The following is an 83,743-nucleotide window of genomic DNA, read 5'->3' as shown; positions in this document are numbered from 1 at the left end:
CAAGCGGAGCAGATGGTGCGGGAGGCAATCTTGATCTACAACCAGGAGCGTCCGCACCTATCCCTGAAATACAAAACACCCGATGCGGTGCATCGGGCGTTAGGGTGAAACAGGTGTAAACCTATTTCAGGACTAGACACTTGGATTAAGTCAAATCAGACCGCATCCAGCTCCGGCTCGTCCGCCTGCACATTGTTGGTTGCCTTCACCTCATCGTGGCGACGAATGTACTTCCAGTCTGCCTCGTCGATGTAAATGCCGTTCGGGCCGCTGCCGCCTTCCAGGTCGATGGCGACACTGGCGCAAACTTGCGGCTTCACACTCGCCAGAATCGGCACGAAGCCCAGTTGCAGGCTGGTTTCCAGCAGTGCTGCCTGGTTCTTCTCGTCGATGTCCGCCGCTTCGTCGAGGTAGTACGGCAGGCGCACGCGACCGGCCTGATCGCGGTCCATCAAGTGCAGCAACAAGTACATGTTGGTCAGCGCCTTGATGGTCATGGTGGTGCCGTTGGACGCCGCACCGTCGATGTCGGTGTGGATCACCGGCTGGCCGTTGACCTTGGTAATCTCGAACGCCAGCTCGAACAGATCCTTGAGACCGAGTTGGTTGTGGTTCGCCGCCACCAGGCGCGCCAGGTATTCCTTGGCTTCTTCGTTCTTGTTGTCCTGATCGGCGCTTTGGCTCAGGTCGAAAACGGAAAGGGTTTCGCCTTCTTCGTACTGACCGGCGCTGTGGATGATCTGGTCAATGTGCTTGAGCGCTTCCTTGTTCGGCGCGAGCACGATGCGGAAGCTTTGCAGGTTGGAAACCTGACGCTTGTTGATCTCGCGGTTGAACAGCGCCAGTTGATGTTCGAGGCTGTCATAGTCGCTGCGGATGTTACGCAGGGTCCGGGCGATGTCGGTAACCGCGGCACGGCGGGCCTTGCCCAGGGTAAGGGCTTCATCGGTGCGGTGTGCGTACGCATTGATCAACAGTTGCAGGCGACGCTCCATATCGTCTTCGCTGTCGAACTTGGCCACACCTTTCAGGCGAACCTGAGCGTAGAGCGCGTCGATCTGCCCGTCGCTGCGCAACAGGCCTTGCCAGCTGTCCTGATAGTCATTGAGCAACGGCAGCAGGTTGTCCATGGAATCGTCGACCGGGTCCATGAATGGCGTGCCGAATGGCAGGTCCGCTGGCAACAGCTGACGGCGGCGCAGGGCGTCGTCGAGGGTGCGTTGCTTGGCTTCCATGTCGCCGATCTGCCGGCCGACCAATTGCAACTTGGCCGACAGTTGCTGGACGCGCTCGGTGAAGGCATCGCTGGAACGCTTCAGTTCGTCCTGAGCGGCTTCCATCTGCGCCAGTTGCTCAAGCTTGTCGCCTTCCTCGGCGCTCAGGGTTTGCGCGCGGCGGAAATCTTCCAGGGCTTTCTGCGCATCCAGCACTTGCTGGTACAGCGCTTCGGTCTGGGTCTTGCTGGCCGCGCGGTCGGCTGCCACGGCTTGTTGGGTTTTCAGTTGCTTGAGTTCTTTGTCCAGGCGCTCTTTCTGATCGCGCAACGCCGCGCGGTCAGCCAGGGCTTGCAGCGCTGGCGGCTCGATGTGCGAGATGTCGATGGACAGGCCCGGCACTTCGAAGCGCTCGCCTTTGAAGCCATCAAGGATCAGTTCCATGGATTTGACCCACTGACCATCCTCGTCCAACGTGATGCCGTGTTCACCCAGTGGCAGGCTGAACAGTGCGCTGTTGAACAGGCGCATCAGGCGCTCGACGTCCTGCTGCGAAAACTCTTCGCGCAAACGGGCGTAGCTATTGTTGTCGGCGTGATCGAGTTGTTGCTTGACCGACTTCAGGCGTTTTTCCAGATCCCGCAGACGCTCTTCCAGATCCTCGGCGCTGAACTGCCGCGACTGGGCCAGCGCACCGGCCAGTTCGTCATGCGCGTCCTTGGCGGCGAGCAGTTGCTGCTCGAGGACTTTGACGTCATCGACCAGGGCGAAGCGATGCTTGAGCACCGACAACTCGCCGAGCCAGCGCTGGATGCCGGTGATTTCCCGCTCCAGACGCATCAGCTCCTGAGTGCCGCCGCGCTGATCGTTTTGCAGCGCGTCCTGCTCGTTGCGATAGTGCTCGGCCTGAATCGTCAGTTCTTCCTTGCGCGCACTGGCGTAGTCCGACCAGGTGCCGAGCAAGGAATCAAGCAGTGGCGACAGGCGATGCAGTTTGCCGCGCAAGATGTCCCGCTGTTTCACGCCGTTGGCCAAGGCTTCCACCAACGGTCCGGCAGCGACCAGCGAGTTGTAGTCCTGCTCCATGCGACGTACATCGCGGAAGGCTTCTTCGCACGCGGCGATGTAATCGACGCTGCCGGAACGCAGGCTGTGTTCGAAAGCATCGAGGAACAACTGCTTGAGTTTGGCCGCGGTGATTTCGCGCATGTGCAGCAAGTTGATGAACAGGGCGCGGAAGGTCTTCAGGCTCTGCTCGCTGGTGGAGCGCAACGGAATCAGCGTCAGGTCCAGCGGAATCGACGTGTGACCGCCCACCAGCAAACGACGCAGTTCATCCGGCTTGAGTTCGTAGGCTTTCAGGCCTTCGCGTTCAAGGTTGGTGAACAGCTCTTTCTGCCGCAGACAGGTGTCGTTTTTCTGATAATGCGCCAGGTCGAGTTTGCCGGCATAGGCAAAGAACTGGTGACCGAAACCGCCGCCCGGGCCGCGTCCGACCACGCCGATTACGTGCGGGCCGTGGGGCAGGGAGACTTCCACGAGGATGTAACTGGTGTCCGAGGCGAAGTAGAAACGCCGGGATTGCTCCAGGCTGTACTTGCCGAAACTCATGTCCGACATGCGCGCCAGAATCGGGAACTGCAAGGCGTTGATCGAAGCGGATTTACCGAGGTTGTTCGCGCCGTAAACCGACAGCGGTTCTTCCAGCGGGAACAGGCCGAGGCTGTAGCCGGCGGTGTTCAAAAGGGCAAAGCGGCGAATGCCGTAGCGTTCCTTGCTCATGCGTCGGTCTCCTGTTCTTCGGCAATAGCGCGGGCCATGGCGTCTTCTTCGCTTTCTTCCTCGAAGTCACTGAGGTCCAGCGGATCATCGGTTTGCAGCAGCTTCTCGTCACTATCGTCGTCGACCAACACCGGAACGGGCAATGGCAACACGCTGTGCAGGCTGGCCGCCAGATCGCGGTCCTGCTGAACCGACAGGCACACATCGAGGAAACGGTGCATCGGCGGGAGGAAACGGTAGATGCCGTTTTCTTCGCCAGCAAAACCGAGCTGAGTCATGCGGCGCATGATTTTTTCTTCGAGTTCTTCGACGGTCTGCACTTCGGCCTGGATGAACAGATCACGGTACTTTTCCAGCAATGATGGCAATTCATCGCGACCGAGACTGCCGCCGTCCAACACGGCGACCGGGTCGCGGCCCTGGTCGGCCAGATGCTCGACGAGGATGAAGGTGAACAGCGCCAGACGCTGGGCAGTCTTGTTCACTGCCGCGGCGGCCAGGTCCGGCACGAAGTAGTAGAAACCACGGGTGTCGCAGACCAACTCATAACCCAGCGCCCTGAAAAGCGTGCGGTACTGGTCCTGGAAGTTCGACAACTGCGCGTACAGCTCCGGGTCGCGGCGGCTGACGTGGTAGCCCTTGAACAGTTCGCGGAAGATCGGCGCGAGTTGGGACAGTTCGGATAGATCAAGATGCATGGGGGATGCTCGCAGAATCCTCGGCGGCGCTATCGCGGGCCGAGAGCAGGGCGAAGGAGCGCAGGCTGACCTGGTGCTCGTGAGTGTGGTAATCGCGGCGTTCCAGACGCTCGCGCTTGAAACGTTTTTCCCGCGACAGACGCGAGAACCAGTAAAGCAATTCGTCGGTGGCGCCGTCGGGCTCCTGCTCGAGCAACCAGATCATCAGGTCCGGCATCGGCAGGGCGTCTTCGCAGCGCTCGAGCATCTCCCGAACCGTGCGTGGCGCGCGGGGGGCTTCGCCTTTCTGAGTCTTGTGGGCCTTGGGGAAACGCGCAGGTTTCGGCTCGAAACGGGCCAGGGCGTACACGTAGGCTTCCACCTGACTGGCGCTGCCGAGGAAGGTGCTTTGCGGGCGAGTGAACATCGGCATCGCGGCTTGCGGTACCGCATCGATACCTTTACGACGAATGGCCGACAAGGCCAGCGCCGCGCCACGGGTCACGGCGTTGTGCCGGCGCGCTTCTTCACGCAGCGGCAACAGCAGTTCACGGGCATGACGCAGAGTCAGCTGGGCACTGGTCTGCATTTCGAGGATGCGTGCGTGGGTGCGCAGCAGCATGTCGTCATCGACCAGATGGCCGAGGCGCTGCTGTTCAGTGAGCATCTTCAGCAGGACGTTTTCGACCTTGCGCACGCCTTGCTCGAAGGCGCCGTCGGCGTTCACCAACTGGATCATCGGCTCGACGTATTCATCCCAGGTCGCCAGTACTTCAGCGTAGCGTTGGCGCAGCGGGATCTGCCGGTCGCTGGTCTTGGCCCGCTCGGCGACGGCCACGAGGGCCTGTTCGTCGTTGGCGAGTTTTTTCAGAACGTCCCGCACGCGCATGTCGAGCAGACGCAACTGGCGCGCCAGATCGTTGCCGTCGCGAATGTCGAAGGCGTCCTGAATGTAACCGGCCAGGCGCTCGAGATGGCGCAAATAGGCTTCGATTTCCAGACACAGGCCCAGACGGTGTTCACGGCGCAGGTAAGCGAGAAAGTCGTGGATCTGCGCGTTGAGCTCGAAACGGTTCGGGCTTTTCGCCACGGGAACCAGAATGTCGAGGCGGATCCACACGTCCAGCAGGCTGGTGATGTCCTGCGGTGTACTGTCGAGTTGCTGGGCGGCCAGTTGCGTGCGCAGTTCGTTGAGGCTCAGGGTGCCTTGGTCGAAGTGCTCGCACAGTGGCTCCAGAAGTGCCCAGTGTTCAGCGAGGGCGCGCAAGACGCGCTTGGGTTCGATCATCGGAATGGCCGGCTGGTTGGCGATTAAAAGCCGCGATTGTACTGCATCGCAGCCGTGTCGATTCACTCTCGGGATGGGCTGTCGCCATTTTTCATGGGTGGAAAGACTATCGGTGAAGCCTATCGATCAACAGCGCGGGCGATCTTGAGCGAAGGGCGGTAGAATCACCGCACTTTAGTTATCCACAAGTGGCCGACCTTTGCTTATCGAGTCCCGTCGCCGCGCTTATTTGACCGCCATGCAGGTGGTCAACTGGCTGCCGCGCACCGAATTGCCCTTTGCTGCGCCCTCGCGCCCCGAACTGCTGGAGATGCCCGAGCCATTGGTCGTCGCCCCGGTTGTGCCGATTCCCGTGGCCGAGGCACCGATGGAACCCGTGGTCAAACCGGCCGAACGGGTAAAAATCGAGGTGCCGCGGCCATCGTTGGCCAGCACCCGCACAAACGCCAAGGTCGAAGAAGAGGAGGCCCCGGTCGCGGTCAAGGCGCCGGTCGTTCCGCCACCGCGTTTCGCCCTTCAATTGCTGCGCGCAGGTCGTTGTCTGTTGCTGGTGGAGTTACCCACAGGCGAAAGCTTCCAGACCCGCGATCCGGCGTATCTGTTGCTCAAGGACATGCTGCGCGCCGCCGGCCTGCCAGACAGCCCACAGATCGTCGGCGAGCCGGTGCGCTGGCCGCTGCTGGCTCGCGGCACCATGGATCAAGGACCGGAAGCGGCTCGGGATTTCGTACAAGGCTTTCTGTCGGCCCGTCTGGAAGACGCTCCATGCGTCTGCCTGTGGCTGATTGGCTTGCCGGCGGTGCGTTTTGCCGGTGAGGCCAACGCCGAATCCTTCAACCGTGAACTTCAGGTCGAAGGCCTGGGTTCGGTCTGGGCTCTGCCGGGGCTGGAATTATTAATGGAAGAGCCACAGCGTAAGGCTGATGTCTGGCAAGCCATGCGTCGGCTGATGGCGCGCTGGAAAGAATCGAATGAGTGACGCTGTATCGTTCCGCCCGATGACCGAGGCGGACCTCGACACTGTATTGAAAATCGAATACGCGGCTTACAGCCACCCCTGGACCCGCGGGATTTTTCTCGATGGCTTGGGCAAGTACCAGATCTGGCTGATGTTCGAAGGGCAACAGCAGGTCGGTCACGGCGTGGTGCAGATCATTCTCGACGAGGCGCATTTGCTGAACATCACCGTCAAACCGGAAAATCAGGGCCGGGGCCTGGGTTTGACGCTGCTGGAGCATTTGATGTCGATTGCCTACAAGGCAGAGGCGAGGGAATGTTTTCTGGAAGTGCGCGACAGCAACCGGGCGGCGTTTCGGTTGTATGAGCGGTATGGGTTCAACGAAATCGGCCGTCGACGGGATTACTACCCGGCCGTTGGCGGGCGCGAAGATGCCGTGGTCATGGCCTGCACGTTAGTGGATTGAGCCTTAAAAGCTTCGCGGGCAAGCCTCGCTCCTACAGGTTTTTGCATCCATTCCGTAGGAGCGAGGCTTGCCCGCGAAGGCGCCCTCACTGACGACAACGATCAACGCTTGCCATCCATTGGATCGCGCCGCGCCAACTCTGCTTCGTCCAGCCCGTTGCCCCCGCCGATGTCGTCTTCATCGACAATGCTCAAATCCCAATCCGCCTGGTCGCCTTCACCCTCTTCGCGGGCATCCCGGGCGCCGTCTTCACGGATCAAGGTTTCCGGGCTCATGTCATCGTCGGTGGATTCATGGTCATCGGTCGAGCCGCCGGTCATGCCAGCTTCACGGACGCGTTCGTCGGGGATCTTCTGCGCACGCTCGCGCTCGGGGATCAAGTCGCCGATTCTGGCGCCAGGTTCTTCCTCATCGAAATCCAGCTCATGTACTGAGCCCATGCGGTCTTCGTTGTCGTCGATGGGCTCGGGTTGCGCCTCATCGAACGGACGTCGTGAATCAGTCATGGCATTCCCTCATACTGTAGGCCTTACTACAGTTGACCTACCGGGCTTACGAGAATTCCACCGGCAGGGAACGCCGGATAGCCATTTATGCATCAGAGGGTATCTGCATCTCGCGCGTGACCCCAACACAGGGTTGTCTGTCAAAGCAGCAAATCATTCTTGAGGCTTCATTGCATGAACGAATTACAAGATCTGATTGATAACAATGAGCGCTGGGCCGACGCGATCACCAAGGAAGATCCTGATTTCTTCGCCAAGCTGGCTCGTCAACAAACCCCGGAGTACCTGTGGATAGGTTGCTCCGATGCGCGGGTGCCGGCCAATGAAATCGTCGGCATGCTGCCGGGCGATCTGTTTGTGCACCGCAACGTGGCCAACGTTGTACTGCACACCGACCTTAACTGCCTGTCGGTGATTCAGTACGCGGTTGATGTACTCAAGGTCAAACACATCCTGGTCACTGGCCACTATGGCTGCGGCGGTGTACGCGCCTCGATGCAGGACCGCCAGTTGGGCCTGATCGACGGTTGGTTGCGTTCGATTCGCGATCTCTATTATGAAAAGCGCGACGAACTGGCCAAGTTGTCCACCGAAGAAGAGCGGGTCGACCGCCTTTGCGAGCTCAACGTGATCCAGCAGGTGGCCAACGTCGGTCATACCAGCATTGTGCAAAACGCCTGGCACCGCGGGCAGAGCCTGTCGATCCATGGCTGCATTTATGGCATCAAGGACGGTCGCTGGAAAAGCCTGAACGCCACCATCAGTGGTTTCGAACAGTTGCCGCCGCAGTACCGTTTGCGTCCGGTCGAAACATTGTAAAAACCTTTCAACTTTGACTTCGCCGACGCCAGTGTTGAAAGAACTGTTCTCCACTGGCATTCGGCGACTCGTCATAGCCGATGATCCAGCCACGGCAGCACGGACAACCGCAGCGGCAGGCGAACTGCCGCAGCAATTTGTCTTCTGTCGCGGCGAAGTCCATCGTCAGCCGGTCACCCTTTTTGATGTCTTTGAGCGCCCATAACCACAGCTCGCTCATATCGAGAAAGACGTTGGGATCGCAGGAGTGGCTCAGCAGACCACAGAAGCGCGGATCGTAGACGTGAATTCCAGGCGCCAGCTGCCGGGTGTATCGGCAGCGATAGGGCAGCAGATGTCCAGAAACCCGGCAGATTCGGCTGATGCGGGGGTACTCGCGCAGTGCCGTGACAGCTATTGCCGATCCCTGCGTGTTGTAGATGGTTTCAAAGTCACTTTTGGAGGGGAATCCAAGGCGAAGGGGTAACTCTACAAATGGATAGATGCCATTGGATGGTGATGCGGGTGTTCCTTGTTCGGCATAGGCTCTCATAGCAATCCTTGTCAGCTGAGTGCTACGACCTCCATCAGCTGAGCTCCTGTCAGCTCTGCAGCACTTGGGTACGCTCCAAGCCTCTCGTAAATAAAACAGCCGGTCTACTGTCAGATATGACAGGCGAAGAAAGCTCTTTCCCGCGTGAGCCATGGCTCACGCGGGAAAGACTTTCATCGTTTACAAGTGTGGCGCAGGAGCAGAAGTTGCAAGAGACGGGCTCTTCAGCTGTTTCAGCTGAGATTTCACTGTCGTTGTTGCGCATTTGGCCACGGCCTGTTCGGGCGTCAGGTTGCGGATCGAGGTGTAGAACAGCTCGCAGGTTTTTTCTTTCTGGGCCACTTGCCAGGTCTGAGTACAGCTTTTCAGCTGAACGGTAGGGTCGGTACCTGGTTTGCTGCCCATCCCCGCTTGCCAGCACGCGGCGCTCAAATCCTGTCCCATGACTTTCAGCCCCGCTGCGTCAGCCTTGGCCTGGGCATCGCTGCCGCTGTAGGCCTCGGGATCGGCGGCGTACCAGATGTAGCTCGGATGGTTGGAACCCAGTACCGGCACCTTCAAGCCCTCGCTCGGGCTGATAGTTGCCAGGCCCAGCACGTCTACGGTCGGCCCGTATTGTTGCTTGATCCAGTTACGCACCGGTGCGCCGAAGGCAACCATTGGCAACGCAGCGCCGCTGGCGTTCTGGCTGACTTCCTTGACCATGGTGGTCTGGTAATCCTTGAAGTAGTCATAGACGCCCTCAAGGTCCTTGCCGGCGCTGGACGGCGCGGCAATCGGCGCGATGTCGATGATGGTCTGATAGCCCGGTGTCTGGTCGACAGGGATGCCGTTGGCAGTCAGCAGCGTGGCCCAACGGTCGGTGGTCTTGGACTCCAGGTAGTCCTGGGCCTGGGTCAGCGAATAATCCGGCGGGAAGTGCAGCAGTTCGACGCTTTTGCGATTTTCCAACGCCATGCCCAGCGGCAGGAACAGATACCAGCTATAGGTCCATTTACCATCGGCACTCAGCTTGCTGGCGCCGTTGTAAGCCAAATCCCCAGCGTTGAGTAAAGCGGTCAATGGCTTGTCATAGCCTTTGGGCACACCGCTGATAGTGGCGTAGAGCTGCTTATTGTCGGTTTTTACCAGCACTTTTGCGGTTTTGTAGCCATCGCGTTGTACGCTTTGAGTCAGGTAGTGCTCGACTGTCTGTTCCAGCGTCCAGTTGCGATAGCAGATGACACTGCAGTTGTTGGGGTAGGCGAACAGCCGGGTGACACGTTCGGTACTGCCCAGGTTCAGATCGACATCGGCGTGAGCGGCGGCACTCAGGGTGATTGCGGCCAAGGTGAGTCCTGCGAGTTTGAACATGCTCAGATCCTTTTCAGCGTGAGCCCTCGGAGGCGGGGCGGGTACATACTGAAACTACTTGTGTCGAGCGGTCTAGTGCTCATGTGAAAAGATCGCCGGTTTCACAGACGGTTTAAAATGCGTTAGTACCCGATGTGGGGCAGGAAGTTGTGTTCTGCGTGGTGAAGGAAACGGTGTTCGTGTAGCGACTATTTTTGTAGGACAACCCAGAAACACTCTTCAGAAAATAACCCCAAGGCCGATGGTTAGGCTGTAAGCCGCTTTTTACCTCTGTCCATCGGTGCTTTCCCATGTTCAACAAACGCTTGAAGCAGGAGCTGTCGGCTCTTCGCGAAGAACTCTCCAGCCTTCAGCAAGTCAAGGAGAGCCTGGACAGCGAGATGCTGGTCCTGACCGTTGAGTCCGATGGCAGGATTCAATCGGCCAATCAGAACTTCATGGGTGAAATGCTCTACAAGGGCCCTGATCTGGTCGGCCGACACATCGAAGACATCGTTCCCATCCATGTGAAATCGGACGAATTCCACCGCCGCTTCAAGACTGCGTTGACCCGTGGCGAGCACTTTGCCGGCACGGTTCGTTTGCTGCGGGGCAACGGTGCCGAAGCCTGGTTGCGGTCAATCATGCAACCGGTGCGATCCGCGGATGGCCGGATCAAACACTTCTCGATTTACTCCAGCGACCTGACCCGCACCATCGAGGCATCCCGTGAGCACGAGAACCTGATCGGCGCACTGGTGCGCTCGACCGCGATCATCGAGTTCGACCTCAATGGCAACGTACTGATGGCGAACGAGCGGTTTCTCAACGGTATGGGCTACAGTCTGGCGCAGGTCCAGGGCAAACATCACCGCACTTTCTGCGAACCTGAGGAATATAACAGCGCCGAGTATCAGAACTTCTGGCGTCGGCTGAACGCCGGCGAATTTGTGGCCGATCGTTTCAAGCGTATCGATAGCCACGGTCGCGTGGTCTGGCTGGAGGCTTCCTACAATCCGGTGGTCGATGCCAACAACAAACTCTACAAAGTGGTGAAATTCGCTACGGTGATTACCGATCAGGTCAATCGGGAGCAGGCTGTCGCCGAAGCCGCCAACATCGCCTACAGCACCTCACAGCAAACCGACAGTAGCGCCCAGCGCGGTACCACCGTGGTGACTCAAGCGGTGGACGTCATGCGTGACCTGGCCAAACACATGCAAACCGCTGGCGAAGGCATCGAGGCGCTGAACGCGCAATCGCTGGTGATCGGCACCATCGTCAAAACCATCAGTGGGATCGCCGAGCAGACCAACCTGCTGGCGCTCAACGCGGCCATCGAAGCGGCTCGCGCCGGTGAACAGGGTCGAGGTTTTGCCGTGGTGGCTGACGAAGTCCGGCAACTGGCCTCGCGTACCAGCCAGGCGACCGATGAAATCGTCGGCGTCGTACGCCAGAACCAAGACATGGCGCGCAACGCCGTGGCCCTGATGACCGATGGCAAACTCCAGGCCGAACAGGGATTGGCGCTGGCGGCGGAGGCGGGCACGGTGATCGTCGAGATCCAGGACGGAGCACAGAAAGTGGTGAACGCGGTTGGGCAGTTTGCCAATCAGTTATCGACTTGATGCTATCTGTTCGGCATGAATAGCGCTAAAAACGTCAGGCCTGCTTTTGCGGTTTGATCAGACTCTCAGCAGGTATCCCGAATAGATCATGAAGCTTCCAGATCATCGGAAGCGTCAACGCACGCTTACCGTTGAGTACTTCATAAACCCGGTTTGTGCGGCCAATGGCAGGTGCCAGATCAGCTGCGGACAGGCCGGACTGCTCCATGCGAAATTTGATCGCGTCGATCGGAGTGGGTAGATCGATCGGAAATTGCTTCGCTTCATAGGCCTCGATGAGAGTAATCATGATGTCGAAGTAATCGCCTTCGGGGGTTCCCGGCTCAGGCTCATTGTTGAATAGGGCAGATACGTTCTTGAGGGCTGCACGGTAGTCCTCGTCGGTGTGAATCGGGTGAATGTTCATGGGTTACTCCATCTCGACGGTATCAGCGTCGATCCCATCGTACTGCTTGTGGGTGCCGACAAATTTTATGTACACAGCGCCGAAGCGATAGGCCACCGCGACTACTAACCGAAAGTCATTGCCCTTGATGTTGAACACGACTCTGCGGCTTTTGAGAATGCTGGCGGTGGCAAAGTGTGCCTTGATGTCAGCAGGCGTCTTCCAGTCCGCTTTCCTTGATTCGTCAATCCAGGCCAGAAAAGATTGTTCTGAGTCCGGGTATCTCTCCCAAAAACTTTTCAGCTGACTGATGGCGATGATTCTCATGACATGATCCTAGTCCCGTGGCGGGACTTGTGCAAGTTTGTGGCAGAGTAGTCGACATGTGGAGAGTAAAATCGACTGCTGCAATCAGGCACTGCCGAAAGCTGATTTGATGAGATGGGTTAACAGGGCATTCGAGCAAAAAACGGTTTTCATACTCTATCTAAGAGGTAGCAATTTGAGGGTAGGAAAAGGCTACGCGAGACACCTGATCAGGATTCTTCGCCAATAAAAAAAGGCCTACCACCCGGTAAGCCTTTTCTCATTCCTGCGTATGACTCAATCCCCCAACGCTTCCCCCTCGCGTCGCGGATCGGCCCCACCGGCCAATGCCGCTCTCCCTTGCGCATCCTTGACCCGAACAATCGCTTGAGTCCCGCTGGTCATGTCGATCTCGTTGACGTTGTGCCCTTTGTCCTTCAGTGCCTGAATCAGCTCTGTGCTGAACTGCCCCTGTTCCAGTTCGGTCGGGCCGTTGCGGCTGCCGAAATTGGGCAGGCTGATGGCCGCTTGCGGGTCGAGGTTCCAGTCGAGCAGGCCGATGGTGGATTTGGCCACGTATTCGATGATTTGCGAGCCGCCGGGGGAGCCGACGGTGGCCAGGAACTCGCCGTTCTGACGGTCGAAGATCAGCGTGGGCGCCATGGACGAGCGCGGGCGTTTACCCGGTTCGACGCGGTTGGCGACTTTTTGTCCGTTCTCTTCAGGGATGAACGAGAAGTCGGTCATCTGGTTGTTGAGCACAAACCCCTGGACCATCAGGTGCGAGCCAAATGCTGCTTCCACGGTGGTGGTCATGGACACCGCGCCGCCTTCGTCATCGACTGCCACCACTTGCGAGGTAGAGATGCGCAGGGGCGAGCGGTCCGGCGCATAGGCAACTTGAATACCCGGTGGGGTGCCGGGTTTGGCCGCACCCATGCTGCGGTCGCCAATCAAGGTGGCGCGGCTGGTCAGGTAAGCCGGGTCGATCAGACTTTTTACCGGCACGGGTACGAAGTCGGTGTCGGCGACGTACTGCGCTCGGTCGGCGTAAGCCAGGCGCTCTGCTTCGGCGATCAGGTGCACAGCTTCCGGGGCTGGTTCGATGCCTGCCGGTTTGCTGGTCTTGACCGGTTTGAGTGATGCCAAGGCAAAACGCGGGTCGCGAGATTCCAATGCCTGCAAGGTGCCGAGAATCTGCGCCACGGCGATCCCACCCGACGATGGTGGCGGCATGCCGCAAACCTGCCAGCGCTTATAGTCGGTACACAGCGGCGCGCGTTCCTTGGCCTTGTAGCCTTGGAGATCGCTCAGCGACAGACTGCCGGGGTTGGCGTGCCCCTGAACCTTGGCAACGATCTCTTTCGCAATCGGGCCTTTGTACAGCGCGTCGGGGCCTTCATTGGCTATGCGTTTGAACACTGCGGCGAGTGTCGGGTTTTTCAGCTGTGTGCCGATGGCTTTCGGGCTGCCATCGGCATTCAGAAAGTAAGCGGCCATGTCCGGTGAGCGCTGTATGAACGCGTCTGCGGCGATCAACTGATGCAGTCGTGGCGAAATGGCGAAGCCTTGTTCCGCCAGTTTGATGGCGGGCTCGAACAACTTCGCCCACGGCAGGCGACCGTGCTTTTGATGGGCCAGTTCAAGTGCCCGCAATACTCCCGGCGTTCCCACCGAGCGTCCGCCGATCTGTGCCTGGGTGAACGGCATCGGTTTGCCGTCGGCTTGCAGGAACAGTTTTTCGGTGGCGCCGGCCGGAGCAGTTTCGCGCCCGTCATAGGTGCGTACAGCCTTGCCATCCCACAGGACAATCAGTGCACCACCGCCGATACCCGACGATTGCGGTTCGACCAGCGTCAATACCGCTTGCATGGCAATGGCCGCATCAATCGCCGAGCCGCCCTCACGCAGCATCTCCCGCCCGGCTTCGGCTGCCAGCGGGTTGGCGGCCGCGGCCATGTGTTTCGAGGCATGCCGGGTCTGCAGGTCGGTGCGATAACCGGAGGCGATTTCCGGCGCGACTGGCAGAGTAGTGACTGGCGACGAAGAGGTGCACGCGGCGAGGGTTAAAGTGGTGGCGATCAGCGACAAGGCTGACAGGCGAAAGCGACTCAAGTGGAAGGCTGAGAACACGCGGGGCACTCCGTCCATGGGATAAATGTCCGGGGACTTTATCGGTCTGGGGGGAGCGACGCAAATCAGGTCCGCCGTACTGAAACGAATGCCACTTTTCTCGAGGCATAAAAAAACGGCCTACCTTTCGGTAAGCCGTTTTTAGTACTTGGTGGCTACACAGGGACTTGAACCCCGGACCCCAGCATTATGAATGCTATGCTCTAACCAACTGAGCTATGTAGCCAAGTGGCGCGCATTATTCACCTGGAACGAAGAAGCGTCAAGCGTAAATTTAAAATATTTCTCCACACTTTCAACCGCTTATCCCGCTGACCCGAAAAATCGGGCCACGGGAGGGCGTCAATTGAGCTGAAATCTCCCGGTATTCGCACTCAAGGCCTTGCTGCCCTGGCTCAAGGTGTCTGCCGCGAGGTTCACCGCCCGTGCACCTTCAAGCAAGCGTACCGCGGCCTGATCGACTTGCTGGATGTTGCCGCTGACTTCATCTGCGGTGCTCGCTTGCTCTTCGACAGCGGTAGCGATCTGCGCCAGGGTGTCGGTGACACTCTGCACCGCGCTGGCGATTTCCCCCAGGCGCTCGCCCAGACCGGTGACGGCTTGCGCATCCGATTGCGCCTGGCCGCAGGCGGCCTCCATCAGGCTTACCGCTTCGTTGACGGTGCTGCGCAAGCTGTCGACGGTGCCGGCGATTTGCGCAGTGGAGGATTGGGTGCGCTGGGACAGGCTGCGCACTTCATCGGCCACCACGGCAAAGCCACGACCTTGCTCGCCGGCTCGTGCGGCCTCGATGGCGGCGTTGAGGGCCAGCAGATTGGTTTGCTCGGCGACGCCGCGAATGGTATCGACCACCAATTGAATCTGCTGCCCTTGCTCGCTGACCCGGCCCAGTGCCGCCGCAGTGTCGTTCAAGCGCTGATTGAGCTGCTGAATACTCGCTGTCGTGCGTTGGCTGTCACGGCTGCTGTCGGCGGCGATACGCTGGGTGTGCTGAGCGCTGCCTGAGGCTTGTTCGCAACTCTGGGCTACTCCTTGAGAAGTGGCCGCCAGTTGCGTGGCCGCAGCGGCGATCTGGCTGATCTGCAATTGCTGAGCCTCGACTTCGCCGAGAGCGCCGCTGGAGTGATCGTTGAGGGCGCGCACCGCGTTGCTCAGTTGCAGGGTTTCGTGATCGACCCCCAGCAGGCTGTTGCGCAGTTGCACCACCGCAACATTGAGGGCGGTGCTGATTGCCGCGAGTTCGTCGCGGCCCTGCACCGGTACTTGCAGGCTCAGGTTGCCGTCACGCAACGCTTCGGCCAGTAGCGTGATGCCGCTGGCGCTGCGACGGATCGAGGCCTGCAAACAGATGAACAAGTACAGCGCGGCCAGCAGCAGGCAGCCAAAAACTGTCGCCACCAGGATGAACTGGCGGATCGCCGAGCCGTGGTAATAATCCAGCCGCTGATCCAGTGAAACCAACGATTGCTGACGCAGCGAGGCGAGGTCGCCGAGGAGGGCGTCGAGGTTGCGTTCAAAATCTTCCGGCTTGAGATTAATGCTACCGCCAAAGACACCCTCGTCCAGCACTTTCAAACCGCCGTCCAGGCGCTTGAGGCTGTCGTGGTATTGCCCGGCCCAGGTTTGCAAAGCACTGGGCAGACGCGCTTCCAGCAGACCAGCCGTTTTAACGAGCTGCTCCCGGGCATCGCCGATGCGGCTACGCAAGTCCCGCAGTTGCAGACGGCTTTGCAGGGTGAACTGCCCGGACACTACAGAGGCCTGACCAACGGCGGCGAGGCGACCGACCCGTTCGATCAGGTCCGGTGCGTGTTGAGTGGAAATCTGCGTCAGCAGCCAGGTTTCCAGCCACGGCGCGAGGGTCAGGCGACTGTCCATGGCGATTTGTTCGCGCAAGGCTTGCAGGGCACTCAAGGCATTGGTGAAGCGATCGTAACCGTCCGGCCACCAACCGACGCTGCTCAGGCTTTTCGAGTCCAGGCTATTGAGGGCGGTTTGCAGGGCCTGGTAGCGGATGAGGGTTTGACCCTCGGCGCCTTCGGTTTTCAGAGCATTCCCAAGATCCGTGGTGGCTTGGGCGACAGCCGGCTGACCCGCGTCGAACGCTGCCATCGCCGCAATGGTTGCGGGTGTCGGCTGGCGATTGGTTTCGGTGGCGCGCCAACGAGCGGCGCGGTTACGTTGGGCGGCGAGCAGATTGTCGAGCGTATCGAGGGCGAGCAATTGACGAACCCCGGCACGCTCGCCGGAAATCAGGCTCAACTTGTCACGATAATCCTGACCGATCATCCATAGGCTGCCCCCGAGTGGCAGGATAAACAACAGAAACAGCAGCTGAAATTTGCGCGCGAAGCCGAAACGCCCCAGCAACCCGATCCCCGGTGATAAAAAAGCCTGCATGCCCCATGACTCCTCTGGACACCACGCACCATTTGCGTGCGCCGAGGTCATTGCGACCGCGACTCGTGCCCTTCTAAAAGGCCTCGAAAGTTCACCTTGGTCCGCTCTGTAGGCCGACTCTGTAGCGAAACTTCCCATTCTCGGTTCCCTTTGTAAGGGGCCGCGTTGAAGCGGATAAACAAGGCAAGATTCAGACCATGGCTTTGCGCTATCACCTTCTTTTTTTGAAGTCGTTAGCAGGCTAAGGGGATGGCGCAACCGCACCGAAAAATGGCACATTGACCGACCTGCCAGCGCGCACCCATCCGCAGTACGGAAACTCTCATGGCCATCAGCAACGTTCAGTCCGCCGCGACGTCGGCGCCCGCGACCTCACAAAGCAGTCCGCTGGTCATGCGCATCATCGGCGCGGTGGCGCTGGCGCATTTGATCAATGATCTGATTCAGGCGGTATTGCCGTCGATCTATCCGATGCTCAAGGCCAGCTATGGCCTGACCTTCACTCAGATCGGCCTGATCACTCTGACCTTTCAACTGACGGCCTCGCTATTGCAGCCATGGGTCGGTTACCACACTGATCGTCATCCCAAACCCTGGCTGTTGCCGGCCGGTACCGTGTGCACCTTGATCGGCATTCTGATGATGTCCGTGGTCGGTAGTTTCCCGATGATTTTGCTGGCGGCGGGGTTGATCGGTGTCGGCTCATCGACCTTTCACCCGGAAGCTTCTCGGGTGGCGCGATTGGCCTCGGGCGGGCGCTTCGGCTTGGCGCAGTCGACGTTTCAGGTGGGCGGGAATGCGGGCTCGGCTTTCGGGCCGTTGCTGGCGGCGGCGATCATCATTCCCTACGGTCAGGGTCATGTGGCCTGGTTCGGATTGTTCGCGCTGTTTGCGCTGTTCGTGCTGTATCGGATCAGTCGCTGGTACGCCAACCATCTGAACCTGTTCAAGCTCAAACAAGGTCAGGCAGCGACTCACGGCTTGTCGAAAGGCCGGGTGATCAGTGCGCTGGTGGTACTCGGGTTGCTGGTGTTCTCCAAGTACTTCTATATGGCCAGCCTCACCAGTTACTTCACGTTCTACCTGATTGAAAAATTTGACCTGTCGGTGGCCAGTTCGCAGCTGCACCTGTTCCTGTTTCTCGGTGCGGTAGCGGCGGGGACCTTTTTTGGCGGGCCGATCGGCGACAAGATTGGGCGCAAGGCGGTGATCTGGTTCTCGATCCTCGGCGTTGCGCCGTTCACCCTGATGCTGCCCCACGTCGACCTGTTCTGGACCAGCGTCCTGAGCGTGGTGATCGGTTTCATCCTCGCCTCGGCGTTCTCGGCCATTGTGGTGTATGCGCAAGAACTGGTGCCGGGGAATGTCGGGATGATTGCCGGGGTGTTCTTCGGCCTGATGTTCGGCTTCGGCGGGATTGGCGCGGCGCTACTCGGGCATCTGGCGGATGTCCACGGCATCGAGTACGTGTACTTCCTGTGTTCGTTCCTGCCGTTGCTTGGGGTGCTGGCGATTTTCCTGCCCGGAACCAGAAAAGCCTGAACCAACACCATTTGAATGTGGGAGCGACGAGGCGGCGATCCCACATGGGTTCGCCAGTGTGGCCGATGATTCTATTCGGTATGAAAAGCCCATCTCAAAAAAGCCACACTGGCACATTCGCCACCAGGCGGACCTCGTCGTAGCTACCGTCAATTTGCCCGCCTGTGGCCCGATGGTTGTAGACGATGGTGCGAAACACCGCGTTCTTCAGCGAGCCGGATTGCACCACGTAAGCCACCATTAAACCGTTTTCATCGTGTTTGGCGTTGTCCAGGCCCCGTACGTTGTAACCGGTATTGCGCCCGTTACGATCGCCGCTGTACCGGGTGCCATCGATGTCCCAGCCCTTGGCGTGCCACAGGCTGGTCGTCAGGCCTGGCACACCAAAAGACGCCAGGTCCAGGTCGTAGCGCACTTGCCAGGACTTCTCGTTCGGCCCGTTGTAATCCGAGTACAACGAGTTGGCCATGTAATTGCCCGTGGACTCCCAGACGTAGTCGAAGTACTCGTCGCCGAACACCTGCTGCCAGGCCAGGGTCAGGCTGTGGGCCAGATGTGACGCAGTGAATGCCAGGCTGAAGGCGTCGTTGTCGATATAGCCCAGGTGCTGCTCGCCCTGGTCCTCGGTATGGTAGTAATTCAGCGCGGTCTTGAGCGCTATCTGACGCCGATCCCCGATCAATTGGGTCAATCCCAGATAGGTCTGCTGCCACATGTCCTCGAAGCGTGAAGCGTAGAGGCTGACGTCCAGGCCATAAGGAGTCTTGGCCATCCCGCCGAGGTAGGAAATACGCGACCCCGAATACGCGCGGTTGCCAAAGGTGGTGGTGAGTTTCTCGCTGCCGGTACCGGTGCGTGGAATCGCCCGTTCGAAGCTGCCAGCCTGCAATGCCAACCAATCGAGTTCGTTGCTGGACAGGCTCATGCCCTGAAAACTCGAGGGCAGGGCGCGATTGTCCTTGTAGCGCAGAATCGGGTTGTCGGTAAGCAGGCGACCAGCCTTGATTTCAGTGCTGGAAAAACGCAGCCGCAGATCACCGACACCCAATCGGCTCCAGGTCGGCACTGCATCGCCGTCGCTGTCTACCAGTACCCGATCGCCACCATTGGCGACACGCCCATGCCCGCGCTCCAGGTTGACAGCGCTGAACAATGAGGCGTCCAGCCCGAAGCCGATCGGCCCTTGGGTATATCCGGAGCTGTAGTTGAGCATCGCGGTCTGCACCCAGGTTTCGCGGATGCGGGTCGGCTCCAGGCCATCGGCTTTCTTGATCCCCAGATAGGTAGAACGCCGGGTGTGCTGGTTGGCATAGTAATGGCGCAGATTCAGCCCTAAATGGCTGCCATCAATAAAACCCGGGGCTTGGGCTTGCGTGGCCATCGCTTCGTCCGCAGTGGCAATCAAAGGGCTGCCGATGGCTATCCCAGCCATCAGAAGTACACGAAAATCCATTTCGATAAGTCTCTAGAGGAAAAAAAGCAGGCGCATGCTGCTAATGCTTGTCAGTTAAGAAATTTGAGCGACGAAAATCCTGTAAGAGCGTGGCTTGCCCGCGAAGAATTCACCGCGGTTTCTCAGGGATTACGCGTCATCGTTTTTCGCGGCAAGCCACGCTCCCACAGAGCGACAAAACGTTTCAGTGAGACGGCGGTTTGGGCCAGTGTCGAATCGTGCCGCGCCAGTTTTCATAAGCCTTGCCGAGCTGAAGCAACCATTGGTCCGCGAAGCGCGGGGCGATCATCTGCAGGCCGATTGGCATGCCTTGGTCGGTAAAGCCGCAGTTGATCGACAGCGCCGGTTGCTCACCCATGTTCCAGGGTACGGTAAAGACGATGTGCTCGAACGGCAGCCGCGGGTCATTGGTGGGCGAAGCCCATTCAGCCGCAAAGGCACTGACCTGGTTGGTCGGTGACAACACCAAGTCGACATCTTGAAAGACTTCGGCTGCCCGGCGCCGGATTTCAAACGTCTGGTTGAACCCCTCAACCGCCTGCACGGCGGTCAGGCTCTCGGCCGCGGCCGCCCAGTCGCGTATGTAGGGCAAGACCTGATCGAGCCGCTCGGGGTTCAGGGCCTGCAACTGACTCCATTGTCGCGCCTGCCAGAAATGATCCAGGCCCTGAAGCACGGCGCGATCCATCAGTGGCTTGATATGACGAACCTGGGCGCCTTGGCTTTCGAATAGGCGAGCCGCTTCCCGAACCGCCGAGCACACCTGTTCGTCCGGTTGAATGCCACAGCCGGGGTCGAGCATCAGACCGATTTTCAGCCCTTGGACAGACAACCGTCCCAGTCCCCATTCGCCTTGTTCCGGTGGCAGGCTGGTGGCATCCCGCGCATCGGGGCGGGACAGGTAGCGCATCATCAGTGCGCAGTCGTCCATGGTGCGGGTCATGGGCCCGGCACAGCGGCCGGTGTAATACGGGTCGATGGGGATGCGCCCAAGTGTCGGCTTGAACCCCACCAAGGCGCACCAGGCGGCGGGCAAACGGACCGAACCGCCGATGTCGGTACCGACATGCAATGGACCATAGCCGGCCGCTGCCGCCGCGGCAGCGCCGGCACTGGAGCCACCGGGATTGTTCGCCAGGTTCCAGGGGTTGCGGGTCACACCGTGGAAACTCGACAGCCCCGATGACAACATGCCGTAGTCCGGCACTGTTGTCTTGCCCAGGACAATCGCTCCGGCCTCACGCATCCGCGCCGCCGGTGGCGCGTCGACTATGGCCGGGGTTAACTCGGTAGCGGCGCAGCCCAAGGGAATGCAGTCGCCTTGCGTCGCTATCAACTCCTTGAGCGTCACGGGCAAGCCATCGAGCAGTCCTCGGGGCTGGCCACGGCTCCAGCGCTCGCTGGCGGCGGTCGCCTGTTCCCGGACCCGTTGCGGGTCAAAGGCGTACAACGCATTAATGTGAGGTTCCCAGCGCTCGATGTGGGCCAGCAAATGGTCGTAGTACTCCAGCGGCGACAGCTCCTTGCTGGCGAACAACGCCAACAGTTGCACCGCTGATAGATCATGCAAATCGTTGACGCAGCTCATGCCGATAGCCGTCCTTTGATATTCAGGGGCAAGCGCCGCGACCGGCGACGCGAAAGGGCCAGGCTCAGGCGCCCGTAACCACCGAAACGTCAGCCGAGGACGATGAGCGAAAACCGTAGAACCATGCCATGAGGGCTCCGACGGTACCCATGATTATGCAATAGCCTACGCAGACCCAAGGGCTCCACGGCATCAGCCCGATCAGCAGCAGTGGTGTGGTACTGGCCCAGAGTGCGTAGGCAATATTGTAGGTAAAGGAGATGCCGGACACCCGGATCCGAGCCGGAAACAATCCCACCATTACCGAAGGCACCGCGCCCACCACGCCGCAGGTCAGGCCGGCCACAGCATAGGCCACGCTGATCCAGTAACCGCCACTGATCAGGCTGGCGTAGAGCGTCGCCGTCCCTACCGGCAGCAACAGGCTATAAACCAGCACCGCACGCCAGGCGCCGATGCGGTCAACCAGTAATCCCGCCAGCACACAGCCGATATTCAGGAACACAATGCCCAGGCTGCTCAGTGCGAATGTATGACTGGCGCTCATGCCGAAGCTTTTCTGCATGACGGTCGGGGTGATCACCACCAGCACCACCACCGCCGACGTCAGCACACAGGTCAAAAGCATCGCCGGCAGGATGGACTTGCGGTGATCGCGCAACACCGTCCGCAACGGCAACTCCGCATCCATCTCGCGTCGCGCCTGCAAGGCCATGAACACTGGGGTTTCGCTCAGCCAGCGCCGCAGCCAGACCCCGATCACTCCGAATACACCGCCGAGCAGGAAGGGGAAACGCCAAGCGAAGTCGAGGATCTCGGCGGGGCTGTAGATCCGCGCCAAAAGGGTCGCAGTCAATGCCCCCAGCAAATAGCCGAACGTCAACCCGGCCTGCAACACACCCAAGGCATAGCCCCGATGCCCGACCGGGGCATGCTCGGCCACGAACACCCAGGCGCTCGGCACTTCGCCACCTACCGCGGCCCCTTGCAGCACCCGCAACAACAGCAGGATCAAGGGGGCCCAGTAACCGATCTGTTCGTAGGTTGGCATGATCCCGATCAACAGGCAGGGCAAAGCCATCATCAGGATGCTCAGGCTGAACACCCGCTTGCGCCCCACCCGATCAGCGAAGTGCGCCATCAGGATGCCGCCCAGCGGACGTGCCAGATAGCCGGTGACGAAAATCCCGAAACTTTGCAGCAAGCGCAGCCACTCAGGCATCTCTGGCGGAAAGAACAACTGGCTGAGGGTCAGGGCGAAGAACACAAAGATGATGAAGTCGTAGATTTCCAGTGCACCACCCAGCGCCGCCAGACCCAGGGTCTTGTAGTCAGACCGGGAAAAGCGACCGGATTGTGGATAAATATGGGCCGTCATAAAGGGACTCTAAACAGGTACTCAGGAAAATTCGCGACTGAAACAGCATTCGAAACCAAGCCCTTGAACAGGCCATGTCGTCCGAATAATGCCATCAGGTATCTGGCCGGCAATGGTCCATCCAATTACCGCGCGGGACAACCAGACAATGCATCTGGGTTGCTTTTTAGCGCAAATCTGTACATTGAGTTTTCTTGCGTTTAACCAATAATCGGGCACTTCCTCACCCTGGACATTGAGCGCAACATGGAAGAAATTCAGCGTAATTTCGATGATTTTAATCACCCGGACGTTGAAGCGATTGCGATTATCCGCGGTCGCGTGCTGCAGGCATTGCAACAGTATTTGTTGGAGCGCGACTTCAAACAGTTGATGCCCATTCTCATGTCACCTATCACCGACCCCTTGAACCATGCGGTCTACCCGGCCGAACTCCAATACGAAGCGCGGCGTCTGAAACTGACCGCCAGCATGATCTTCCATAAACAACTGGCGTTGACCGCCAAAGGTCATGACAAGATCTTTATTGTGGCGCCGAACATTCGCCTGGAAAAAGCCGAGATCAAGGATTCGGAAAACCACTTGCTGGAATTCTCCCAATTCGACTTCGAAATACGCGACGGCAACATGCAACAGGTCATGGCGCTGATCGAAGGCTTGATCAAGCACACCTTCGCCGAGGTCAAGCAACACTGCTCGGCCCAGTTGGCCCACCTCAACCGCCAACTGCCGCACTACGACACGCACTTTCCGATCTACAGTTCGGATGAGTTGCGCGCCGAGTATGGCGACGACTTCGAGAAAATCATGTCGGCCAAGGCCCACACGCCGTTCTTCGTCACCAACTACCGCCGGGAATTCTATGACCGTGAAACACCCGGCAAACGCGGCCAGTACAACAATTACGATCTGATCTATCCCGACAGCTACGGCGAAGCGCTGTCTGGTGCCGAACGTGAGTTCGAGTACGAGCAGATCATCTACCGCATGGAAGAGTTGTCGATGGACCTTGCGCCCTTCGCCAATTACCTCGAAGTCGCCAAGCGCGGCCTGCTTCACCCGAGCGCCGGCGGCGGACTGGGGATCGAGCGCCTGCTGAAATTCATCTGCGGCAAGCGCCGTATCCGCGACGTCGCGCTGTTCGACCGCACTGTCGGCACCAGCTTCCTGTTCTGACCCACCGTCACTTTTTGCGCTGCCCCGCCCTTCAGGCGGTGGCAGGCGCTGCTCTGGAGAAAAACCATGCCCGCGCTGCGTATCCACTGGTGCTCACCGCTCGATAGCGGTCAACAAAAGGCTTCCGAAAAATACAACACCGGCGCCTTGGACTTTGCCGGTATCGTCGACTTCGCCCAGGAAGCCGATGAGTTGGGGATTGACTCGTTGCTGATGGGCATCAGCTACCACATGCCCGACCCACTGCCCATGATCGGCGCCCTGGTGCGCGAGACCAGCCGGGTCAAATTCATTCTGGCGTATCGCCCCGGCCTGCTGCCGCCAACGCTGTTCACGCAGATCGTCAATACCGTGTCGTGGATGTCCGACAAGCGCATCGCATTGAACCTGGTCGCCGGCATTTCCCCTGATGAGCAAGCCTTTTATGGCGACTTCGTGGCCCATGACGGACGTTATGAACGCACCAGCGAGTTCCTCGAGATCCTGCATCGTTTCTGGAAAGGCGAAACGCCCCTGACCCATCACGGTGCTCATTACCGTATCGAGCAGGCGCAATTGGGATTGCCTTACAAGGACAACGAACGCCCGCGCATCTATTTGAGCGGCGCTTCGGAGATCGCCCAGCAGATCGCCGTGAAACACAGCGATTGCTGGTTACGCTACGGCGACACGCCGCAGGGTATTGCCGAGGCCAGTCGGGCAGTGCTCGAGGCCGGTTGTTCGGTGGGGATTCGCATGCACGTACTGGCTCGCGAAACCCGCGAGGAAGCTCTGTCGGCCGTTGAAAGCATGATGGAAAATCCCGATGAGCAGCATCGCGAATGGGTTCGTCAGTTCGTCGGGCGTTGCGACTCCGAAGCCGTAAAGACCTCGTTCCGCCTGGCCGACAAGGCCGAGCACGATTGGCTGTCGCCAATGCTTTGGTCTGGTGCCGTGGCCTACCGTGGCGGCCCGGCGCTGTGCGTGGTCGGCAGCTATCAGGAAGTTGCCGAGTATTTGCTGGAATACAAAAAAGCAGGGGTCAGCGAGTTCATATTTTCCGGTTGGCCTACCCGTGACGAAATGCGCGGTTTCTGCCGCCATGTATTGCCACGCCTGCGCAAGCTCGAGGCAGAACTGGAAAGCCAGCATGCATGAAACGGTCCGGCTGCGCCGTTTCGGTGCCGGCCTGCTGTTGGCCTTGCTGGCGGAGCAAACGGTGCTGTTCGCAGTGCCATTATTGATCTTCCAGCTCACCGGCAATGTCCGTTACTCCGGTGTGGCATTTGCTCTGGAATGGCTACCGGCACTGCTGGCTTATCCGTTCGCCGGACTGCTGGCGGACCGCTTCGGCGGGCGCCTGCTGTTCCGCCACGCCAATACAGCGCGGGCGCTGAGCCTGGGGTTGACCGTCGGGGTCTGCTGGTATGCGCCAACGCTCACTGTCTGGGCCCTCATCGGCAACGGCATCGTGCTCTCGCTACTGATGGCTCCGGTGCGCATGGCGGTGGAAAAGAGCGTACCGCTGATCGCCGGCCCCGAACGCCTGGCCCACTGCCAGTCCCTGGTGCAAAACATGGAGCTGCTGGCCATGGCGCTGGGGCCGGCGCTGGCGGCACTGCTGGCAATGTACGCTGATAAGCGCCTGCTTCTGGGGCTGGCGGCGCTGGCATTCGCCGTCGCCGGTGTGTGCTGGAAAGGCCTGCCCAATACCCAGTCAGCCAGCCCGCCGAAAAGCGTCCGCAAGGACTTGGCTCTGGGCTGGAATCTGCTATGGAACAATCCGCCAGTCTTATCCCTGGCGCTGCTCAACTTCACCATCAACCTGGCTTTCGCCTGCGTCCTGAGCGCCAACGCTTTTGTCATCAGTGGTGTGTTTGGCGCCTCCGACGGGCTCTTCGGTCTGATGAACGCTGGCGCCGGTGCACTGGGCCTGCTCAATTTCATTCTGGTGCCAAGGCTGTTGGCGCGGATGTCGATCTACCGCCTCGGCACATTGGGTTTTGCCTTGCTTTGCCTGGGCTTGATCTGCATGGGCATGGCCAGTGGCGTGGTGCTCTATGCCATCAGTTTTCTTTTGGCGATGGCCGGCTGTGCCTTGTTCAACGTGTTTAACCGAACCCAGCGCATCAAGGCGATTGCCGCCGACCATTTGGGCAAGGTGATGGGCCCGTTCTACCTGGTCAACCTGCTGTCCTACCCATTGGGTGGCCTGCTCACCGCCAGCATCGGCCATGAATATGGGGTTCAAACGCTGATTCTGGCCATCGCGCTGCTGCTCACCATCCCCGGTGCCTTGCTGTTCAACCTGACCACCCGGCGGTTTCGCGCCGCCCTGGACTTTCCCCCCTCAGCCATGGAGGCAACGCAATGAAAGGATCACAACACTGCCTGATTGCAACCGTCGAATCGGATTCACACATGTGGAACCTGGTTTATCTGCAGCTGTGGCTGGCGGAGCACGGTTTCAACGTCAAGAACCTCGGCAGTTGCACCCCTGTGGAGGTGGTCCTCGCCACCCTGGAGCTCCGGCGCACGCAATTGCTAGTGGTCAGTAGCGTCAACGGCCATGGGCATTTCCAGGGGTTGGAGCTGATTCGCCAAGTGCGCCAGCAACATCCGGATCTGCCTTGTGTCATCGGCGGCAAGTTGACCACCTCGGAAGACCAGACGCGGGCGGTTCGCCAAGAGCTGCTGGCCGCCGGTTTCAACGAAGTGTTCATCGGCCCCGACGCCATTGAGGACTTCGAAAACTACCTCAATACCCTCGAGCGCACGAAACCTGCGCTCGTCCTGGGTACCGGCACGGCGCCGTGCTGGACCTGAGTCCAGCCCTCTTTTTATTTTTCACAGGATCGAATTGATGCATATCGTTATCGTCAATCGCTGGCCGCGCTTCCAGGACCCAAGTCGCTGGGACAATGAGCTGACCCGCTACGAAGAGTTCTTCGATCATCAGCGGCACCGGATCAGCTATGTGGTCGACGGCCCTGGTGCCGAGGGTGTGCTGGCTCCCCGCGAGCATATCGCCCACTTGGTACAGGTCGATGACGTCAATCAGTACCCCCAATTGCTGGCGGGCGTTCAGGAAGTCATTGAACGCGTCGGCCCCGTGGATCAATTGATTGCGCTGTCGGAGTTCACGCTGGAGATCGTGGCGCGGGTACGCCAGGCCCTGCACATTCCCGGCCATGGCCCGGAGCAGGTAGCGGTCTACCGCGACAAGGCGCGAATGAAAGAAGTACTCCAGGAGCACGGCCTGGCGGTGCCGCCCTTCATCCGCTGTAATGACGTGGAACAGGTGCTCGCCTTCGCGGATGCCGTCGGCTATCCGGTGATCGTCAAGCCGGTGGATGGCGCGGCCAGCATCGGCGTCGTCAAGGTCGAGGGCGCCCAGGCCCTGCGCGCGATACTTAGCGAAGTGGACTTGGATCGCTATGAAGTCGAGGCCTTCATCCAGGGCCAGACCTATCACATCGACGGTTTCACCGATGACAGCGGCGCAGTGCCTTTCCAGGTGGTGTCACGCTATATCAACAGCTGCCTGGACTTCGCCAGCGCCAAACCGCTGGGCTCAGTGATTCTCCAGTCTTCGCAGCTGCGTACCCGAATCCAGGTCTTCAGCGAGTCCTGCCTACGCGCATTGAACCTGCGCAGCAGTGCCTTTCACCTGGAGATATTCGTCGAGGCGGATGGCTCGCTGGTATTCCTCGAAGTGGGAGCCCGGGTGGGCGGCAGCGAAGTGCCACACCTGATCAATAAAGTCTTCGGCGTGAACCTCTATGAGCATTGGCTCAAAGGCCTGGCGGGTGAACACACGCCCTTGCCGACGATCGAGGCTGACCCCAGCGGCGGCTGGCTGGTCGTCCCCAAACCGGCACAACTGCCGTGCCGAGTGATCGAGGCGCAATCGCTGCGCCCGCACCTGAACTCGCTCTGGCGAGAGCTGCTGCCCCGACCCGGGCAGATCCTCGAGGCCGGCGGCAGCTACGACGCCCTGCACAGCGGTCGCTTCATTTTCACCGACGCGAGCGAAGCGGATATCGAGTACGACATCCACCATGCGATCAAGAACTTTCACTTCCAGGCCGAACCGGTATGAACATTACCATTACCCCAGAAATGGCCGACGCCCCCTTGCTCGGCGAACTGAATAGCTACCTCAGTGCGGTGGACCGGCGTGCCGTCGCCACTCTGGGAGAGCGGTTGATCGATGCCGCCGGCGGTCTTGACGGGCTCGCGAGCTATAAGCTGATGGTGGCTTACGGCGGCGGCAAGGACAGTTCCTACACCGTATCGCTGATTCGCGCCGTGCAACTGCACCTGAACGTACTGCACGGTCGCACCTTTTTCCTGCGCATTGCCAACATGCGCCACGCCGGGGTCCCGGATGCGGTCATGGCGAACATTGACCGGGTCTACCGCGCCCTGCGCCTGTATGACGATCCTCGGGTCGAGATGCTGGTGGTCGATCACCAGCAAATCCGCCCGTTCGAGCGACACTTGCCATTTCCCGAGCAAGTGCGTGCGATGAACCGCTTCGATGTGCTGATGAACGGCCATCGTACTGCCGGCGACGGTCGTCCCACCTTCTGCAATAGTTGCAACCTGGCGGTCGCCGATTTCTACGGGCGCGCGGCTTGGTGGCAAGGTGGCGTCGATGCCGTGGTTACCGGCGATTCGCGCAAGGAACAGAAGCACTACTTCACCTGGATCATGCGCCTGGCCCAACGTTTGGGGCTGAACGTCGATGAGTGTCGGCGCCAGGGATTTCGCGGCCTGCTCCAGGCCCTCGATGGCGTGGCCCAGGTGTATTTCGTCGAATTATTCGGCGAGGGCTTCGACGAGCAGCGGGCTGAGCGTCGGGTGGCCAGCGGCAGCGAAAGCGCCGACCCGGACTTCATCAGCATCTACGACCTGGTGAGCTACCGAGTGGAAGACCACTGGGAGCTGATTACCGAGTTTCTCGATTTCCGTTTCGAAGAGCTGGCGTTCAGCTTCACTGAATCGGACTGCGCCAACCCGATGTTGATGGCGCACTTTCGCGGGCTCAAGGCGCAGTATGTGCAGGGTCGTCACTACCACGACGGTATCAGCGAATACCTGGAACTGGCCCATGGCCTGATGCGCAAAAAGGAAATGCCCCAGCGCCTGATCGACCTGGCGCTGTCGGCCTACGCCGGAGCCGCGGGCAAGGATGCCCGCCGGGCACTGGCGAATCGCTTCGCCAGCGAGGCGTTCGGGCTCGACGAGACACAGATGATCTGCCTGCAGTTCGCGCCCTTCGTTGGGCGTGGACGCGAGCTGTCGAGCTTTATCACGACCTGTCACCCTCAGCGCCTGGCAGATCTGGAGGACCTTCATCTGGTTCTGGCCGGTAGTCGCCAGGACAGCGCCCTGAGCCTCTGGCTGAGTCAGGTCAGCGGCTTGCCGTTGCCGGCGCTGCGCAGTCTGTACGCCCATCAGCAGATCGATTTCGACAGCGACAGCAGCCTGATCGCCCGGGTTCGCGCCGGTGATCCGCATAAGGGCCGGATCACTCGTTTCGACCCGGTTACGGGCGAAAACGTGATCGAGCTGGTATCGGGACGCTGAGCGATGAACATGACAGGAGGTCATTTCCAGCGCTTCATCGAGCAGGCCCGGGAACGGCGCGAACTGGTGGTGCAACCGCGCATGGGCTTTGGTGGGTTAGCGCCGATGCGCGCCGGGCTGGCCGCGGTGGCCGGGTTGCCCTGTGCCACCATTGGGACCATCACTCTGGACAGCTACACCCGGGTCGGTGATTACCAGAGCGCGCTGCAGTGCCTGAACAGCGACAGCCCGCTGAACGGTTTCCCGATCATCAGCCATCCGCTGGAAGCGGTGCGTGGCATGCTCGACGGGCTCTATGGCCCGTCGTTCCCGATCCAGATCCGCCACGGCACTGCCCAACCGCAGAATGTTTTCAAGCGGCTGGCAGCCCTCGGGCTGGATGCCACCGAAGGCGGTCCTGTGTCCTATTGCATGCCCTACAGCCGTTTGCCACTGGCACGAGCGGTGGAGGCTTGGGCAGAAAGTTGCCAGTTGCTGGCCGATGCCACCGCCCATGGCCATATCGAGAGCTTTGGTGGTTGTTTGCTGGGCCAGTTGTGCCCGCCATCGATGTTGGTCGCCATGACGTTGCTCGAAGCCCTGTTTTTTCGCCAACACGGCATCCGCAGCGTCTCGCTGAGCTACGCCCAGGGCACGTCCATGGCTCAGGATTTCGGGGCTTTGCAGGCCTTGCGCGAACTGGCTGCCGACTATCTGGATGGCGCCCACTGGCATGTCGTGGTGTATTCCTACATGGGCGTCTTTCCCACCACCGGTCATGGTGCTCGCCGCCTGATCTATGACAGTGCACGCCTGACACAGGCTGCCGGGTGCGAGCGACTGATCGTCAAGACCGTTGCCGAATCCCGGCAGATTCCATCGGTTGCGGACAACCTCGAAGCCCTGACGATGGCGGCCGAGGTCGCCGCTGGCAATGCACTGGTAGTCGACCCGGCCAGTGACGGTTATCGCCAGGAAGTGTTGTTCGAGGCGCGGCAACTGGTGGAAAGCGTGCTGGATCTGCATCCCGATATCGGCGTCGCGCTGCTTCAGGCTTTCGCCCGCGGGCGGCTCGACATTCCTTACTGCCTGCACCCCGACAACCCCGGCCGCGCCACCACCCGAATTGACGACCACGGCGCCTTGCGCTGGGGCAATGTCGGTGGCCTGCCGCTGCCGCAGAGCTGCGGCCTTTCTTCGATCGGACCGGGTATCAGCTCGTCCGAGTTGTTCCAGATGTTGCATTACACGGTGACCCGTTATGACCAACCCTTGCACTGACTCCACCCTGGCGCCGCTGATCCTGGTAGACGCCTATTCCACCGGCGCTCTGCTGGCCCAGGCTTTGGCAGAGCATCGCCCACTGCTGCATGTGCGTTCCCGTAACGATATGCCCCCGGCCTTTGCCGCGAGTTGCCCGCAAACACTGTTCCGCGAGCACTACGGCGTGCACGAGGAAGGACTTGAACCGCTGCTGGAAAAGCTCGCGGCACAGGGGCCGGCGGCGGTGTTGACCGGCAGCGAATTCGGTGTCGAATTGGCGGATTTGCTGGCTGCCCGTCTCGGCCTGCCCGGCAACGATCCTGAATACTCCAGCGCCCGTCGTGACAAATCGCTGATGGCCGAACAGGTCGCCGCTGCCGGTTTACCGGTGGCGGCGCAACTGCGCACCGCGTCCAGCGCAGAGGCTCTCGCTTGGTTCAAGGCGCGGGGCGAGTCGACGGTAGTGGCCAAGCCACTGGACAGCGCGGGCTCCGATAACGTGTTCATCTGCCACGATACCGTGCAACTGCATGCGGCCATCGACTGCATTCTCGGCGCAACTAACCTGATGATGCGGAGCAACCAGGCGTTGCTGCTGCAGGAATACCTGGAAGGCGACGAGTACGTCATCAACAGTGTCAGTCATCAGGGCGAGCACTGGATCACCGATGTCTGGAAATGCACCAAGACGCTGAGCGCCGACGGTCGCAAGATCTATGACCGTGAAGACCTGCTGCCCGCCGATGCACCAGAGCTTGATGCGCTGCTCGGCTACGTCGAAGGCGTGCTCGATGCCTTGGCCATCACCCACGGCCCGGCCCATACCGAAGTTATCCTCACGGCTTGCGGCCCACGCCTGCTGGAAACCGGTGCCCGTCTTTCCGGGCTGGCCAATCCGCCAGCGCTGCAAGCGGCCACCGGCAACGACCAGGTTGCGTTGACTTGCACCAGTTATCTGGAGCCGACACGACTGGCGTCATTTCCCAAGCGCTATCGCCTGCAGCAGCACGCCCGTGGAATGAACTTGATCGCCCGCCACAGCGGGGCCTTCGCCCAGTTCGATGTACGCAAGCATCTGGAAGCGCTGCCGAGCTTTCACAGCGCGCGCTTTCGTTTCACCGAAGGTCGGCAAAAGACACCGACCATCGACCTCAACAGCTCGCCGGGTGCCGTATTCCTGGTGCACCCGAGCGCCGACAGAATCCGCCAGGACCATGAGGCCTGGCGTGAATGGGAGAAAGACTGGTTGTAATGACAGACGCCCCATCCCATGGGGTTCTCAATCATCACAGGAAGACACTTATGAGCACTCATACCCGCACTAAACGATTGACGGTTCCGCAACTGGTCGCGATGAAGGGCCAACAGAAAATCGTATCCCTGACGGCGTACTCCAGCTCTATTGCCAGGCTGATCGACCCTGTCGTCGACTTCATTCTGGTCGGTGACTCTACTGCAATGGTGGGCTATGGTCGGGCCTCGACGCTGAGCATGCAGCTCGAAGAAATCATCGGCCACACCCGGGCCGTGGTCGACAGCACACGTCTGTCTTGTGTCATCGCCGACATGCCTTTTGGCAGCTATCAGGAATCTAACGAGCAGGCCTTTCGCAATTGCGCCCAGGTCCTGGCGCGTACCGGTTGCGATGCCGTCAAGCTGGAAGCCAACAAGGCTCTGGCCGGTACCATCGAGTTTCTGGTGGCGCGCGGTATTCCGGTCATGGCCCACGTCGGGCTGATGCCGCAGTTCGTCAATGTCATGGGGGGATTCAAGGCCCAGGGCCTGACCGCCGAAACCGGCGCGGTAATTGCCGAAGATGCTCGGGCCAATCTCGAAGCCGGAGCTTTCAGTCTGTTGCTCGAGGGTGTGGCCGAAGGCGTAGCCCGGCAAATTACTCTGGATTCGAAAATGCCCACCATTGGCATCGGCGCCTCGCCGGCCTGCGACGGCCAGGTGCTGGTGACCGAAGACGTGCTGGGTTTGGGCGGCGAGCAGGTACCGCGATTCGTCAAACAGTACGCCGATGTCGGCGCGGTGATTCGCGACGCTTGTGAGCGGTTTGCCGAAGAGGTGCGCGATGGCCGATTCCCTGAGTCACGGCATTGCTATGGGCTCTAGGCATGGCTAGGACTCATCATTGATAGCCTGGGCCAGTTTCTTCAGGGCCAAGGAAATATCCTTGCTCCAGTCGAGGGTGTAGCTCAGGCGCACGTGATGCCGCCAGGCCCCCTGCTGGCTGAAGATTTCCCCGGGGGCGATAACAATGCGCTGGGCCAGCAAGCGCTCGAACACCCGTCGCATGTCCACAGGATGCATGGCCTCGAGCCAGAAGGTCGCGCCGCCTTGCGGGGCGACAATCCGTAACTGGCCATTACCCTGTTCCTCCAGCAGGACCTTCATCCGTTTCATACGGTCCAGCAACATGGCCCGCAGCACCATCAGATGCTGGTCGATGCGCTTGGAACTGAAGAGTTTGGCGATCGCTTTCTGACGGATCGGCGACAGGCGGAATGCCCGTTCCAGGAACAGCCGATGCAACTGAGGTCCGTGTCGGCGACACAGCACATAACCGTAGGGGGCTTCCGAGCCAATGATCTTGTCGAAGGTCGAGAACACCAGCAGCTTTTCCGGATCGGCGAAGTCGCGATAGCGGGCGGGCAGGGGGGAAAAACAGAACTCGCCGTAGCTGTCATTTTCGAACAGCCAGATGTCCCGCTCCGCCAACCATCGACAGATCTGCTGCTTATCCTGCGCCGGCATCAAATTGCCTTGGGGAATGTTCACGGTCGACGACAGCACTGCCAGCCGAATGGGCTCACGCCTGAGCAGCTCATTGAGTGCGGGCAGGTTGAAACGTCCATCCTCGCCGAGGGGCACTTCGATCACGCGAATCTTTGCCGCTTGCAATTGGCGCAGGATTGCCCACGAACACGGCGATTCCACCAGCGCCACAGTGCCATCCAAATTCAGGGCACTGAGGGACAATTCCAGCACACTGCGCAGGTCCGAGCCGATATACACATGTTCGGCCTGCCAGTAGCAGTGCGTCGAACTGGTGTAGCGGTCGGCCAGAGCGCTGCGCAACTCGGGTTCGCCGAATGGCTGATAGAGTGGTGCATGGGAGCGCGGATACTGCCGAGCCAGTTCGCGCTCCATCATCAACAGTGGGTTTTCCAGCGACAACAGCATAGCCGGCGCGTCGCTACTAAGGGCCAGCATCCCCGGCTGGCGTGCGTTGGAGAATACGTTGTCCAACAGATTGGGCGAGCCCTCCCTTAGTAAAGGAGCCGGCATCGCCTTGATGAAATAACCGAATTTGGGTTTGGCATAAATCCGCCCCTCGTCCTCGAGAAGGGAATAGGCGTACTTGGTCGTCGACACCGACACATTCAGGCGCCGAGCCAGTTGCCGCAAGGACGGTAATTTTTGCTCACGTTCCGAATTGGCGGTCTCGATCAACTCGACCAGATAGCGGTACACCGCCTGATAGGCGAAGGAAGCGTCTTTGGTTGTATCCAGGCTCACGTGCTGAAAATCCTGTGTGCCCACTTCACGACAACGCTGGCGACCTGGTGTGCCATGCCTGGTCTTTCCAGGTGTTCAAGCCCAGCGATGATCGTGGACCTCATGGCAATGACATCAAGCAAAACCAGACGACGTTTGAGAGGAAATGGCATGCTCTTCAATCCCTGTAATGATTGCCAATACAATCATTCTTGCATAGCTCGGCAGCATTCCCCCAGATTACCGAACAGGCTGCTGAGGAGTCCCGCCCTATCGATATTCCGGATCACAATGGAGGAGGGTGGCGATCCCCATAAGCAAAATCCCCGTATCATCAAGTGATTACGGGGATTTTGAGTTTAGCGAGGTCCGTGTAAATCCACGGTCATCGTTAGACGTTGAAACGGAAGTGCATCACGTCGCCGTCTTTAACGATGTAGTCCTTGCCTTCCAGGCGCCATTTACCGGCTTCTTTGGCGCCAGCTTCGCCCTTGTACTGAATGAAGTCGTCGTAAGCGATGACTTCGGCTCGGATGAAGCCTTTTTCGAAGTCGGTGTGGATCACGCCGGCGGCTTGTGGCGCGGTAGCACCGACGCGGACGGTCCAGGCGCGGACTTCTTCGACACCGGCGGTGAAGTAGGTCTGCAGGTGCAGCATTTCGTAGCCAGCGCGGATTACGCGGTTCAGGCCAGGCTCTTCGAGGCCCAGGGCTTCGAGGAACATGTCTTTCTCTTCGCCGTCATCCAGCTCGGCGATTTCGGCTTCGATCTTGTTGCAGACCGGAACCACCATGGCGCCTTCTTCTTCGGCGATGGCTTTGACGATGTCCAGCAGCGGGTTGTTCTCGAAACCGTCTTCAGCGACGTTGGCGATGTACATGACCGGCTTGGTGGTCAGCAGATGGAAGCCACGAATCACCGCTTTGTCGTCGGCGCCCATGTTCTTCATCAGCGTGCGCGCTGGCTTGCCGAGGGTGAAGTGAGCGATCAGTTGTTCCAGCAGGCCTTTCTGGACCACGGCGTCCTTGTCACCACCCTTGGCGTTGCGGGCGACTTTCTGCAGTTGCTTCTCGCAGCTGTCGAGGTCGGCGAAGATCAGTTCGAGGTCGATGATCTCGATGTCGCGTTTCGGGTCGACGCTGTTGGAGACGTGAATCACGTTCTCGTCTTCGAAGCAGCGGACCACGTGAGCGATAGCATCGGTCTCGCGGATGTTGGCGAGGAATTTGTTGCCCAGGCCTTCACCTTTGGAGGCACCGGCAACCAGCCCGGCGATGTCGACGAATTCCATGGTGGTCGGCAGGATGCGCTTTGGATTGACGATGGCCGCCAGGGCTTCCAGACGCGGATCCGGCATCGGCACGATACCGGTGTTCGGCTCGATGGTGCAGAAGGGGAAGTTCTCGGCCGCGATCCCGGATTTGGTCAGGGCGTTGAACAGGGTGGACTTGCCGACGTTAGGCAGGCCGACGATGCCGCAATTGAATCCCATGGTGTTTCCCCTCGGGTAAAAGTCAGGCCTTCTGGCTGTGCAGGTTTTTCATCGCTCGGTTCCATTCACCGGCGAGGATATCCGGCAGCACGCCGAGGGCAAAGTCGATGCTGGCATCGAGTTTTTCCTGTTCGGCGCGTGGCGCACGACCCAGGACGAAATTTGAAACCATACTGGCAACGCCCGGGTGGCCGATGCCAAGCCGCAAGCGGTGAAAGGTATTCTGATTACCCAGTTGCGCGATGATGTCGCGCAACCCGTTGTGACCGCCATGGCCGCCGCCCTGTTTGAGCTTGGCAACGCCCGGAGGCAGGTCGAGTTCGTCATGGGCCACCAGGATTTCTTCAGGCTTGATGCGGAAGAAGCCGGCAAGTGCCGCGACGGCCTGGCCGCTGCGGTTCATGTAGGTGGTGGGAATCAGCAGGCGAACATCCTGACCCTGATGCGAATAGCGCCCGGTCAGGCCGAAATATTTGCGATCGGCCACAAGGTTGACACCCTGCGCGTGCGCGATGCGCTCAACAAAAAGGGCCCCTGCGTTATGCCGGGTCTGTTCGTATTCAGCGCCTGGATTTCCCAGACCAACGATCAGTTTGATGGCAGTCACGATAGGGGCCCTTCCTTTGGAGTGGTGGATAACATCGCCGCAATCAGGGAGTGCGGCGAAAGTGGACGACAAGTGCTCATTTACCATTATGTAAACTCCGCGTTCTTGCCCGCTTTCTCGCTACGCTCTAGTCCGCGATGTTTCCGGCCACTCCGGCGAACAGAGTGAAATTACTCTGCTGCGCCTTCAGTAGCTTCTGGAGCAACACGTGGAGCGTGAACGTTGGCAACAGCCAAGTCGTTACCGTGAGCCAGAGCAACAAACTCAACGCCTTTAGGGGCGGTGATGTCGGACAAGTGAATGATCGAGCCGACTTCGGCGTTAGCCAGGTCAACTTCGATGAATTCAGGCAGGTCTTTTGGCAGGCAGGACACTTCGATTTCAGCAACAACGTGCGAAATCTCGCCGCCTTTCTTCACTGGAGCAGCTTCGTTGATGAAGTGCACAGGAACGATAGCGGTCAGCTTTTGGCCGGCAACTACACGTACGAAGTCAGCGTGCATCACGTGGCCTTTGGCCGGGTGACGCTGCAGAGCTTTGATGATTACGTTTTGCTTGGTGCCGCCAACGTTCAGCTCGATGATGTGGCTGTAAGCCGCTTCGTTTTCGAGCAGTTTGGCAACTTCTTTGGCCAGCATGCTGATGGATTCAGGGGCTTTGTCGCCACCGTAAACTACAGCTGGAACCAGGCTTGCGAGACGACGCAGGCGGCGGCTCGCACCTTTCCCCAGGTCGGAACGCACTTCAGCATTCAGAGTAAAATCGTTCATGTTGTATCTCCAAAATAACCACATTCGCCCCAGCGTTTGCGACCAGCGCTTAAAGGCGATATGGGCAAAAAAGCCCCGCCCCGACAGGAATGCCGGGGCGGGGCGCTTTTCGTCAACGAGATGTAATGAAAAGGGCAGGGCCCTTAACGGAACATCGCGCTGATCGATTCTTCATTGCTGATGCGGCGGACCGCCTCGGCAACAACCGGTGCGATATCCAGTTGACGGATACGCGCACAGGCTTGTGCTGCGGCGGACAGCGGGATGGTGTTTGTTACCACCAGCTCGTCCAGCACGGAATTTTCAATGTTTTCGATCGCCCGACCCGACAGCACAGGGTGCGTGCAGTAGGCGAAAACCTTGGCAGCGCCATGCTCTTTCAGGGCCTTGGCCGCGTGGCACAGAGTGCCGGCGGTATCGACCATGTCATCGACCAGAATACAGGTGCGCCCTTCCACATCACCGATGATATGCATCACTTCAGAGTGATTGGCTTTCTCACGGCGTTTGTCGATGATCCCGAGATCCACGCCCAGGGATTTGGCAACAGCCCGTGCACGCACGACGCCACCAATGTCCGGGGACACGATCATCAGGTTCTCGAAGCGCTGATCTTCAATGTCATCCACCAGTACCGGGGAGCCGTAGATGTTATCTACCGGAATATCGAAGAAGCCCTGAATCTGGTCAGCATGCAGATCAACCGTGAGAACACGGTCGATGCCGACTACGGTAAGCATGTCAGCAACGACTTTCGCGCTGATAGCCACACGTGCGGAACGCGGACGGCGATCCTGACGGGCATAACCAAAGTAAGGAATAACAGCAGTGATACGAGTAGCCGAGGAGCGGCGGAAGGCATCAGCCATCACTACCAGTTCCATCAGGTTATCGTTGGTCGGAGCGCAAGTCGGCTGAATAATGAAGACGTCTTTACCGCGAACGTTTTCATTGATCTCGGCAGTAATTTCGCCGTCGGAAAACTTACCGACAGAGATGTCACCGAGAGGGATGTGCAGCTGACGTACAACACGCCGAGCCAGATCGGGGTTAGCGTTCCCCGTAAAGACCATCATCTTGGACACGCGCAGTACCTGAAGGCTGAGGGTATACCTGGATGAGTATAGGAAAATGGCAGGGGCGGCTGGATTCGAACCAACGCATGGCAGGATCAAAACCTGCTGCCTTACCGCTTGGCGACGCCCCTGTATCTGTTGCAACGAGTACCCAGTACTCGATTCCTTTTAGAGCAGACTTTGCAGCTTGCGATGCAACATCGAAATGTTGCTTCCCTTTGCTACAAACCCTGTAAGGGTCTCTGTCAGAAGGGCCGAGACTTTATCAGCTTCAGCTTTGCTTGGGAAGCCCCCAAACACACAACTTCCAGTTCCGGTGAGTTTTGCTTCGGTAAATTTACCTAACAAATTCAATGCGTTACGTACATCTGGATAACGCCTTGCTACCACCGGCAAGCAGTCATTTCGACTGTTTCCCTTGGGAACGGGGCGCACTTTAATGGGAGGAGTGTTACGTGTCAACAGCGGATCTGAAAAAATTTCTGCTGTACTTACAGATACTTGCGGCACCAGCACGAGATACCATGGTTCTTCGGGCTCCACAGGGGTGAGTTTCTCCCCCACGCCCTCGGCGAAAGCCGCGTGGCCACGCACAAAAACCGGGACGTCGGCGCCAAGCGTAAGGCCCAGCGCGGCCAGCCGATCCTCATCCCAGCCCAGTTGCCAAAGATGATTGAGACCTAGCAGCGTGGTTGCCGCATTCGAGCTGCCGCCACCGATTCCACCGCCCATGGGCAGGATTTTTTCGATCCAGATGTCGACACCCAGCGAACAGCCGGATTGCTCCTGAAGTTTTTTTGCGGCTTTGACGATCAGGTTGCTGTCGTGAGGGACGTCGGCGAATTCGGTGTGCAAGCGAATCACGCCATCGTCGCGAACGGCGAAGGTGATTTCATCGCCGTAATCGAGGAACTGAAAAATCGTCTGCAACTCGTGGTAGCCGTCTTCACGGCGACCGAGGATGTGCAGCATCAGGTTGAGCTTGGCGGGCGAGGGCAATGTCAGGCGTGGCGCAGTCATGTTCACAGCCCCAGTTTGCGTGGTTGCCATTCCTTGATCACCAGCGTGACATCAAGGTCGGTGCCGTGCAGTTTGATCCGCTCGGGCAGCCAGTAGCCATTTTGCTCTGCATAACTGAGGTACTCGACCTGCCAGCCATCTTGTTCGAGATTGGCCAGGCGGCTGTCGACGTCGAGGGTCAGGCGACTTTTGCTGTCCGGGGCCGGGAGCCCGCGAACCCACCATGCCAGATGGGATACCGGCAACTTCCAGCCCAGCTGTTCTTCAACCAGGGCTTCAGGAGTCGGCGCGTCATAGCGGCCCTGATTGGCCACTTCCAGCGAGACTTTGCCGGGGCGACCAGTCAAACGGGCCGCGCCACGACCCAGCGGGCCGGAGAGGCGAATGTCGTAGTAATCCTGGCGTTGCAGCCAGAACAACGTGCCGCTGCCCGAATCTTTTGGCGCGCGGATGCCGATTTTGCCGTTGATCTGCCAGCCGTCGAGGCCGGTCAGTTGCTGTTTGTGCTCGCGCCATTGGGCCTTGTTGCCTTGACCCTGGACCGATTCGCGGGCAACGAAGCCCGCGCAACCGGCGAGCAGGGCGATGAAGCTGAAAATAATGAAGTGGCGCAAAAACATAATTTTAAAGAGTCTCTGATCCGGTCAGGCGCTTGATGGTGCCGCGCAGGGTAGGGCTGTCGGGCTGTTCTTTGAGGAACTTGCTCCAGATTTGCTTGGCTTCGCGTTGTTTGCCGTTGGCCCACAGGACTTCGCCCAGGTGCGCGGCGACTTCCTGATCGGGAAAGCGCTCCAGCGCCTTGCGCAAATACCGCTCGGCTTCATCGAGGTTGCCCAGGCGGAAATTGACCCATCCGAGGCTGTCCAGGACTGCGGGGTCTTCCGGGTTGATCTGGTGCGCCTGTTCGATCAAGGCCTTGGCTTCGGCGTAGCGTGTGGTGCGGTCGGACAGGGTGTAGCCGAGTGCGTTCAACGCCATCGCATTGTTCGGGTCACGCTTGATGATCAGTCGCAGATCTTTTTCCATCTGCGCCAGGTCATTGCGTTTTTCTGCCAGCATGGCCCGGGTATACAGCAGATTCAGATCGTCGGGGTATTGCTGCAGGGCTTGCTGCAAGACTTTCCAGGCCGTGTCGCCCTGTTTGTTGGCAGACAAGGTTTCGGCTTCGATCAGATACAGCTGAATCGCATAATCGGGCTGCTCACCGCGCTCGGCTGCGAGACGGCTTTGGGCTTCGGTGGTCTTGCCATTACTCATCAGGATATCGGCCTGACGCAATTGCGCCGGCAGGTAATCGTTGCCCGGCCCGACCTGAGCATATTCGATCAATGCGCCCTGCGGGTCGTTGCGTTCTTCAGCAATGCGCCCCAGGTTCAGGTGTGCCGAGTCGACATGGCTTTCCCGAGCGATCAGATCTTCCAGGTAACCTTTGGCCTCGTCCCACGCCTTGGCTTCCAGGCAGACCAGCGCCAGGGAATAACGCAGCTCGTCGTCTTCGGGGTATTGCTGCACCAGGCTCGAGAACTCGACCTTGGCATCGTCCATGCGGTCCTGTTCAACCAGCATGCGCGCGTAGGTCAGGCGCAGGCGTTTGTCGTCCGGGTATTTCTTGATGCTTTTTTGCAGCAGCGGCAAGGCTTCATCGCCACGGTTGAGCCCTTGCAGCAGGCGCGCGCGCAGGAGGATCGGCGCTATTTCGCCCTCGTCCGGCGGATTGTCTTCGAGCAGGGTCAGGGCGCCCTTGGCATCGCCGTCCTGTTGCAGCAGCAAGGCCTTGCCGAAAATCAGCTGGTTGTTGCGCGGATGGCGCTGCAGCAAGCGGTCAAAACCTTTCATCAGGCCGTTGCGAGTTTCCTGATCGGTGTCGGCTGCGGACAGGGCGAGAAAGTCGAAATGCGTGTCGCCTTTGCCTTGCAGGACTTTTTCCATATAGACCATGGAGTCGTCGTAACGCCCGGCGCGGGCGAGCTGCACGGCAGCCGCCCGTTGCGCTTCGAGATCGTCCGGGGCGTTTTTTGCCCAGACCAGTGCTGTGTCGAGGGCGGCCTGATCGGCGCCCAGATACTCGGCAATGCGAAATGCCCGCTCGGAGATGCCCGGATCCTGGGTATTGATGGCCTGGGTCACGTAGTTGTCCAGGGCAATGTCGTAGCGATTGCGCTGGCCAGCCAATTCGGCGCTCAACAGACTGAAGACGGTTTCTTCGCTGAACGAGCTGTAAACCTTGGGCTTTTCAGGGGCCGGAGTGCTGTCTTCGACCGGCGGCGTACCGTCCGACGAAACGGGCGCCAAAGCCTGGCAGCCGCTGAGGAAGACAAAAGCGAGGAGCAACGCGAAAGATCTATTCATATAGGAAGAGGACGACTAACCTGCGGTCGGATCATCATGACACAAGCCTTCGGCCAAACATAACCGCCCGGCCAATTTACCCGCGCGGGCAATCCCCGCAGGCCCGGCGCCCTTGTAAACGAGAACGGATCGCAGCCTTCGGCAGCTCTTGCAGGAGCGATAGATATCGAGTGGTTGTTCTGGCTCTGTCGAAGTAGGACAATTGTCGGCTTCACGTCACCATCAGCGACCTTGAATGGCCTTCCTTGCACTCGGTATTAACCACAAGACTGCTTCAGTAGACGTCCGCGAGCGCGTGGCCTTTACCCCTGAGCAGCTGGTTGAGGCCTTGCAGCAGCTCTGCCGACTCACCGACAGCCGCGAAGCTGCGATCCTCTCCACCTGCAATCGCAGTGAACTGTATATAGAACAGGATCACCTTTCGGCTGACATCGTATTGCGCTGGCTGGCCGATTATCATCATTTGAGCCTCGATGAGCTGCGCGCGTGCGCTTATGTGCATGAAGATGATGCGGCAGTTCGTCACATGATGCGGGTCGCTTCCGGGCTCGATTCGCTGGTGTTGGGTGAACCGCAGATTCTCGGGCAGATGAAGTCGGCCTACGCTGTCGCTCGCGAGGCCGGCACCATTGGTCCGCTGCTCGGGCGACTGTTCCAGGCCACGTTCAATGCGGCCAAACAGGTGCGAACCGACACCGCCATCGGCGAAAACCCGGTATCCGTGGCGTTTGCCGCGGTCAGCCTGGCGAAACAGATTTTCAGTGATTTGCAACGCAGCCAGGCTTTGCTGATCGGCGCCGGCGAGACCATTACCCTGGTCGCCCGCCATCTGCATGAGCTGGGGGTGAAGCGAATCGTGGTCGCCAACCGCACCCTGGAGCGCGCGAGCATCCTGGCCGAGCAGTTCGGCGCCCACGCAGTGCTGCTTTCGGACATCCCGGCAGAGCTGGTGCGCAGCGACATCGTGATCAGCTCCACCGCCAGCCAGTTGCCGATTCTCGGTAAAGGTGCGGTGGAAAGTGCCTTGAAATTGCGCAAGCACAAGCCGATTTTCATGGTGGATATCGCCGTTCCTCGGGATATCGAACCGGAAGTCGGCGAGTTGGACGACGTTTACCTGTATAGCGTCGACGATCTCCACGAAGTGGTCGCCGAAAACCTCAAAAGCCGTCAGGGCGCAGCCCAGGCCGCTGAAGAGATGGTGTCGGTCGGTGCCGAAGATTTCATGGTTCGCCTGCGCGAACTGGCGGCGGTGGATGTGCTTAAGGCCTATCGTCAACAAAGCGAGCGCCTGCGCGACGAAGAATTGCAGAAAGCCCAACGGATGCTCGCCAATGGCAGCAGCGCCGAAGACGTGCTGGTGCAATTGGCCCGCGGCCTGACCAACAAACTCTTGCACGCCCCGAGTGTGCAATTGAAAAAGCTCTCTGCCGAAGGCCGCCTCGATGCGCTGGCCATGGCCCAGGAACTCTTTGCCCTCGGTGAGGGCTCATCGGATAGCTTTTCGGATAAGAAACCGCAATGAAAGCGTCACTGCTCAATAAGCTGGACATCCTCCAGGACCGTTTCGAGGAATTGACCGCCCTGCTTGGCGACGGCGAGGTCATTTCCGATCAAAACAAGTTCCGCACCTATTCCAAGGAGTACGCGGAAGTCGAGCCGATCGTCGGCACCTATAAACAGCTGCTTAAAGTGCAGACCGACCTCGAAGGGGCTCAGGCGCTGCTCAAGGACAGCGACCCGGACATGCGCGAAATGGCTGTGGAAGAAGTCCGCGAAGCCAAAGAGCAACTGATCGAAATCGAAGCCCAACTGCAACGCATGCTGCTGCCCAAAGATCCCAACGACGGGCGCAACGTATTCCTCGAAATCCGCGCCGGCACGGGCGGTGACGAAGCGGCGATTTTCTCCGGCGACCTGTTCCGCATGTATTCGCGTTACGCCGAACGGCGTGGCTGGCGGGTCGAGATTCTTTCGGAGAACGAAGGCGAGCACGGCGGCTATAAAGAAGTCATTGCCCGGGTCGAAGGCGAGAACGTTTACGGCAAGCTGAAGTTCGAGTCCGGCGCACACCGCGTACAACGGGTTCCGGCTACTGAATCCCAAGGCCGCATCCACACGTCGGCCTGCACCGTGGCCGTGTTGCCTGAGCCGGACGAGCAGGAAACCATCGAGATCAACCCGGCGGATCTGCGGGTCGACACCTATCGCTCCTCCGGTGCCGGTGGTCAGCACGTCAACAAGACCGATTCGGCCATCCGTATCACACACTTGCCGTCCGGTATTGTCGTCGAGTGCCAGGAAGAACGTTCCCAGCACAAAAACCGCGCCCGGGCGATGTCCTGGCTGTCGGCCAAGCTTAACGATCAACAGACCAGCGCCGCCGCGAACGCTATCGCTAGCGAGCGAAAATTGCTGGTAGGTTCCGGCGATCGTTCCGAGCGGATCCGCACCTATAACTTTGCCCAGGGCCGGGTCACCGACCACCGGGTCAACCTGACGCTGTATTCGCTCGACGAAATTCTTGCCGGTGGCGTGGATGCGGTGATCGAACCGTTGCTGGCCGAGTACCAGGCCGACCAATTGGCAGCGATAGGTGAGTAAATGACGATCATTGCCAGTTTGTTGCGCGCCGCTGATTTACCCGACTCGCCCACCGCGCGTCTGGATGCCGAATTGCTGCTGGCGGCTGCCTTGGGCAAGTCCCGTAGTTTTCTGCACACCTGGCCTGAACGTATCGTCCCGAGCGAAGCGGCGCTGAAGTTTGCCGAGTACTTGCAACGCCGCCGTAGCGGTGAACCGGTGGCCTACATTCTGGGGCAGCAAGGTTTCTGGAAGCTCGACCTGGAAGTCGCACCCCACACGCTGATTCCGCGTCCCGACACCGAATTGCTGGTAGAAACCGCGCTGGAACTGTTGCCAGCCACCCAGGCTTTGGTGCTCGATTTGGGCACAGGCAGCGGCGCCATCGCCCTGGCCCTGGCCAGCGAACGTCCAGCCTGGAAAGTCATCGCCGTGGATCGCGTGCTGGAAGCCGTAGCCTTGGCCGAGCGCAATCGCCAGCGGCTGCACTTGAACAACGTCACGGTGCTGAGTAGCCATTGGTTCAGCGCTTTGGAAGACCAACGCTTTCAATTGATCATCAGCAATCCGCCCTACATTGCTTCGACCGATCCGCATCTGGCGGAGGGTGACGTGCGCTTCGAACCGGCCAGTGCCCTGGTGGCCGGCGTCGATGGGCTCGACGATTTGCGTCTGATCGTCGATCAGGCACCGGATCATCTTGAGGCAGGTGGCTGGTTGATGCTCGAACATGGTTACGATCAAGCCGAAGCCGTGCGGGATTTGCTAACGATCCGCCGCTTTGAAGAGGTCCACAGCCGCACCGATCTGGGCGGTCACGAACGCATCAGTCTGGGGCGCTTGCCGTGCTGAATGATCAGGAATTACTGCGCTACAGTCGGCAGATTCTGCTGCAACACGTCGACATCGACGGTCAGTTGCGGCTCAAAGAAAGCCGCGTGCTGATTGTCGGTCTTGGCGGTCTCGGCTCGCCGGTTGCGCTGTACCTGGCGGCGGCTGGTATCGGTGAGTTGCATCTGGCGGACTTCGACACGGTTGACCTGACCAATCTGCAACGCCAGATCGTTCACGACAGCGACAGCGTCGGCCTGAGCAAAGTCGATTCGGCAATCCGTCGCCTGACCGCGATCAATCCCCAGATTCAGCTGATTGCCCATCGCACCGCTCTGGATGAAGATTCCCTGGCGGCGGCCGTTGCGGCGGTGGATCTGGTGCTGGACTGTTCCGACAATTTTTCTACCCGCGAAGCGGTCAACGCCGCGTGTGTGGCTGCGCGTAAACCGCTGGTCAGCGGCGCGGCGATTCGGCTGGAAGGCCAATTGTCGGTCTTCGACTCCCGTCGTCCGGAAAGCCCGTGCTACCACTGTTTATACGGGCACGGCAGCGAAGCCGAGCTGACCTGCAGCGAGGCCGGCGTACTCGGTCCGCTGGTGGGCCTGGTCGGTAGCCTGCAAGCCCTCGAAGCGTTGAAATTGCTGGTGGGGTTCGGCGAACCGCTGGTGGGGCGCCTGTTATTGATCGATGCCTTGGGTACGCGCTTCCGCGAATTGCGGGTCAAGCGTGATCCGGGCTGCAGCGTCTGCGGGTCAAGCCATGCGTGAAGCGCCGATTGGAGTGTTTGATTCCGGTGTCGGTGGGCTGTCGGTGCTGGCCGAGATCCAGCGACTGTTGCCCAACGAGTCTCTTCTGTACCTCGGTGATTGCGGGAATATTCCCTACGGTGAGAAATCCCCGGCATTCATCAGTCAGCGTTGCAGTGTCATGGCGCAATTCTTTCAGCAGCAGGGCGCCAAGGCGCTGGTGCTCGCTTGCAACACTGCGACCGTCGCGGGTGTTGCCGACTTGCGGCGCGATTTTCCCGAGTGGCCCATCGTCGGCATGGAGCCCGCGGTCAAACCGGCTGCTGCGGCGACACGCAGCGGTGTGGTTGGCGTACTCGCTACCACCGGCACTTTACAGAGCGCCAAGTTTGCCGCCTTGCTCGACCGTTTCGCCGCCGATGTGCGAGTCATCACTCAGCCATGCCCAGGGCTGGTGGAGCTGATTGAAAATGGCGATTTGCACAGCGAGGCATTGCGTCAGCTGCTGCAAGGGTATGTCGATCCGCTGCTGGCCGCAGGTGCAGACACGATCATTCTGGGCTGCACGCATTATCCCTTTCTCAAGCCGTTGCTTAAGCAAATGCTCCCCCAGAGCATCAGCCTGATCGATACCGGTGCCGCTGTGGCACGGCAGCTTCAACGATTGTTGGCCGAGCGTGAGTTGCTGGCCGAGGGACCTGCTCGGGCTGCCCGGTTCTGGTCGAGCGCGGATCCGGAACATTTCAGAAATATCTTGCCGGTTTTGTGGCATTCGACGGGTGTTGTGCAAAGCTTCGACGTGTAGATAAAAAAATATGAAAAAACGAATAATTGGGCTGAACTCTGATCAAGCGTCTATTTCTATAGCTTTGTCTGTTGGGCAGCATAAAAAACCATACGAAATTGTTCGGAAAAGGATGTTTCTAATGAAGCGACTATTCTGCTTGGCCGCGATTGCGACCGCATTGATGGGGCACAGCTTTACCGCGCAGGCAGCAGGGGTGGAATTCGCAGTCGGCCAGACCAGCGATTCGACCATGACTTACCGACTGGGCATGCAATTTGACTGGGACAAGAGTTGGCTGCAGAGCGACATCGGTCGCTTGACCGGCTACTGGAGCGGCGCTTACACCTACTGGGAGGGCGATGAAACGTCGAGCAATCACAGTATGTCGTTCTCGCCGGTGCTGGTGTACGAGTTTGCCGGTCAGACCATCAAACCCTACATTGAAGCAGGCATCGGCATCGCGGTGTTTGCCAACACCGAAGTCGAAGACAACAAACTGGGCAGCGCCTTTCAGTTCGAAGACCGTTTCGGGTTTGGTCTGCGCTTTACCGGCGGACATGAAGTCGGGATTCGCGCCACGCACTATTCCAATGCCGGAATCAGCAGCCCGAACGATGGCGTAGAGAGTTACGCGCTGCATTACACAATGCCGTTGTAACGTCAAAAGCATCGCGGGCAAGCCACGCTCCCACAGGTTAGGTGACCTCCTGTGGGAGCGGGCTTGCCCGCGATGGCGTCAGTTCTGATGACACATCTCTAAATATTACCGATACGCCGTCGCAATCCCCTGGCGTTCGGTGATGCATTCCGGTGCGCCCATTTCGAACTCCCGGCAGATCAGTGGACGTTTTTCGTAGATGGTGCACATCATGCTGTTGCGATCCAGCGCGGCGCACCAGCCGTCATCCAGCCGCAACATGACTTCCCCACCCCAATCGTCGGTATCGATAAAACGCTCGGGCACACCGGTGTCGGTGATCAGCATGACTTCAAGCTGACAGCAGCAGGCTGCGCAGGTCGAGCAGGTGACCGCAGGTTCGGCTATTTGCGTGTGGGGAATGGTTTTCATGGCGCGCAGTGTAAGGCAGTCGACCCGCGCTGTGTGAAAGGCCTGACGGACGCTCAGGCTTTACGGCAGATCCTCGATCGGCGGATTGTTTCGCTCCATGTGCTTGCCGATTTTCAGTCCCGTCTGGCCGGACTTTTGCGGCAGAGGCCAAAGGACAGGCATGAGCAGTTCCGGTAAGGGGAGTTCCAGTGGCCGATGTTTGAGCAGGTCGAAGAGGTATCGCGCCGTTTTATCCGCCGACCAGTCGAGGTGTTCTGGAACGTCTTTGCTCAAGGGGATATCGGTAAGTCCTGGGCTGACTATGGTCATTTCGATGTTTTGCGGCGCCACATCGATGCGCAAGGATTCAAATAAATGACGCAACCCGGGCTTTGCATCGCCATAGCCTTCGGCCCGTGGCAGGGGCAGGTAAGTTACCGAGCTGGCCATGCCCACCAGATGCGGCGCAGTGCCCGCCTGCAGCAGGGGCCGGGCAGCTTCGATGCAATAGCTGCTGGCAAGCAGGTTGGTACGCACGATGTGTTCGATGATTGACGAGTCGAACTGACTGGCATCGACGTATTCGCAGGTGCCCGCGTTGAGGATCATGGTGTCCAGAGAACCCCATTGCTCGGCAATCTGCTCGCCGATTTCGCGCACCCGTTGGCCATTGGTCAAATCACCCGCGACCACCAGCACTTGTCCGGGATAACGCTGAGACAGGGCTTTCAATGGCGCCAATGAGCGGGAGCTTGCGGCCAGGTGGGCACCGGTTTTCAGTATTTCTTCGGCCAGCGCGGCACCAATACCGTTGCTGGCACCGGTCAACCAGTATCGCCTTGGAGGTGTACGACTCATCCCAATTCCCTTTTTAACCAGATAATTTCCGGCTCAACACCGTATTTATAATGCAATGCGGCGGCATCAATTTAATTCCGGTGGTGATAAACCCTGTCGGGATGGCAGGTTCTTGAACGCGGCCAAGGCCCGTTCGCGGGAAGTGCTCAGGTTGACGATAGGCGATGGATAATCCGTCACACCGAATAATCCGCCGAGTCTCGCGCGATTGTGCAGGTCTTTTTTACTCATTTCGTTGATCTGGGGCAACCAATGCTTGATGAAAACCCCTTCGGCGTCGAATTTTTCCGACTGGCTCAGTGGGTTGAAAATCCGGAAAAAGGGCGCCGAATCGGTACCGGTGGACGAACTCCACTGCCAGCCACCATTGTTCGCCGCCAGATCGCCGTCAATCAGATGCCGCATGAAAAAACGCTCGCCTTCACGCCAGTCGATCAACAGGTTTTTGGTCAGGAACATTGCCACGACCATGCGCAAGCGGTTGTGCATCCAGCCGGTTTCCAGCAATTGACGCATGGCGGCATCGATAATCGGCAGGCCGGTACGGCCTTGTTGCCAGGCCTGGAGGTCTTCGGGGGCATCACGCCAGGCCAAGGCTTCGGTTTCCGGGCGAAAGGCGCGGTGCCGGGAGACCCGTGGGTAGCCCACCAGAATGTGTTTGTAGAATTCGCGCCACAGCAATTCGTTGATCCAGGTGACCGCACCGACCTTGCCGCTTTCGAACTCCCCCTGATTGCTTCGCAACGCAGCGTGCAGACACTGACGAGGAGAGATGACCCCGGCGGTCAAATAGGCCGAGAGCCGGCTTGTGCCGGGTTTGGCCGGGAAATCGCGCTCGCTGTGGTAATAGTCGATCTGAGCGTCGGTAAAGGTCTCGAGGCGGCGTCGGGCTTCGGTTTCGCCGGCCGGCCAGAGAGCACGCAAACTGTCGCTGGGCGTGTCGAAACCCTCGACACGAGAGGGCGGTTCGTCGCTGGCGATACCCAGCAGAGCCTGGATGGCGGGGGCGGTAACCAGTCTCGGTAATGAGGCATGCAAGCGTTCATAACAGACCTTGCGAAACTGGCTGAAGACCTGGAAATAGGTGCCGGTTCTGGTCAGCACGGTGCCGGGCTTGAACAGCAGTTGATCGAGGTAGCTGTAAAAGTCGATGCCTTGGGCTTTCAGGGCTTGGGCCACCGCGGCATCCCGACGGGTTTCATGAATGCCGTATTCCTCGTTGACGTGCACTGCGTTGATCTTCAATTGCTGGCACAGCTCGAGCAGCACCTTGGGTGCTTCATCCCAGCGGGACGCCTTGCGAATCAGCAGCGGGATGTTCAGGGCGTCCAGCGCATGGCGTAACTCGGTAAGGTTGCGCAGCCAGAAATCCACTTTGCACGGCGCGTCGTCATGGGCCAGCCATTGCTGCGGACTCAGCAAATACACCGCCATACTCGGGCCGCGGGCTGCGGCGGCCGAGAGGGCGGTGTTGTCGTGTAGACGCAAGTCGCTGCGCAGCCAGATCAATTGCATGGTGGTATCCGCGCGATCCATTAAAAAAACGCCATTAAATGAGCCCGCGCTGAATCAGGCCCTGATGGGCCGACAACGGGTCTTCGGCCAGGGACAAGTCAGCAATGGCGGTGGTTCTTGCGGACAATTCGGTGTGGTGAATGCACACCGTTGATCCGGCAATCATTTTTGGGCAGCTGACGCCATTCAAAAGTTTCGTCAGATGCGAAAGATTCATGGCTTTGCTGGAATACAGCAGTACGCCGCGGGCTTGCAGGTGATCGACCGCCAGCGCAAGTTCGCCAGCGGGGAGCGGCCAGTCGAAGACTTCCACCGGGCAATCGACGCTGCTGATCAGCCAGGCGGTGAGCCACAGATAAGGCTCCAGCGGCAGGTCCGAGTGATTGATCAGCAACAGCGGCGCGGTGCGTAACTGACGGTTGTTATGGTAGATCCTCGCGCCGAATTTGCTGCGCAACCAGGAATAAACAAACACCCGCTCCATTTGCGCGCCGAACTGGCCTTGCCAGCGTTGTTCCAGTTCCGCCAGCAACGGCATCAACAATCGTTCACACAAGGTGCGTGGCGGATACAGCGCCATCGCCTGATTCACCGTGTCATCGAGGGTGCGTTCAGCCAGCTGCGTGACTGCTTGCAGCAATGTCTGGCGCAGCACCAGCCAATCGTTCCCGACGGGGTCGGTAAGCCCCTGAGGCGTGTCGAGCAATTGTTTGACCTGGCTGACAGCCACGCCGCGATTAAGCCAGGTAAGGATCGTCAGGATCCGTTGCACGTGTTCGGCACAGAACAGCCGATGCCCCTTGGGCGTACGCTGAGGCACGATCAGCCCATAGCGGCGTTCCCAGGCGCGTAAGGTGACGGCGTTGACCCCGGTCTGCCGGGACACTTCACGAATGGGCAGCCAACCAGCGTCCAGGGCCTTCTTGAAGTCGGTGCCGAGGTCTTCGCTGGCGCTGGTATCCGGTGGATTTTTCATTAAATCGCGTTTCGCAGGCTGAGGTTTTCCGGGTGCGGTTGCAGGTAAACCTGTTGCGCAATGTATGGATCCGGGTGTTGGCGAAAGTAGTGTTTGAGCAGCATCAGTGGCACCACCAGCGGCACGATGCCTCGGTGGTATTGGCCGATGATGTGCTGCACTTCCTGTTTGTCTTCACGGCTGATGGCCTGTTTGAGATAGCCACTGAGGTGCTGCAGCACGTTGGTGTGGGTGCGGCGTGTAGCGCATTTTTTCAGGGCCGCCATCAGCTCGCTGAAATAGCGCGGGCCGAGCACTTGCGGATCGGTTTGCCCCATGTTGCCCAACAAGTTGCCCAGGGTTTTGTATTGCACCGGGTTGTGGGCCATCAGCAGGTATTTGTAGCGCGAGTGAAAGTCAGTGAGGGCGCGCCGGGTCAGGCCTGTTTGCAGCAACTGCTGCCAGGCGCTGTAGGCGAACACGCGGGTGAGGAAGTTTTCCCGCAGCACCGGGTCGTTGAGGCGGCCGTCTTCTTCCACCGGTAAATCAGGATGCAATGCACAGAAGGCTTGGGCGTAGACACCACGGCTACCGCCGTCCACTGGCGCGCCGTTGGCGTGGTAGACCTTGACCCGTTCCAGCCCGCACGAAGGGGATTTCTGCATGAAGATATAGCCGCAGATGTCGCCCAACTCCAGCGCCATTTTTTGACCGTACTCGGCCAGCGGCCGGGTGACGTTGATCTCTGGGTGGACAGTGCCGACAGCCTGCGGATGTGCCGGGTTGCCGACCAGACGGATTGGTTCGCGAGGGATACCCAGGCCAATGGCGACTTCCGGGCACACCGGGACGAAATCGAAATAATCAGAAAGGATGCGGCTGCACAGAGGTGATGCCTTGTGCCCGCCGTTGTAACGCACTTCGGCTCCCATCAGGCAGGCGCTGATGACGATTTTCGGTTTCATGGCTGTAGGGGGCATCGGAGCGCCTCGGATCCAGACCTGTACAGATTATTAGGTCTGTACAACATGACTTCATCATAGATTCAAAGGTGTACAAGTCAAATTTTTTGTATAGGTTTTTGCGGGGCTGCTGCCTATGTCGACAGCAGCGATGGGCTGGACTTGATTCAGTTCACTGCAAGTGTTCGTGCAGCCGGCGGGCTGCTTCCTGACCACTGAGCCAGGCACCTTCGACACGGCCGGACAGGCACCAGTCACCGCACACATACAGGCCCAGATCGGCATCGGCCAAGGCACCCCATTCATGGCTGCTGGCCGGCCGGGCATACAGCCAGCGGTGAGCGAGGCTGAAGGTCGGAGCAGGCATGGCGTCGTGCAGCAGTTCGGCAAAGGCCCCGTGCAATTGCTCGATCACGGCTTCCTTGGGCAGGTCGATATGCTGCCGGCTCCAGGCACTGGTGGCGTGCAGCACCCAAGTGTCGAGGGTGGTGTCGCGCCCCGGTTTGCTGCGGTTGCGCGCCAGCCAGTCGAGAGGACTGTCCTGTACGAAGCAGCCTTCGATGGGGGTTTCCAGCGGTGTGTCGAACGCCAGCGCGACGGCCCAGGTGGGTTCCATTTTTACCCCGGCAGCGGCCCCGGCGAGCTTCGGCGCAGTCGCCAGCAGCGCGGTCGCCTGCGGGGCGGGCGTGGCGATGACGACATGGCTGAACGGACCATGGGTAAAGCCTTCGGCATCTTGCAGATGCCAGTGCTCTTCACCGCGATAGACCTCGGTGATGCGGCAGGCGAAATGCGCTTCCAGATCACCGAGCAAGCCGCGCGTGATCGCGCTCATGCGTGGCGTGCCGACCCAGCGAGTCTGTTCATCCGGCGAGGGTCTGAGCTGGCCGCCGTGGAAGGTATAGAGCTGCGGCGTCCATACGGCGACCCAGTCGTTGGCTTGCCAGCGCTGGACTTCGGTGACGAAGCGGCGATCGCGAGCAGTGAAATATTGCGCGCCCATGTCCAGAGCACCCGCATCGCTGCGCTTGCTCGACATGCGTCCGCCACTGCCGCGGCTTTTATCGAAAAGTTGCACGACATGCCCGGCCTCCGTCAGAGCCTGGGCGGCTGAGAGTCCGGCGATGCCGGTGCCGATGATTGCGATAGGTACAGTCATAGGGGCCTCGTTTACCTGTCTGTACAGACTACGCCGTGGTTCAAACCTGTACAATATTGTTTTTTGGTATAACTTTTAGCGTTCTCGTTCTGGCGGCTTGGCCTATTGTTAAGCACAGAGCCTGTCCGATACTAAAGCTCCCTGCTTATAAAAATAGACTAGTGATGCGGGTAAAACGCCACGCGAGGAAGATGTCATGCACATATTGCTGACCGGCGGTACTGGTTTGATAGGACGTCAACTCTGCCGACACTGGTTGAGCCAAGGGCATCACCTGACGGTGTGGAGTCGCACGCCTGCCAAAGTCGCCCAAGTCTGTGGCACACAGGTACGTGGAATCGCACGGCTTGAGGACCTGGGTCAAGAACCGGTGGATGCCATTATCAATCTCGCGGGGGCACCGATTGCCGATCGGCTCTGGACGCACAAACGCAAGGCGTTGCTGTGGAGCAGCCGGATCACCCTGACCGAAACCCTGCTGGCCTGGCTCGAAAGCCGCGAGCAAAAACCGCAGGTATTAATTTCTGGCTCCGCGATCGGTTGGTATGGCGACGGTGGCGAGCGGGAGTTGACCGAAGAATCGCCACCGGTCATCGATGATTTCGCCAGCCAGTTGTGCGTCGCCTGGGAAGAAACCGCGCAGCGCGCCGAAGCCTTGGGTATTCGCGTGATCCTCATTCGTACCGGGTTGGTGCTGTCCGCCGAGGGCGGCTTTTTGTCGCGGCTGCTGTTGCCGTTCAAGCTGGGGCTGGGCGGGCCGCTGGGCAATGGTCGGCAGTGGATGTCGTGGATTCATATCAAGGATCAAATCGCCCTGATCGATTTTCTTCTGCATCGCAATGAGGCCAGCGGTCCATATAATGCCTGCGGGCCCAAACCGGTGCGCAATCGTGAATTTGCCCAAACGTTGGGTAGCGTGTTGCATCGTCCGGCGTTCATGCCGATGCCGACTCTGGTGTTGAAGGTGTGCCTGGGCGAATTGTCATTGTTGTTGCTGGGTGGCCAGAAGGTCATGCCGGCTCGCTTGCTGGAAGCGGGCTTCACTTTCCAGTTCACTGATTTGCGCGCGGCGTTGGACGATTTGTCCAGCCGCCTTAAGAAATAGGACGTTGCATGACCGATCACGTGTTGCTTCTGGTCAACCTGGGTTCACCTGCTTCCACCTCGGTGGCGGATGTGCGCAGCTACCTCAATCAATTTCTGATGGACCCGTATGTGATCGACCTGCCGTGGCCGGTGCGACGTTTGCTGGTGTCATTGATTCTGATCAAGCGCCCGGAGCAATCGGCCCACGCTTACGCATCGATCTGGTGGGCGGATGGCTCGCCACTGGTGGTGCTCAGCCGTCGTCTGCAACAGGCCATGACCCGGGAATGGACCCACGGGCCTGTTGAGCTGGCGATGCGTTACGGAGAGCCATCGATTGAATCGGCTCTGGTGCGGCTGGCCGCCCAGGGGCACAAGAAAGTTACCTTGGCGCCGCTCTATCCGCAGTTCGCCGACAGCACCGTGACCACGGTGATCGAAGAAGCCAAGCGGGTGGTGCGGGAGAAGAAACTCGACGTGCAGTTCTCGATTCTCCAGCCGTTCTACGATCAGCCGGAATACCTCGATGCATTGGTGGCCAGTGCCAAGCCTCATTTGCAACAGGATTACGATCATCTGTTGCTGAGCTTTCATGGTTTGCCGGAACGGCACCTCACCAAGATCGACCCCACTGGTCACCATTGCTTTAAAAGCGATAATTGCTGTCAGAACGCGTCATCGGAAGTATTAGCCACCTGCTACCGCGCTCAATGCCTGCGCACTGCGTCAGAGTTTGCCCGGCTTCTGGGCCTGCCGGATGGCAAATGGTCGGTGTCGTTCCAGTCGCGTCTGGGGCGAGCCAAGTGGATCGAACCCTACACCGAAGCGCGCCTCGATGAGTTGGCCAAAAGCGGCGTGAAGAAAGTCCTGGTGATGTGCCCGGCATTCGTCGCCGATTGCATCGAAACCCTGGAAGAGATTGGTGATCGGGGGAGGGAGCAATTCCGCGAAGCGGGAGGGGAGGAGTTGGTGCTGGTGCCGTGCCTCAACGAGGATCCGCAGTGGGCCAAGGCGTTGAACGTATTATGCGAAAGGGCGCCGTTGGCGTTGTAAATCTTCAAAAGCTTCGCGGGCAAGCCTCGCTCCTACAGAAATACGTGATCGTTCCCACGCTCTGCGTGGGAATGCCTCTGGGGACGCTCCGCGTCCAGTGACGCGGAGCGTCACGGGCTGCATTCCCACGCAGAGCGTGGGAACGATCATACGTCGTCTCATTGATCGACACAGAACCTGTAGGAGTGAGGCTTGCCCGCGAAGGCATTCTTGAGGCTGGCTTACAACAATGGCTCTTGCGCCTGCTTATGCTTCCAGCTGTCATGGCCTGGCAGCAACAGGTTCAGCGCAATCGCCACCACCGCGCACAGCGCGATGCCTTTGAGGCCGAAATCGTCCGGGCCGGTACCGGTGCCGACCAGTACGCCGCCAATCCCGAACACCAGCGTCACCGAGACAATCACCAGATTGCGTGCTTCGCCCAAGTCGATCTTGTGGCGAATCATTGTGTTCATCCCCACCGCAGCAATCGAACCGAACAACAGGCAAAGAATCCCGCCCATCACCGGCACCGGGATGCTTTGTAGCAGGGCGCCGAACTTGCCGATGAACGCCAGGCTGATCGCAAAGATCGCCGCCCAGGTCATGATTTTCGGGTTGTAGTTTTTCGTCAGCATCACCGCGCCGGTCACTTCGGCGTAGGTGGTGTTGGGCGGGCCGCCAAACAGGCCGGCTGCGGTGGTGGCAATGCCATCGCCGAGCAGGGTGCGGTGCAGGCCGGGCTTTTTCAGGTAATCGCGACCGGTCACGCTACCGACCGCGATTACGCCGCCGATATGCTCGATCGCTGGCGCGAGGGCTACCGGAACGATGAACAGAATCGCCTGCCAGTTGAATTCCGGAGCCGTGAACTGTGGAATCGCGAACCACGGTGCAGCGGCAATCTTCGCGGTGTCGACCACTCCGAAATAGAACGCCATGGCAAAACCGACCAGCACGCCGGAGATGATCGGCACCAGGCGGAAAATGCCTTTGCCGAACACCGCGACGATCAAAGTGGTCAGCAGTGCCGGCATCGAGATCAACATCGCTGTCTGGTAAGCAATCAGCTCCGTGCCATCGCCGGCCTTGCCCATCGCCATATTCGCGGCGATCGGCGCCATGGCCAGGCCGATGGAGATGATCACTGGGCCAATCACCACCGGCGGCAGCAGGCGGTCGATGAACCCGGTGCCTTTGATCTTCACGGCAAGACCGAGGAAGGTGTAAACGAAACCCGCTGCCATCACACCGCCCATGGTCGCCGCCAGGCCAAACTGGCCCTTGGCGAGAATGATCGGCGTGATGAAGGCAAAGCTCGAGGCGAGGAACACCGGCACCTGACGCCCGGTGACGATCTGGAACAGAATCGTCCCAAGGCCTGCGGTGAACAGCGCCACGTTGGGGTCGAGGCCGGTAATCAACGGCATCAACACCAGCGCGCCAAAGGCCACGAACAGCATCTGCGCACCCGACAGCACTGTGCGCCAGAGCGGATCGTTGAACTCTTGCTGCATGCTCAAGCGTCCTTCTGCTTGGTGCCGAAGATCTTGTCACCGGCATCGCCCAAGCCAGGGATGATGTAACCGTGTTCGTTGAGTTTTTCGTCAATGGAAGCGGTGTAGATCATCACGTCCGGGTGAGCCTTCCCCACCGCGGCGATGCCTTCAGGGGCGGCCACCAGGACCATCGCGCGGATGTCCTTGCAGCCGGCCTTTTTCAGCAGGTCGATGGTGGCAACCATGGAACTGCCGGTGGCGAGCATCGGGTCGATGATCATCGCCAGGCGTTCGTCGATTTCCGGCACCAGTTTTTCGAGATAGGTGTGGGCCTGCAGGGTTTGTTCGTTGCGGGCCACGCCCACGGCGCTGACTTTGGCGCCCGGGATCAGGCTGAGCACGCCTTCGAGCATGCCAATGCCGGCACGCAGGATTGGCACCACGGTAATTTTCTTGCCGGCGATTTTCTCGACCGACACCGTGCCGCACCAGCCTTCGATGTCGTAGCTTTCCAGCGGCAGGTCTTTGGTGGCTTCATAGGTCAGCAGGGCGCCGACTTCCTGAGCGAGTTCACGGAAATTCTTCGTGCTAATGTCGGCGCGGCGCATAAGGCCAAGTTTGTGACGGATCAGCGGATGGCGGATCTCGAGGATGGGCATGGGAAAGGCTCCGGCGGCGGGCAAAAAAACCGGCCTAGATTAATCTATCCGAGGGTGTTGTCCTATAGACATACAGAACGTTAGTCCACAAACGCTTGATCTGGCCGTGCGGGATGCGTACCTTTGCCCGCTTTTCCGAATCCGTCCCTCCCCCTCAAACCCTTGGAGAGCGCCATGTCCGCTGATCTCGAGCATATCCGTCAAATCATGCGAGAGGCTGACTGCCTGTACACCGAAGCTGAAGTCGAGGCGGCCATCGCCCGCGTCGGTGCACAAATCAACGATCAGCTGGCTGAACGCAACCCGGTGGTGTTCTGCGTGATGAACGGCGGGCTGATTTTCTCCGGCAAGCTGCTGACGTATCTGAACTTCCCGCTGGAAGCGTCCTACCTGCACGCCACCCGTTATCGCAACGAAACCAGCGGCGGCGATCTGTTCTGGAAAGCCAAGCCGGAAGTCTCGTTCATCGACCGTGACGTGCTGATCATCGACGACATCCTCGACGAAGGTCACACCCTGGGCGCGATCATCGACTTCTGCAAACACGCTGGCGCCCGCGCCGTGCACACCGCCGTGCTGATCGACAAGGACCACGACCGCAAAGCTCGCCCGGACCTGAAAGCCGATTTCGTCGGCCTGCCGTGCATCGACCGTTACATCTTCGGTTACGGCATGGACTACAAAGGCTACTGGCGTAACGCCAACGGGATTTTTGCTGTTAAAGGCATGTAATTCCCGACCAACCCATTCCCTGTGGGAGCGGGCTTGCCCGCGATGGCGTCGGTGCATTAAGCATTAATGTGTCAGATAGATCGCTATCGCGGGCAAGCCACGCTCCCACAGGGATCGGTGTGCACAGAAGCGTTTTCGTACACCCATGCTAGAGTGCTCGGCCCCGCCCCCGGAGCCCTTCATGAACCTTTTGATCCGCAGCTGCGCCGCCCTGTTGCTGACCCTCAGCCTGCCCCTGGCCGCCGCTCCGGCGCCAATGCACGGGCAGTTTTTGCCTCCAGACGACTTGACCCTGCGTGACGCCGAACCCGAGCAGCAACAACTGTTGCAGATCACCGACTATTCGGTGGTGATTGGCAGTCAGCGCCAGTCCAACCAACAGCCGATCCCGGTCACCTCGCCATTGCTGATCCGCCTCAAGGGCAAATCCTTGAACAAGGGCGCGACCATCAGCCAGGTATTGGTCAACTTTGATGGCGAAAGCAAAAGCCTGAAAAAGCCGATCTATGACGAAAAAAATAAAACCCTGACCCTCTATTATCCGCTGGCTCAGTACCGGGTGGTGATCGACTTGCTGCGCAACGACACGGTGTATTGCCAGTTCCTCAGCTACGCCAACGGCCATATCTGGGCCGATTTGCACACCGGCAGCGTTCGTCCGCGTTGAGCCTGGCGCCTGCGCGGGGGTAAACTGCCCGCCCCGTGAAATGTCTGCGAGCTGGAGTCGGCAATGCGTAAAGATAAGAAGCAAGTGATTGGTGACGAGATCGGCGATGCGCAGATCAAGCTGTTCCTCGATTTCGAGCCGGTCGACGCCACTTCACCGTCGCTGCACAAACTGATCAAGGCGTACCGTGGCCTGCGCATCGATGACTTCGAGCGTTTTCTGACGTTCTTTGTTGAAGCCGGCTATGACCTGGATGGCAAGGATGAGCACGGCAATGACTTCGTCGCCCTGATCAAGGATCAGCGCAACGCGGCCGAGTACATCGAACTGATCAACAAGGCTCGCGGTTAAGATCAAAAGATCGCAGCCTCGCTACGCTCGACAGCTCCTACAAATGGTTCGCTCATACCTGTAGGAGCTGTCGAGCGAAGCGAGGCTGCGATCTTTTCAGCGGCATAAAAAAAACGCCCCGCCCTCAATGAGGACGGGGCGTTTTTTATGCGGCCGAATCAAGCGTAGCTTTCAGTCTCGTTACTGGCTTCAACCAGTTCCAGCGCGACGTTGTTGTGCGCATTGATCTTGCGATACAGCGCCGCGTCGGTTTCCAGAACCTTTTCCCGAGCCGGGAAGATTTCCGCGAGCTTGGCAGCCCACTCGCCATGCGCCTTGTTCGGGAAACATTTTTCGATCAGCTCAAGCATGATCGAAACAGTCACCGAAGCGCCTGGGGACGCGCCGAGCAGGGCGGCAAGGGAACCGTCCTTGGCCGCGACCAGTTCGGTACCGAACTGCAGAACGCCGCCTTTCTTCGGGTCTTTCTTGATGATCTGCACCCGTTGGCCGGCCACTTCCAGGCGCCAGTCTTCAGCTTTCGCCAATGGATAGAAGCGACGCAGGGATTCCAGGCGCTGCTCCATCGACTGCATCACTTCGCTGACCAGGTACTTGGTCAGGTCCATGTTGTTTTTGGCCACGGCCAGCATCGGGCCGATGTTGCCGGCGCGGACCGACATTGGCAGGTCCATGAACGAACCGTGCTTGAGGAACTTGGTGGTGAAACCGGCGTAAGGCCCGAATAGCAGGGACTTCTTGCCATCGACCACGCGAGTGTCCAGGTGCGGCACGGACATCGGTGGCGAACCTACGGCGGCCTGGCTGTAAACCTTGGCCTGGTGGTGCTTGACCACTTCCGGGTTGTCGCAACGCAGCCATTGGCCGCTGATCGGGAAACCGCCGAAGCCTTTGCTCTCTTCGATGCCCGAAGCTTGCAGCAGTGGCAGTGCCGCACCGCCAGCGCCGAGGAACACGAATTTCGCATCGACCTCACGGGTATTGCCGCTGTTGACGTCCTTGATGCTGACAGTCCAGCCACCGTTGTTGCGCTTCAGGCCAGTCACACGCTTGCAGTACTTGACCTGGGCATCGGGTGCGCTGGTCAGGTGCTGGAGCAATTGGTTGGTCAGGGCGCCGAAGTTGACGTCGGTGCCGTTCATCACGCGGGTGGCGGCGACGACTTCGTCGGCCGGGCGGCCTGGCATCATCAACGGCATCCACTCGGCCATTTTGGCCTTGTCTTCGGTGTATTCCATGTCCGAGAAGGCGTGGTGTTTGCTCAGCGTCTTGAAACGTTCCTTGAGGAAGGAGACGCCATCGTCGCCCTGCACGAAGCTCAGATGCGGCACCGGGCTGATGAATGACTTGCACGAGCCGAATGTGCCTTTCTTGGTCAGGTAAGACCAGAACTGCTTCGACACCTCGAACTGGGTGTTGATGTGCACGGCTTTCTTGATGTCGACGGTGCCGTCGGTGGCCTGTGGCGTGTAGTTCAGCTCACACAGCCCGGCGTGACCGGTACCGGCGTTGTTCCACGGATTGGAACTCTCCGCGGCACCGGAATCCATCAGCTCGACGACTTCCAGCTTGATCGCGGGGTCGAGCTCTTTGAGCAGTACAGCAAGGGTGGCACTCATGATGCCGGCCCCAACCAGTACTACGTCGACTGCTTCGTTATGCGCCATTTAACGCGTCTCCAAAATCTGCAGCACCAAATTGTCGGCATAGCTGCCAGGCGTTCCGGGGCGTGTCAGTGATGCCCCAGGTACCCATGGCCAGGATCGCCATGTCCGAATCTTCGCAATTTTTCGCAACTTCGACGGATGCATGCGGCCTGGCTTCAAGAGTCACATGAACTCATTTCGGCACGCGGCTGGCAATTCGACTTATGGTCGAGACATCCGTTTGTGCAACCAAATCCGTAGCGGACAGGCTTCAGGCTCCGGTGTTCGAGGAATACTCGGTCCTGTGTCGTTGGGCTGTTGTAGACGCTAATGGTGCATGTTCAGACGCAAAACTATTCATTTGCTCGCCACACTCTTGTGAAGTTGTGAAAACCCGTTTTTTTCACGCTCTTTTGAAGACGTGAACCTCAAAAAAGGGCTGCCCCAGCCTGGCACCGTGCCCGGATGGATTGCCGCCATGGGGTACATGACAGGCAAAACGGGCAAACAGCTCAGTGACCGAGCGTAATGACAGCTCTGCAGATTCGCGAAAAGTGGTGTTTTGCTCAAGAAACAGCAAGCGCGCCAGCTTCACTCGATCTGTGTGGGCGGCTCTCTGTGGGCGGTGCGGGGTGTCAATACCGAGGCATTAACGATGCTGCGAGGCCCGATCAGGAGACGTCCTTATAATCGGGGGGAGATTGTAACGAAGAAACGCAGGGAAATGGTCGTGTTTAATGACTTTTATTAAGCGTCTGGTCAGGTGGTCAACAGTTGTTGCGCCCGCGCACGTGGCTGACGCTGGCTGACACGGGCGCTGGCGGGCAGGGGATGGTGCAGCCAGTTGAGGCGGATTTCTTCGATTTCGACCCAGCCATCGCCCATGGGCTGCAGGCTGCACTGCTTGAACGCCTGGCACCGGCCATTGCGGTCGAGCAGGGCAAAGCAGCGATGCAGTGGGCGTGGCGTGAACAGCGAGATGAGAAAACGCATGGCAAAGTACCTTGTGGGTGACTGCTGTGAAGGTTGCCAGTGAGCCATGACGTGGATGTGTAAAGTCGATGACAGATGTGTGACAGGAACCGCGTTGGGCCGGGTTTGTCAGAGATTTCAGTAATCGTTGCTGGACGCTAGTTCGCCGCAGTGGCGCACCGCTATACTGCGGGCCTGTTTGTGCCTGATTCTGGAGAAAAGAGCATGTTGCAACGCCTGTTGTTCGGTTTGATCACTGTGACCAGTTTGACCCTCGTCGGCTGCGCCCACAGCCCGCAACAACTGAACCCGGAACCCAAGCTGACGGCTCAGTTGGCGCCGGTCGGCCGTGGTCAGCCGGTGGTGGTGCGTGTGGTGGACGGTCGTCCGTCGCCAACCCTGGGAACTCGTGGTGGTCTGTACCCGGAGACCAGCGCGATCACCGTGCAGGGCGCGCAGATTCTGCCGAAGTTGCAGGCTCAGGCTGAAGCGGCTGTGCGCTTGCTGGGCTTTACCCCGACGGCCAATGCGCTGAATGCACCGCAATTGACGGTGACCCTGGCCGAGTTGAAGTATCAGTCGCCCAAGGAAGGCATGTATGTGACTGAGGCAACGATTGGCGCGACGTTCCGTTCGGATGTGCAGAATGCCAACCGTCGTTACAGCGGTCGCTACGGTGCGTCGCTGGATCAGCGTTTTGGCATGGCTCCGAATCAGGAAACCAATACCAAGCTGGTCAGTGATGTGTTGAGTGATGCGTTGACCCGCTTGTTCAAGGACCCGACGATTGGTCAGGTGCTTGCCGAGTAACGGTTTGCTTCTTGTTTAAAGAACCCGGTGTCAGTGATGGCACCGGGTTTTTTTGTGTCCGCGAATTCATTGGAACCTGCTCACTATTCACCTGTAGGAGCGAGGCTTGCCCGCGAAGACGGCCTGACAGCCGACCAATCCCTTGCAGATGCACACGATTCAATTGTGGGAGCGAGCCTGCTCGCGATGGCGGTGTGTCAGGCAACATCCACGTTGAATGTGAGAAAGCCTTCGCGGGCAAGCCTCGCTCCTACAGGGCACGACGCTCAAGCCGCCTCCGAATAAAAATCCAGAACACTCACCCCCGTCAGCAAATCCGTTTCCGGCAAGTCGGCATGTTGATGCCCGCCCAGCGCACAATACACCAGCCAATGCCGGTCCTGTACGTTGAAGGCGAGGCTGCCGACTAAGGTTTGTTGTTCGTCGCTTTGGGCAATGAGGTAGAGGCGGTCCTGGTTTTCGGCGTGGAGCATGACGGGGTCCGTGTCGGTTTCGAGGCGCGCATGGTGGCCGATGCAGATGACGGCGCCGTGACACAGGACAGCAATCGGCTAAATGGTTTCGTTATTTGTCGGAAAGCCGGGGCAGGCCGGAGCGCTTTCGGTAGAATCCGCGCCGCGGTCGTCGGTTGGGCGTCTGCCACACTGGGTCTGCCTGAGGTTTGTGATGTCGCTGCAATTGATTTCGTTCTTTACCGCTCATCCTGCCAAATTGATCAACCTGCTGGCTTTGCTGTTCGCCTTCCCGGGCGGCTGGTTGCTGCACGCCACCCGTCGTCGCGAACAGCGCGCCTTGGCCAGTATCGAGGCGCAGCGCCAAAGTCGTCCCAGTGAAGAGCCAACGCTGGATTGGGCGACCCTGCGCATGAACCGGTTTTTCTACCGCTTCGGCTTCGCCTGCCTCGGGATGGCATTACTGGTGTCGTGGATCAGCACGCGCGTCTGAAAATCAAAAGATCGCAGCCTGCGGCAGCTCCTACATTGACCGAGGACACACGATATTCCACATGTATGCGCAATTCCCCGTAGGAGCTGCCGCAGGCTGCGATCTTTTGATCTTGCATAAAGAAACGGCGCCCGAAGGCGCCGTTGTCGTATCCAGCCAAAAACGCTTAAAGCGGCAACCCGGCCTTCACCCGGTACTGATTACGCACCGGCGTCGCATATTGCAGCACCATAAACGGACGATGCTCCTCAGGGCAGGCATCCAGCCGACGCTGCCATTCTTCCTGCGCCTTGGCCAGTTCATCCACCGCAAACACCTCGGCCGCTTTCGGCACCTGCAGTTGCGGGTCGGCGTCTTTCCACTGCGCATACGCCAGGTAGTGCACCGGGAACAACCGGTAGCCGCCGAGGATCTGCTTGTCCATTTCGATCGCCAATTGCTTGGTGTCTTCGAATAATTCGGTGATAGGCGCAGCGAAGTTCACGTGGACCCGGCCTTTGTAACCGGTGATGCCTTTGGCGATGCTGACGTCATCCTCGCCCGGCGCCTTGGTGTAGCTGCCGGTGGTGGCGCGGATGTATAGCTCGCGGGCCTTGGCCTGGTCGCACGGGTCGTATTCGTAGCTGATCGACACCGGGGTGAGGTTCAGCGAGCGGATGACTTCGCCGAACGGCTCGTCCTTGCGGCTCATGTGGAACATCTTGAGGATCGCCGACTCGGTGCGGTCGTCGCCGTCCTTGGCCCGGCCTTCAGCCTGGGCGATCCAGATCGAGGCGCAGTCGTTGCGGATCGAGTGGTTGATGTACGCCGACAACAGCTGATACGCCGCCATTTTTTCCCGGCGACCGGTGATCGAACGGTGCACGATGAAGCTCTTGTTCAGGCGCATCAAATCGCTGACAAAAGGCTTTTGCAGCAGGTTGTCCCCAATGGCGATGCGCGGGGTCGGCAGGCCGGCGTGGTACACGGCGTAGTTGACGAAAGCCGGGTCCATCACGATGTCGCGGTGGTTGGCGATGAACAGATAGGCGCTGCCGGACTTGAATTGCTCCACGCCGGTGTAGGTCACCCCGTCCGTGGCGCGCTCGATGGTGTGGTCGACGTAAAACTCGACTTTGTCCTGCAAGGTGGCCACCGACGTGATGCCGGCGAACTCACGGCGCAGCCGATGCGCTATAAGAGGTTTGAGCATCCAGCCGAAGGCACCGGCATAGCGCGGGAAGCGGAAGTGGATGAGGATATCTAGAAACGCCTTGTCACCGAGCAGCCGGTTCAGCACTGCCGGGACTTCGCTGTCGTCGTAAGGTCGGATGGCATCGAATTCGCCCATCATGCTCTCTTGTTAGAAACGGCTAGGGTAAGTAAAGGTTTTGTTCGAAAACCAACGGGGCACGGTCTGAAAAGTTAGCCAGACAAAAATAGCCCTGCAAATAGACCGGCGATTATACGCACAAGTCACTTGGGAGACCGCGATGCTGGAAACTGCGCAGTATGAATGTCCGTATTGTGGTGAAGTGATTGAGACTTCTGTAGACCTGTCAGGAGGCGATCAGACCTATATCGAGGACTGTCAGGTGTGTTGTCGGCCGGTTACGTTTGTGTTGCAGGTTCACGGCGAGGAATGGCATCTCGAAGTTTTCAGTGAAAACGAGTGAGAGGTGTCTATGCAGCGAATCTACGAACCGGAAAACCTGATGGAAGGCGAATTGCTGCAGAGCATGCTCGCCAGCGAGGGCATCGAGGCGCACCTGGTTGGGCGTGATTTGGTCGGCGCCACCGGGGAGTTGCCCATGTTCGGCCTGCTGGGCTTATCGGTCGACAACGATCAGGCCGAATACGCCCGGGAGTTGATCACCGCGTACAATGCCGCGCTGCCGCTGTCCGGCGATGAACCGGACAGTTTTCCCGGCACGCTGGTCTGTTAGGCTGACGTTCGTTTGATCAAGAGTCGTATTGCCCCATGTGTGGACGTTATGCCCTGTTTCGCTGGAACCCCGCCTTCGCGGCCCTGCCCGGATTCCCCGCCGATCAGCAGGCCCAGTGGAATATCTCCCCCAACGATTCGGTGTTGATGTTGCGTGCCGGCGCAGACGGGCAACGTGAGTTGGCCCGCGCCCGCTGGGGCCTGACGCCGCCGTGGCTGACCGACCTGTCTCGCACCCCGGCCCATGCCCGCGCCGAAACCGTTGCCGAACAACCGATGTTTCGCGAAGCCTTGCGCCTGCGTCGTTGCCTGCTGCCGGCCAATGGTTTTTACGAATGGCGCGGCACCACCCGCAAACGTCCGTACTGGCTGACCCCGGGGGAGGGCTCGGCGCTGTTCTTCGCGGCGATCTGGGAGGCGTATCCGGTGCAGGAGCAGGTGTGGTTGAGCACGGCGGTGATCACCCAGCCGGCTTCGAGTCAGCGTCGGCCGCTGATTCTCGATGCGGCGGGGCAGGAAGCCTGGCTCAATCCCGAAACCCCATTGCATGCCCTGCAGGCGTTGCTGGCCAGTGAGCCCGCGGCGTTGCGTGAGCGGGTGCTGGCGAATCTGGTGAATGATCCGAAGCTCAATGGGCCGGAGTGTTTGACGCCGGGTTGAGCGCGTAATGATCGTTCCCACGCTCCGCGTGGGAATGAATCCCGTGACGCTCTGCGTCACAGTGGACGCGGAGCGTCCATGGCTGCATTCCCACGCAGAGCGTGGGAACGATCATTGAACCCTAAACCTTGAACTGATTGATCAACCGCCGCTGTTGTTCCGCCAACCTGGTCAAATCCGCACTGGCCGCGCTCGATTCATCCGCTCCACCGGCCACTTCATTGGCCACTTGCCCGATGTTGATCACGTTACGGTTGATATCGTCCGCCACCGCGCTTTGCTCCTCGGCAGCGCTGGCGATCTGGGTGTTCATGTCGTTGATCACTGACACCGCTTGCGTAATGGTCTCCAGCGCCTCGGCAGCTTTCGCCGCGTGCTGCACACTTTCATCGGTGCGGTTCTGGCTGTCTTCCATGACCCGCACCACATCGCGGGTGCCTTGTTGCAGATGCTGGATCATGGTCTGGATTTCTTCGGTGGCCTTCTGGGTTTTCTGCGCCAGGTTGCGCACTTCATCGGCCACCACCGCAAAACCCCGGCCCTGTTCACCGGCCCGCGCGGCTTCGATGGCGGCGTTCAAGGCCAGCAGATTGGTCTGCTCGGCGATGCCGCGAATGGCCGTCAGGATCGCATTGATGTTTTCGCTGTCCTTCGCCAGGGTCTGCACCACGCCAACGGCTTTGCCGATTTCGATGGCCAAAACGCCAATCGAATTCGACGTATCCCGGACGATTTGCATGCCCTGCGCCGCTGCCTGATCCGCATGACTGGCGGCTTGCGCGGCCTGAGTCGCGTTGCGCGCGACATCTTGGGCGGTGGCGGTCATTTCATGCACGGCGGTCGCGACCTGATCGATCTCGGCCATTTGTTTATGCACACCGATATTGGTGCGAATGGCAATGTCGGCGGTGTGTTCCGACGAATCGCTGACGCTCTGCACCGAGGTCACCACTTGGGTGATCATCGCCTGCAACTTGGCGAGGAAGGTGTTGAAGCCCTTGGCGATCGAGCCCAATTCGTCGGCGCGGTCGCTGGTCAATCGGCGGGTCAGATCGCCTTCGCCTTGGGCAATATCGTCGAGCATCGCGACCATTTGCTTCAGTGGCCGGGCAATGCCGTGGCCCACCAGCCAGATCACCAACAAACCGATACCAGCGATCAACAGCCCAACCATGGCCATGCCAAAGGTGTCGGATTTGCGCTGTGCGTCCAGGTCACCCTGAAGTTTTTGCAGATCGGCCATTACCGCGTTCAGCGGCAGTTGCAGCATCAAGGTCCAGCGGGCGTCGGTCTGGCCGATGCCGAACGGCAAGTACAACTCGATCCGGTCTTGGGCGTTGTCGACGGTGTAAGTCACTTCGCCGCGCTTGAGATTGGCCATGTGGGCAATCTGTTTGCTGTCGAGAATGTCGCTGACCTTTTCGCCGAACTTGCTTGGGTCTTTGGTGTAGGCGACGATCCGTCCGTTACCGCCGATCAAGGCCATTTCCCCAGCGCCGCTGTACAGTTTCTGATTCGCCCCCAGAAGCATTTCCTGGATGAAGTTCACCGACAGATCGGCGCCGACGATGCCCTGAAACGCGCCGTCGAGCATGATCGGCTCAATGAAGGACGCGAGCATGACGATCTTGTCGCCGACCTTGTAGGGCGCCGGATCGATCACGCAGGATTTTTTGGTTTCTTTCGAGCACAGGTAGTACTCGCTGGCGCGCACGCCGGTGGACAGGGTTTTCTGGTCGTCGACGTCCACCAGTTTGTCCAGGCCCAGGCTGCCGTCTTCATTGCGGAACCACCACGGCAGGAAGCGCCCGTTGCTGGCATCGATGCCGGCCACTGGAGTGTCGACGTAGGCCGCGTCGTTGTGGTCGAGGGCGTTTTTTTCCCAACCGATGTAGGTGCCGAGAATTTTCGGGTTCCGGGCGACGTTTTCCTTGATCAGACTGATCAGTTGCTCACGGCTTAGGCTCAATTGTGGCTGGCCATCGGCGCCTGGGGTACCGATCAACGCGTTGACCCGCACCAGCCCGCCGGCAATCAGCAGCGGTGCTTCGAGTTCGCGCTGGATCTGGCTGACCTGGGTTTGCGCCAGCGACGTCAGGCGCTGTTCGATGACTTGCTCGAACTGCGCCTGTGTCCGTTGCTGGACCATGTCTTGGGTCCGGGCGCCGGAAAACAGCGCGTACAGCACCAAGGCAGCAACGACGCTGAGCACAATGGCGCCGGCCAGGGCGGCAACGGAAAACTGGATCGACTTGAATTTCATGGGTGCTCCGCACGCAAGAGGACGTCTGCGGTGCTGTATCGGCAGGGTGGCGAAGAGTCATGAGCGAAGTGTTAACGAATTGGCTGTTTTGAAGTGCTGAATGTCGCAAATGAATCATTGCTGACCGTGATCGGCCGTGGCGGGCGCTGTTATGTGAAATTTTTCCTACGGTGATTAAGGGCGTTGTCTGAAATGTACGTGTTACACGTCCGTTGTATCTGGCGCCGATACAAATCCCCACCTAGGATACCCGGCATGTTTCCAGGGAGCTTCTTGATGAATAAGACATTGGTTTTGTGTGCACTGAGCGCAGGTCTGCTGCTCGCCGGTTGTCAGTCGGTCAACACCACCAGCGGTGGCGCCGTGGGCGTTGAGCGCAAGCAATACATGTTCAGCATGTTGTCGACCTCCGAGGTCAACCAGATGTACGCCCAGTCTTATCAAAAGACCGTCGGGGAGGCGAGCAGCAAAGGTGTGCTGGACAAAACCAGTAATAATGCGAAGCGCGTTCAGGCGATCTCCAGTCGGCTGATTGCCCAGGCGCCGGTGTTCCGTCCGGATTCGGCTCAGTGGCAATGGGAAGTGAACCTGATCAAGAGCGACGATCTCAATGCTTCTTGCGGGCCTGGCGGCAAGATCATTTTCTACTCCGGGCTGATCGACACCCTGCAACTCACCGACGACGAAATCGCCGCCATCATCGGCCATGAAATCGCTCACGCCTTGCGCGAACACGGTCGTGAAGCGATGTCCAAGGCCTACGGTATCGAAATGGCCAAGCAGGGCGCTGGTGCGTTGTTCGGCCTGGGCGAGGGCGGCCTGGCCCTGGCGGACACCGTGGCCAAATACGGCATGACCTTGCCCAACAGTCGCGGCAATGAAAACGAGGCAGACTTGATCGGCCTCGAATTGGCCGCCCGCGCCGGTTACAACCCGAACGCCGCGATCTCGCTCTGGAACAAAATGAGCAAAGCCTCGAATGGCGCACCGCCAGAATTCTTGAGCACTCACCCGGCGTCGGCCAGTCGGATTGCTGCCTTGCAGGCGGCGATTCCGAAGGTGATGCCGTTGTATGAGCAGGCCAGGAAATAGTCATGCGGTGAGGCTGCTGTCGCCATCGCGAGCAAGCTCGCTCCCACAGGTTTTGTGCCGTACACAAATGATGTAATCGACCGAAAACCTGTGGGAGCGTGGCTTGCCCGCGAAGAACGATAACGCGGTACTACTGACCTACCGCGTCAAACCCACCCACTGCTCTGCATCGCCTTGTACACCGCAACAATTGCCAGGACCAGGAACGCCGACGCCGCCAAGCGACGGATCAGGGTCAAGGGGAGTTTGTCCGCGGCAAAATTACCTGCCAGTACCACCGGCACGTTGGCAATCAACATCCCGACGGTAGTGCCGATGATCACCAGCCACAAATCCGGGTATTGCGCGGCGAGCATCACGGTGGCGACTTGGGTCTTGTCGCCCATTTCCGCAAGAAAGAACGCAATCAATGTAGTCAGGAACGGCCCGAATTTGCGGGCGGTGCTGGCTTTGTCTTCGTCCATTTTGTCCGGCACCAGCGTCCACAGGGCCGTGGCGGTGAAGCTCGCGGCGAGGATCCAGTGCAACGTCGCATTCGAGAAGAAGCTGCCGAACCAGGCGCCTACCGCACCGGCTGCCGCGTGGTTGGCCAGAGTCGCGGCGACGATGCCGGCGATGATTGGCCAGGGTTTGCGAAAGCGGGCAGCGAGAATGAGCGCGAGCAGTTGCGTCTTGTCGCCGATTTCGGCTAAGGCAACGATTGCGGTGGGAACGAGCAGAGAGTCCAGCATCATCAGGGTTTTCCTAAGGGGCGGGTCGACACGGCTATGACACGTACAGCCTTCCCGCCCCGGGTAAGGTGTTCGTGTCATAGGTCTTGTCAAACCCTGCGATCCGTCTGATGCGGACGCTTGGGTCGCATACGCCATGGTCTGAGGACCAAGTATGTTGACGTATGCCGGACGAGCATGGCGCTCGTGGGAGACTACTCCCCTAGGACGGAGCGGATTCTGCCTAGGCAAATCCGATTGGGCAAGCCCCAATGCCGCTTTTCGTAGGAGCCAGGCTTGCCGGCGAAGGCTCTCTTGAGGGCGTCTTCGCCGGCAAGTCGGATCGCCGCATCGCTGGCTCCTACATGTCCGATTTGCGCTTGGGGTAAGCCCTGTTTTGCAAAAGTGTTATCAGCCGCGCTTGGCCCGGTAGATTCGGAAACCCTGTCCTTCAGCCTTGATCGCACACACGCCCAAGTGCTCTTCGATCAGCGGTTGATACTTCAGGAAGCTATTCGCTACCAGTCGAAGTTCGCCGCCGTTTTTCAGATGTTTAGCCGCTTTTCGCAGCAAGTTCTCGGTGGCGAAGTAATCGGTGTGTACGCCGACATGGAACGGCGGATTGCTCAGAATCGCGCTCAAACCCATGGGCGCGGCATCGATGCCGTCACCGGTCATGACCTCGGCGTCCAGGCCGTTGGCGGCCAGGGTCAGGCGACTGCTGGCGGCGGCAAATGCGTCCACATCGAGCAGGGTGACCTGGTTGTGCGGATAACGCCGCTTGACCGCCGCCCCCAATACACCCGCGCCGCAACCGAAGTCCAGCAAGTGGCCGCTGGGCAGTTTGTCCAGATGCTCGAGCAGCAGGGCGCTGCCGCGATCCAGTCGACCGTGGCTGAACACGCCCGGCAGGCTGATGACTTTCAATGGGCCTTCGGCCAGTGGCAGCTCATACTCCTGGGCCAGGCTTTCCAGCGACTTGGCTTCGGGTGCATTGGCCACGGTGACCTGCCAGAGCTGGCAATGCCGTGCGCTGTCGAGCTTGCGGGGTTTACCGAAAGGGTTCAGTTGCTTGGCCGCGCCTTCGATGCCGCTGCGCTTTTCGCCCACCAAATACAACTCACGGCCGGCCAAACGAGAGGCGAGGGCATTGAGAATGTAATCGGTCAGGTCTTTGGACTTGGGCAGAAACACCACGGCGCTGTCGAACTCGCGCTCCGGCGCATTCACGCCGAAATGACTGCGCTCGGCGAAACGGGCGTCCAGCGCCGCTTGATCACCGGCGTGCCAGCACCAGCCATGGGCATCGGGCAAGCGGCCCAGCAAATCATCGGCGGGCAAACCGGCCAGCAGCACCGGACCCTGGAATAACTCAGCCTGACGAAGCAGTACTTCACTGCGCGGATCCATACTCTGCTCCTTGAAAAAAAGTGCGGCAGTTTATCAACTGACGACCCGCAGCGCTTTACCGCTGAAGTAGCCTTGGGCGTTTTCGGTCAACTGGCCAACGATTCGCTGCCGCGCCTCGCGACTGCCCCAGGCGTTGTGCGGGGTGACGATCAATCGTGGAATATCCTGGGCCAGCAGCGGATTGCCCGCGGTGGGCGGCTCGACGCTCAATACGTCGGTGGCCGCGCCGCCCAAGTGACCGTTGCGCAGTGCATCGGCCAACGCCTGCTCGTCAATCAAACCACCGCGCGCAGTGTTGACCACGAAAGCACCCGATTTCATCGAGGCCAGTTCGCGGGCGCCGATGAGGTGGCGAGTGTGTTCGTTGAGCGGGCAGTGCAGGGTCAGTGCGTCGATTTGCGGCAGCAGTTCACTTAGCGGCAAGCGATCCGGTCGGGCAGGGCGCCCCGGAATCTGCCCCAGCAATATGCGCATGCCGAACGCCTCGGCCAACCGCGCCACGGCACTGCCCAGTTCACCGTGGCCGAGCAGGCCGAGGGTTTTGCCTTCGAGTTCGACGATCGGATAGTCCAGCAGGCAGAACTGTTTAGCTTGTTGCCAGCGACCTTCGGCGACGGCTTTTTGATAATCGGCCAGGCGCGTCGCCAGATTCAGCAACAACATGATTGTGTGCTGAGCCACCGACGGCGTGCCGTAACCCTGGCAGTTGCAAACGGTAATCCCGTGGGCGCGGGCGGCGGCGAGGTCGACGTTGTTGGTACCGGTGGCGGTGATCAGGATCAGCTTCAGCTCGGGGCTGGCCGCCATGGCCGCCGCATCGATCGGGATTTTGTTGCTGATCGCGACAGTAGCGCCCTTTAGGCGTTCGATCACCTGATCAGGCGTGGTTTGCGCGAACAGCTGCAAGTCGCTGAAACACTCACGAAGTGGGTTGAGATCGAGGTCGCCGAGGTCCAGGGACGGATGGTCGAGGAAAACGGCGCGGCGAGAGTTCGTCATCAACTGTACCTTTTGTGCATTGAACTGAAGGCGTAATCTGCCGAGCCTACCAGATGAAACAATTGGTAATGCTGCCGAAGGCTGCGTTCGCTGTAGGAGCGAGGCTTGCCCGCGAAGCAAGCACCGCGGTGTATCTGATGCACCGCGTTATCGTTCTTCGCGGGCAAGCCTCGCTCCTACAGGAATGCACAGATTGCGGTGGCCACAGATTTCACAGATGCCATGGGTGTGGTTCATCCTTGGAAAAATTTCAATTGATCGCCCTGCCCAAAAGGAGCCCCGATGTACTGGACAGAGTTTTTGACCGTCGCCCTGATTCACCTGCTGGCCGTCGCCAGTCCCGGCCCGGACTTCGCCGTAGTGGTGCGTGAGAGCGTGACCCACGGTCGTCGTGCCGGAACCTGGACGGCGCTGGGCGTTGGCTCGGCGATTTTCCTGCACGTCGGTTATTCGCTGTTGGGTATCGGGCTGATCGTGTCTCAGTCGATCGTGCTGTTCAACGCCTTGAAATGGGCCGCCGCCGCGTACCTGCTGTACATCGGCTTCAAGGCCCTGCGTGCACAACCGGCCCCACCTGCGGCTGACGACCTGCACCAGGAGGCCGGCGAACGTACCGCGCGTGGCGCCTTCACTTCGGGATTTGTGACCAATGGCCTGAACCCGAAAGCCACGCTGTTTTTCCTGTCGCTGTTCACCGTGGTGATCAACCCGCACACGCCATTGGCGGTACAGGCCGGTTACGGGATTTATCTGGCGGTGGCGACGGCAGTCTGGTTCTGCCTGGTGGCGATGCTGTTCAGCCAACAGCGCGTGCGCGCCGGTTTCGCCCGCATGGGCCACTGGTTCGACCGGACCATGGGCGCGGTGCTGATCGCCATCGGCGTGAAACTCGCGTTCACCGAGATGCACTGATTTCCTGAAATAGGCACAAAACCCCGTAGGAGCTGCCGCAGGCTGCGATCTTTTGATCTTGGCGACTTTCGCTACCTCTGAAGATCAAAAGATCGCAGCCTGCGGCAGCTCCTACGCGGGGTTAAGCTGCACGTTCGTACCTGCAAATGCTGGCGCAAAGCTAGCATTTATACAGTTGTGCAAATCATCCCTTCGGCTGATTTGGCTGGCGCTCAAGGGCTCTAGAGTGCTTAGCTTTAAAAGCCAAGACCGTGCAGTCAGAAAAGGGACTCTTATGTTGCAGACTCGCGTTATCCCTCCAGCCGAGGGCGCTTACCAGTATCCGCTGTTGATTAAACGGCTGTTGATGTCGGGCGCTCGTTACGAAAAAACCCGCGAGATCATTTACCGTGATCAGTTGCGTTACACCTATCCGACCCTGATCGAGCGGGTCGCGCGGCTGGCCAACGTGCTGACAGCCGCCGGCGTGAAGGCCGGGGATACCGTGGCAGTGATGGACTGGGACAGCCATCGCTACCTGGAATGCATGTTTGCCATCCCGATGATCGGTGCAGTAATCCACACCATCAACGTGCGCCTGTCGCCGGAACAGATTCTCTACACCATGAACCACGCCGAGGACCGCTTCGTGCTGGTCAACAGCGAGTTCGTCGGGTTGTACCAGGCGATTGCCGGGCAGCTGACCACGGTGGAGAAAACCCTGCTGCTGACCGACTTGCCGGAAAAAACCGCCGACCTGCCGAACCTTGTCGGCGAGTACGAGCAACTGCTGGCCGCCGCGAGCCCGCAGTACGACTTTGAAGACTTCGACGAAAACTCGGTCGCCACCACGTTCTACACCACCGGCACCACCGGTAACCCCAAAGGTGTGTATTTCACCCACCGCCAACTGGTCCTGCATACCATGGGCGTGTCGACCATCATGGGTTCCATCGACAGCGTGCGCCTGCTGGGCACCAACGATGTGTACATGCCGATCACGCCGATGTTCCATGTGCATGCCTGGGGTTTGCCGTATGTAGCGACCATGCTCGGGCTCAAACAGGTCTATCCGGGCCGTTACGATCCCGAGTATCTGGTAGAGCTTTGGCGCAAGGAGAAGGTGAGTTTTTCCCACTGCGTGCCAACCATTCTGCAGATGATCCTCAATGCCAAGGCCGCGCAAAACACCGATTTCGGCGGCTGGAAAATAGTCATCGGCGGCAGTGCGCTGAATCATGCACTGTACGAAGCCGCCAAGGCCAAGGGCATTCAATTGACCGCCGCGTATGGCATGTCGGAAACCGGGCCATTGGTCTCATGCGCTCACCTCAACGATGAGCTGATGGCCGGCACCGAAGACGAACGCACCACGTACCGGATCAAGGCCGGTGTGCCGGGGCCGTTGGTCGAGGCGGCGATCGTCGATACCGACGGCAACTTCCTGCCTGCCGATGGCGAGACCCAGGGCGAATTGGTGCTGCGTGCGCCGTGGCTCTCCGAGGGTTATTTCAACGAGCCAGAGAAAGGCGCCGAGCTCTGGGCCGGGGGCTGGCTGCACACCGGCGACGTGGCGACCCTGGACAGCATGGGCGTGATCGACATTCGCGACCGGATCAAGGACGTGATCAAGACCGGCGGCGAGTGGATCTCCTCCCTGGACCTGGAAGACTTGATCAGCCGCCACCCCGCGGTACGCGAAGTAGCAGTGGTGGGCATCGCCGATCCGCAGTGGGGCGAGCGGCCGTTTGCGCTGCTGGTAGTCAAGGAAGGGCATGAGATCGGGGCAAAAGAGCTCAAGGAACACCTCAAGCCATTCGTTGAGCAGGGGCACCTGAGCAAGTGGGCCATCCCGAGCCAGATCGCCATTGTTACTGAAATTCCCAAGACCAGTGTCGGTAAGCTCGACAAGAAGCGCATCCGCGTCGACATCACCGAATGGCAGGCCAACAACAGTACCTTCCTCTCGACGCTTTAAGCGTCATCTGGCGCGTCGAAAACGGCGCGCCAGACCCACCAAGCAAGCGCTTGGCTTGTGAAATCCAAATTTTCAGCCATCCTTGCCGTGCCGACATGTGTCGGACTGGCGAAAGGACTGTTCCAGAGTGGCCGGCAGCTGCAAATCACACTTTAGAGGGATCAAGCACTACTACCTGCTGGCTATAGTCCGCTCAAGGAATTTTTAAGAACGGAGCGCGCACAAAACGGGGCGATGCAACTTTGGAGTGACGTCGGAGCCGCTTGGCTTCCGGTCACCCACAACGTTTTTAAAAGTACTCAGCCATAACAATAATGCACATGGAGTAGCGTCGATGACATCAGTAAACCAGTTCTGGCGCCGGGCGAAACTGCCCCTGGCAGTCAGTCTCGCCTCTTCGCTCGCCGGGCCTGCATTCGGCGTCAGTTTCAACGTCGGTGAGATCGAAGGTCAATTCGACTCATCCCTGTCGATCGGAGCCAGTTGGTCTACTCAGAGCCCGAACAAGAACCTCATCGGTGTCAATAACGGGGGCCACGGCCTGTCCCAGACGTCCGATGACGGTCACAACAACTTCAAGAGCGGCGAAACTTTTTCGAAGATCTTCAAGGGCATCCATGACCTTGAATTGAAATACGGCGACACTGGTGTCTTCGTCCGGGGCAAATACTGGTACGACTTCGAACTCAAGGATGAAAGCCGCGAGTTCAAGGACATCAGCGACGAAAATCGCAAGGAAGGCGCCAAGTCCGCCGGCGGCCAGATCCTCGACGCCTTCGTCTACCACAACTACGCCATTGCCGATCAGCCGGGTTCCGTGCGTCTGGGCAAGCAGGTTGTGAGCTGGGGTGAAAGTACCTTCATTGGCGGCGGCATCAACTCGATCAACCCGATCGACGTGTCTGCGTTCCGTCGTCCCGGCGCCGAGGTCAAGGAAGGTCTGATCCCGGTCAACATGTTCTACGTCTCCCAGAGCCTGACCGACAACCTGTCGGCCGAGGCTTTCTATCAGCTCGAATGGGACCAGACGGTTGTCGATAACTGCGGCACCTTCTTCTCCCAGCCGGACATCATTGCCGACGGCTGCGACAACAACCTGCGTGTGCTGAACAAGCGTTCGACCATTCCGGCCATCGCATTGGGCCCATTGGCCGCCGCGGGCGTCGACGTCAACGAAGAAGGTGTGCTGGTGCGTCGTGGTCCCGACCGCGATGCGCGGGACAGCGGCCAGTGGGGCGCGTCCTTGAAGTACATGTTCGAACCGCTCGATACCGAGTTCGGCGCGTACTTCATGAACTACCACAGTCGGGCGCCGATTTTCAGCGCCACAGGTGCTCCGCAATCGATCTACAACGGCGTGGCAGCTTTGCCGGCGGCGTTCCGCGCGCTGGGGCCGCTGGTGGTCGCAGGTAATTCCGAATACTTCGTCGAGTACCCGGAAGACATCCGCCTCTACGGCTTGAGCTTCTCCACCACCCTGCCTACCGGTACGGCCTGGAGCGGTGAGATCAGCTACCGTCCGAATGCGCCGGTGCAGCTCAATTCCACCGACATCCTGTTCGCTGGCGTGCGCCCATTGGGCGGTGCCTTGGCCAACGCTTCACTGCTCCCGGGTATACCGGGTCAGGATCTGCACGGCTATCGCCGCAAAGAAATCACCCAGTTCCAGACCACTCTGACGCACTTCTTCGATCAGGTCATGGGCGCCAGCCGTCTGACCCTGGTGGGCGAAGTGGGCGTGACCCATGTTGGCGGCCTGGAAAGCAGCTCCGACATTCGTTACGGCCGTGACCCGGTCTACGGGCCTGGTGAACTGCCGGCAACCGGCGGCCTCAACACCTGCTCGGCGATCCTCAACACCAGCACCATCAACGGTGCTGGCCCGGGTGCTGCTACCAACAACCGCAGCCGCAACTGCGACGACGAGGGCTTTACCACCGCGATGTCGTGGGGTTATCGCGGTCGCGCCATCTGGGAATACAACGACGTATTCGCCGGTGTGAACCTCAAGCCGAACGTGGCCTGGTCCCACGACGTGAGCGGTTATTCGCCTGGCCCTGGCGGCAACTTCGAGGAAGGTCGTAAAGCGGTGAGCCTGGGTGTCGATGCCGAATACCAGAACACCTACACCGCGAGCCTGGCCTACACCAACTTCTTCGACGGCAAGTACACCACCGTGGATGATCGCGACTTTGTTGCGCTCAGCTTCGGCGTGAACTTCTAAGCACTGTATTTTCAGGACGAACACATTTATGAAAATAACAAAGAGTCTGTTCCACGTTGGCGTTCTGGGGCTTTCGCTGCTGGCAACTGGTGTCATGGCGGCGGTCCCGGCGGCCGAAGCGGACAAGCTGGGCAAGAGCCTGACCCCGATGGGCGCCGAGATGGCGGGCAACGCCGACGGTTCGATCCCGGCCTGGAAACCGATGCCGAAAAACGCCGGTGCCGTGGACAGCAAGGGTTTCCTGGCTGACCCGTTCCCGAGTGAAAAACCGCTGCTCACCATCACTGCGCAAAACGTCGACCAATACAAGGACAAGCTCGCGCCGGGCCAGTACGCGATGTTCAAGCGCTACCCGGAAACCTTCAAGATGCCGGTCTACCCGTCCCATCGCGGTGCCACCGTGCCGGACGAGGTGTTTGCCTCGATCAAGAAGAACGCCACCAACACTAATCTGGTGTCCGGCGGCAACGGTCTGGAAAACTTCGAAACCGCGATCCCGTTCCCGATTCCGAAAAGCGGCGTTGAAGTCATCTGGAACCATATCACCCGTTATCGCGGCGGCAGTGTGACCCGCCTGATAACCCAGGCCACACCGCAGCCGAACGGCTCGTTCAGCCTCGTGTACTTCGAGGACCAGTTCGTGTTCCGCGACAGGATGAAGGATTACGACCCAAAAAATCCGGGCAACATTCTGTTCTACTTCAAGCAGAAAGTGACCGCGCCGGCACGTCTGGCCGGTGGCGTGCTGCTGGTACACGAAACCCTCGACCAGGTTAAGGAACCGCGTTCGGCGTGGGTCTACAACGCCGGGCAACGCCGTGTGCGTCGTGCGCCGCAAGTGTCCTATGACGGGCCGGGTACCGCGGCCGATGGCCTGCGTACCTCCGACAACCTGGACATGTACAACGGTGCGCCGGATCGCTACGACTGGAAGCTCGAAGGCAAGAAAGAGATGTACATCGCCTCCGACAGCTACAAGCTCGATGATCCGAAATTGAAGTACGCCGACATCATCAAGGCCGGTCACATCAACCAGGACCTGGCTCGCTATGAGCTGCGTCGGGTCTGGCATGTGGTCGCAACCCTGAAGGAAGGTCAGCGCCACATCTACGCCAAACGTGACTTCTACATCGACGAAGACACCTGGCAGGCGGCGGTGGTCGACCACTACGACGGTCGCGGGCAACTGTGGCGCGTTGCCGAGGCTCACTCCCAGAACTACTACGACAAGCAAGTGCCGTGGTATACCCTCGAAACCTTGTACGACCTGCAATCGGGCCGCTACCTGGCTCTGGGCATGAAGAACGAAGAGAAGTCGGCATATAACTTCGGCTTCACTGCCAGCACCGCAGACTTCACCCCGGCAGCCTTGCGTCAGGAAGGCGTTCGCTAATACGTTGTAAACCGAGGCCGCATCCTCGAAAAACGCCCCGACTGGTTCGGGGCGTTTTTTTTGAAGTTCATAAAGATCGTTGTAGCAGCTGCCGAGCTTGCGAGGCTGCGTTCGGCTGTAGCAGCTGTCGAGCCCCAGCGAGGCTGCGTTCGGCTGCGAAGCAGTCGTAAAACCAGAGATTGCAATACGTCAGGCAAACCGCGTTAGCCGGATTCACGACTGCTTCGCAGCCGAACGCAGCCTCGCAAGCTCGGCAGCTGCTACGAGCCTGGTGTGGCTGGTCCGGTTTACCGACGCTTCTGTTCGTAGTCTTTTTGTAGCCATTTGTAGCAATAACCTTCAATAGCTCTTCGTTTACGGCTAGGCTGCGGACATAACGCCGCCATCAGCATTTCAAACAAGAGCCGGCCATGACCGATCTGTCCCCACTTCCGGGCCCTGCAAGTGTTGCCGTCGCCACATTGGACGGGCGCTTTTTCCGGCCTCCGCTGCCCGACGGCCATGTGCTGCGGCCGCGTTTGTGCGAGCGTCTGAGCGCCGGCCTCGGTGGCAGGCTGTTGCTGGTCAGTGCGCCAGCGGGGTTCGGCAAGAGTTCGTTGGCGGTGGAGTTTTGCCAGGGGTTGCCCGATCACTGGCAAAGCCTGTGGCTGGGGTTAAGCCCGCGGGACAACGATCCCGGCCGTTTTCTTGAGCGTTTGCTCGAAGGCCTTCAGGAGTATTTTCCGCAACTGGGCAGCCAAGCGCTGGGGCTGCTGAAAATGCGCCAGCGTCATCAGCCGTTCGCCTTCGAAGAATGGCTGGACGGTTTGCTCGATGAACTGGCTGTGCACCTTTCACCCGGTACGCCGCTGTTGCTGGTGCTCGATGACTATCATCTGGCCCAGAGCCCGGTGCTTGATCGTTGCCTGCAATTTTTTCTCAATCATTTACCCGATGGTCTGCTGGTCATGGTCACCAGTCGGCAACGTCCCGACTGGCATCTGGCACGCCTGCGACTGTCGCGGCAACTGCTCGAGTTGCATGAACAGGATCTTCGACTGACCCACGATGAAGCCCTGAGCCTGCTTGATCGGCACAGCATTTCATTGCGTGGCGAGGCGCTGGAGAGTTTGATCCAGCGCAGCGAGGGGTGGGTGGCCGGGCTGCGCTTCTGGTTGCTGGCGGCCTCCGAGGCGGGCAGCGAGAGCGCATTACCTCAATCGCTGTACGGTGGGGAAGGGCTGATTCGCGATTACCTGCTCGAAGAGGTCATCGATTGCCTGCCCGCCGAGGTGCAGTCATTCCTGTATGACACCGCGCCTCAAGAGCGCTTTTGCAGCGAGTTGTGCGACGCCGTGCGCGAAGCCCATGACAGTGCCGAGATCCTGCGTTTCCTACTGGCGCATCAGGTGTTTCTGGTGCCGCTGGACGAACACGGTCACTGGTATCGCTATCACCACCTGTTTTCCGACCTGCTGCGCAGCCGGCCCACCGCTCAGGCGATGGTGCCGACAGCCAGCCTGCATCTGCGTGCCTGCCGCTGGTTCAACGCTCAAGGGTTACTCGATGAGGCGGTAGAGCAGGCGTTGCGTGCCGGGCATCTGGATGTTGCGGCGAATCTGGTACAAAACCTCTCTGAAGAACAGCTGCTGGCCGAGCAGAACGTCGGCATGCTGCTGCGCTGGAAAATGGACTTGCCCGACAGCCTGCTGATCAGCACGCCACGGCTGATCGTGCTCTACAGTTGGGCATTGGGCCTGGCCTGCCAACTGGACGCAGCCGAGGAACTGGCCAGCCACTTGAGCCGCTTCCTGCCAGCGCCGTCGGCCACTGCTCAAAAGTCCATGCTGGCGCAATGGCTAGCCCTGAGCGGCATCATTGCCCGGGGGCGAGGCAATCGTGAACTGACGCTGCTGTATTGCACCGAAGCGCTGGAGAGCCTGCCGGCCAAACGCTATGGGCAGCGCCTGATGTGCCTCTCTACATTGTCGAACCTGGCCATTGCCGACAGCGACCTCTGGCGTGCCCGGGGGCTGAATCGTGAATCCCTTGAACTGGCACAACGAGTCGGCAATCCGCTGTTCGAGGCGCTGGCCCATTACGACCGCGCCCGCGTGCTGCAAGCCCGTGGGGAGATTCTTCGCTCACTGGATGAAGTCCGCCAAGGGCTGCAACGCCTGCAAGGCTTATCCCCGCAACGGCTTTATGCAGTGCGTGCACGGTTGACCTTATACGAGGGTTTTTTGCTGGCGCTGCGCTTGCAACCCCAGGCCGCGCGGGCGCGTTTGCTCGCGGGTTTGGCCGAAGCGCGTGCCTGTCGCGACATCAGTGTGCTGATCGGCCACTGCGTGATTGCCCGTCTGGAGGGCAGCAGTGGCGAGTTCGCCAAAGCCTTCGCCGAACTCGCCGAGGCCGAGCGCCTGATGCACATCTGGGACGTCCCGCCGATTTACTACCTGGCGATGATCACCCTGGTCAAATGCGAACTCTGGCTGGCCCAGGGCCGTACCGACCTCGCCGAAGCCTGGCTCGCGCGACTGGGCCAGACCTACAACGGCGAGCAGCCAGCGGCTCCGCCGGAATTCCATCCACAACTGCCGCTGCACATTGAACTGCAACAGGCGGTGCTGGATGTGATGAAAGGCCAGCCCATGCTCGCTGAAGGGCGCTTGAATGCATTGCATGAACACGGTCAGCACAGCGGCCGGCAGATGCTCAGCGTGATGGCGCTGAATCAGAAAATCATGCTGTTGCTGGCGGGCGGGCGCGAATCCGAGGCTCGCAAGGCATTGACCCAGGCTTTGGAAGCAGCCGCCGGTGGTGTCCTGCAACCGTTTGACCAGTTGTTGGCCGAACACCCGGACTGGCTGCGCGGGCAACTTCAACTCTGTGCGTCCACGGCCGTTTCGCAGAGCCTCTCGGAAAAACTTCCAGCCATGGCCTCCCGGCCGGTAGTGGAATCATCGCCTGCTGCCGAACAACTCAGTACGCGTGAACTGGCCGTTCTGCGACTGATCGCCCAAGGGTGTTCGAACCAGGAAATCAGCGATCAGTTGTTCATTTCGCTGCACACCGTGAAGACTCATGCCAGTCATATCAACAGTAAGTTGGGGGTAGAACGCAGGACCCAAGCGGTGGCAAGGGCGAAGGAATTGGGGGTGTTGGTTTAGCTGAGGGACCATTGCATCTCTTAAAGAAAAACGCCCCGAACAAGTCGGGGCGTTTTTCATGGTATTGCCGTTGTCACGCCACCAGATCGTTGGCACTAAAGGTGTCCACGCCTACTAGCTGGATTTCGAAGTCTGCACCCAGCGTGCCGTTGACGTTGCCGTACAGCACATGATCTTCGAAACGCAGTTGTCCCGCTCCTGTGAATGCATTCGAGTCAATGAAAGTGAAGGCGTTGAACGCAGTGGTGAGGATATTGGCATCGAGTTTCGACAGGTCAATCTTGTCGCCCTGCAGGCTGCTGAAGTCGGTGATGACGTCACTGTTTGTCCATTTGCCCAGCTCGCTCAGCAAATTGAAAACAAACCGATCGGCACCAGCGCCGCCCGTGAGAGTGTCTGCGCCCAGACCTCCCACCAGTAGGTCATTGCCGATGCCACCGTCGAGCAGGTCATTGCCCGCTCCGCCATTGAGCAGGTTGTTGCCGCTATTGCCGGTCAGCACGTTATTCAGAGTGTTGCCGGCACCGTTGAGGTTATTGCTGCCGGTGAGGGTGAGGTTTTCCAGGTTGGTACCCAAGGTCCAGCTCACCGAAGAGCGCACGGTGTCGATTTCGCTCGCCAGGGTACTGGTTTCGGTGACCGCGTCCTTGAGGTTATCGACGACGTAGGTGTCATTGCCGCTGCCGCCGATCATCACGTCGGCACCGGTTCCACCGTCCAGAACGTTGTTGCCGCTGTTGCCAGTCAAACGGTTGCCCAAGGCGTTGCCGGTGGCGTCGAGGTTGTCGCTGTCGGTGAGGGTCAGGTTCTCGAGGTTGCTGCCCAGTGTGTAGCTGATAGACGACAGGACCGTGTCGATCTCGGCCAGCGAGGTGCCGCGTTCGATCACCGTATCGCCGACATTGTCAACGATGTAGGTATCGTTGCCGGCACCGCCGTCCAGGGTGTCGGCGCCAACCTTGCCGTCGAGGAGGTTGGCGGCGGCGTTGCCGATGAGACTGTTGTCGAGCTCATTACCTGTGAGGTTCAACGCGGTCGCACCGAGCAGCACGCCGTCTTCGACGTTGGCCGACAGGATATAGCTCACCGTCGTGCGGATCAGGTCGCGGCCTTCATCCGCCAATTCGGTGACATTAGTGGCGTTATCAGTAATGACATAGGTGTCATCACCACTGCCGCCGCTGAGGACGTCCGCGCCCACGCCGCCATCCAGCCAGTCATTGCCGCCCCCGCCTTGCAAGTCGTTGACGTAGGCATTGCCGAGCAGGATGTTGTTCAGGTCGTTGCCGATCACGGTGAAGGCACCGAGGCCAGTGAGGGTGACGTTCTCGACATTCTGCAGGTTGTTTTGGCTGAGGTCGACGGTGCTGGTGGTCGGGGTCGAGGCGTAGCTGATGTTCAGCAGGTCGCGACCCTGATCGGCAGTTTCCTGCAACAGCGACAATTCGCCGAATTGGTCGAGGACATAGGTGTCGTCGCCAGCACCACCGCTCAGCGTATCCAGCCCCGCGCCACCGTTGAGCACGTTGTTCCCACTGTTGCCATTCAGTACGTTGTCCAGGGCGTTGCCGACTCCGTTGAGATTATTGGTCCCGGCAAGGATGAGATTTTCCACGTTGGCACTCAGGGTCCAACTGACCGAGGAACGTACGGTATCGATTTCACTCGCCAGGGTGCTGGTCTCGGTGATCACGTCTTTGAGGTTGTCGACGATGTAGGTGTCGTTGCCGGAGCCGCCGATCATCAGGTCGGCGCCCGCGCCGCCATCGAGGGTATCGGCGCCGGCCTTGCCGTCGAGGAGGTTGGCGGCGGCGTTGCCGGTGAGGCTGTTATCGAGCTCATTGCCCGTGAGGTTCAAGACCGCCGCGCCGAGCAGCACGCCGTCTTCGATATTGGCCGAGAGGGTGTAGCTCACCGCGGTGCGGATCAAATCGCGGCCTTCATCAGCCAGTTCGGTGACCTTGTCGGCGACGTTGTCGATGACGTAGGTGTCGTCGCCGCTGCCGC

74 protein-coding genes, 2 tRNA genes, 3 pseudogenes and 1 riboswitch are annotated in these 83,743 nt (G+C 59.4%); of the genes and pseudogenes, 38 read left to right on the top strand and 41 right to left on the bottom strand.

The window, feature by feature from the left end; translation table 11 throughout:
• The coding region (locus NHU87_RS23650; protein WP_253552599.1) for an integrase core domain-containing protein at nt 1–108 on the top strand (108 nt) is incomplete at its 5' end.
• 47 nt (nt 109–155) lie between these two features.
• Here NHU87_RS23650 and mksF read toward each other — a convergent pair.
• From mksF to mksB, 3 genes are read right to left on the bottom strand one after another with little or no spacing between them, the layout of a single operon-like run.
• Complete coding sequence (gene mksF / locus NHU87_RS23645; protein WP_253552866.1) at nt 156–2,996, bottom strand: Mks condensin complex protein MksF; 2,841 nt, start codon at nt 2,994–2,996, stop codon at nt 156–158.
• Nucleotides 2,993–3,694: an Mks condensin complex protein MksE gene (mksE, locus tag NHU87_RS23640; RefSeq protein WP_253552864.1), complete on the bottom strand. Its 702-nt coding sequence runs from the start codon at nt 3,692–3,694 to the stop codon at nt 2,993–2,995. Before mksE ends, mksF begins: the two co-directional genes overlap by 4 nt.
• Nucleotides 3,684–4,961, bottom strand: coding sequence for an Mks condensin complex protein MksB (mksB, locus tag NHU87_RS23635; RefSeq protein WP_253552862.1), 1,278 nt, complete (start codon nt 4,959–4,961; stop codon nt 3,684–3,686). Before mksB ends, mksE begins: the two co-directional genes overlap by 11 nt.
• Nucleotides 4,962–5,199: 238 nt before the next feature.
• On the opposite strand from mksB, the gene NHU87_RS23630 reads away from it, so the two are divergent.
• Entirely contained in the window at nt 5,200–5,940 is a 741-nt protein-coding gene (locus NHU87_RS23630; protein ID WP_253552872.1) for an energy transducer TonB, read from the top strand.
• Nucleotides 5,933–6,385, top strand: a complete 453-nt coding sequence (rimI, locus tag NHU87_RS23625) for a ribosomal protein S18-alanine N-acetyltransferase (protein WP_007896888.1) — start codon at nt 5,933–5,935, stop codon at nt 6,383–6,385. Before NHU87_RS23630 ends, rimI begins: the two co-directional genes overlap by 8 nt.
• 101 nt (nt 6,386–6,486) lie before the next feature.
• Here rimI and NHU87_RS23620 read toward each other — a convergent pair whose 3' ends face one another.
• Entirely contained in the window at nt 6,487–6,891 is a 405-nt protein-coding gene (locus NHU87_RS23620) for a serine kinase/phosphatase (RefSeq protein WP_253552860.1), read from the bottom strand.
• 174 nt (nt 6,892–7,065) lie between these two features.
• Here NHU87_RS23620 and can point away from each other — a divergent pair, with 174 nt between their 5' ends.
• The gene (gene can, locus NHU87_RS23615; RefSeq protein WP_253552859.1) at nt 7,066–7,710 is read left to right on the top strand and encodes a carbonate dehydratase; all 645 of its coding nucleotides are present in this window, start codon (nt 7,066–7,068) and stop codon (nt 7,708–7,710) included.
• 7 nt (nt 7,711–7,717) lie between these two features.
• Here the strand turns inward: can and NHU87_RS23610 are convergent, their stop codons facing one another.
• Nucleotides 7,718–8,242 carry an SET domain-containing protein gene (locus NHU87_RS23610; protein WP_253552858.1) on the bottom strand — a complete coding sequence of 175 codons (525 nt, stop codon included), beginning with the start codon at nt 8,240–8,242 and terminating at the stop codon, nt 7,718–7,720.
• A 180-nt stretch (nt 8,243–8,422) separates the two neighbouring features.
• Nucleotides 8,423–9,595 (bottom strand): hypothetical protein, encoded by a 1,173-nt coding sequence (locus NHU87_RS23605; protein ID WP_253552857.1) that lies wholly within the window; start codon nt 9,593–9,595, stop codon nt 8,423–8,425.
• Between the two features lie 290 nt (nt 9,596–9,885).
• Between NHU87_RS23605 and NHU87_RS28725 the strand changes: the two are divergent.
• Together NHU87_RS28725 and NHU87_RS28720 are read left to right on the top strand one after the other, a co-directional pair.
• Nucleotides 9,886–10,614: pseudogene (locus tag NHU87_RS28725) on the top strand (PAS domain-containing protein); the annotation flags it as partial.
• Nucleotides 10,594–11,202, top strand: coding sequence for a methyl-accepting chemotaxis protein (locus NHU87_RS28720; RefSeq protein ID WP_437180854.1), 609 nt, complete (start codon nt 10,594–10,596; stop codon nt 11,200–11,202). The pseudogene NHU87_RS28725 and the gene NHU87_RS28720, both read left to right, overlap by 21 nt.
• A 34-nt stretch (nt 11,203–11,236) precedes the next feature.
• Here the strand turns inward: NHU87_RS28720 and NHU87_RS23595 are convergent, their stop codons facing one another.
• The 5 genes from NHU87_RS23595 to NHU87_RS23575 form a co-directional block, all read right to left on the bottom strand.
• The gene (locus NHU87_RS23595; RefSeq protein WP_253552855.1) at nt 11,237–11,608 is read right to left on the bottom strand and encodes a helix-turn-helix domain-containing protein; all 372 of its coding nucleotides are present in this window, start codon (nt 11,606–11,608) and stop codon (nt 11,237–11,239) included.
• A 3-nt stretch (nt 11,609–11,611) separates the two neighbouring features.
• Entirely contained in the window at nt 11,612–11,914 is a 303-nt protein-coding gene (locus NHU87_RS23590; protein ID WP_223488037.1) for a type II toxin-antitoxin system HigB family toxin, read from the bottom strand.
• A 276-nt stretch (nt 11,915–12,190) separates the two neighbouring features.
• Complete coding sequence (gene ggt, locus NHU87_RS23585) at nt 12,191–14,026, bottom strand: gamma-glutamyltransferase (protein ID WP_253552854.1); 1,836 nt, start codon at nt 14,024–14,026, stop codon at nt 12,191–12,193.
• 149 nt (nt 14,027–14,175) lie between these two features.
• Nucleotides 14,176–14,252, bottom strand: a tRNA-Met gene (locus NHU87_RS23580).
• A gap of 116 nt (nt 14,253–14,368) precedes the next feature.
• The gene (locus NHU87_RS23575; protein WP_253552852.1) at nt 14,369–16,426 is read right to left on the bottom strand and encodes a methyl-accepting chemotaxis protein; all 2,058 of its coding nucleotides are present in this window, start codon (nt 16,424–16,426) and stop codon (nt 14,369–14,371) included.
• A 324-nt stretch (nt 16,427–16,750) separates the two neighbouring features.
• Between NHU87_RS23575 and NHU87_RS23570 the strand changes: the two genes are divergently transcribed.
• On the top strand, nt 16,751–17,968 hold the full coding sequence (locus NHU87_RS23570) for an MFS transporter (protein ID WP_253552850.1): 1,218 nt from the start codon (nt 16,751–16,753) through the stop codon (nt 17,966–17,968).
• Between the two features lie 94 nt (nt 17,969–18,062).
• Here NHU87_RS23570 and NHU87_RS23565 read toward each other — a convergent pair whose 3' ends face one another.
• The 3 genes from NHU87_RS23565 to NHU87_RS23555 form a co-directional block, all read right to left on the bottom strand.
• Complete coding sequence (locus NHU87_RS23565) at nt 18,063–19,400, bottom strand: OprD family outer membrane porin (RefSeq protein WP_437180853.1); 1,338 nt, start codon at nt 19,398–19,400, stop codon at nt 18,063–18,065.
• A gap of 205 nt (nt 19,401–19,605) precedes the next feature.
• Nucleotides 19,606–21,009 (bottom strand): amidase, encoded by a 1,404-nt coding sequence (locus NHU87_RS23560; protein ID WP_253552848.1) that lies wholly within the window; start codon nt 21,007–21,009, stop codon nt 19,606–19,608.
• A gap of 64 nt (nt 21,010–21,073) precedes the next feature.
• Nucleotides 21,074–22,387 carry an MFS transporter gene (locus NHU87_RS23555; protein ID WP_253552847.1) on the bottom strand — a complete coding sequence of 438 codons (1,314 nt, stop codon included), beginning with the start codon at nt 22,385–22,387 and terminating at the stop codon, nt 21,074–21,076.
• 246 nt (nt 22,388–22,633) lie between these two features.
• Here NHU87_RS23555 and NHU87_RS23550 point away from each other — a divergent pair, with 246 nt between their 5' ends.
• The 9 genes from NHU87_RS23550 to panB all read left to right on the top strand — a co-directional run bounded on the left by NHU87_RS23550 (nt 22,634) and on the right by panB (nt 32,497).
• The gene (locus tag NHU87_RS23550; RefSeq protein WP_253552846.1) at nt 22,634–23,563 is read left to right on the top strand and encodes an asparagine synthetase A; all 930 of its coding nucleotides are present in this window, start codon (nt 22,634–22,636) and stop codon (nt 23,561–23,563) included.
• Between the two features lie 66 nt (nt 23,564–23,629).
• A complete protein-coding gene (locus tag NHU87_RS23545) occupies nt 23,630–24,700 on the top strand; it encodes an LLM class flavin-dependent oxidoreductase (RefSeq protein ID WP_253552845.1) in 1,071 nt (356 codons plus the stop codon).
• Nucleotides 24,693–25,916: an MFS transporter gene (locus NHU87_RS23540; RefSeq protein ID WP_253552843.1), complete on the top strand. Its 1,224-nt coding sequence runs from the start codon at nt 24,693–24,695 to the stop codon at nt 25,914–25,916. Before NHU87_RS23545 ends, NHU87_RS23540 begins: the two co-directional genes overlap by 8 nt.
• Complete coding sequence (locus NHU87_RS23535; protein ID WP_253552841.1) at nt 25,913–26,368, top strand: cobalamin B12-binding domain-containing protein; 456 nt, start codon at nt 25,913–25,915, stop codon at nt 26,366–26,368. The genes NHU87_RS23540 and NHU87_RS23535 overlap by 4 nt, the downstream gene beginning before the upstream one ends.
• 37 nt (nt 26,369–26,405) lie before the next feature.
• Entirely contained in the window at nt 26,406–27,644 is a 1,239-nt protein-coding gene (locus NHU87_RS23530; RefSeq protein ID WP_253552840.1) for an ATP-grasp domain-containing protein, read from the top strand.
• Complete coding sequence (locus NHU87_RS23525) at nt 27,641–29,137, top strand: hypothetical protein (RefSeq protein ID WP_253552839.1); 1,497 nt, start codon at nt 27,641–27,643, stop codon at nt 29,135–29,137. The genes NHU87_RS23530 and NHU87_RS23525 overlap by 4 nt, the downstream gene beginning before the upstream one ends.
• Before the next feature lie 3 nt (nt 29,138–29,140).
• Nucleotides 29,141–30,397, top strand: coding sequence for a methylaspartate mutase (locus NHU87_RS23520; protein WP_253552838.1), 1,257 nt, complete (start codon nt 29,141–29,143; stop codon nt 30,395–30,397).
• The gene (locus tag NHU87_RS23515) at nt 30,378–31,631 is read left to right on the top strand and encodes an ATP-grasp domain-containing protein (protein WP_253552837.1); all 1,254 of its coding nucleotides are present in this window, start codon (nt 30,378–30,380) and stop codon (nt 31,629–31,631) included. The genes NHU87_RS23520 and NHU87_RS23515 overlap by 20 nt, the downstream gene beginning before the upstream one ends.
• A gap of 50 nt (nt 31,632–31,681) precedes the next feature.
• Entirely contained in the window at nt 31,682–32,497 is an 816-nt protein-coding gene (panB, locus tag NHU87_RS23510; protein WP_253552836.1) for a 3-methyl-2-oxobutanoate hydroxymethyltransferase, read from the top strand.
• Between the two features lie 6 nt (nt 32,498–32,503).
• Here the strand turns inward: panB and NHU87_RS23505 are convergent, their stop codons facing one another.
• The 9 genes from NHU87_RS23505 to NHU87_RS23465 all read right to left on the bottom strand — a co-directional run bounded on the left by NHU87_RS23505 (nt 32,504) and on the right by NHU87_RS23465 (nt 41,197).
• Nucleotides 32,504–33,904: a PLP-dependent aminotransferase family protein gene (locus tag NHU87_RS23505; RefSeq protein ID WP_437180851.1), complete on the bottom strand. Its 1,401-nt coding sequence runs from the start codon at nt 33,902–33,904 to the stop codon at nt 32,504–32,506.
• Nucleotides 33,905–34,274: 370 nt separating this feature from the next.
• Nucleotides 34,275–35,375, bottom strand: a complete 1,101-nt coding sequence (gene ychF, locus NHU87_RS23500) for a redox-regulated ATPase YchF (protein ID WP_253552835.1) — start codon at nt 35,373–35,375, stop codon at nt 34,275–34,277.
• 22 nt (nt 35,376–35,397) lie between these two features.
• On the bottom strand, nt 35,398–35,982 hold the full coding sequence (gene pth, locus NHU87_RS23495) for an aminoacyl-tRNA hydrolase (protein WP_007905795.1): 585 nt from the start codon (nt 35,980–35,982) through the stop codon (nt 35,398–35,400).
• A 170-nt stretch (nt 35,983–36,152) separates the two neighbouring features.
• Nucleotides 36,153–36,752 (bottom strand): 50S ribosomal protein L25/general stress protein Ctc, encoded by a 600-nt coding sequence (locus NHU87_RS23490; protein ID WP_253552832.1) that lies wholly within the window; start codon nt 36,750–36,752, stop codon nt 36,153–36,155.
• Nucleotides 36,753–36,895: 143 nt separating this feature from the next.
• Entirely contained in the window at nt 36,896–37,837 is a 942-nt protein-coding gene (locus NHU87_RS23485) for a ribose-phosphate pyrophosphokinase (protein WP_003171603.1), read from the bottom strand.
• Nucleotides 37,838–37,884: 47 nt separating this feature from the next.
• Nucleotides 37,885–37,959 (bottom strand) — tRNA-Gln (locus tag NHU87_RS23480).
• 37 nt (nt 37,960–37,996) lie between these two features.
• Nucleotides 37,997–38,848, bottom strand: coding sequence for a 4-(cytidine 5'-diphospho)-2-C-methyl-D-erythritol kinase (ispE, locus tag NHU87_RS23475; RefSeq protein WP_007905805.1), 852 nt, complete (start codon nt 38,846–38,848; stop codon nt 37,997–37,999).
• Nucleotides 38,849–38,850: 2 nt separating this feature from the next.
• Nucleotides 38,851–39,468 (bottom strand): lipoprotein insertase outer membrane protein LolB, encoded by a 618-nt coding sequence (lolB, locus tag NHU87_RS23470; protein WP_253552830.1) that lies wholly within the window; start codon nt 39,466–39,468, stop codon nt 38,851–38,853.
• A 4-nt stretch (nt 39,469–39,472) separates the two neighbouring features.
• Nucleotides 39,473–41,197 (bottom strand): tetratricopeptide repeat protein, encoded by a 1,725-nt coding sequence (locus NHU87_RS23465; protein WP_253552828.1) that lies wholly within the window; start codon nt 41,195–41,197, stop codon nt 39,473–39,475.
• Between the two features lie 235 nt (nt 41,198–41,432).
• Between NHU87_RS23465 and hemA the strand changes: the two genes are divergently transcribed.
• The 6 genes from hemA to NHU87_RS23435 all read left to right on the top strand — a co-directional run bounded on the left by hemA (nt 41,433) and on the right by NHU87_RS23435 (nt 46,805).
• Nucleotides 41,433–42,722, top strand: a complete 1,290-nt coding sequence (gene hemA / locus NHU87_RS23460) for a glutamyl-tRNA reductase (RefSeq protein ID WP_253552826.1) — start codon at nt 41,433–41,435, stop codon at nt 42,720–42,722.
• On the top strand, nt 42,719–43,801 hold the full coding sequence (gene prfA, locus NHU87_RS23455; protein WP_253552824.1) for a peptide chain release factor 1: 1,083 nt from the start codon (nt 42,719–42,721) through the stop codon (nt 43,799–43,801). Before hemA ends, prfA begins: the two co-directional genes overlap by 4 nt.
• The gene (gene prmC / locus NHU87_RS23450) at nt 43,802–44,632 is read left to right on the top strand and encodes a peptide chain release factor N(5)-glutamine methyltransferase (RefSeq protein WP_253552822.1); all 831 of its coding nucleotides are present in this window, start codon (nt 43,802–43,804) and stop codon (nt 44,630–44,632) included.
• Nucleotides 44,626–45,381, top strand: a complete 756-nt coding sequence (locus NHU87_RS23445) for a molybdopterin-synthase adenylyltransferase MoeB (protein WP_253552820.1) — start codon at nt 44,626–44,628, stop codon at nt 45,379–45,381. Before prmC ends, NHU87_RS23445 begins: the two co-directional genes overlap by 7 nt.
• Nucleotides 45,374–46,165: a glutamate racemase gene (gene murI, locus NHU87_RS23440; RefSeq protein WP_253552818.1), complete on the top strand. Its 792-nt coding sequence runs from the start codon at nt 45,374–45,376 to the stop codon at nt 46,163–46,165. The genes NHU87_RS23445 and murI overlap by 8 nt, the downstream gene beginning before the upstream one ends.
• A 121-nt stretch (nt 46,166–46,286) precedes the next feature.
• Entirely contained in the window at nt 46,287–46,805 is a 519-nt protein-coding gene (locus tag NHU87_RS23435) for an acyloxyacyl hydrolase (protein WP_253552816.1), read from the top strand.
• A gap of 105 nt (nt 46,806–46,910) precedes the next feature.
• On the opposite strand, the gene NHU87_RS23430 is transcribed toward NHU87_RS23435, so the two are convergent.
• The 6 genes from NHU87_RS23430 to NHU87_RS23405 form a co-directional block, all read right to left on the bottom strand.
• Nucleotides 46,911–47,216 carry a YkgJ family cysteine cluster protein gene (locus tag NHU87_RS23430; RefSeq protein WP_007905822.1) on the bottom strand — a complete coding sequence of 102 codons (306 nt, stop codon included), beginning with the start codon at nt 47,214–47,216 and terminating at the stop codon, nt 46,911–46,913.
• A gap of 60 nt (nt 47,217–47,276) precedes the next feature.
• The gene (locus tag NHU87_RS23425; RefSeq protein ID WP_253552814.1) at nt 47,277–48,053 is read right to left on the bottom strand and encodes an SDR family NAD(P)-dependent oxidoreductase; all 777 of its coding nucleotides are present in this window, start codon (nt 48,051–48,053) and stop codon (nt 47,277–47,279) included.
• A gap of 66 nt (nt 48,054–48,119) precedes the next feature.
• Nucleotides 48,120–49,568: a deoxyribodipyrimidine photo-lyase gene (gene phrB / locus NHU87_RS23420; RefSeq protein ID WP_253552813.1), complete on the bottom strand. Its 1,449-nt coding sequence runs from the start codon at nt 49,566–49,568 to the stop codon at nt 48,120–48,122.
• A gap of 34 nt (nt 49,569–49,602) precedes the next feature.
• The gene (locus NHU87_RS23415; RefSeq protein WP_253552812.1) at nt 49,603–50,544 is read right to left on the bottom strand and encodes a MerR family transcriptional regulator; all 942 of its coding nucleotides are present in this window, start codon (nt 50,542–50,544) and stop codon (nt 49,603–49,605) included.
• Nucleotides 50,544–51,503 (bottom strand): YbgA family protein, encoded by a 960-nt coding sequence (locus NHU87_RS23410; RefSeq protein ID WP_253552811.1) that lies wholly within the window; start codon nt 51,501–51,503, stop codon nt 50,544–50,546. Before NHU87_RS23410 ends, NHU87_RS23415 begins: the two co-directional genes overlap by 1 nt.
• Nucleotides 51,504–51,657: 154 nt before the next feature.
• The gene (locus NHU87_RS23405; RefSeq protein WP_253552810.1) at nt 51,658–52,644 is read right to left on the bottom strand and encodes an NAD(P)/FAD-dependent oxidoreductase; all 987 of its coding nucleotides are present in this window, start codon (nt 52,642–52,644) and stop codon (nt 51,658–51,660) included.
• Between the two features lie 196 nt (nt 52,645–52,840).
• Here NHU87_RS23405 and NHU87_RS23400 point away from each other — a divergent pair, with 196 nt between their 5' ends.
• Both NHU87_RS23400 and hemH read left to right on the top strand, forming a co-directional pair.
• Nucleotides 52,841–53,749 carry a TIGR01777 family oxidoreductase gene (locus tag NHU87_RS23400; protein ID WP_253552809.1) on the top strand — a complete coding sequence of 303 codons (909 nt, stop codon included), beginning with the start codon at nt 52,841–52,843 and terminating at the stop codon, nt 53,747–53,749.
• 8 nt (nt 53,750–53,757) lie between these two features.
• Nucleotides 53,758–54,783, top strand: a complete 1,026-nt coding sequence (gene hemH, locus NHU87_RS23395; RefSeq protein WP_253552808.1) for a ferrochelatase — start codon at nt 53,758–53,760, stop codon at nt 54,781–54,783.
• 221 nt (nt 54,784–55,004) lie between these two features.
• Here hemH and NHU87_RS23390 read toward each other — a convergent pair whose 3' ends face one another.
• Together NHU87_RS23390 and upp are read right to left on the bottom strand one after the other, a co-directional pair.
• Entirely contained in the window at nt 55,005–56,279 is a 1,275-nt protein-coding gene (locus NHU87_RS23390; protein ID WP_253552806.1) for a uracil-xanthine permease family protein, read from the bottom strand.
• Nucleotides 56,280–56,281: 2 nt separating this feature from the next.
• Nucleotides 56,282–56,920, bottom strand: a complete 639-nt coding sequence (gene upp / locus NHU87_RS23385) for a uracil phosphoribosyltransferase (RefSeq protein ID WP_008011992.1) — start codon at nt 56,918–56,920, stop codon at nt 56,282–56,284.
• Nucleotides 56,921–57,094: 174 nt separating this feature from the next.
• Between upp and NHU87_RS23380 the strand changes: the two genes are divergently transcribed.
• From NHU87_RS23380 to NHU87_RS23370, 3 genes are all read left to right on the top strand, one after another.
• A complete protein-coding gene (locus NHU87_RS23380; RefSeq protein ID WP_253552804.1) occupies nt 57,095–57,652 on the top strand; it encodes a hypoxanthine-guanine phosphoribosyltransferase in 558 nt (185 codons plus the stop codon).
• Between the two features lie 181 nt (nt 57,653–57,833).
• Nucleotides 57,834–58,319, top strand: a complete 486-nt coding sequence (locus tag NHU87_RS23375) for a hypothetical protein (RefSeq protein ID WP_253552801.1) — start codon at nt 57,834–57,836, stop codon at nt 58,317–58,319.
• Nucleotides 58,320–58,382: 63 nt separating this feature from the next.
• Nucleotides 58,383–58,670: a PA4642 family protein gene (locus NHU87_RS23370; protein WP_253552799.1), complete on the top strand. Its 288-nt coding sequence runs from the start codon at nt 58,383–58,385 to the stop codon at nt 58,668–58,670.
• A gap of 158 nt (nt 58,671–58,828) precedes the next feature.
• Here NHU87_RS23370 and mqo read toward each other — a convergent pair whose 3' ends face one another.
• Entirely contained in the window at nt 58,829–60,337 is a 1,509-nt protein-coding gene (gene mqo / locus NHU87_RS23365) for a malate dehydrogenase (quinone) (RefSeq protein ID WP_253552797.1), read from the bottom strand.
• A 738-nt stretch (nt 60,338–61,075) separates the two neighbouring features.
• Nucleotides 61,076–61,309 carry a hypothetical protein gene (locus NHU87_RS23360; RefSeq protein ID WP_253552795.1) on the bottom strand — a complete coding sequence of 78 codons (234 nt, stop codon included), beginning with the start codon at nt 61,307–61,309 and terminating at the stop codon, nt 61,076–61,078.
• Nucleotides 61,310–61,513: 204 nt separating this feature from the next.
• Between NHU87_RS23360 and NHU87_RS23355 the strand changes: the two genes are divergently transcribed.
• Complete coding sequence (locus tag NHU87_RS23355; protein ID WP_038981596.1) at nt 61,514–62,098, top strand: YajG family lipoprotein; 585 nt, start codon at nt 61,514–61,516, stop codon at nt 62,096–62,098.
• 266 nt (nt 62,099–62,364) lie between these two features.
• On the opposite strand, the gene NHU87_RS23350 is transcribed toward NHU87_RS23355, so the two are convergent.
• Nucleotides 62,365–62,571 carry a hypothetical protein gene (locus NHU87_RS23350; protein WP_007939788.1) on the bottom strand — a complete coding sequence of 69 codons (207 nt, stop codon included), beginning with the start codon at nt 62,569–62,571 and terminating at the stop codon, nt 62,365–62,367.
• 193 nt (nt 62,572–62,764) lie between these two features.
• Between NHU87_RS23350 and NHU87_RS23345 the strand changes: the two genes are divergently transcribed.
• Nucleotides 62,765–63,043, top strand: a complete 279-nt coding sequence (locus tag NHU87_RS23345) for a hypothetical protein (RefSeq protein WP_253552793.1) — start codon at nt 62,765–62,767, stop codon at nt 63,041–63,043.
• A gap of 166 nt (nt 63,044–63,209) precedes the next feature.
• Here NHU87_RS23345 and NHU87_RS23340 read toward each other — a convergent pair whose 3' ends face one another.
• Nucleotides 63,210–64,376, bottom strand: coding sequence for a 1-acyl-sn-glycerol-3-phosphate acyltransferase (locus NHU87_RS23340; RefSeq protein WP_253552791.1), 1,167 nt, complete (start codon nt 64,374–64,376; stop codon nt 63,210–63,212).
• Between the two features lie 139 nt (nt 64,377–64,515).
• On the opposite strand from NHU87_RS23340, the gene NHU87_RS23335 reads away from it, so the two are divergent.
• Genes NHU87_RS23335 through NHU87_RS23325 form a run of 3 tightly spaced genes read left to right on the top strand, consistent with a single transcriptional unit; the run spans nt 64,516 to nt 65,627 of the window.
• Nucleotides 64,516–64,698: a CPXCG motif-containing cysteine-rich protein gene (locus tag NHU87_RS23335; protein WP_237885268.1), complete on the top strand. Its 183-nt coding sequence runs from the start codon at nt 64,516–64,518 to the stop codon at nt 64,696–64,698.
• A 9-nt stretch (nt 64,699–64,707) separates the two neighbouring features.
• A complete protein-coding gene (locus NHU87_RS23330) occupies nt 64,708–64,968 on the top strand; it encodes a putative signal transducing protein (RefSeq protein WP_253552790.1) in 261 nt (86 codons plus the stop codon).
• A 35-nt stretch (nt 64,969–65,003) separates the two neighbouring features.
• The gene (locus tag NHU87_RS23325; protein ID WP_038981601.1) at nt 65,004–65,627 is read left to right on the top strand and encodes an SOS response-associated peptidase; all 624 of its coding nucleotides are present in this window, start codon (nt 65,004–65,006) and stop codon (nt 65,625–65,627) included.
• 121 nt (nt 65,628–65,748) lie between these two features.
• Here the strand turns inward: NHU87_RS23325 and NHU87_RS28715 are convergent, their stop codons facing one another.
• Together NHU87_RS28715 and NHU87_RS28710 are read right to left on the bottom strand one after the other, a co-directional pair.
• Nucleotides 65,749–66,492 carry a methyl-accepting chemotaxis protein gene (locus NHU87_RS28715; protein ID WP_437180852.1) on the bottom strand — a complete coding sequence of 248 codons (744 nt, stop codon included), beginning with the start codon at nt 66,490–66,492 and terminating at the stop codon, nt 65,749–65,751.
• Between the two features lie 111 nt (nt 66,493–66,603).
• Nucleotides 66,604–66,801: pseudogene (locus NHU87_RS28710) on the bottom strand (HAMP domain-containing protein); the annotation flags it as partial.
• 1,365 nt (nt 66,802–68,166) lie between these two features.
• Between NHU87_RS28710 and NHU87_RS23315 the strand changes: the two are divergent.
• Complete coding sequence (locus NHU87_RS23315) at nt 68,167–68,982, top strand: M48 family metallopeptidase (RefSeq protein WP_253552788.1); 816 nt, start codon at nt 68,167–68,169, stop codon at nt 68,980–68,982.
• A gap of 146 nt (nt 68,983–69,128) precedes the next feature.
• Here the strand turns inward: NHU87_RS23315 and NHU87_RS23310 are convergent, their stop codons facing one another.
• The 3 genes from NHU87_RS23310 to NHU87_RS23300 all read right to left on the bottom strand — a co-directional run bounded on the left by NHU87_RS23310 (nt 69,129) and on the right by NHU87_RS23300 (nt 72,101).
• Nucleotides 69,129–69,713, bottom strand: coding sequence for a TMEM165/GDT1 family protein (locus NHU87_RS23310; RefSeq protein WP_253552868.1), 585 nt, complete (start codon nt 69,711–69,713; stop codon nt 69,129–69,131).
• Nucleotides 69,714–69,804: 91 nt separating this feature from the next.
• Nucleotides 69,805–69,929, bottom strand: a riboswitch (yybP-ykoY riboswitch).
• 174 nt (nt 69,930–70,103) lie between these two features.
• Nucleotides 70,104–71,102, bottom strand: coding sequence for a class I SAM-dependent methyltransferase (locus tag NHU87_RS23305; protein ID WP_253552787.1), 999 nt, complete (start codon nt 71,100–71,102; stop codon nt 70,104–70,106).
• A gap of 33 nt (nt 71,103–71,135) precedes the next feature.
• Nucleotides 71,136–72,101, bottom strand: coding sequence for a 2-hydroxyacid dehydrogenase (locus NHU87_RS23300; RefSeq protein ID WP_253552786.1), 966 nt, complete (start codon nt 72,099–72,101; stop codon nt 71,136–71,138).
• A gap of 282 nt (nt 72,102–72,383) precedes the next feature.
• Here NHU87_RS23300 and NHU87_RS23295 point away from each other — a divergent pair, with 282 nt between their 5' ends.
• From NHU87_RS23295 to NHU87_RS23275, 5 genes are all read left to right on the top strand, one after another.
• The gene (locus NHU87_RS23295; RefSeq protein WP_253552784.1) at nt 72,384–73,013 is read left to right on the top strand and encodes a LysE family translocator; all 630 of its coding nucleotides are present in this window, start codon (nt 72,384–72,386) and stop codon (nt 73,011–73,013) included.
• A 274-nt stretch (nt 73,014–73,287) separates the two neighbouring features.
• Nucleotides 73,288–74,970, top strand: a complete 1,683-nt coding sequence (locus tag NHU87_RS23290) for a fatty acid--CoA ligase (protein WP_253552782.1) — start codon at nt 73,288–73,290, stop codon at nt 74,968–74,970.
• Nucleotides 74,971–75,304: 334 nt separating this feature from the next.
• Nucleotides 75,305–77,194 (top strand): DUF1302 domain-containing protein, encoded by a 1,890-nt coding sequence (locus tag NHU87_RS23285; RefSeq protein ID WP_253552780.1) that lies wholly within the window; start codon nt 75,305–75,307, stop codon nt 77,192–77,194.
• Between the two features lie 28 nt (nt 77,195–77,222).
• The gene (locus tag NHU87_RS23280) at nt 77,223–78,587 is read left to right on the top strand and encodes a DUF1329 domain-containing protein (protein ID WP_253552778.1); all 1,365 of its coding nucleotides are present in this window, start codon (nt 77,223–77,225) and stop codon (nt 78,585–78,587) included.
• A 410-nt stretch (nt 78,588–78,997) separates the two neighbouring features.
• Entirely contained in the window at nt 78,998–81,736 is a 2,739-nt protein-coding gene (locus NHU87_RS23275) for a LuxR C-terminal-related transcriptional regulator (RefSeq protein ID WP_253552776.1), read from the top strand.
• A gap of 73 nt (nt 81,737–81,809) precedes the next feature.
• Here the strand turns inward: NHU87_RS23275 and NHU87_RS23270 are convergent.
• Nucleotides 81,810–83,743: pseudogene (locus NHU87_RS23270) on the bottom strand (calcium-binding protein); the annotation flags it as partial.

The sequence above is a fragment of the Pseudomonas mandelii genome (assembly GCF_024138395.1).
Classification (GTDB): domain Bacteria; phylum Pseudomonadota; class Gammaproteobacteria; order Pseudomonadales; family Pseudomonadaceae; genus Aquipseudomonas; species Aquipseudomonas mandelii_E.
The sequence above is the reverse complement of the archived record's forward strand: the minus strand, read 5'-3'. Positions and strand labels throughout refer to the sequence as shown.

Excerpts from the sequence above, each read along its gene's own strand:
- mksF (WP_253552866.1), bottom strand. The coding sequence starts at position 2,996 with ATGAGCAAGGAACGCTACGGCATTCGCCGCTTTGCCCTTTTGAACACC.
- mksE (WP_253552864.1), bottom strand. The coding sequence starts at position 3,694 with ATGCATCTTGATCTATCCGAACTGTCCCAACTCGCGCCGATCTTCCGC.
- mksB (WP_253552862.1), bottom strand. The coding sequence starts at position 4,961 with ATGATCGAACCCAAGCGCGTCTTGCGCGCCCTCGCTGAACACTGGGCA.
- NHU87_RS23630 (WP_253552872.1), top strand. The coding sequence starts at position 5,200 with ATGCAGGTGGTCAACTGGCTGCCGCGCACCGAATTGCCCTTTGCTGCG.
- rimI (WP_007896888.1), top strand. The coding sequence starts at position 5,933 with ATGAGTGACGCTGTATCGTTCCGCCCGATGACCGAGGCGGACCTCGAC.
- NHU87_RS23620 (WP_253552860.1), bottom strand. The coding sequence starts at position 6,891 with ATGACTGATTCACGACGTCCGTTCGATGAGGCGCAACCCGAGCCCATC.
- can (WP_253552859.1), top strand. The coding sequence starts at position 7,066 with ATGAACGAATTACAAGATCTGATTGATAACAATGAGCGCTGGGCCGAC.
- NHU87_RS23610 (WP_253552858.1), bottom strand. The coding sequence starts at position 8,242 with ATGAGAGCCTATGCCGAACAAGGAACACCCGCATCACCATCCAATGGC.
- NHU87_RS23605 (WP_253552857.1), bottom strand. The coding sequence starts at position 9,595 with ATGTTCAAACTCGCAGGACTCACCTTGGCCGCAATCACCCTGAGTGCC.
- NHU87_RS23595 (WP_253552855.1), bottom strand. The coding sequence starts at position 11,608 with ATGAACATTCACCCGATTCACACCGACGAGGACTACCGTGCAGCCCTC.
- NHU87_RS23590 (WP_223488037.1), bottom strand. The coding sequence starts at position 11,914 with ATGAGAATCATCGCCATCAGTCAGCTGAAAAGTTTTTGGGAGAGATAC.
- NHU87_RS23575 (WP_253552852.1), bottom strand. The coding sequence starts at position 16,426 with ATGCAGGCTTTTTTATCACCGGGGATCGGGTTGCTGGGGCGTTTCGGC.
- NHU87_RS23570 (WP_253552850.1), top strand. The coding sequence starts at position 16,751 with ATGGCCATCAGCAACGTTCAGTCCGCCGCGACGTCGGCGCCCGCGACC.
- NHU87_RS23565 (WP_437180853.1), bottom strand. The coding sequence starts at position 19,400 with ATGGCTGGGATAGCCATCGGCAGCCCTTTGATTGCCACTGCGGACGAA.
- NHU87_RS23560 (WP_253552848.1), bottom strand. The coding sequence starts at position 21,009 with ATGAGCTGCGTCAACGATTTGCATGATCTATCAGCGGTGCAACTGTTG.
- NHU87_RS23555 (WP_253552847.1), bottom strand. The coding sequence starts at position 22,387 with ATGACGGCCCATATTTATCCACAATCCGGTCGCTTTTCCCGGTCTGAC.
- NHU87_RS23550 (WP_253552846.1), top strand. The coding sequence starts at position 22,634 with ATGGAAGAAATTCAGCGTAATTTCGATGATTTTAATCACCCGGACGTT.
- NHU87_RS23545 (WP_253552845.1), top strand. The coding sequence starts at position 23,630 with ATGCCCGCGCTGCGTATCCACTGGTGCTCACCGCTCGATAGCGGTCAA.
- NHU87_RS23540 (WP_253552843.1), top strand. The coding sequence starts at position 24,693 with ATGCATGAAACGGTCCGGCTGCGCCGTTTCGGTGCCGGCCTGCTGTTG.
- NHU87_RS23535 (WP_253552841.1), top strand. The coding sequence starts at position 25,913 with ATGAAAGGATCACAACACTGCCTGATTGCAACCGTCGAATCGGATTCA.
- NHU87_RS23530 (WP_253552840.1), top strand. The coding sequence starts at position 26,406 with ATGCATATCGTTATCGTCAATCGCTGGCCGCGCTTCCAGGACCCAAGT.
- NHU87_RS23525 (WP_253552839.1), top strand. The coding sequence starts at position 27,641 with ATGAACATTACCATTACCCCAGAAATGGCCGACGCCCCCTTGCTCGGC.
- NHU87_RS23520 (WP_253552838.1), top strand. The coding sequence starts at position 29,141 with ATGAACATGACAGGAGGTCATTTCCAGCGCTTCATCGAGCAGGCCCGG.
- NHU87_RS23515 (WP_253552837.1), top strand. The coding sequence starts at position 30,378 with ATGACCAACCCTTGCACTGACTCCACCCTGGCGCCGCTGATCCTGGTA.
- panB (WP_253552836.1), top strand. The coding sequence starts at position 31,682 with ATGAGCACTCATACCCGCACTAAACGATTGACGGTTCCGCAACTGGTC.
- ychF (WP_253552835.1), bottom strand. The coding sequence starts at position 35,375 with ATGGGATTCAATTGCGGCATCGTCGGCCTGCCTAACGTCGGCAAGTCC.
- NHU87_RS23490 (WP_253552832.1), bottom strand. The coding sequence starts at position 36,752 with ATGAACGATTTTACTCTGAATGCTGAAGTGCGTTCCGACCTGGGGAAA.
- ispE (WP_007905805.1), bottom strand. The coding sequence starts at position 38,848 with ATGACTGCGCCACGCCTGACATTGCCCTCGCCCGCCAAGCTCAACCTG.
- lolB (WP_253552830.1), bottom strand. The coding sequence starts at position 39,468 with ATGTTTTTGCGCCACTTCATTATTTTCAGCTTCATCGCCCTGCTCGCC.
- NHU87_RS23465 (WP_253552828.1), bottom strand. The coding sequence starts at position 41,197 with ATGAATAGATCTTTCGCGTTGCTCCTCGCTTTTGTCTTCCTCAGCGGC.
- hemA (WP_253552826.1), top strand. The coding sequence starts at position 41,433 with ATGGCCTTCCTTGCACTCGGTATTAACCACAAGACTGCTTCAGTAGAC.
- prfA (WP_253552824.1), top strand. The coding sequence starts at position 42,719 with ATGAAAGCGTCACTGCTCAATAAGCTGGACATCCTCCAGGACCGTTTC.
- prmC (WP_253552822.1), top strand. The coding sequence starts at position 43,802 with ATGACGATCATTGCCAGTTTGTTGCGCGCCGCTGATTTACCCGACTCG.
- murI (WP_253552818.1), top strand. The coding sequence starts at position 45,374 with ATGCGTGAAGCGCCGATTGGAGTGTTTGATTCCGGTGTCGGTGGGCTG.
- NHU87_RS23435 (WP_253552816.1), top strand. The coding sequence starts at position 46,287 with ATGAAGCGACTATTCTGCTTGGCCGCGATTGCGACCGCATTGATGGGG.
- NHU87_RS23430 (WP_007905822.1), bottom strand. The coding sequence starts at position 47,216 with ATGAAAACCATTCCCCACACGCAAATAGCCGAACCTGCGGTCACCTGC.
- NHU87_RS23425 (WP_253552814.1), bottom strand. The coding sequence starts at position 48,053 with ATGAGTCGTACACCTCCAAGGCGATACTGGTTGACCGGTGCCAGCAAC.
- phrB (WP_253552813.1), bottom strand. The coding sequence starts at position 49,568 with ATGCAATTGATCTGGCTGCGCAGCGACTTGCGTCTACACGACAACACC.
- NHU87_RS23415 (WP_253552812.1), bottom strand. The coding sequence starts at position 50,544 with ATGAAAAATCCACCGGATACCAGCGCCAGCGAAGACCTCGGCACCGAC.
- NHU87_RS23410 (WP_253552811.1), bottom strand. The coding sequence starts at position 51,503 with ATGCCCCCTACAGCCATGAAACCGAAAATCGTCATCAGCGCCTGCCTG.
- NHU87_RS23405 (WP_253552810.1), bottom strand. The coding sequence starts at position 52,644 with ATGACTGTACCTATCGCAATCATCGGCACCGGCATCGCCGGACTCTCA.
- NHU87_RS23400 (WP_253552809.1), top strand. The coding sequence starts at position 52,841 with ATGCACATATTGCTGACCGGCGGTACTGGTTTGATAGGACGTCAACTC.
- hemH (WP_253552808.1), top strand. The coding sequence starts at position 53,758 with ATGACCGATCACGTGTTGCTTCTGGTCAACCTGGGTTCACCTGCTTCC.
- NHU87_RS23390 (WP_253552806.1), bottom strand. The coding sequence starts at position 56,279 with ATGCAGCAAGAGTTCAACGATCCGCTCTGGCGCACAGTGCTGTCGGGT.
- upp (WP_008011992.1), bottom strand. The coding sequence starts at position 56,920 with ATGCCCATCCTCGAGATCCGCCATCCGCTGATCCGTCACAAACTTGGC.
- NHU87_RS23380 (WP_253552804.1), top strand. The coding sequence starts at position 57,095 with ATGTCCGCTGATCTCGAGCATATCCGTCAAATCATGCGAGAGGCTGAC.
- NHU87_RS23375 (WP_253552801.1), top strand. The coding sequence starts at position 57,834 with ATGAACCTTTTGATCCGCAGCTGCGCCGCCCTGTTGCTGACCCTCAGC.
- NHU87_RS23370 (WP_253552799.1), top strand. The coding sequence starts at position 58,383 with ATGCGTAAAGATAAGAAGCAAGTGATTGGTGACGAGATCGGCGATGCG.
- mqo (WP_253552797.1), bottom strand. The coding sequence starts at position 60,337 with ATGGCGCATAACGAAGCAGTCGACGTAGTACTGGTTGGGGCCGGCATC.
- NHU87_RS23360 (WP_253552795.1), bottom strand. The coding sequence starts at position 61,309 with ATGCGTTTTCTCATCTCGCTGTTCACGCCACGCCCACTGCATCGCTGC.
- NHU87_RS23355 (WP_038981596.1), top strand. The coding sequence starts at position 61,514 with ATGTTGCAACGCCTGTTGTTCGGTTTGATCACTGTGACCAGTTTGACC.
- NHU87_RS23350 (WP_007939788.1), bottom strand. The coding sequence starts at position 62,571 with ATGCTCCACGCCGAAAACCAGGACCGCCTCTACCTCATTGCCCAAAGC.
- NHU87_RS23345 (WP_253552793.1), top strand. The coding sequence starts at position 62,765 with ATGTCGCTGCAATTGATTTCGTTCTTTACCGCTCATCCTGCCAAATTG.
- NHU87_RS23340 (WP_253552791.1), bottom strand. The coding sequence starts at position 64,376 with ATGATGGGCGAATTCGATGCCATCCGACCTTACGACGACAGCGAAGTC.
- NHU87_RS23335 (WP_237885268.1), top strand. The coding sequence starts at position 64,516 with ATGCTGGAAACTGCGCAGTATGAATGTCCGTATTGTGGTGAAGTGATT.
- NHU87_RS23330 (WP_253552790.1), top strand. The coding sequence starts at position 64,708 with ATGCAGCGAATCTACGAACCGGAAAACCTGATGGAAGGCGAATTGCTG.
- NHU87_RS23325 (WP_038981601.1), top strand. The coding sequence starts at position 65,004 with ATGTGTGGACGTTATGCCCTGTTTCGCTGGAACCCCGCCTTCGCGGCC.
- NHU87_RS28715 (WP_437180852.1), bottom strand. The coding sequence starts at position 66,492 with ATGGCCGAGATCGATCAGGTCGCGACCGCCGTGCATGAAATGACCGCC.
- NHU87_RS23315 (WP_253552788.1), top strand. The coding sequence starts at position 68,167 with ATGAATAAGACATTGGTTTTGTGTGCACTGAGCGCAGGTCTGCTGCTC.
- NHU87_RS23310 (WP_253552868.1), bottom strand. The coding sequence starts at position 69,713 with ATGCTGGACTCTCTGCTCGTTCCCACCGCAATCGTTGCCTTAGCCGAA.
- NHU87_RS23305 (WP_253552787.1), bottom strand. The coding sequence starts at position 71,102 with ATGGATCCGCGCAGTGAAGTACTGCTTCGTCAGGCTGAGTTATTCCAG.
- NHU87_RS23300 (WP_253552786.1), bottom strand. The coding sequence starts at position 72,101 with ATGACGAACTCTCGCCGCGCCGTTTTCCTCGACCATCCGTCCCTGGAC.
- NHU87_RS23295 (WP_253552784.1), top strand. The coding sequence starts at position 72,384 with ATGTACTGGACAGAGTTTTTGACCGTCGCCCTGATTCACCTGCTGGCC.
- NHU87_RS23290 (WP_253552782.1), top strand. The coding sequence starts at position 73,288 with ATGTTGCAGACTCGCGTTATCCCTCCAGCCGAGGGCGCTTACCAGTAT.
- NHU87_RS23285 (WP_253552780.1), top strand. The coding sequence starts at position 75,305 with ATGACATCAGTAAACCAGTTCTGGCGCCGGGCGAAACTGCCCCTGGCA.
- NHU87_RS23280 (WP_253552778.1), top strand. The coding sequence starts at position 77,223 with ATGAAAATAACAAAGAGTCTGTTCCACGTTGGCGTTCTGGGGCTTTCG.
- NHU87_RS23275 (WP_253552776.1), top strand. The coding sequence starts at position 78,998 with ATGACCGATCTGTCCCCACTTCCGGGCCCTGCAAGTGTTGCCGTCGCC.